The sequence below is a fragment of the Acidovorax sp. FG27 genome (assembly GCF_040365715.1).
Lineage (GTDB): Bacteria > Pseudomonadota > Gammaproteobacteria > Burkholderiales > Burkholderiaceae_C > Paracidovorax.
In genome coordinates this window covers 1-107,394 of record NZ_BAABVY010000013.1, presented here as the reverse complement: position 1 = coordinate 107,394, position 107,394 = coordinate 1, and the positions used below count along the sequence as shown (strand labels likewise).

At 65.8% G+C, this 107,394-nt stretch carries 128 protein-coding genes and 4 tRNA genes (1 of these 132 only partly in view); 72 read left to right on the top strand and 60 right to left on the bottom strand.

What is annotated here, in order from left to right:
- The 3 genes in view from ABWV53_RS18450 to ABWV53_RS18440 are tightly spaced (each overlapping or abutting the next) and all read right to left on the bottom strand, a layout consistent with a single transcriptional unit that may run on beyond the window.
- On the bottom strand, window positions 1–898 hold the 5' portion of the coding sequence (locus tag ABWV53_RS18450) for an ABC transporter ATP-binding protein (RefSeq protein ID WP_353367598.1). 137 nt of this gene lie to the left of the window's left edge; 898 of the gene's 1,035 nt are visible here — the first part of the coding sequence; its start codon is at window positions 896–898; the stop codon falls past the left edge of the window.
- A complete protein-coding gene (locus ABWV53_RS18445; protein ID WP_353367597.1) occupies window positions 895–1,746 on the bottom strand; it encodes an ABC transporter permease in 852 nt (283 codons plus the stop codon). Before ABWV53_RS18445 ends, ABWV53_RS18450 begins: the two co-directional genes overlap by 4 nt.
- Complete coding sequence (locus ABWV53_RS18440; protein WP_353367654.1) at window positions 1,743–2,705, bottom strand: ABC transporter permease; 963 nt, start codon at window positions 2,703–2,705, stop codon at window positions 1,743–1,745. The genes ABWV53_RS18445 and ABWV53_RS18440 overlap by 4 nt, the downstream gene beginning before the upstream one ends.
- A 231-nt stretch (window positions 2,706–2,936) precedes the next feature.
- Here ABWV53_RS18440 and ABWV53_RS18435 point away from each other — a divergent pair, with 231 nt between their 5' ends.
- Window positions 2,937–3,194, top strand: a complete 258-nt coding sequence (locus ABWV53_RS18435; RefSeq protein ID WP_353367596.1) for a YfhL family 4Fe-4S dicluster ferredoxin — start codon at window positions 2,937–2,939, stop codon at window positions 3,192–3,194.
- A 69-nt stretch (window positions 3,195–3,263) separates the two neighbouring features.
- Here the strand turns inward: ABWV53_RS18435 and pth are convergent, their stop codons facing one another.
- The 7 genes from pth to ABWV53_RS18400 form a co-directional block, all read right to left on the bottom strand.
- Window positions 3,264–3,902 carry an aminoacyl-tRNA hydrolase gene (gene pth, locus ABWV53_RS18430; RefSeq protein WP_353367595.1) on the bottom strand — a complete coding sequence of 213 codons (639 nt, stop codon included), beginning with the start codon at window positions 3,900–3,902 and terminating at the stop codon, window positions 3,264–3,266.
- A 109-nt stretch (window positions 3,903–4,011) separates the two neighbouring features.
- Window positions 4,012–4,650: a 50S ribosomal protein L25/general stress protein Ctc gene (locus tag ABWV53_RS18425; protein WP_056666658.1), complete on the bottom strand. Its 639-nt coding sequence runs from the start codon at window positions 4,648–4,650 to the stop codon at window positions 4,012–4,014.
- A 148-nt stretch (window positions 4,651–4,798) separates the two neighbouring features.
- Window positions 4,799–5,773, bottom strand: a complete 975-nt coding sequence (locus ABWV53_RS18420; RefSeq protein WP_056666655.1) for a ribose-phosphate pyrophosphokinase — start codon at window positions 5,771–5,773, stop codon at window positions 4,799–4,801.
- 47 nt (window positions 5,774–5,820) lie between these two features.
- A tRNA-Gln gene (locus tag ABWV53_RS18415) sits at window positions 5,821–5,897 on the bottom strand.
- Window positions 5,898–5,921: 24 nt separating this feature from the next.
- A complete protein-coding gene (gene ispE, locus ABWV53_RS18410; protein WP_353367594.1) occupies window positions 5,922–6,785 on the bottom strand; it encodes a 4-(cytidine 5'-diphospho)-2-C-methyl-D-erythritol kinase in 864 nt (287 codons plus the stop codon).
- Window positions 6,786–6,787: 2 nt separating this feature from the next.
- Window positions 6,788–7,294: a lipoprotein insertase outer membrane protein LolB gene (locus ABWV53_RS18405; RefSeq protein WP_353367593.1), complete on the bottom strand. Its 507-nt coding sequence runs from the start codon at window positions 7,292–7,294 to the stop codon at window positions 6,788–6,790.
- Complete coding sequence (locus ABWV53_RS18400; protein WP_353367592.1) at window positions 7,291–9,087, bottom strand: tetratricopeptide repeat protein; 1,797 nt, start codon at window positions 9,085–9,087, stop codon at window positions 7,291–7,293. Before ABWV53_RS18400 ends, ABWV53_RS18405 begins: the two co-directional genes overlap by 4 nt.
- A gap of 29 nt (window positions 9,088–9,116) precedes the next feature.
- On the opposite strand from ABWV53_RS18400, the gene mutM reads away from it, so the two are divergent.
- From mutM to mutY, 3 genes are all read left to right on the top strand, one after another.
- Window positions 9,117–9,935 (top strand): bifunctional DNA-formamidopyrimidine glycosylase/DNA-(apurinic or apyrimidinic site) lyase, encoded by an 819-nt coding sequence (gene mutM / locus ABWV53_RS18395; RefSeq protein WP_353367591.1) that lies wholly within the window; start codon window positions 9,117–9,119, stop codon window positions 9,933–9,935.
- 113 nt (window positions 9,936–10,048) lie between these two features.
- The gene (locus tag ABWV53_RS18390; RefSeq protein ID WP_353367590.1) at window positions 10,049–12,025 is read left to right on the top strand and encodes a dynamin family protein; all 1,977 of its coding nucleotides are present in this window, start codon (window positions 10,049–10,051) and stop codon (window positions 12,023–12,025) included.
- Window positions 12,022–13,176 carry an A/G-specific adenine glycosylase gene (gene mutY / locus ABWV53_RS18385; protein ID WP_353367589.1) on the top strand — a complete coding sequence of 385 codons (1,155 nt, stop codon included), beginning with the start codon at window positions 12,022–12,024 and terminating at the stop codon, window positions 13,174–13,176. Before ABWV53_RS18390 ends, mutY begins: the two co-directional genes overlap by 4 nt.
- Window positions 13,177–13,358: 182 nt before the next feature.
- Here mutY and rapZ read toward each other — a convergent pair whose 3' ends face one another.
- The 5 genes from rapZ to ABWV53_RS18360 form a co-directional block, all read right to left on the bottom strand.
- On the bottom strand, window positions 13,359–14,222 hold the full coding sequence (gene rapZ, locus ABWV53_RS18380) for an RNase adapter RapZ (protein ID WP_353367588.1): 864 nt from the start codon (window positions 14,220–14,222) through the stop codon (window positions 13,359–13,361).
- Window positions 14,223–14,225: 3 nt separating this feature from the next.
- On the bottom strand, window positions 14,226–15,899 hold the full coding sequence (gene recN / locus ABWV53_RS18375; protein ID WP_353367587.1) for a DNA repair protein RecN: 1,674 nt from the start codon (window positions 15,897–15,899) through the stop codon (window positions 14,226–14,228).
- A gap of 2 nt (window positions 15,900–15,901) precedes the next feature.
- Complete coding sequence (locus ABWV53_RS18370; protein WP_353367586.1) at window positions 15,902–16,801, bottom strand: NAD kinase; 900 nt, start codon at window positions 16,799–16,801, stop codon at window positions 15,902–15,904.
- Window positions 16,802–16,816: 15 nt separating this feature from the next.
- Entirely contained in the window at window positions 16,817–17,080 is a 264-nt protein-coding gene (locus ABWV53_RS18365) for a hypothetical protein (RefSeq protein ID WP_353367585.1), read from the bottom strand.
- A 235-nt stretch (window positions 17,081–17,315) separates the two neighbouring features.
- Window positions 17,316–17,609 carry a hypothetical protein gene (locus ABWV53_RS18360; protein ID WP_353367584.1) on the bottom strand — a complete coding sequence of 98 codons (294 nt, stop codon included), beginning with the start codon at window positions 17,607–17,609 and terminating at the stop codon, window positions 17,316–17,318.
- A 250-nt stretch (window positions 17,610–17,859) separates the two neighbouring features.
- Here ABWV53_RS18360 and ABWV53_RS18355 point away from each other — a divergent pair, with 250 nt between their 5' ends.
- The 9 genes from ABWV53_RS18355 (at window position 17,860) to ABWV53_RS18315 (ending at window position 23,369) form a co-directional block, all read left to right on the top strand.
- Window positions 17,860–18,111, top strand: coding sequence for a hypothetical protein (locus ABWV53_RS18355; RefSeq protein WP_353367583.1), 252 nt, complete (start codon window positions 17,860–17,862; stop codon window positions 18,109–18,111).
- On the top strand, window positions 18,108–19,346 hold the full coding sequence (locus ABWV53_RS18350) for a replication initiation factor domain-containing protein (protein WP_353367582.1): 1,239 nt from the start codon (window positions 18,108–18,110) through the stop codon (window positions 19,344–19,346). Before ABWV53_RS18355 ends, ABWV53_RS18350 begins: the two co-directional genes overlap by 4 nt.
- 29 nt (window positions 19,347–19,375) lie before the next feature.
- On the top strand, window positions 19,376–19,690 hold the full coding sequence (locus ABWV53_RS18345; RefSeq protein ID WP_353367581.1) for a hypothetical protein: 315 nt from the start codon (window positions 19,376–19,378) through the stop codon (window positions 19,688–19,690).
- Window positions 19,691–19,912, top strand: coding sequence for a hypothetical protein (locus ABWV53_RS18340; protein ID WP_353367580.1), 222 nt, complete (start codon window positions 19,691–19,693; stop codon window positions 19,910–19,912).
- 69 nt (window positions 19,913–19,981) lie between these two features.
- The gene (locus tag ABWV53_RS18335) at window positions 19,982–20,185 is read left to right on the top strand and encodes a major capsid protein (RefSeq protein ID WP_353367579.1); all 204 of its coding nucleotides are present in this window, start codon (window positions 19,982–19,984) and stop codon (window positions 20,183–20,185) included.
- Window positions 20,186–20,319: 134 nt separating this feature from the next.
- A complete protein-coding gene (locus ABWV53_RS18330) occupies window positions 20,320–20,664 on the top strand; it encodes a hypothetical protein (protein ID WP_353367578.1) in 345 nt (114 codons plus the stop codon).
- A 36-nt stretch (window positions 20,665–20,700) separates the two neighbouring features.
- The gene (locus tag ABWV53_RS18325; RefSeq protein WP_353367577.1) at window positions 20,701–22,047 is read left to right on the top strand and encodes a virulence factor TspB C-terminal domain-related protein; all 1,347 of its coding nucleotides are present in this window, start codon (window positions 20,701–20,703) and stop codon (window positions 22,045–22,047) included.
- Between the two features lie 2 nt (window positions 22,048–22,049).
- Window positions 22,050–22,340, top strand: a complete 291-nt coding sequence (locus ABWV53_RS18320; protein ID WP_353367576.1) for a DUF2523 domain-containing protein — start codon at window positions 22,050–22,052, stop codon at window positions 22,338–22,340.
- Window positions 22,341–23,369: a zonular occludens toxin domain-containing protein gene (locus ABWV53_RS18315; protein WP_353367575.1), complete on the top strand. Its 1,029-nt coding sequence runs from the start codon at window positions 22,341–22,343 to the stop codon at window positions 23,367–23,369.
- Between the two features lie 131 nt (window positions 23,370–23,500).
- Here ABWV53_RS18315 and ABWV53_RS18310 read toward each other — a convergent pair whose 3' ends face one another.
- Window positions 23,501–23,851: a hypothetical protein gene (locus ABWV53_RS18310; RefSeq protein WP_353367574.1), complete on the bottom strand. Its 351-nt coding sequence runs from the start codon at window positions 23,849–23,851 to the stop codon at window positions 23,501–23,503.
- 440 nt (window positions 23,852–24,291) lie between these two features.
- Here ABWV53_RS18310 and ABWV53_RS18305 point away from each other — a divergent pair, with 440 nt between their 5' ends.
- From ABWV53_RS18305 to ABWV53_RS18295, 3 genes are all read left to right on the top strand, one after another.
- The gene (locus tag ABWV53_RS18305; protein WP_353367573.1) at window positions 24,292–24,873 is read left to right on the top strand and encodes a recombinase family protein; all 582 of its coding nucleotides are present in this window, start codon (window positions 24,292–24,294) and stop codon (window positions 24,871–24,873) included.
- Window positions 24,874–24,882: 9 nt separating this feature from the next.
- Window positions 24,883–25,887 (top strand): heat-inducible transcriptional repressor HrcA, encoded by a 1,005-nt coding sequence (gene hrcA, locus ABWV53_RS18300; RefSeq protein ID WP_353367572.1) that lies wholly within the window; start codon window positions 24,883–24,885, stop codon window positions 25,885–25,887.
- A 47-nt stretch (window positions 25,888–25,934) separates the two neighbouring features.
- Window positions 25,935–26,011: transfer RNA gene (locus tag ABWV53_RS18295), tRNA-Ile, on the top strand.
- A gap of 70 nt (window positions 26,012–26,081) precedes the next feature.
- On the opposite strand, the gene ABWV53_RS18290 is transcribed toward ABWV53_RS18295, so the two are convergent.
- The 17 genes from ABWV53_RS18290 to ABWV53_RS18210 form a co-directional block, all read right to left on the bottom strand.
- Window positions 26,082–27,185 carry a tyrosine-type recombinase/integrase gene (locus ABWV53_RS18290; protein ID WP_353367571.1) on the bottom strand — a complete coding sequence of 368 codons (1,104 nt, stop codon included), beginning with the start codon at window positions 27,183–27,185 and terminating at the stop codon, window positions 26,082–26,084.
- Window positions 27,185–27,403: a DUF4224 domain-containing protein gene (locus ABWV53_RS18285; protein ID WP_353367570.1), complete on the bottom strand. Its 219-nt coding sequence runs from the start codon at window positions 27,401–27,403 to the stop codon at window positions 27,185–27,187. The genes ABWV53_RS18290 and ABWV53_RS18285 overlap by 1 nt, the downstream gene beginning before the upstream one ends.
- A gap of 226 nt (window positions 27,404–27,629) precedes the next feature.
- A complete protein-coding gene (locus ABWV53_RS18280) occupies window positions 27,630–28,244 on the bottom strand; it encodes a hypothetical protein (protein WP_353367569.1) in 615 nt (204 codons plus the stop codon).
- Window positions 28,241–28,396 (bottom strand): hypothetical protein, encoded by a 156-nt coding sequence (locus tag ABWV53_RS18275; RefSeq protein ID WP_353367568.1) that lies wholly within the window; start codon window positions 28,394–28,396, stop codon window positions 28,241–28,243. The genes ABWV53_RS18280 and ABWV53_RS18275 overlap by 4 nt, the downstream gene beginning before the upstream one ends.
- 7 nt (window positions 28,397–28,403) lie before the next feature.
- A complete protein-coding gene (locus ABWV53_RS18270; RefSeq protein ID WP_353367567.1) occupies window positions 28,404–28,934 on the bottom strand; it encodes a hypothetical protein in 531 nt (176 codons plus the stop codon).
- A gap of 74 nt (window positions 28,935–29,008) precedes the next feature.
- Window positions 29,009–29,506, bottom strand: coding sequence for a siphovirus Gp157 family protein (locus ABWV53_RS18265; RefSeq protein ID WP_353367566.1), 498 nt, complete (start codon window positions 29,504–29,506; stop codon window positions 29,009–29,011).
- 165 nt (window positions 29,507–29,671) lie between these two features.
- Window positions 29,672–30,337 carry a hypothetical protein gene (locus tag ABWV53_RS18260; RefSeq protein ID WP_353367565.1) on the bottom strand — a complete coding sequence of 222 codons (666 nt, stop codon included), beginning with the start codon at window positions 30,335–30,337 and terminating at the stop codon, window positions 29,672–29,674.
- Window positions 30,338–30,382: 45 nt separating this feature from the next.
- A complete protein-coding gene (locus tag ABWV53_RS18255; RefSeq protein WP_353367564.1) occupies window positions 30,383–31,051 on the bottom strand; it encodes a DEAD/DEAH box helicase family protein in 669 nt (222 codons plus the stop codon).
- Between the two features lie 205 nt (window positions 31,052–31,256).
- Window positions 31,257–31,430, bottom strand: a complete 174-nt coding sequence (locus tag ABWV53_RS18250; RefSeq protein ID WP_353367563.1) for a hypothetical protein — start codon at window positions 31,428–31,430, stop codon at window positions 31,257–31,259.
- Window positions 31,431–31,495: 65 nt separating this feature from the next.
- Complete coding sequence (locus tag ABWV53_RS18245) at window positions 31,496–31,717, bottom strand: hypothetical protein (protein WP_353367562.1); 222 nt, start codon at window positions 31,715–31,717, stop codon at window positions 31,496–31,498.
- A 10-nt stretch (window positions 31,718–31,727) separates the two neighbouring features.
- Window positions 31,728–31,931, bottom strand: coding sequence for a hypothetical protein (locus ABWV53_RS18240; protein WP_353367561.1), 204 nt, complete (start codon window positions 31,929–31,931; stop codon window positions 31,728–31,730).
- Entirely contained in the window at window positions 31,928–32,302 is a 375-nt protein-coding gene (locus ABWV53_RS18235; protein ID WP_353367560.1) for a hypothetical protein, read from the bottom strand. Before ABWV53_RS18235 ends, ABWV53_RS18240 begins: the two co-directional genes overlap by 4 nt.
- A complete protein-coding gene (locus tag ABWV53_RS18230) occupies window positions 32,302–32,490 on the bottom strand; it encodes a hypothetical protein (RefSeq protein WP_353367559.1) in 189 nt (62 codons plus the stop codon). The genes ABWV53_RS18235 and ABWV53_RS18230 overlap by 1 nt, the downstream gene beginning before the upstream one ends.
- Window positions 32,491–32,658: 168 nt before the next feature.
- Window positions 32,659–32,976 (bottom strand): hypothetical protein, encoded by a 318-nt coding sequence (locus ABWV53_RS18225; protein ID WP_353367558.1) that lies wholly within the window; start codon window positions 32,974–32,976, stop codon window positions 32,659–32,661.
- Window positions 32,966–33,142 carry a hypothetical protein gene (locus tag ABWV53_RS18220; protein ID WP_353367557.1) on the bottom strand — a complete coding sequence of 59 codons (177 nt, stop codon included), beginning with the start codon at window positions 33,140–33,142 and terminating at the stop codon, window positions 32,966–32,968. Before ABWV53_RS18220 ends, ABWV53_RS18225 begins: the two co-directional genes overlap by 11 nt.
- A 791-nt stretch (window positions 33,143–33,933) precedes the next feature.
- Window positions 33,934–34,146 carry a hypothetical protein gene (locus ABWV53_RS18215; protein ID WP_353367556.1) on the bottom strand — a complete coding sequence of 71 codons (213 nt, stop codon included), beginning with the start codon at window positions 34,144–34,146 and terminating at the stop codon, window positions 33,934–33,936.
- Window position 34,147: 1 nt separating this feature from the next.
- Window positions 34,148–34,636 (bottom strand): hypothetical protein, encoded by a 489-nt coding sequence (locus ABWV53_RS18210; protein ID WP_353367555.1) that lies wholly within the window; start codon window positions 34,634–34,636, stop codon window positions 34,148–34,150.
- An 84-nt stretch (window positions 34,637–34,720) separates the two neighbouring features.
- Here ABWV53_RS18210 and ABWV53_RS18205 point away from each other — a divergent pair, with 84 nt between their 5' ends.
- Window positions 34,721–35,392 (top strand): SOS response-associated peptidase, encoded by a 672-nt coding sequence (locus tag ABWV53_RS18205; RefSeq protein ID WP_353367554.1) that lies wholly within the window; start codon window positions 34,721–34,723, stop codon window positions 35,390–35,392.
- A gap of 40 nt (window positions 35,393–35,432) precedes the next feature.
- Here the strand turns inward: ABWV53_RS18205 and ABWV53_RS18200 are convergent, their stop codons facing one another.
- From ABWV53_RS18200 to ABWV53_RS18175, 6 genes are all read right to left on the bottom strand, one after another.
- Window positions 35,433–36,314 carry a DNA adenine methylase gene (locus ABWV53_RS18200; protein ID WP_353367553.1) on the bottom strand — a complete coding sequence of 294 codons (882 nt, stop codon included), beginning with the start codon at window positions 36,312–36,314 and terminating at the stop codon, window positions 35,433–35,435.
- 38 nt (window positions 36,315–36,352) lie between these two features.
- Window positions 36,353–38,074 carry an AAA family ATPase gene (locus ABWV53_RS18195; protein ID WP_353367552.1) on the bottom strand — a complete coding sequence of 574 codons (1,722 nt, stop codon included), beginning with the start codon at window positions 38,072–38,074 and terminating at the stop codon, window positions 36,353–36,355.
- Between the two features lie 251 nt (window positions 38,075–38,325).
- Entirely contained in the window at window positions 38,326–38,550 is a 225-nt protein-coding gene (locus ABWV53_RS18190) for a hypothetical protein (RefSeq protein WP_353367551.1), read from the bottom strand.
- A 104-nt stretch (window positions 38,551–38,654) separates the two neighbouring features.
- Window positions 38,655–38,951 (bottom strand): zinc-ribbon domain-containing protein, encoded by a 297-nt coding sequence (locus ABWV53_RS18185; protein ID WP_353367550.1) that lies wholly within the window; start codon window positions 38,949–38,951, stop codon window positions 38,655–38,657.
- A 64-nt stretch (window positions 38,952–39,015) separates the two neighbouring features.
- On the bottom strand, window positions 39,016–39,615 hold the full coding sequence (locus tag ABWV53_RS18180) for a hypothetical protein (protein ID WP_353367549.1): 600 nt from the start codon (window positions 39,613–39,615) through the stop codon (window positions 39,016–39,018).
- 18 nt (window positions 39,616–39,633) lie between these two features.
- Window positions 39,634–40,356, bottom strand: coding sequence for a S24 family peptidase (locus ABWV53_RS18175; RefSeq protein ID WP_353367548.1), 723 nt, complete (start codon window positions 40,354–40,356; stop codon window positions 39,634–39,636).
- 85 nt (window positions 40,357–40,441) lie between these two features.
- Here ABWV53_RS18175 and ABWV53_RS18170 point away from each other — a divergent pair, with 85 nt between their 5' ends.
- The 13 genes from ABWV53_RS18170 to ABWV53_RS18110 all read left to right on the top strand — a co-directional run bounded on the left by ABWV53_RS18170 (window position 40,442) and on the right by ABWV53_RS18110 (window position 46,061).
- Window positions 40,442–40,687, top strand: coding sequence for a transcriptional regulator (locus tag ABWV53_RS18170; protein ID WP_353367547.1), 246 nt, complete (start codon window positions 40,442–40,444; stop codon window positions 40,685–40,687).
- Complete coding sequence (locus ABWV53_RS18165; protein WP_353367546.1) at window positions 40,680–40,907, top strand: hypothetical protein; 228 nt, start codon at window positions 40,680–40,682, stop codon at window positions 40,905–40,907. Before ABWV53_RS18170 ends, ABWV53_RS18165 begins: the two co-directional genes overlap by 8 nt.
- Window positions 40,908–40,978: 71 nt before the next feature.
- Window positions 40,979–41,191 carry a hypothetical protein gene (locus tag ABWV53_RS18160; protein ID WP_353367545.1) on the top strand — a complete coding sequence of 71 codons (213 nt, stop codon included), beginning with the start codon at window positions 40,979–40,981 and terminating at the stop codon, window positions 41,189–41,191.
- 21 nt (window positions 41,192–41,212) lie between these two features.
- Window positions 41,213–41,404, top strand: a complete 192-nt coding sequence (locus ABWV53_RS18155; protein ID WP_353367544.1) for a hypothetical protein — start codon at window positions 41,213–41,215, stop codon at window positions 41,402–41,404.
- Between the two features lie 43 nt (window positions 41,405–41,447).
- A complete protein-coding gene (locus ABWV53_RS18150; protein WP_353367543.1) occupies window positions 41,448–41,726 on the top strand; it encodes a hypothetical protein in 279 nt (92 codons plus the stop codon).
- Window positions 41,727–41,755: 29 nt separating this feature from the next.
- Window positions 41,756–42,121, top strand: coding sequence for an HNH endonuclease (locus ABWV53_RS18145; RefSeq protein ID WP_353367653.1), 366 nt, complete (start codon window positions 41,756–41,758; stop codon window positions 42,119–42,121).
- A complete protein-coding gene (locus tag ABWV53_RS18140; protein WP_353367542.1) occupies window positions 42,118–42,921 on the top strand; it encodes a hypothetical protein in 804 nt (267 codons plus the stop codon). The genes ABWV53_RS18145 and ABWV53_RS18140 overlap by 4 nt, the downstream gene beginning before the upstream one ends.
- Window positions 42,918–43,463: a hypothetical protein gene (locus ABWV53_RS18135; protein ID WP_353367541.1), complete on the top strand. Its 546-nt coding sequence runs from the start codon at window positions 42,918–42,920 to the stop codon at window positions 43,461–43,463. Before ABWV53_RS18140 ends, ABWV53_RS18135 begins: the two co-directional genes overlap by 4 nt.
- A gap of 247 nt (window positions 43,464–43,710) precedes the next feature.
- Window positions 43,711–44,007 carry a DUF4406 domain-containing protein gene (locus ABWV53_RS18130; RefSeq protein ID WP_353367540.1) on the top strand — a complete coding sequence of 99 codons (297 nt, stop codon included), beginning with the start codon at window positions 43,711–43,713 and terminating at the stop codon, window positions 44,005–44,007.
- Window positions 44,000–44,521, top strand: coding sequence for a hypothetical protein (locus ABWV53_RS18125; protein WP_353367539.1), 522 nt, complete (start codon window positions 44,000–44,002; stop codon window positions 44,519–44,521). The genes ABWV53_RS18130 and ABWV53_RS18125 overlap by 8 nt, the downstream gene beginning before the upstream one ends.
- The gene (locus ABWV53_RS18120) at window positions 44,518–45,111 is read left to right on the top strand and encodes a recombination protein NinG (protein WP_353367538.1); all 594 of its coding nucleotides are present in this window, start codon (window positions 44,518–44,520) and stop codon (window positions 45,109–45,111) included. Before ABWV53_RS18125 ends, ABWV53_RS18120 begins: the two co-directional genes overlap by 4 nt.
- Window positions 45,112–45,148: 37 nt before the next feature.
- Complete coding sequence (locus ABWV53_RS18115; protein ID WP_353367537.1) at window positions 45,149–45,346, top strand: hypothetical protein; 198 nt, start codon at window positions 45,149–45,151, stop codon at window positions 45,344–45,346.
- A gap of 166 nt (window positions 45,347–45,512) precedes the next feature.
- Window positions 45,513–46,061, top strand: coding sequence for a hypothetical protein (locus ABWV53_RS18110; RefSeq protein WP_353367536.1), 549 nt, complete (start codon window positions 45,513–45,515; stop codon window positions 46,059–46,061).
- A 156-nt stretch (window positions 46,062–46,217) separates the two neighbouring features.
- On the opposite strand, the gene ABWV53_RS18105 is transcribed toward ABWV53_RS18110, so the two are convergent.
- The 4 genes from ABWV53_RS18105 to ABWV53_RS18090 all read right to left on the bottom strand — a co-directional run bounded on the left by ABWV53_RS18105 (window position 46,218) and on the right by ABWV53_RS18090 (window position 48,790).
- Window positions 46,218–46,676: a GNAT family N-acetyltransferase gene (locus tag ABWV53_RS18105; RefSeq protein WP_353367535.1), complete on the bottom strand. Its 459-nt coding sequence runs from the start codon at window positions 46,674–46,676 to the stop codon at window positions 46,218–46,220.
- 96 nt (window positions 46,677–46,772) lie between these two features.
- Window positions 46,773–47,042 (bottom strand): hypothetical protein, encoded by a 270-nt coding sequence (locus ABWV53_RS18100; RefSeq protein WP_353367534.1) that lies wholly within the window; start codon window positions 47,040–47,042, stop codon window positions 46,773–46,775.
- A 321-nt stretch (window positions 47,043–47,363) separates the two neighbouring features.
- Window positions 47,364–47,831, bottom strand: a complete 468-nt coding sequence (locus ABWV53_RS18095; protein ID WP_353367533.1) for a hypothetical protein — start codon at window positions 47,829–47,831, stop codon at window positions 47,364–47,366.
- Window positions 47,832–48,064: 233 nt separating this feature from the next.
- The gene (locus ABWV53_RS18090; protein ID WP_353367532.1) at window positions 48,065–48,790 is read right to left on the bottom strand and encodes a DUF4145 domain-containing protein; all 726 of its coding nucleotides are present in this window, start codon (window positions 48,788–48,790) and stop codon (window positions 48,065–48,067) included.
- Window positions 48,791–48,850: 60 nt separating this feature from the next.
- Here ABWV53_RS18090 and ABWV53_RS18085 point away from each other — a divergent pair, with 60 nt between their 5' ends.
- The 24 genes from ABWV53_RS18085 to ABWV53_RS17970 all read left to right on the top strand — a co-directional run bounded on the left by ABWV53_RS18085 (window position 48,851) and on the right by ABWV53_RS17970 (window position 72,293).
- Window positions 48,851–49,147, top strand: a complete 297-nt coding sequence (locus ABWV53_RS18085; RefSeq protein WP_353367531.1) for an HNH endonuclease — start codon at window positions 48,851–48,853, stop codon at window positions 49,145–49,147.
- A 1,212-nt stretch (window positions 49,148–50,359) separates the two neighbouring features.
- Window positions 50,360–51,031 carry an HNH endonuclease gene (locus tag ABWV53_RS18080; protein ID WP_353367530.1) on the top strand — a complete coding sequence of 224 codons (672 nt, stop codon included), beginning with the start codon at window positions 50,360–50,362 and terminating at the stop codon, window positions 51,029–51,031.
- A gap of 112 nt (window positions 51,032–51,143) precedes the next feature.
- Window positions 51,144–51,593, top strand: coding sequence for a hypothetical protein (locus ABWV53_RS18075; protein ID WP_353367529.1), 450 nt, complete (start codon window positions 51,144–51,146; stop codon window positions 51,591–51,593).
- A 58-nt stretch (window positions 51,594–51,651) separates the two neighbouring features.
- The gene (locus tag ABWV53_RS18070) at window positions 51,652–53,085 is read left to right on the top strand and encodes a terminase TerL endonuclease subunit (RefSeq protein ID WP_353367528.1); all 1,434 of its coding nucleotides are present in this window, start codon (window positions 51,652–51,654) and stop codon (window positions 53,083–53,085) included.
- A 53-nt stretch (window positions 53,086–53,138) separates the two neighbouring features.
- Window positions 53,139–53,717 (top strand): HK97 family phage prohead protease, encoded by a 579-nt coding sequence (locus ABWV53_RS18065; protein WP_353367527.1) that lies wholly within the window; start codon window positions 53,139–53,141, stop codon window positions 53,715–53,717.
- A gap of 17 nt (window positions 53,718–53,734) precedes the next feature.
- A complete protein-coding gene (locus ABWV53_RS18060) occupies window positions 53,735–55,144 on the top strand; it encodes a phage major capsid protein (RefSeq protein ID WP_353367526.1) in 1,410 nt (469 codons plus the stop codon).
- Between the two features lie 60 nt (window positions 55,145–55,204).
- Window positions 55,205–55,522 carry a hypothetical protein gene (locus tag ABWV53_RS18055; RefSeq protein ID WP_353367525.1) on the top strand — a complete coding sequence of 106 codons (318 nt, stop codon included), beginning with the start codon at window positions 55,205–55,207 and terminating at the stop codon, window positions 55,520–55,522.
- A complete protein-coding gene (locus ABWV53_RS18050; RefSeq protein ID WP_353367524.1) occupies window positions 55,522–56,928 on the top strand; it encodes a phage portal protein in 1,407 nt (468 codons plus the stop codon). The genes ABWV53_RS18055 and ABWV53_RS18050 overlap by 1 nt, the downstream gene beginning before the upstream one ends.
- The gene (locus tag ABWV53_RS18045) at window positions 56,913–57,983 is read left to right on the top strand and encodes a phage portal protein (protein WP_353367523.1); all 1,071 of its coding nucleotides are present in this window, start codon (window positions 56,913–56,915) and stop codon (window positions 57,981–57,983) included. Before ABWV53_RS18050 ends, ABWV53_RS18045 begins: the two co-directional genes overlap by 16 nt.
- Complete coding sequence (locus ABWV53_RS18040; protein ID WP_353367522.1) at window positions 57,980–58,300, top strand: head-tail connector protein; 321 nt, start codon at window positions 57,980–57,982, stop codon at window positions 58,298–58,300. Before ABWV53_RS18045 ends, ABWV53_RS18040 begins: the two co-directional genes overlap by 4 nt.
- On the top strand, window positions 58,297–58,617 hold the full coding sequence (locus ABWV53_RS18035) for a phage head closure protein (protein ID WP_353367521.1): 321 nt from the start codon (window positions 58,297–58,299) through the stop codon (window positions 58,615–58,617). The genes ABWV53_RS18040 and ABWV53_RS18035 overlap by 4 nt, the downstream gene beginning before the upstream one ends.
- Window positions 58,614–59,030: an HK97-gp10 family putative phage morphogenesis protein gene (locus ABWV53_RS18030; RefSeq protein ID WP_353367520.1), complete on the top strand. Its 417-nt coding sequence runs from the start codon at window positions 58,614–58,616 to the stop codon at window positions 59,028–59,030. Before ABWV53_RS18035 ends, ABWV53_RS18030 begins: the two co-directional genes overlap by 4 nt.
- On the top strand, window positions 59,027–59,389 hold the full coding sequence (locus ABWV53_RS18025; protein ID WP_353367519.1) for a DUF3168 domain-containing protein: 363 nt from the start codon (window positions 59,027–59,029) through the stop codon (window positions 59,387–59,389). Before ABWV53_RS18030 ends, ABWV53_RS18025 begins: the two co-directional genes overlap by 4 nt.
- 76 nt (window positions 59,390–59,465) lie before the next feature.
- A complete protein-coding gene (locus tag ABWV53_RS18020; protein ID WP_353367518.1) occupies window positions 59,466–60,113 on the top strand; it encodes a phage tail tube protein in 648 nt (215 codons plus the stop codon).
- A 106-nt stretch (window positions 60,114–60,219) separates the two neighbouring features.
- Window positions 60,220–60,738, top strand: coding sequence for a phage tail assembly chaperone (locus ABWV53_RS18015; RefSeq protein ID WP_353367517.1), 519 nt, complete (start codon window positions 60,220–60,222; stop codon window positions 60,736–60,738).
- A gap of 32 nt (window positions 60,739–60,770) precedes the next feature.
- A complete protein-coding gene (locus ABWV53_RS18010) occupies window positions 60,771–61,070 on the top strand; it encodes a DUF1799 domain-containing protein (protein ID WP_502903933.1) in 300 nt (99 codons plus the stop codon).
- Between the two features lie 39 nt (window positions 61,071–61,109).
- Window positions 61,110–61,625 carry a hypothetical protein gene (locus tag ABWV53_RS18005; protein ID WP_353367516.1) on the top strand — a complete coding sequence of 172 codons (516 nt, stop codon included), beginning with the start codon at window positions 61,110–61,112 and terminating at the stop codon, window positions 61,623–61,625.
- Window positions 61,626–62,072: 447 nt separating this feature from the next.
- Window positions 62,073–67,271, top strand: coding sequence for a tape measure protein (locus ABWV53_RS18000; RefSeq protein WP_353367515.1), 5,199 nt, complete (start codon window positions 62,073–62,075; stop codon window positions 67,269–67,271).
- Entirely contained in the window at window positions 67,268–68,179 is a 912-nt protein-coding gene (locus tag ABWV53_RS17995; RefSeq protein WP_353367514.1) for a carbohydrate-binding protein, read from the top strand. The genes ABWV53_RS18000 and ABWV53_RS17995 overlap by 4 nt, the downstream gene beginning before the upstream one ends.
- Window positions 68,176–69,084: a hypothetical protein gene (locus tag ABWV53_RS17990; protein ID WP_353367513.1), complete on the top strand. Its 909-nt coding sequence runs from the start codon at window positions 68,176–68,178 to the stop codon at window positions 69,082–69,084. The genes ABWV53_RS17995 and ABWV53_RS17990 overlap by 4 nt, the downstream gene beginning before the upstream one ends.
- 2 nt (window positions 69,085–69,086) lie before the next feature.
- Window positions 69,087–70,271: a discoidin domain-containing protein gene (locus ABWV53_RS17985; protein WP_353367512.1), complete on the top strand. Its 1,185-nt coding sequence runs from the start codon at window positions 69,087–69,089 to the stop codon at window positions 70,269–70,271.
- 8 nt (window positions 70,272–70,279) lie between these two features.
- Window positions 70,280–70,888 (top strand): DUF4376 domain-containing protein, encoded by a 609-nt coding sequence (locus tag ABWV53_RS17980; protein ID WP_353367511.1) that lies wholly within the window; start codon window positions 70,280–70,282, stop codon window positions 70,886–70,888.
- Window positions 70,885–71,205 carry a hypothetical protein gene (locus ABWV53_RS17975; protein ID WP_353367510.1) on the top strand — a complete coding sequence of 107 codons (321 nt, stop codon included), beginning with the start codon at window positions 70,885–70,887 and terminating at the stop codon, window positions 71,203–71,205. The genes ABWV53_RS17980 and ABWV53_RS17975 overlap by 4 nt, the downstream gene beginning before the upstream one ends.
- Complete coding sequence (locus ABWV53_RS17970; RefSeq protein WP_353367509.1) at window positions 71,202–72,293, top strand: glycoside hydrolase family 24 protein; 1,092 nt, start codon at window positions 71,202–71,204, stop codon at window positions 72,291–72,293. The genes ABWV53_RS17975 and ABWV53_RS17970 overlap by 4 nt, the downstream gene beginning before the upstream one ends.
- A gap of 313 nt (window positions 72,294–72,606) precedes the next feature.
- Here ABWV53_RS17970 and ABWV53_RS17965 read toward each other — a convergent pair whose 3' ends face one another.
- The gene (locus ABWV53_RS17965; protein WP_353367508.1) at window positions 72,607–73,026 is read right to left on the bottom strand and encodes a response regulator; all 420 of its coding nucleotides are present in this window, start codon (window positions 73,024–73,026) and stop codon (window positions 72,607–72,609) included.
- Window positions 73,027–73,128: 102 nt separating this feature from the next.
- Between ABWV53_RS17965 and ABWV53_RS17960 the strand changes: the two genes are divergently transcribed.
- The 4 genes from ABWV53_RS17960 to ABWV53_RS17945 all read left to right on the top strand — a co-directional run bounded on the left by ABWV53_RS17960 (window position 73,129) and on the right by ABWV53_RS17945 (window position 78,171).
- Window positions 73,129–73,398 (top strand): hypothetical protein, encoded by a 270-nt coding sequence (locus tag ABWV53_RS17960; protein WP_353367507.1) that lies wholly within the window; start codon window positions 73,129–73,131, stop codon window positions 73,396–73,398.
- Window positions 73,399–73,758: 360 nt separating this feature from the next.
- Window positions 73,759–75,489 carry a methyl-accepting chemotaxis protein gene (locus ABWV53_RS17955; RefSeq protein ID WP_353367506.1) on the top strand — a complete coding sequence of 577 codons (1,731 nt, stop codon included), beginning with the start codon at window positions 73,759–73,761 and terminating at the stop codon, window positions 75,487–75,489.
- A gap of 246 nt (window positions 75,490–75,735) precedes the next feature.
- Entirely contained in the window at window positions 75,736–76,005 is a 270-nt protein-coding gene (locus ABWV53_RS17950; RefSeq protein WP_353367505.1) for a hypothetical protein, read from the top strand.
- Window positions 76,006–76,551: 546 nt separating this feature from the next.
- Complete coding sequence (locus ABWV53_RS17945; RefSeq protein WP_353367504.1) at window positions 76,552–78,171, top strand: YncE family protein; 1,620 nt, start codon at window positions 76,552–76,554, stop codon at window positions 78,169–78,171.
- A 244-nt stretch (window positions 78,172–78,415) separates the two neighbouring features.
- Here the strand turns inward: ABWV53_RS17945 and ABWV53_RS17940 are convergent, their stop codons facing one another.
- Window positions 78,416–78,805, bottom strand: coding sequence for a type II toxin-antitoxin system HicB family antitoxin (locus ABWV53_RS17940; protein WP_353367503.1), 390 nt, complete (start codon window positions 78,803–78,805; stop codon window positions 78,416–78,418).
- Window positions 78,806–78,825: 20 nt separating this feature from the next.
- Window positions 78,826–79,005 (bottom strand): type II toxin-antitoxin system HicA family toxin, encoded by a 180-nt coding sequence (locus ABWV53_RS17935; protein ID WP_353367502.1) that lies wholly within the window; start codon window positions 79,003–79,005, stop codon window positions 78,826–78,828.
- A gap of 465 nt (window positions 79,006–79,470) precedes the next feature.
- On the opposite strand from ABWV53_RS17935, the gene ABWV53_RS17930 reads away from it, so the two are divergent.
- A tRNA-Arg gene (locus ABWV53_RS17930) sits at window positions 79,471–79,547 on the top strand.
- 577 nt (window positions 79,548–80,124) lie between these two features.
- Here ABWV53_RS17930 and ABWV53_RS17925 read toward each other — a convergent pair.
- Window positions 80,125–82,398, bottom strand: a complete 2,274-nt coding sequence (locus tag ABWV53_RS17925; protein WP_353367501.1) for a RelA/SpoT family protein — start codon at window positions 82,396–82,398, stop codon at window positions 80,125–80,127.
- A 197-nt stretch (window positions 82,399–82,595) separates the two neighbouring features.
- Between ABWV53_RS17925 and greB the strand changes: the two genes are divergently transcribed.
- Entirely contained in the window at window positions 82,596–83,165 is a 570-nt protein-coding gene (gene greB / locus ABWV53_RS17920) for a transcription elongation factor GreB (RefSeq protein ID WP_353367500.1), read from the top strand.
- Between the two features lie 155 nt (window positions 83,166–83,320).
- Here greB and rpoZ read toward each other — a convergent pair whose 3' ends face one another.
- From rpoZ to ABWV53_RS17905, 3 genes are read right to left on the bottom strand one after another with little or no spacing between them, the layout of a single operon-like run.
- Complete coding sequence (gene rpoZ, locus ABWV53_RS17915) at window positions 83,321–83,524, bottom strand: DNA-directed RNA polymerase subunit omega (RefSeq protein ID WP_056666610.1); 204 nt, start codon at window positions 83,522–83,524, stop codon at window positions 83,321–83,323.
- Window positions 83,525–83,545: 21 nt separating this feature from the next.
- Window positions 83,546–84,166 carry a guanylate kinase gene (gene gmk / locus ABWV53_RS17910; protein WP_056666607.1) on the bottom strand — a complete coding sequence of 207 codons (621 nt, stop codon included), beginning with the start codon at window positions 84,164–84,166 and terminating at the stop codon, window positions 83,546–83,548.
- 36 nt (window positions 84,167–84,202) lie between these two features.
- Window positions 84,203–85,111 (bottom strand): YicC/YloC family endoribonuclease, encoded by a 909-nt coding sequence (locus ABWV53_RS17905; protein ID WP_353367499.1) that lies wholly within the window; start codon window positions 85,109–85,111, stop codon window positions 84,203–84,205.
- A gap of 75 nt (window positions 85,112–85,186) precedes the next feature.
- Here ABWV53_RS17905 and ABWV53_RS17900 point away from each other — a divergent pair, with 75 nt between their 5' ends.
- From ABWV53_RS17900 to hemW, 5 genes are all read left to right on the top strand, one after another.
- Complete coding sequence (locus tag ABWV53_RS17900; RefSeq protein WP_353367498.1) at window positions 85,187–86,203, top strand: serine/threonine protein kinase; 1,017 nt, start codon at window positions 85,187–85,189, stop codon at window positions 86,201–86,203.
- Window positions 86,200–87,102 (top strand): PP2C family protein-serine/threonine phosphatase, encoded by a 903-nt coding sequence (locus ABWV53_RS17895; RefSeq protein ID WP_353367497.1) that lies wholly within the window; start codon window positions 86,200–86,202, stop codon window positions 87,100–87,102. The genes ABWV53_RS17900 and ABWV53_RS17895 overlap by 4 nt, the downstream gene beginning before the upstream one ends.
- A gap of 123 nt (window positions 87,103–87,225) precedes the next feature.
- Entirely contained in the window at window positions 87,226–87,972 is a 747-nt protein-coding gene (gene rph, locus ABWV53_RS17890; RefSeq protein ID WP_353367496.1) for a ribonuclease PH, read from the top strand.
- 45 nt (window positions 87,973–88,017) lie between these two features.
- Complete coding sequence (rdgB, locus tag ABWV53_RS17885; protein ID WP_353367495.1) at window positions 88,018–88,617, top strand: RdgB/HAM1 family non-canonical purine NTP pyrophosphatase; 600 nt, start codon at window positions 88,018–88,020, stop codon at window positions 88,615–88,617.
- Between the two features lie 93 nt (window positions 88,618–88,710).
- On the top strand, window positions 88,711–89,883 hold the full coding sequence (hemW, locus tag ABWV53_RS17880; RefSeq protein WP_353367651.1) for a radical SAM family heme chaperone HemW: 1,173 nt from the start codon (window positions 88,711–88,713) through the stop codon (window positions 89,881–89,883).
- Between the two features lie 201 nt (window positions 89,884–90,084).
- On the opposite strand, the gene ABWV53_RS17875 is transcribed toward hemW, so the two are convergent.
- A complete protein-coding gene (locus ABWV53_RS17875; protein WP_353367494.1) occupies window positions 90,085–90,420 on the bottom strand; it encodes an I78 family peptidase inhibitor in 336 nt (111 codons plus the stop codon).
- Between the two features lie 153 nt (window positions 90,421–90,573).
- A complete protein-coding gene (locus ABWV53_RS17870) occupies window positions 90,574–91,887 on the bottom strand; it encodes an SPOR domain-containing protein (RefSeq protein ID WP_353367493.1) in 1,314 nt (437 codons plus the stop codon).
- Window positions 91,888–92,337: 450 nt separating this feature from the next.
- Here ABWV53_RS17870 and ABWV53_RS17865 point away from each other — a divergent pair, with 450 nt between their 5' ends.
- The 3 genes from ABWV53_RS17865 (at window position 92,338) to ABWV53_RS17855 (ending at window position 95,437) form a co-directional block, all read left to right on the top strand.
- Window positions 92,338–93,351, top strand: a complete 1,014-nt coding sequence (locus ABWV53_RS17865; protein WP_353367492.1) for a M14 family zinc carboxypeptidase — start codon at window positions 92,338–92,340, stop codon at window positions 93,349–93,351.
- Window positions 93,352–93,405: 54 nt separating this feature from the next.
- Window positions 93,406–94,179 carry an alpha/beta fold hydrolase gene (locus ABWV53_RS17860; RefSeq protein WP_353367491.1) on the top strand — a complete coding sequence of 258 codons (774 nt, stop codon included), beginning with the start codon at window positions 93,406–93,408 and terminating at the stop codon, window positions 94,177–94,179.
- 223 nt (window positions 94,180–94,402) lie between these two features.
- Window positions 94,403–95,437 carry a Bug family tripartite tricarboxylate transporter substrate binding protein gene (locus ABWV53_RS17855; RefSeq protein WP_353367490.1) on the top strand — a complete coding sequence of 345 codons (1,035 nt, stop codon included), beginning with the start codon at window positions 94,403–94,405 and terminating at the stop codon, window positions 95,435–95,437.
- A 341-nt stretch (window positions 95,438–95,778) separates the two neighbouring features.
- Here the strand turns inward: ABWV53_RS17855 and ABWV53_RS17850 are convergent.
- From ABWV53_RS17850 to ureE, 4 genes are all read right to left on the bottom strand, one after another.
- Window positions 95,779–95,866 (bottom strand) — tRNA-Ser (locus ABWV53_RS17850).
- Window positions 95,867–95,922: 56 nt separating this feature from the next.
- A complete protein-coding gene (ureG, locus tag ABWV53_RS17845) occupies window positions 95,923–96,588 on the bottom strand; it encodes an urease accessory protein UreG (RefSeq protein ID WP_353367489.1) in 666 nt (221 codons plus the stop codon).
- Window positions 96,589–96,605: 17 nt separating this feature from the next.
- Complete coding sequence (locus ABWV53_RS17840) at window positions 96,606–97,355, bottom strand: urease accessory protein UreF (protein ID WP_353367488.1); 750 nt, start codon at window positions 97,353–97,355, stop codon at window positions 96,606–96,608.
- The gene (ureE, locus tag ABWV53_RS17835; RefSeq protein ID WP_353367487.1) at window positions 97,327–97,932 is read right to left on the bottom strand and encodes an urease accessory protein UreE; all 606 of its coding nucleotides are present in this window, start codon (window positions 97,930–97,932) and stop codon (window positions 97,327–97,329) included. The genes ABWV53_RS17840 and ureE overlap by 29 nt, the downstream gene beginning before the upstream one ends.
- 71 nt (window positions 97,933–98,003) lie before the next feature.
- Here ureE and ABWV53_RS17830 point away from each other — a divergent pair, with 71 nt between their 5' ends.
- Together ABWV53_RS17830 and ABWV53_RS17825 are read left to right on the top strand one after the other, a co-directional pair.
- Window positions 98,004–98,228 (top strand): AbrB/MazE/SpoVT family DNA-binding domain-containing protein, encoded by a 225-nt coding sequence (locus tag ABWV53_RS17830; RefSeq protein WP_353367486.1) that lies wholly within the window; start codon window positions 98,004–98,006, stop codon window positions 98,226–98,228.
- Window positions 98,225–98,626: a type II toxin-antitoxin system death-on-curing family toxin gene (locus tag ABWV53_RS17825; RefSeq protein WP_353367485.1), complete on the top strand. Its 402-nt coding sequence runs from the start codon at window positions 98,225–98,227 to the stop codon at window positions 98,624–98,626. The genes ABWV53_RS17830 and ABWV53_RS17825 overlap by 4 nt, the downstream gene beginning before the upstream one ends.
- 33 nt (window positions 98,627–98,659) lie before the next feature.
- Here the strand turns inward: ABWV53_RS17825 and ureC are convergent, their stop codons facing one another.
- The 4 genes from ureC to ABWV53_RS17805 are packed head-to-tail and all read right to left on the bottom strand — an operon-like array spanning window position 98,660 to window position 101,754.
- Window positions 98,660–100,378 (bottom strand): urease subunit alpha, encoded by a 1,719-nt coding sequence (gene ureC / locus ABWV53_RS17820; RefSeq protein WP_353367484.1) that lies wholly within the window; start codon window positions 100,376–100,378, stop codon window positions 98,660–98,662.
- Between the two features lie 57 nt (window positions 100,379–100,435).
- Window positions 100,436–100,753: an urease subunit beta gene (locus tag ABWV53_RS17815; RefSeq protein WP_353367483.1), complete on the bottom strand. Its 318-nt coding sequence runs from the start codon at window positions 100,751–100,753 to the stop codon at window positions 100,436–100,438.
- 41 nt (window positions 100,754–100,794) lie between these two features.
- Window positions 100,795–101,394: a HupE/UreJ family protein gene (locus tag ABWV53_RS17810; RefSeq protein WP_353367482.1), complete on the bottom strand. Its 600-nt coding sequence runs from the start codon at window positions 101,392–101,394 to the stop codon at window positions 100,795–100,797.
- Window positions 101,395–101,451: 57 nt separating this feature from the next.
- Window positions 101,452–101,754 carry an urease subunit gamma gene (locus ABWV53_RS17805; protein WP_353367481.1) on the bottom strand — a complete coding sequence of 101 codons (303 nt, stop codon included), beginning with the start codon at window positions 101,752–101,754 and terminating at the stop codon, window positions 101,452–101,454.
- A gap of 234 nt (window positions 101,755–101,988) precedes the next feature.
- Here ABWV53_RS17805 and ABWV53_RS17800 point away from each other — a divergent pair, with 234 nt between their 5' ends.
- Entirely contained in the window at window positions 101,989–105,561 is a 3,573-nt protein-coding gene (locus tag ABWV53_RS17800) for a hybrid sensor histidine kinase/response regulator (protein WP_353367480.1), read from the top strand.
- Between the two features lie 19 nt (window positions 105,562–105,580).
- Entirely contained in the window at window positions 105,581–106,600 is a 1,020-nt protein-coding gene (locus ABWV53_RS17795) for a response regulator (protein WP_353367479.1), read from the top strand.
- The last annotated feature ends 794 nt before the right edge of the window (window positions 106,601–107,394 follow it).

Here is a 107,394-nt window from a genome sequence, read left to right as displayed (position 1 = left end):
GCCCCGCGAATGGGCAGCCGGGCGGCAGGTCCTCCAGGGCGGGCACCGTGCCGGGAATGGTCGGCAGGCGCGTGCCCGGCCCCCGGGGCCCCAGCCACTGCGGCCGGGCGGCGAAGAGGCCCCGCGTGTAGGGATGGGCGCGGTGCTCGAACACCGCCTGCGTGCTGCCGCTCTCGACGATGCTGCCGCCATACATCACCAGCACCCGGTCCACGTTCTGCGAGATCACGCCCAGGTCGTGCGAGATCAGCAGCAGCGCCATGCCGCGCTCGCGCACCAGGCCGGCGATCAGCTCGAGGATCTGCCGCTGCAGCGTCACGTCCAGCGCCGTGGTGGGCTCGTCGGCGATCAGCAGGTCGGGCGCGCAGGCCAGGGCCATGGCGATGGTGATGCGCTGGCGCTGCCCGCCCGAAAACTCGTGCGGATAGGCGTCGAAGCGCTGCGCCGCCTGGGCGATGCCCACCCGCTCCAGCAGGGCGATGGCCTCGCTGCGCGCGGCGCGGGCACCGAGGGCCCGATGCAGGCGCAGGGGCTCCGCCACCTGGCGGCCGATGGGGTGCACGGGGTTCAGGGCGGTCATCGGCTCCTGGAACACCATGCCGATGCGGTTGCCGCGCAGCCGGCACCAGTCGGCGTCGGGGCGGCCCAGCAGTTCGGCGCCGTCCAGGCGAAGGCTGCCGGTGACGGCGGCTCCTTCGGGCAGCAGGCCCATCAGCGCCAGCGCGGTGAGCGATTTGCCGCTGCCCGATTCGCCGACGATGCCCAGCGTCTCGCCGCGCCGCAGGCTGAACGACGCCTGCCGCACGGCCGCGGCCATGCCGCCGGCGACGGGCAGGCGCACCTGGAGGTCGTCGACCTGCAGCAGGGGTGGGGCTGACGGCGGCGGCAACGTGCTCATCGCTGCCTCGCCAGCCGGGGGTCGAGCCCGTCGCGCAGGCCGTCGCCCAGCAGGTTGAGCCCCAGCACCGCCAGGGCGATGGCCAGGCCCGGCCACACGGCCAGCAGCGGTGCCTGGAACATCAAGGTCTGCGCCTCGCTCAGCATGCGGCCCCACGACGGCTGCGGCGGCTGCGTGCCCAGGCCCAGGTACGAGAGCGCTGCCTCTGCCAGGATGGCCAGCGCGAAGTGCGTGGTGGCCTGCACGATCAGCACCGGCAGGATGTTCGGCAGCACGTGTTCCCAGGTGATGCGCCAGCGGCCTTTGCCGCAGGCCCGCGCCGCCAGCACGAAGTCGCGCGACCAGACGGCCACGGCCGACGCACGGGCGACCCGCGCGAAGGTGGGTACGTAGAACACGCCGATCGCCACGATGGCGTTCACCATGCCCGCGCCGAACACCGCCGCCAGCATGATGGCCAGCAGCAGGGCCGGAAAGGCGAAGGTGAAATCCGCCAGCCGCATCACCAGTTCCTCGACCCAGCCGCGCCGCGCCGCGGCCAGCAGGCCCAGGGCCACGCCCAGGCCCGCGCCGATGCCCACCGCCAGCGCGCCCACCAGCAGCGAGGAGCGCGCCCCCACCAGCAGCAGCGATGCCACGTCGCGCCCGAAAGCGTCGGTGCCCAGCCAGTGGCCCGCGCCCGGGGGCTGCAGCTTGGCCGCCAGGTCCATGGCAAGGGGTGGGGCGGGCGTCCATACCAGCGAGAGCAGCGCGGCGGCCACCAGCAGGGCCGTGAGCGCGGCGCCCAGCGCGAAGCTGGGGTGGCGCAGCAGGCGCGCCGCCCGATGGGCCTGCACCGGCGCCGTCATGCCGCGCCCGCCTTCACGCGCGGGTCGATCACCGCGTACAGCACGTCGACCACCGCGTTGACGACGACCACCAGCGCGGCCAGCAGCATCACGCAGTTGCGCACCACGATCAGGTCGCGGTTGGCAATGGACTGGAAGATCAGCCGGCCCAGGCCCGGCAGGTAGAACACGTTTTCCACCATGATGGTGCCCGCCAGCAGGTTGGCGAACTGCAGGCCCATCACGGTGACCACCGGGATCATCGCGTTGCGCAGCACGTGGCCCCAGAGCGCCGCACGGCGCGACAGGCCCTTGGCGCGGGCGGTGCGCACGAAGTCTTCCCGCAGCACGTCGAGCACCGCCGAGCGCGTGATGCGCGCCAGAATGGCCGCCTGCACCACGGCCAGCGCGATGGCCGGCAGCAGCAGGGCCTGCAGCGCGGGCAGCACGCCGCCGCCCGCCGCTTCGGTCCAGCCCGGAAAGCCGCCGGCGGAGAACCACTGCAGCTTCACCGAAAAGAGCAGGATCAGCAGGATGGCGAACCAGAAATTGGGCAGGGCGATGCCCAGCTGCGCCAGCCCCATCACGCCCACGTCGCCCCAGCGCCGGTGGTGCGACGCGGCGTAGAGCCCGGCCGCGAGCGCCAGCACGGTGGTGAGCGCCATCGCCATGACGGCGAGCGGCACGGTGAGGGCCAGGCGCTCCCAGACCAGTTCGGCCACCGGCGTGCCGTAGGCGGCGCTGGTGCCCATGTCGCCTGAGACGAGGCCGGCGACCCATTGCGCGTAGCGCCTGGGCGCCGGCTGGTCCAGGCCCAGCTGGGTGGCCAGCTCGGCCACGGCCTCGGGCGCGGCGTCGGGCCCGAGCAGCACCTGCGCGGCGTTGCCGGGCAGGATCTCCAGCACCACGAACACGACCAGCGAGGCGCCCGCCAGCGTGGCGGCGAGCGTCAGCAGGCGCCGGAGAACGAAGAGGCCCATGGACGGATCGGGTGTGGCATGGTGGCGCAGGATAGCGGCAAAACGGCCCTCGGCCGGCACTGCGACGCGGTGGGCGACCGGCGAGCGGGGCGAAGCCGGCCCCGGCCGCAGGCGCGGGTTGGTCACGTCGGGGTGAGGGGCTTGCGGCGGCGGGGATAATCGCGGCATGCCGTCTCCCCGCCACCGCCTCGTTTTCGCCGCCCCTGCCCGGCGCCCCCTGGGAGGCGCGCCATGGCTTTGATGATCACCGACGAGTGCATCAACTGCGACGTCTGCGAGCCCGAGTGCCCGAACGGCGCCATCACCATGGGCGAGGAGATCTACGAGATCGAGCCTTCCAAGTGCACCGAATGCGTGGGCCACTTCGACGAGCCGCAGTGCGTGCAGATCTGCCCGGTGGCGTGCATCCCGGTCGATCCGCGAAACACGGAAAGCCGTGAAACGCTGTGGCAGAAGTTCCAACGCCTGCAGGCGGCCAAGACGGCCTGATTCACGGCGTTTTGGGGCTGTAGCGCTTATGTGTCAAGCGCCAGGTGCTATCGAATAGATAGCATTGACTCATTCCCCCGCAGGTTTGGGTTCTGCTGCAGCGGCGGTCGCGGGGCGGGGCGGCTTCGGGCGCGGTGGCTTGGTGGTGTGCACCAGCAGGGTGGCTTTTTCCATGTCGCCGGCCAGCATCGCGGTGTGGGCCTTCAGCGAATGCACGATGCTGTCCTCGATCAGCACGCGCTGGTCGGGCGAGGGCTTTTTCAGCACCCAGTTCACCACCTCGGCCTTCACGCCCGGGTGCCCCACGCCGATGCGCAGGCGCCAATAGTCGGACGAACCCAGTTGCGCGTGGATGTCGCGCAGGCCGTTGTGGCCGGCATGGCTGCCGCCGCGCTTGAGCTTGACCTGGCCGGGCGGGATGTCCAGCTCGTCGTGCGCCACCAGGATCTCCTCTGGCTGGATCTTGAAGAACCGCGCCAGCGAGGCCACCGACTTGCCCGACAGGTTCATGAAGGTCTGCGGCTCCAGCAGCCACACGCTCTGGCCCTGCACGTTCACGCGGGCGGCCAGGCCCCAATAGCTGCGCTCGGGCACCAGCGTGGCTTTGAGCTCACGCGCCAGCGCGTCGATCCACCAGAAACCCGCGTTGTGGCGGGTGGCTTCGTATTCCGGGCCGGGATTGCCCAGGCCCACAAACAGTTTGATCATGATCTGCCCGATTATCCGTGAGGCACCAAAAGCAACGGCCCACGCAGAGGTGGGCCGTCGAAGACAGCATCGCCCCGGGGCGAGCTGTCGGTGAGCGAAGCAGGTCGAATTACTTCTTCTTGCCCTTGCCCTTGGCGGGTTCGGCGGCAGGAGCGGCCGCGTCGGCTGCCGGTGCTTCTTCTTCCACCACGGGGTTCGTGACGGACACCAGCACAGGGTTGTTCTGGCCGCCGCGGATCACGGGACGCAGGCCGCGGGGCAGCTTGATGTCCTTGAGCTTGAGGGACTCGCCCTTCTTCAGCTTGCTCAGGTCCACGGAGATGAACTCGGGCAGCTCGGAAGGCATGCAGGTCACGTCGAGTTCGTTGACGACGGGGTTGACCAGGCACTTGTCGACCTTGACGGCGTCGGACTCTTCAGCGCCGCTGAAGTGCAGCGGCACCTTCACGTGCAGGCGGGTCTTGGCGTCCACGCGCTGGAAGTCGATGTGCAGCACGAGTTGCTTGTAGGGGTGGTATTGCACGTCGCGCAGCAGGACCTTGCTGGTGGCGCCGGCGATTTCCATGTCCAGCACGCTGGAGTGGAACGCTTCCTTCTTCAGGGCGTGCCACAGGGCGTTGTGATCGATCTCGATCAGTTGGGGTTCAGCTGCACCGCCGTAGACGATGCCGGGCGTCTTGCCCGTGTTGCGCAGACGGCGGCTCGCACCCGTACCTTGCTTGGCGCGCTCAAAAGCGACGAAGTTCATAGTTGGCTCCTGATAGGGCAGGCCGCGACCAGCCTGTGCCCTGTTGAAAAAGACCCGTGCCACACGGCGGCGGGCCTGCTGGGTGTCCTCGAACGCACAGGCCTCCCGAAGGAGGCCTGGTGACGCTCGCCGCCCGAAGGCGGCTGGATCAGAAAAGGTTTTCCTGGTCCGAGAACAAACTCATGACCGACTCACCCTTGGCGATGCGCTGGATCGTCTCGGCGATCAGCGGGGCCACGGAGAGTTGGCGAATCTTGGTGCATGCCCCGGCGGAATCGCTCAGGGGAATGGTGTTGGTCACGACGACTTCGTCGAGCGCGGTGCCCTTGGCGATGCGCTCGATGGCCGGACCGGAGAAGATGGGGTGCGTGCAATAGGCATACACCTTCTTGGCGCCGCGTTCCTTCAGCACTTCGGCGGCTTTGACCAGCGTGCCGGCGGTGTCGATCATGTCGTCCATGATGACGCAGTTACGGCCTTCGATCTCGCCGATCACGTGCATCACTTCGGACACGTTGGCCTTGGGACGGCGCTTGTCGATGATGGCCAGGTCGCAGTTCAACTGCTTGGCCAGCGCCCGTGCGCGCACCACGCCGCCCACGTCGGGCGAAACGACGATCAGGTCGTCGTACTGCTTTTGCCGCAGGTCGCCCAGCAACACCGGCGACGCGTAGATGTTGTCCACCGGAATGTCGAAGAAGCCCTGGATCTGGTCGGCGTGCAGGTCCATGGTCAGCACGCGGGCCACGCCCACGGCCTGCAGCATGTTGGCCACCACCTTGGCGGTGATCGGCACGCGGCTGGAGCGTGGACGGCGGTCCTGGCGGGCGTAGCCGAAGTAGGGGATCACGGCGCTGATGCGTTCGGCCGAGGCGCGCTTGAGCGCGTCGACCATGATCAGCAGTTCCATCAAGTTCTCGTTGGTCGGCGCGCAGGTGGACTGCACGACGAACACATCGCGGGCGCGGACGTTTTGCTTGATTTCGACGGTGACTTCGCCGTCGGAGAAGCGGCCCACGTCGGCGGAGCCCAGCGTGGTGCCCAGGTGCTGGGCGATTTCAGCTGCCATGCCAGGATTGGCATTGCCCGTGAAAACCATGAAATCGGGGTGATTGGCTTGCATGAGCGACTCAGCAGTCTGAAGAAAAAAGCCTGAATGCAAAAAGAATTTGGCAGGGGAAGAAGGATTCGAACCTTCGCATGCCGGAATCAAAATCCGGTGCCTTAACCAACTTGGCGACTCCCCTACACAGGTCGATTGCCGAGGGCAATCAACCGAAACTTTCATCTGCCGCCCATCCTTCCAGAGGATGAACCGCGAGATTCTCACATGAGCGGACCTGCCAGGCGCTGGGCGCGTCCTGCAAATCGACCGCATGCGGCATTGGTGCGAACACTGCACTTCCAGAGCCGGTCATTCGCGCCTTCAAACCCTTCGATTCAAGCCACTGAAGGGCTTGCTCGATCTCCGGGCAAAGTGCCTGAGCCACCGGCTGCAAGTCGTTTCTACCAAACTGGTAGTGTGCTGCAGCAAAGCCTGAGATTGTAGCACATGCCGAATCGCGCTTAAGTGAATGATGCGAAAAAATTGATTTCGTATCCAACCCGGCTTCCGGCTTCACCACTGCGAAGCGGCTTCGCGGCAGTGCTTGCTCCAACTCAAGAGGCCGAATTATGTCACCAATTCCTTCGACCCAAGCGTTCCTGCCGCGTAAAAAAAACGGCAGGTCCGCGCCCAGCCGCAGACCGATGGCCGCCAGCTGCGAGCGCGGCAGGTTCAGCCCCCAGAGGCGGTTCAGGCCGAGCAGGGCCGTCGCGGCGTCGGACGAGCCGCCGCCCATGCCGGCCTGTGCGGGCACGCGCTTGTGCACGCCGATGTGCGCGCCCAGCGTGCAGCCGGTCGCCGCCTGCAGCGCACGCGCGGCGCGCAGCGTGAGGTCTTCGGCCGGCAGGGGCGTGGAGAGGTCCTCGCGGGTGATGAGGCCGTCGGCGCGCACCTCGCAGTGCAGGGTGTCGCACCAGTCGATCAGCATGAAGACCGACTGCAGCAGGTGATAGCCGTCGCCGCGCCGCCCGGTGATGTGCAGAAAGAGGTTGAGCTTGGCCGGGGCCGGCAGGTCGTAGAGCGCCTGCATCGTCAGCGGCTCAGCACGACGCGCAGCGTGGCCTGGGGAGGCGGCGCGAGGCGCTGGGCCACCAGCCGGCCTTCATCGATGCGGCTGAGGTCGGCCTCCCAGCCCGTGGCCTGCACCGCTTCGCCGCGCAGCCAGCCGAAGAGGGCGGAGACGGGCAGGGCGCTGCCGGTCAGCTCCTGCACCAGCGCGTCCAGCGAGGCGGATTCCCGCCGCGTGCCGCCCTCCGCCAGCACCGCCCTGCCGGGCGACCAGTCGATGGTCGCCATGACGTTGCCGAGCGGGTTGAGCACGATGAGCTGGCCCTGCTCGGGCCGTCCGTTCAGCTCGAAGCCCGCGCTGAACGACTGCGCCGCGGCATCGTCCACCTGCAGCGACAGGCGGCCGCTCCAGGCGCCCATGGCCGGGTCGGCGCTGGGCTTGGGGGCGGGCGGCTGGGCGCAGGCGGCCAGCAGGCCGAGCGCGGCGCAGGCCAGCCACACGCGCCCGCCGCGCAGGGCCGCAGCCGTCACGGCCTGGCCCCCAGGCGCTTGATCGTTTCCTTCAGCGTGTCGTTGTCGGCATTGATCTTCAGGCCGTCGCGCCACACGCTCAGCGCCTGGTCGCGCTGGCCGAGGGTCCAGAGCACTTCGCCCCAGTGCGCGGCGATCTCCGCATCCGGCTGCTTCTTGAAAGCTTGCTCCAGCAGGCTGGCCGCTTCGGCGCGGCGGCCGAGCTTGAACTCCACCCAGCCTAGGCTGTCGGTGATGAACGGGTCGCCCGGGGCGAGCTCGAGCGCCTTGGCGATCAGCTCCTTGGCTTCGGGCAGGCGGATGCCGCGTTCGGCGAAGGAATAGCCGAGCGCGTTGTAGGCGTGGTGGTAGTCGGGCTGGCGCGCGATGATCTGGCGCAGCTGGCGTTCCATCAGGTCCGGCTTGCCCAGGCGTTCGGCCAGCATGGCATGGTCGTAGGCCAGGTCGACGTCGTCCGGGTACTTGGCCACGGCCTGCGCCTGCAGGTCGTAAGCGGCCTGGAAATCCTTCACCTCGCGCAGCAACTGCACTTCGGCGATCAGCTTCTGGCGCTCTTCTTCCGGCGTCTTGGCGGGCAGGGTGCGCAAGATGGCGCGCGCCTCGGTCACCTTGCCCTGGCGGGCCAGCAGGCCGGCCCGGCGGCTTTGCGCCGTGAGCTGCGCGGAGGGGCTGTCGATGCGCGTGAGCCAGGCTTCCGCCTGGGCGACGTCGCCGCGCTTTTCCGCGATCTGCGACAGCATCAGGTAGGCCTGCGTGCGGGCATTGCTGCGGGGCTCGCTCGCGGGCAGCGGCTCCAGCAGCGTCAGGAACTTCTGCAGCGAGGCCTCGGCCTGCGGCAACTGGTCGGCCTGCAGATCCAGCGAGGCCTGCACCAGCCAGGCCTCGGGCATGTCCGGCTTTTCGCGGGTGACGGCTTCGATCTGCGTGCGGGCGTCGGCATAGCGCTGCGCCTCGAGCAAAGCGCGGGCGTAGGTCATGCGGATCTCGGCCAGCGGCTTGCCGGCCAGATAGGGCGTCAGCAGCGCCTCGGCGCCGGCCACCCCCTCTTCCATCAGTTGCAGCGCCAGCAGCGCGGCGCCGTCGTTGGTGGGCTCCAGCGTGGCGGAGCGGCGAGCGGCGTCGAGCGCGCCCGGCTTGTCGCCCGCGGCCAGCCGCATGCGGCCGATCGTCACCCAGGCGGTGGGCGCGACGGCGGGGTTGTTCAGCTCCAGTGCGAGCGCCTTTTCCACCACGGCGGCGGCCTGCGTCTTGTCGCTGGCGCGCCCGTAGAGCTGGGGCAGTGCCTGAACGGTGCCGACCCGGGAGCGGGCCGACGAACTGGCCAGTTCCTGCTGCAGCAGCTCAGGCGTCTCGCCGATGCGATTGAGCGCGATCAGGATTTGCAGCAGGTAGCGGTTGGCGTCGCGCGACTGCGGCAGCGCTTCCTTCCAGGCCTTGGCCGCGACCAACGCGTACTCTGCCGACCGGGACTGCAGGGCGATGTCGGTCGCGCGGCGGTAGAGCTGGCCGTCGCGGCTGCGCCGGGCGGCTTCCAGCATCAGGGTGTAGGCCGTGCCCGGGTCGCCGTTGCTGGCGGTGATTTCGCTCAGCAGGAGTTCGTAGAACAACTCCGCGTTCAGCGCGGCCGTCGCCTCTTCCGATGAGACGGCGGCCTCGGTTTCGGCCGCCGTAGGGGGCAAGGGTTCGGCAGGAACAGGTTGCGCCTGGACCGTGCTGGCGCCTGCAGCCAGTATGCAGGCCAGCGTAATGGCCCTTAAGCGAAGTGTTTGCACCATCGACCCATAATAATCCATGCCCCTTATACCGATTGACGAGTGCCGATATGCCTGAGTTGCCCGAGGTGGAGGTCACGCGGCGCAGCTTTGCAGACCGCATCGCCGGCGCAGAAATCCGTGCCGTCGCCCTGGGCAAGCCGCTGCGCTGGCCGCTGGGCCGCGACCCGGCAGGCCTGGCCGGGCGCCGCGTGCAGGGGGTGCGGCGCCGGGGCAAATACCTGCTTGTGGACCTGGACGACGGCAGCCTGCTGCTGGTGCACCTGGGCATGTCCGGCAGCCTGCGCTTTGCCGATGACCTGCCCCCGCCCGGCGTGCATGACCACTTCGAGATGGTCACCGACCGCGGCGTGCTGCGCCTGCACGACCCGCGCCGCTTCGGCGCGGTCGTCTGGGCCGCCGGCGAGGACGACCCCGCCGCCCACAAGCTGCTGAAGAAGCTGGGGCCGGAGCCGCTGGACGGACGCTTCCCGTTCGACGCCTTCTTCGCCGGCCTGCAGGCCAGCCGCGCGCCGGTCAAGCTGCTGCTGCTCAGCGGCAAGATCGTCGTCGGCGTCGGCAACATCTATGCCTCCGAAGTGCTGTTCCTGTCCGGCATCCGGCCGACGGCGCGTGCCAGCAGCATCGGGCCGATCCGGGCACGGCGGCTGCATGCCGCGATCCAGCAGGTGCTGGCCCGGGCGGTGGAGCGGGGCGGCAGCACGCTGCGCGACTTCTCCAGCGCGGACGGCAACGCCGGGCACTTCCAGGTCGAAGCCAACGTGTATGGCCGCGACCAGCAGCCCTGCCGCGTCTGCGGCACCCCGATCCGGCTGCTGCGCCAGGGGCAGCGCAGCACTTTCTACTGCATTCGCTGCCAGCGCGGCTGAGGGGCGGCCCGGCCGAATGGCCATATGGGCATGCGCGGCCCGGTCGCGATGCTATATTTTGATCAACAGATCGCCCGCACGGGTCGGTTGAAGCACGCTATCCCGGGAGCACAGTGGGACCTTCATTCAACGAACAGTTCGACCAGCATGGCGCATGGAGGCGGGCCTTCGCCTTGCAGCTGCAGCAGCTGGCCGACTGGATGGGTTCCCACGAACTGATGGACGCCGCCGTGCAGGAGCGCCTGCGCCGCCTGGAAGAGCAGGTGCGCACCGACAAGGTGATGGTGGCTTTCGTCGCCGAATTCTCGCGTGGCAAGTCCGAGCTGATCAATGCGGTGTTCTTCGCCGGCTACGGCCGCCGGATCATGCCGGCGAGCGCCGGACGCACCACCATGTGCCCGACCGAGCTGGGCTACGACCCCGCCGTGGCGCCCAGCCTGCGGCTGCTGCCCATCGAGACACGCCTGCAGCCGCAGGGCCTGGCCGACTGGCGCCTGCGGCCCGAGCAGTGGGAGGAGGTGCCTCTCGACGTCAAGGACGCGGAGCAGCTGGCCCGCTCGTTCGAGAAAGTCTCCGAGGTGCGGCGCGTGTCGGTCGACGAGGCACGGGCGCTCGGCTTCTGGAGCGACGACGAACCCGCCGACAACCCGCTGCCCGACGCGCAGGGCCGGGTCGAGGTGCCCCGCTGGCGCCATGCGCTCATCAACATCGCGCACCCGCTGCTCAAGCAGGGTCTGGTCATTCTCGACACGCCCGGGCTCAACGCCGTCGGCGCCGAGCCGGAACTGACGATCAACCTGATACCGCAGGCCCACGCCGTGGTGTTCATCCTGGGCGCCGATACGGGCGTGACGCGTTCCGACCTGGCCATCTGGCGTGAGCACCTCGCGGCGCCGGGCCAGGCGAGCGACGCGCGCCTGGTGGTGCTCAACAAGATCGACACGCTCTGGGACACGCTGAACACGCCCGATCAATTGCGCGCCCAGCTGGACCGCCAGTGCCGCGGCTCTGCCGAGACGCTGGGCGTGCCGCTCGCGCAGGTGCTGCCGGTGTCGGCCCAGAAGGGGCTGATCGCCAAGATCCAGGACGACGACGCGCTGCTGGCGGCCAGCGGCCTGCCGCGGCTGGAGGAGGCGCTGTCCGAAGGCATCATGGGCCGCCGGCAGGCCATTCTGCGTTCGGCCGTCGCGGCCGGCGTGGCGCAGCTGCAGGCCGAGGCGACCCGCACCATCAACATCCGCCAGCGCGACCTGGACGACCAGATGCTCGAGCTGCGCAGCCTGCGCGGCAAGAACGCGTCGGTGATCGATTCCATGCGCGGCCGCATCGAGCAGGAACAGCAGGATTTCGAAGCCAGCGCGGCGCGCATCCAGGCGGTGCGTGCCGTCCACCTGCGGCTGCTGCGCGAGGTGTTCCAGCAACTCGGGTCGCGCTCGCTGCGCTCGGAGCTGACCCCACTGGCCGAGGCGCTCAAGGCGCGCGGTCTGAAGCTGGGGGTGCGCAAGACCTATGCGGACACTTTCGAGCGGCTGCGCGCGCTGATGCAGGGCGCCCAGCAGGCCGGCTCCGAGATCCACGACATGCTGGGCGGCACCTTCCGGCAGCTGAACGCGGAGTTCGGCTTTTCGCTGCAGCCGCCCGCCCCGGTGCAATTGGGCCATTTCGTCCAGGACATCACGCAGATCGAGGAACGCCACCTGCAATATCTGGGCATGGGCAACGCCTTGCGCCTGGCACAGCCCGAATTCACGCAGCGGCTGGTGCGCGCGCTGGGGATGCGGCTGCGCACCGTGTTCGAGTCGGCCGCCAACGACCTGGAGCTGTGGAGCAAGTCGGCCACGGCGCAACTCGATGCGCAACTGCGCGAGCGCAAGCGCAGCTTCGCGCGCCGCATCGAAGCGGTGGATCGCATCCATCAGGCCGCAAGCGGGCTGGTCGACCGCATCGCCGAGATCGAGCAGGCCGAGCGGGCGCTGGCCGAGCTGGAAGGGCGCCTGCGCGACCTGACGCGGCAACTGGTGGCGCTGCCCATGGTGGATGCCACTGCGCGCGACGCCGGCGACACCTTGCCCCAGCCCCTGTCCGCATGACGCTGCCGGACGACGATATAGCCGGCCTGGTGGTGCGGTGGCAGCAAACGCATGGGCGCAACCACCTGCCCTGGCAGAACACCCGCGACCCGTACCGCGTGTGGCTGTCCGAGGTGATGCTGCAGCAAACCCAGGTGGCGACCGTGCTCGACTACTACGCCCGGTTTTTGAGCCGCTTTCCCGACGTGCGCGCCCTGGCCGAGGCGCCGCAGGACGACGTGCTCGCGCTCTGGAGCGGGCTGGGGTACTACAGCCGCGCCCGCAACCTGCACGCCTGTGCACGGCAGGTGATGGAGCGCTTCGGCGGACAGTTTCCGCGCACGGTCGATGCGCTGGCCTCGCTGCCCGGCATCGGGCGCTCGACCGCCGGTGCGATCGCCTCTTTCTGCTTCGGCGAGCGGGCGCCCATCCTCGATGCCAACGTGCGCCGGGTGCTGACCCGGGTGCTGGGCTTCGGCGCCGATCTGGCCGTGGCGAAGAACGAGCGGCTGCTCTGGGCCGAAGCCGAGGCGTTGCTGCCCACCCATGACCTGGCAGAGACCATGCCGCGCTACACGCAGGGCCTGATGGACCTGGGCGCGAGCCTGTGTTCGCCGCGCAAGCCGGCCTGCATCGTCTGCCCGCTGCATGCGCGCTGCGTGGCCCGTCGCGAAGGCAATCCGGAGGACTACCCCGTTCGCACGCGCAAGCTCACCCGCAGCGCGCAGGCGTGGTGGCTGCTGCTGCAGCGCGACGCCGATGGCCGGCTGTGGCTGGAGCGGCGCCCGCAAACGGGCATCTGGGCCGGGCTGTACTGCCCGCCGGTGTTCGAGGATCGCGAGGCGCTGGAGCAGGCGGTGGCGCTGGCGCCAGCCCCGGCTAATTCGATGGATTCGTTCGGCCTGGGCGGTGCGGCACCCGCCGCCGTACCGGGCGCTCGCCCCACGCTGCACGACCTGCCTGCCTCGCTGCACGTGCTGACCCACCGCGACCTGCACCTGCACCCGGTGCTGGCGACGGGTGGCGATGCCGGGCGGGCCGGCGGCAGCATGCTGGCGCGGGAACCGGAACCCGAGGCCGCAGGCAGCGGGTGGTTCAGCCCTTCCGACTGGGCGGCGCTGGGCCTGCCGGCGCCCATCCGCAAGCTGCTCGATGCCTTGCCGCCCGGCTGACCGGCGGCACGTCTCGGCAATACCGGATCTGCTATTGGTTTGATAGCTGGTTGCGCTGGTGTGGCAAGCGGTTGGCCATGGAAACCACTTGAAAATCCGGCTGGACCAGCGCCACCAGCTTCTGTTTTGATAGCAGACAGGCGTGCGACGACGGCCGCGGCGGGCAACCGCCCGGCCCGGGATCAGCGCGCGTCCAGCTCCCGGTGCCGCCGCAACGTGGTCCAGAGGGGGCTGAACTGGTGGGCCAGCTCTTCCACCAGGTACACCGAGCGGTGCTGGCCGCCCGTGCAGCCGATGGCCACCGTCACGTAGCTGCGGTGGTTCTGCGCCAGGGCCTGGAGCCAGTGGCTGAGGAAGTGGCCGATGTGCGAGCGCATCAGCTCGACCTCGGGCTGCTGCAGCAGGTAGTCGATCACCGGCTGGTCCCGGCCCGTGAGGTCGCGCAGGCCCGGCTCGTAATGCGGGTTGGGCAGCATGCGCACGTCGAACACGTAGTCCGCGTCCACCGGCACGCCGCGCTTGAAGGCGAACGATTGGAACACCAGCGTGAGCCGGCCTGGCGGCATCGCCATCAGGCTCTTCACATAGCTTTGCAGCTGCGACGAGCGGATGGCGCTGGTGTCGATCACATGCGACTGTTCGCGCAGCTCGGCGAGCAGCTCGCGTTCCAGCTCGATGGTCTGCAGCAGGGCGCGCTGGCCTTCCCGCAGCTCGTCCTTGGAAAGCGGATGGCGGCGGCGGGTTTCGGAGAAGCGCCGCACCAGGGTGTCGGTGGTCGCGTCCAGGAACAGCGACTGCACGTGCACGCCCTGCGCGCGCATCCGCTCCAGCTGCTGCGGCACCAGCGGCAGGGCGGTCGCGCTACGCACGTCCATGGCGATGGCCAGGCGGTTGCCATGGTGTTCATGCTCCAGCGCGACGAACGAGGCCAGCAGCTCCGGCGGCAGGTTGTCGACGCAGTAGTAGCCGGCATCTTCCAGCGCATGCAGCGCCACGGACTTGCCGGAGCCGGACATGCCGGTGATGAGAACGATCTCGAGCGCCATCGGTCAACCGCGCCGCGCCGCCGTGGCCGGGCGCGCCTCGCCCAGCATCTCGCGTGCGTGCGCCAGCGTGGTGGCCGACACGCGCTCGCCGCCCAGCATGCGGGCGACCTCGCCGGCGCGGGCGTCGCCTTCGGCGGGCTGCACCGAGCTGCTCGTGCCCCCGGCGCGCTTGTGCTTGGCGACGACCAAGTGGTGGTCCGCGCAGGCTGCCACCTGCGGCAGGTGGGTGACGGCCAGCACCTGCCGGTCGCGGCCGAGCTGCTGCATCAGCCGGCCCACCGTCTCGGCCACGGCGCCGCCCACGCCCGAATCGACCTCGTCGAAGATCAGCGTCGGCGCCTCGCCCAGCTCGCTGGTGGTGACCGAGATGGCGAGCGATATGCGCGACAGCTCGCCACCCGAGGCCACCTTGCCGATCGGCTTGGGCGTCATGCCCGGATGGCTGCTGACCAGGAAGCTGATCGCATCGACGCCATGCGGGCCGGGCTCGGCGGCCGCGTCCACGGCCACTTCGAAGCGGCCGCCCGTCATGCCCAGCCCCTGCATCGCGTGGGTGATGGACTGCGCCAGGCGCGGCGCGGCCTTGGCGCGGCGCTGCGACAGGCTGCGCGCAGCCTTGTCGTAGGCGGCAGCGGCGGCGCGCTCGGCGGCCTCCAGCGTGGCCAGGTCGGTGGCGGAATCGAGCTGCCTGAGCTCGGTCGTCCAGCCCTGCAGCAAGGCCGGCAGGTCGGCCGGCGCACGCTTGTAGCGGCGCGCCAGCGACACCCACTGCGACAGGCGCGCATCGAGCTCCTGCAGCCGGTCGGGGTCCAGTTCGGTGTGGCGCAGGTAGGCCTGCAGCGAATGCGCGACGTCGCTGGCCTGCGCCAGGCACGACGTCAACACCTCGTTCATCGAACGAAACGCCTCGTCCACCTGTTCGTAGTCCTGCAGCAGGTTCTGCGCCTGCGACAGGCGGCCCAGCGCGCCGCTGTCGTCGTCTTCCAGCGCCGCCAGGGCGCCCTGGGCGCTGTCGAGCAGCGCCTGCGCATTCGACAGGCGGCCGTGCTGCGCGTTCAGCTCGTCCCATTCGTCCGGGCCCGGCGCCAGCTTGCCGACTTCGCCGATCTGCCACTGCAGGCGTTCGCGCTCCTGCTGCAGCGTGTCCTGCGCGTCGCGGGCCTGGGCGAGGGCCTTCTGCGCCTCGCGCCAGGTCGTCCACAGGGCGGCCAGCGGGCCCGGCTGCGCGCCGGCATAGGCATCGAGCAGGCCGCGGACGGCGTCCTGGCGGGTCAGGCTCTGCCAGGCGTGCTGGCCGTGGATGTCCAGCAGATGGCCGCCCACCGCCCGCATCTGCGTGGCGGTGACCGGCACGCCGCTGATCCAGGCGCGGCTCTTGCCCTGCAGGTCGATGGTGCGGCGCAGCAGCAGGCTGTCGTCCAGCGGAATGCCGGCCTCTTCCAGCCAGGAGCCAAGGGACGCGGGGGCGTCGAATTCGGCCGCCATGTCGGTGCGCTGCGCACCCTCGCGGATGACGCCCGTGTCAGCGCGCCCGCCCAGCAGCATCTGCAGGGCGTCGATGAGAATGGACTTGCCCGCGCCGGTTTCGCCCGTCAGCACGGTGAAGCCGGTATGCAGGTCCAGCTCCAGCGCCTCGACGATGACGAAATCGCGAAGCTCGATCCGCTTGAGCGCCATGGTCAGGAGCCCCCTTCGTTCCAGCGCAGCTTCTTGCGCAGGGTGGCGAAGTAGTTCCAGCCGCGTGGGTGCAGAAACCGCACGCTGTGTTCGGAGCGCCGCACCAGGATGCGGTCGCCATGCAGCACCGAGGCGAGGGACTGCATGTCGAAATTGGCGCTGATGTCGCGCCCGCCCACCACTTCCACGGCCACTTCGGTGGCGTCGGACAGTACGATCGGGCGGTTGGACAGCGTGTGCGGCGCGATCGGCACCAGCACCCAGCCGGGGATGGACGGATGCAGCATCGGGCCACCCGCCGACAGCGAATAGGCGGTCGAGCCGGTCGGGGACGCGACGATCAAACCGTCGGCGCGCTGGTTGGAGACGAAATGCCCGTCCACCTCCACCCGCAGCTCCACCATGCCGGAGGTGGATCCGCGGTTCACCACCACGTCGTTGAGCGCCAGCGCCTCGAACACGCATTCGCTGCCGCGCATCACGCGGGCGTGCATCAGCGGACGCAGGTCCTCTTCGTACTCGCCCGCCAGCATGGGCGTCAGCGTCGCTTCGAAGCCCTCCAGCGGAATGTCGGTGATGAAGCCCAGTCGCCCCTGGTTGATGCCGACGAGCGGCGTGCCGTAGCTGGCCAGCCGCCGCCCCACGCCCAGCATGGTGCCGTCGCCGCCCACCACCAGCCCCAGATCACACTGCGCGCCGATGGCATCCACGTCCAGCACCACCGGGCCAGTGACGCCGGTGTTGGCAGCCGTTTCCACCTCCAGCACCACCTCGCAGTCCATGCCATCCAGAAACCGCACGATGGCATCGATGGCCTGGCGAGAACTGTCCGTCGCCGCGGTCGTCGCCTGGCTGGTCTGGTATTTGCCGATGAGCGCGACGCGCCGGAAAGTGGACTTCATTCAGAAATTACATCACTAAACTGATGTCACTTTCGCTAGACGCTTGAGCATGCGTTGTTTGCAGGCGCTCTCCTTCTCGCTTTCCAGGGCAGCGATCACGATCCACTTGTCGACGTTCTCGCCCAGCTTCTCTGCAATCGAACCTGCGATTGCGGGACTTAAATGACCCCGCGCCCTGGCTGTGTTCAGTGCATTGCGCGACAGGTTCAGCTCTCTCACCCATTCCGGCATGGGCTTCACTGACTCGGCTTTAGCCAAAAGTTCTAGCGTGTTCGGCATGTGTACCCCTGTGGTTAAATTGCATACATGTTGAGGTCAATAGACACATTTGCTTGCCTTCAACTTGTGGTCATTGTAGATTCCGGCACGCATACATGTTGTATGCGTTCACGGAGCCGGCATGCACCCCCTCAACACGTCAGCCAATCCCCAGCCCGGGGCCTCTTGTCCTTCCCCTGCCGCCAAAACAGCGGCCAGCCTGCCGGCTCCAGCCGTTGGGCAGGGGGAGGGCTCCTTACCTCAGCTTGCTGACGTCGAAGCAGGTCGAAGCGAAGGCACCGATCAGCATGCCTTGGGCGACTTGCGCTGGATCGTCGGAATCCATAAGGGACTCCCCACTCTCTCGCAGCATGCGAAGGGTCTCCAGCTTCTTGCGTGCACCGGCATCTTTCATGACCGCGCCGATGCTTGCCATCAGAAGGTAAGCGTCCGCAGTGCCGACGTTTGGCGCCGCTCCGTGGTGAGCGATTCGTTCGTTGATCTCCTGAATCAACTGTGCGCGCAAGAGGCGCTTGCCTTGTTCGTCCATGGTTCCTCCGTCCAAAAGGGTGAAGCATGAAGCATCGCACGTCAGCCAATCCCCACCCCGGGGCCCCTTGTCCTTCCCCTGCCGCCAACACAGCGGCCAGCTTGCCGGCTCCAGCCTCTGGGCAGGGGGAGGACATTCATGACGATTTCCTGCGGGGTGAACTGAGCCAGCCACTCGGTTTCTGGGTCGTGTGCTGCGCATGCCTTCAGGCCTTCTGCCCCGATCCTGCTGTGCGTACGGACCGGCGCGCATGAGCTCCGCCCTGATCCACATGCCCCATCACACAGCCCGCAACCGCAGCGCATGGCTCTCCATCGCCGCGTTCTGCGATCCAGAGCCGGGCCGCGACCTGACCGCCCACGCAAAAGCGATTGGCGTGCTGGCGTCGGCGACAGGCAAGCGAAGCGACGGCGACGCCGCCAGCGCGCAAAGCGCCCCCGATGGTAATCACGGGGATAACGATCTTCGCCATCGCCCCCCTGCCTTCGGAGTAGCACGATGACCCGCCCCGTCAACAGCGTCGTCATCGAACACGCGAAGCGCTCCGCTCTGGTCCTCGACGGCAATGAGGTAAAGCTCCGCCTCGAGGCCGAACGCGCCCACGCAAAGACCCCGGTGCACGTCGATTGGGTCCGCTTCACCGTCTTGCTGCGTAACGCCCCGGCACCAGCCGTCGAAGACCTGTTCCCCACCGAAGAACTGGACCCGCTGTCGGCCCATGAGCGCGACCAGTGCCGCGTCAACCTCGACCGCATGCGCAAGCTCCTGCGCGAGCTTCCCGACGCTGATTTCTGCGCATCCGCCCAAGCCAAGGAGCTTGGCGAACAGGTCTGCGAAGCCCTCGGCCCAGAGTTCTCCATCTACCCCGAGGTACGCAAAGGCCACGATTTCTACCGCTTCCGCTGGAGCATCGTTCGCAACGAGGTAGAGGTCGGCTGGGTCGGCTATCTCGCAGCAGGCGACAGCCCGCGCCAGAGCGGCCAAGCCAAGAGCATGCACGTCAACCTCTACGGCTCTGCATGCACCTTCGCCCGTCCTGGCTGGAACCTCGATGTGGCGAACCTCATGGACTACACCGGCGCCACCATGACCCGGTGCGACCTCGCCCTGGACTTCTTCGACGGCCTCGCAGGCGGCATGGAGCGCGTCCGCATGGACTACCGCCAGGGCCTGTGCAACTCCGCAGGGAAAAAGCTCGCCGTGAACATGGTGGGCGATTGGGAGAACGGCCGCGAACGCTCCTTCTACCTGGGCAGCAAAGAGGCCGGCAAGCAAACCAACGTCTACGAAAAAGGTCACCAGCTTTTCGGCAAGAAAGACGACTCCCCATGGATTCGCGCAGAGCTTCGCTACGGCAACAAGCTGCGCGAACTGTCCACCGACATGCTGCGCCGGCCCGCTGATTTCTTCGCTGGTGCCAGCGACTGGCACGCCCAGCTATTGCGCGAAGCCGATGCCGTCGCCACGCCGCAAAAGGTGCTCACCGATGGCCGTTTGCCGCTGGAAACCATCGAGGCCGAAGTGACCCGCCATGTCCGTTGGACCACGGACGTTGCCGGCGCGAACCTCGCGCTCGCCTTCGAACTGCTCGGCGTTGAGCAGTTCATGGAAATTGTCTGCAACCGCAAGCTCCCCGGCCGGCTCGGCCGCTTCACGCTTGCCGAAATTCGGCGCGCCTACGGCCGCGCCCACCACCGAGTTCACCAGGGTGCTGACGCCGGCCACGTCGCTGCATAGCCCTCAACCCAGGCCAGAGGAAAAACACCATGCGATTCAACTCCCAAGTCACCGTCCACGGTATCAAGGAAAGCAAAGGCACCTTTGAAGGCAAGCCCTTCAGCAGCACGACCTTCCATGCCGAAGTGGACCTGAAAGAAAACGGCGCAGGCCGCAGCCTCGGCCGCGTCACCCGGCCTTTCAAGATCAACGACGCCGCCGAGTTCGACAAGTGGGCACACCTCGGCAACGCCTTCCCGATCCAGTGCGATGCGGTGTTCGAAATGGAAGCCTCTCGCGAAGACGGCACCCGCCTTGTGCTGGTGGAAATCAAGCCGGTCGCCCGCGCCAAAGCCGCTGCCTAAATGCGCCTGCTCATCCAGTCCCAAACCACTGGCCGGTTCCTGTGCCCGTCGCTCGAAGACGGAACGCCGGAATGGGTGCCCAGCCTGCGCGAAGCGGGCGGGGGTGTCGTGTTCGACGTCGAGTCGGCGCACCAGCTTGTGCACGACTGGTGCGAGCCCGAAGACCTTCCGCAACTCATCGACCTCGATCGCCTCGGCACAGAGGCCGACTACCTGCCATAGCAATTTCAGCCGGTAGCCCTGCGTGCAGGGCCTCCGGGTGCAATTTCGCACCGTCTTTAGGAAACTGAAATGAACCGCTTCAACCTGCAAACCCTCCGCTACGCCGCCGTCGCTGCCGGCACTTCCCTGGCCGCTGCTGCTCACGCCGCAGTGCCCACCAATGTGCAGTCTGCCTTGGACGGCCTCTCGACCGACGCTGTGACCGTTGCCGGCATCGTCTTGGCCGCCGTCGTGGCCGTCTACGCCTTCAAGTTCATCCGCAAGGGCCTGTAAGGGCAGGGCGCTCCTGTGGTTCTGATAGCACCAATCCTGGCTGAAATGGGTGTGAACGTCGCGCTTGTCTCTGCCTTGGTGCTGTCAGCCCGCATCGCCATCTTTTGCCACCACTTCATCAAGCGGGGACTTTGATGGCCTATCAGGTTGACAGCGCCTGCTACAGCACCGCCCAACAGGCCGCGCAGGCTTCGGCCTCGCAGCATGTTGGCGCCGTCGTCTCTCACAGTGGCTCGGCCTACATCGTGGACGTGTCCGCAGTCGCCGACACCTCCATCACCTACCGGCTGCAGCCCGTTTCCGGCGGTACGCCCCTGCAAATGGTCTCCGGCTACACCGCCCAGCCCTGCAATCTGCTGCAGGTCTCGGACGGCCTTTCGATGGGATGGATGGTCGCCGGCGCTTGGTTCGGCGCTTACGCCTTGATCTTCATCGCTCGCAGTCTTTTCACGGGAGAACAACGTGATGGCGACACCTGACTTTTGGGCCGCGTTCGTCGGCGTGCTGGGGATGGCATGGATTTGCTGCGCACGCTGGTAGCTATAGCTGCCTTGGCTGCTGGCACTGCCCATGCCGGCTATGCCCAGCTTGCCAGCCCATCCGGCTTTACTACCAGCTCATACGGCTGGGGCTATGCGGCTGCATCGAACGATGCCGCATTCGGTCGTGTCCTCCACCAGCCCAACGGCCTTACAGCAAGCGTCGGGGGACAGGCTGTCAAGATGCCCGCCGCCTATCGCCTTGCCGCAAATGCACCTCGCGTTGCTGCGGCCGTCATTTTTGCCAACCCGGCCTTGCGCACCGCAGCCGGAATAGCGTCTTGGCTCGGTTTGGGCAAGGTCGTTTGGGACGCCGTTGAGGAAGTCTGGAAAGAGGTCAGTCCCGCCGCTGATGGATATGCCTACTCAGTTATTGGTGCTGGTCGCGAGGTGTGGACTACCAGCCCTGCGTCTGCCTGTCAGGCGTGGATTGCCGATAACCCTGGCTCCGATACCGTTGTCCGGGCCTACGTCTCCAACACCGCTACAAGGTGCGTCCACGCTACCTACAACAAGAAGACCGGCGAAAAACTAGGGGAGGGCGAAGTCACTATTGGTAGCCGCTCACAAGGGCCTATCGGCTGCCCTGCGGGATGGACATTTTCCCCCGCTGGCTGTCTGAGTCCAGCCCTGCAGCAGCCGCAATTCGTGGAGCTTCTCAATCCCGCTAACCAGCCCGGCTGGCCCATGCCCGATAGTGTGCCTTTGGAGCTTCCTCGGCCTACGACCCTGCCTGTCGAGCAGCCCTTCATAAACCCTTCTCCCGGCCCAAACCCAGCCCATCGCCCACAGTTCATCCCTACCGGCAATCCGGTGCGAAATCCGAACTACGACCCAAGCGCCGCCCCTGGCCCCAACAACAGCCCATGGCTGCAACCCGGCGTGCGCATGGTCCCGTCGCCCACCCCGGCAGAGCCGTTCCGCGTGGACTACCAGCCGGTCAATCGGCCGGTGGACTCTCCCAACCCCAATCCTGAGCCATCGCCGGACGGTGAAGACAACCCCGACGACAAGCCGAACCCCGAGGATCAGCCTTCGCTCTGCGAAAAGCACCCCGATATCGTGGCCTGCCAGAAGCTCGGCGACCTGACTCCTGAGACGCTCAAGACCAGGACCGTCACGCTCGATCTCAAGCGCGAAGACGGCTTCGGACCAGCTAACGGAAGCTGTCCTGCGCCCAAAGAGTTCGCCGTGTTGGGCAAGACCATGGCCTTCCGCTGGGACTTGCTCTGCGACTTCGCCAGCGCCATCCGACCGCTCCTGATCGGCTTCGCGTATCTCTCCGCTGCCCTGGCCTTCATGGGCCTTTCTAGAAAGGATTGACCATGGAAGGAATCGCAGAGTGGCTCGCCAAAATCTCGTGGCCGTTGGTGTCGCGTGTGATGGTCGCGCTGGGCTTCGGATACACCACTTACGAAGGCGCCGACACCGCATTGAGCGGTGCCATGAACGCTGCAAAGGCCGCATTCACCGGGTTCGGTGGTGAGGTCCTGCAACTGCTCGCCATGGCCGGATTCTTCGAAGCCATGGCGATCACAAGCGGCGGCATCGTGTCGGGACTCGCCTGGATGGTGATGAAGAAATTCGCTCTCCAAACCACCGGGCAGGGCGCCTAAATGCTCACGCTCATCACTGGCGCCCCCGGCACCGGCAAATCGGCCGCGCTGGTCTCCATGCTGGAGGAGCTAGGGCAGGGTAGGCAGATCTACGCCAACGGGATCCCCGATCTCAAAATCGATCACATCGAGCTGGCCGAACCCGAGCGCTGGCCCGAGCTGGTGCCCGATGGCTCGTTGATCGTCATCGATGAGGTGCAGCGCATATGGCGCCCGCGTGGCCCTGGCCAGAAGGTGCCCGATCACGTCGCGCTGCTGGAAACCCACCGCCATCGCGGCCTGGATTTCTACATCATCACGCAAGGCCCGAACCTGGTGGATTCCAACGTGCGCGCCCTGGTCGGGCGGCACGTCCACCTCCGCGACCTGGGCATCCTCGGCCGTTGGTGGTACGAATGGCCCGAGTGTGCGGACAACTGCCGCACCGCCTGGAAAAACGCGCCGATCAAGAAGCGCTACCGGCTCCCTAAGCACATATTCGCCAAGTACAAAAGCGCCTCGGTGCACATCAAGCCGGTGCGCTCTGTGCCCTGGATGTTGGCCGTGATGGTTGCCGCTCTGGTGCTGGTCGGCGTGCTGTCCTGGTACGCCTACAAGGCGATCAACGCCCGGATGAATCCCGCCCCAGCAACTCCGCCGCCGACGTTGCCGCAGCCGCTACCAGGCGCCACCGTGCAGGCCCCAGCACCTGCCACGCAACAGGCACCACCAGCGCCACCCGATGAGCGCGTGGACTTCATCCCGAGGTTGAGTGACCGCCCTTGGACCGCACCAGCCTACGACCATCTGCGCAAGGTCGTCTCAATGCCCACCATCACAGGCGCGATGTGCATCAACGACAAGTGCGTCTGCTTCTCCGGAAAGTCGCGCCTCTCAGACGTGAGCAGCGACGCCTGCAACGACTGGCGCGAGCAGCGCCCGTTCAACCCTTACGCGGCCGACGTGGTTGCCGAAACGCCTTCGGCGAATACACCGTCCCGACCGGCCGAAACTCCGCCTGCTCAGCCTTCGACCGCAGACGCAGGCTAGGCCGCCGCCGCCGCCACGGCCGGCCCAGCGCCCAACGCATCGCGAAACCTGTCGCCACGGCCAGCGTGGACGCAATCCAAGGGTGGGTCGCAACCCAGGCGAGAACTGTGTTCATCCGGCCAGTCTACCGATTACATCGAGCTCCACTTGTGCATGCGCATCTCCACCATCCGCGCCTTGAACGCATTCATGGTCGATGTGTCGCAGCTAAATGCCAACCCCAACGACCCGCAGGACTGGCGAACAGCGGCGGCCAGCTCGCGTGCCTTCCGCGCCGCTTCCTTCACCCAGGCCGGCGTCCGCTTGGCTTCCGGATACCGCACCATGCCCGCCGCCTTGAACGCCCGCGCACGCTCAGCGCGAATGGCCCGCAGAACCCTGGTCGTCGGCCTCGGCAGCGCCCACACCAGCACGCGGCCGAAGTTCAGCACCAGCTGCAGCGCCATGGCTTCGGGAAACTTGCGGTAGTTAGCTGCGATCATGGTGTTCTCCTGAAGGTGTACCGGGCCCCTAGATTCCGAGCCGGTCAACAGTGGTCTGTTGTCCGTGCAAGCGGCCTCTGCTTGCACCGTTCCCCTGAGTTCTTCGCCGTGCCATTAGCGGTGCCGGGATTGGCTTTCGGAAGGGGGAGGGTTTGTAAATCGAAGATTTATGGATTCCCCCTGGAGAAAGACAAAGGGCCGCAGGCCCGCTCCTGGCTTAGCGTTGGCCGAAGAGGCGAAGAACTCAGGGGAATGGTGCGGGACGCGATCTGTGACGGGCAACGGACGCCGCGCGGCGAGCGCCCAAAGCTGCGAAGCAAGCTCTGAATGAGTGTTTGTGGCTGCTCCTTCCCATCGCACTGCGGCAGCACATTAAGCGACTCTCTGCGCCTCGCCGCTCGGGTACTCTCTTTGCTCAAAAACAGAGTTGGGAGACACGGTTGACCGTCTACGGATATGCCCGCGTCAGCACACTAGAACAGAACACTGCCGCGCAGCTTGCGGCCTTCAAACGTGCCGGCATTCACCATGTTGTTCAGGAGAAGCGATCAGCGGTCAAAGATAGGCCAGAGCTTGAGCGTCTGCTGCGAGTGCTGCAGTCCGGCGATGTGCTCGTGGTCTACAAGCTGGATCGTCTGGCCCGTTCCGTGTCCCACTTTGTGAAGGTGTTCGACGTTCTCAAAGGGCGCGGCGTCGGATTTCGTTCGCTCACCGAGGCCATCGAAACTGACACCCCGCAAGGCCGCATGTTTCTTCACCTGTTGAGCGCTTTCGCCGAGTTCGAACGGGAGTTAATCCGTGAGCGCTGCCTTGCTGGTCAGCGTGCCGCTAGGGCGGCTGGAAGGACGTGGGGAGTCAAGAGAGCGCTATCTGACGAGGACACCGCGCAAGCCGTTGCAGCATGGCGCAGTGGGTGGTACACGCAGGCCGTTTTGGCCGACATGCTGGGGATCTCTCAGGCGTGCATGCGGGACCACATCCACCGTTTTGAGCGTCGCGGCCGGTGGGCATTACAGCCGTAAAATGAGTCGATGCTCGATGACCGGTCCAAGTTGTTGCTGAAAGCGCTCGTGGAGCGGTACATCGCCGACGGCCAGCCCGTGGGGTCGCGCACCTTGTCGCAGGCGTCGGGGCTCGATCTCTCGCCGGCCACCATCCGCAACGTCATGGCGGACCTCGAGGATCTGGGGCTCATCGCCAGCCCGCACACGTCGGCCGGCCGCGTGCCCACCGCCAGGGGCTACCGGCTGTTCGTCGACACCATGCTGACCGTGCAGCGTGGCCCGTTGATGACACCCGAGCTGATGCCCGAGCAGCCGCAGAAGGTGATCGCCAATGCCGCGCACCTGCTGTCCAACCTCTCGCAGTTCGTCGGCGTGGTGATGGCGCCGCGCCGGGCGTCCGTGTTCAGGCACATCGAGTTCCTGCGGTTGTCGGAGCGCCGGTTCCTGGTGATCATCGTGTCGCCCGAGGGCGACGTGCAGAACCGCGTCATCTTCACCGACGCCGACTATTCGCAGTCGCAGTTGGTCGAGGCGGCGAACTTCCTGAACGCCCACTATTCGGGGCTGACGATGGAGCAGGTGCGCGAGCGGCTCAAGAGCGAGGTCGACCAGCTGCGGGGCGAAATCTCCGACCTGATGCAGGCCGCGGTGAACGCAGGCACCGAGGCCATGACCCAGTCGCAGGACGAAGTGGTCTTCTCGGGCGAGCGCAACCTGCTGGCCGTGAGCGACTTTTCCAGCGACATGGGCCATCTGCGCCGGGCGTTCGAGCTGTTCGAGCAGAAGACGCAGATCCTGCGGCTCCTCGACATCTCCAGCAAGGCGGAGGGGGTGCGCATCTTCATCGGGGGCGAGAGCCACGTGGTGCCCTTCGAGGAACTCTCGGTCGTCAGCGCACCGTATGAGGTGGACGGGCAGGTCGTGGGCACGCTCGGCGTGATCGGGCCAACGCGCATGCCCTACGACAAGATGATCCAGATCGTCGACATCACCTCGCGCCTGGTCAGCAACGCGCTGAGCCATCGCAAGTAACCACATACAATCGCCGGGTGTCTTGCCGACTGCGGCGCTGGCGCATCGGGGCGTTAGCTCAGTTGGTTAGAGCAGGGGACTCATAATCCCTTGGTCGTCGGTTCAAGTCCGCCACGCCCTACCAACAACCATGCGGAAGTAGCGCTACAAAAGAGGTAGCAAAACTTCCGCAATTTTTGGGGCTGTTCCGCAAATCAGCGCTGCAGCTTCACCTTCCGGCCCGCCTTGTGCCGGATGTAATCCGCCGTCATGGCCTCGGTGGTGTGCCCCAGCAGGGCCTGCGCCGCCTTGGTGCCGGCCGCGTCGTCGGTCTCGGTGGCCGCCCGGGCGCGGAAGTCGCGGAACTGGAATTCCCCCTTGGCAATGCCGGCCTTTGCCCTGGCGTGGTCGAAGCGATATCGCATCGCGTCGGCGGTGAGCGGCTGGCCGTTCTCCTTGACCAGCAGCGCCAGTGAGTGGACGCTGCCCAGCTCGCGCTTGAATGCTCGGATTTCCTCCAGCAGCGTCGCCAGCTCCCCGGCCACCTCGATGCGCAGGCGCGCCGCCGTCTTGCCCTGCCGGACGTGCAGCACCCCGTCCTTGATGTCCGCCTCGGTGATCTTGCGCACATCGGCAGGCCGCTGGCCGATCAGTTCGGCCAGGCGCATGGCGAACTGCAGCGGTCGGTCGGCAACCGCCATCACGCGAGCCACCATGTCGTCATCGGGCGCCGTCTCCCGACCGGTCTCCTTGAACCGCTGGATCCCAGCGCATGGATTGGCCATGGCGGTCAGCCCTTCCTCGCGCGCGAAGTTGAACATGTGGGAGAGCAGCGCCTTGGCCCGGTTCGCCCGGACCTGGCCGTGGGTGGCCGGCACCGGGGTGGCCGGCCTGCCGCCTTTGGCGCGCTCCGCGCTGCGCGCCACCGCCGCCTTGCGGGCCTCTTCGGCGCGCCACCGCATGAACTGGCGGATGTGCTGGGGCTGCACGTTCTCCAGTTCCGCGGGCGGGTCGTTGAAGAACCGCAGCACCCACGCCTTTTCCCTCTCGTCGCTGTCCTGGCTGCCCAGCGCCTTCTTCGGCACGACCTCGGCGAAGTAGCGGGCCACCAGGTAGGCCACGGTGATTGCGCCATCGGCTGGTCCCTTCCGGCTGGTCAACTCGGCCCATTTCTGAACGGCCAGCACGTAGTCGGACCCCAGCGGGATCTCCACGCGAGGCTTCCCGCCGGTGTCGAGGTAGTAGTGGATCTTCTTGCCGCGCTCGCGTGCGCGCATGCCTGGCGGCAGATTGGTCCAGCGAGTCGGCTTGCGGCCCATCAGTGTGCTCCAACAACGCGCGGCGTCCAGCCGTTTTGGCGCGCGGCGGGCTCGGGCGTCCGGCCCTCGACCGCCGCGCGGGTGACCACCGGGTGGCCGGTGGCGCTGACGCGGAATGGTATGCCTGCCGAGCGGAGCCAGGCGATCTGCTTGGACTTCATCTTCCGGCTGGTCAGCCGCGTCAGGTCGTCGTCATCGAGAAACAGTCCGGTGGACATGCTGCCTCCAAAAAGGAAGCCCGCTCAAGGCGGGCTGTGGGTCTGTGGGGATGGGGGCGCGGTGGGCGCGCTCACTGCAACGCCGCGCGCTGCGGTTGTTCCGGCTCCGGCTCGGGGTACTCGTCCTCGTCCGTGTCTCGCTCAGCTCGCCAGTCATCGCCGGAGAGAGGGGAGAAGCCTGCCCAGCGGGCGGACTCGGCGGCTTGGCGTTCGCGGGCACGGCGGCTCATGCTGCGCCTTTCTGGCTCTGGACGGCCATGTAGTGGACGATGGCGGAGCCAAGGAACTCCTGGAGGTCAGCGCTGCTGCGGAAGCCTTGAACCTTCCCGGCGATCTCGAAATGGCGATAAAGCTCGTCGGCAGTGATGCTGAGCGCCGCTTCATCCACAGCATCCCCTGCTGGCGCTTCCCCACCGGGGGCGGCGAGCTGTTCGAGCCAGATAGCATCGCCGGCACTTTCGCAGTTGCGGCCGTCAGGATAGACCTTCACCGGGAATTTTGGTGGCTCGACATAGCAAACCGTGCGCTGCGCCTGCATGCGCTCCACGGGGTACGTCTTGCCGTGGTAGTGCAGGACGAATTTCGCCCCGGCCTTGAACGCCTTCCAGAGTTCCGCAGGCGTTTCGTAAGGGAGCTTGTTCCAGACTGGCGCCGCTTGCTCGGTGGTGGGGGCCGGGGCTGCTGCGCTGAGAGCAGCGATCAGTGCGTCTCGCGCCGCGGCTGTCTTGGCGTTGTACGTGTGGCAGCCGAACGCATGCCGGGCCTCCGCATATTCATCGGCCAAGCGCAGCGCCTCCGGCACGGCGGCGAGCGGCTGGGTGGGGGTTGGGGTGGTGGTCATGGGTGATCCTTCGCACAGGGGACTTCCTGCTTTTTCCGACTCCAGAAACTGTCGCCGCTCTCGACGATGCAGACCGGGCCTTTCGGCGCATCACGGACTTCCTGGATGCCGATGGTCATCCCGACGCCGAACAGCATTCCGATCAAGAACATGGGCATATCAGCCTTCCTTGCTTGCATTGAGGGTGGGAGGGGCGGCGGCGATACGGTGGTGCCGCTCGACCCACTCCGCCACCTTTCGGAACGTCTTGCTGTCACATGGGCAGAAGGGGTTGCTTGTGCTGAAAATCGATTCGCGGCCGGCTTCCATCTGCGCCAACGTCAGCGGCTTGCGTTTCCACCCATCAGCCAGCGCTGCATTGGGCTGGACGCTGGTTTTCCGAGCCCACCGCACACCTGCTGTCCAGACATCGAAAGGCTGTAGCCGCCCGTCCTTTTGTTCGTCGTACCAGCCCTCGAAGGCGCGACGAACCTTGCAGCAGACGCCGAAATGCATATCTGCCGCTGCGCAGGTGCAAATTCCTTCCAGCAGCGCTGCATTGGGCTGGGGTGCGGCGAGGGCTGCGTGCTGTTCCCGGAGCATGGCTGCCGCTTCCAGCAGGGTCGCCTGGTTGCCGCAGAATTCGGGCCGCATGCGCTCCAGCGTTTCGGCAAGGCGCAGCGGGTCTTGGGATGGGGTGGTGTCAGCCATGCGGCCTCCAGAGGGTTTGTGCCCCGGGTGGGGCGGGTCGGTCGGTGGCTATCTGCCGGGGTGGGCCGGCGCGCTCAGCCAATCGTCAGCCGGTCTTTGCGCACGATGCGCGCCCCGGCAACGGCTTCGCCTGCCTTGATGGCTGCTTTGATCTTGGTCTTGCTGGGCGTGGGTGGCTTGGGGTCGTTGCACAGCGCCGGTGGGAACGTGGCGCCTTCTTCGATTTCCACCGACTCATCTCGGTCGGGGTAGAGCTTTGCGCCGAACAGGCCCGACTCGTGCTTTACCTCGGTCACGCCGGTGGCACGCATGCAGTCCGCCACGTAGGCTCGGAACCGCTCCAGCCTCCGCTCCCGTGCATCAACCTTCGCCGCCATATCTTTCAGCATCGACTTGGCGCTGGCGATCGTTGCTTCTTCTTCCTTGGCATAGGCAACGCACGCCACTGCCTTCTGCTCAAAGAGCGCGCGGTTGTCGGCATAGGCCTCGATAATCTCGCCCGTTTCTGGATCGGCCTGATTCACGGACTCGCGCACCTGCTGCGCCAGGTCGAAGAGGGTGAGTGCTGTCATGTTCGTCCCCAGGAAAGAAGAAGGCCAGCGACTTGTTCAGTGCTGGCCTTGGATTGGATCTGCTTTGCCTCGCGGCGCTTCTGGACGTACCGCGCATGCGCCCGGGCTCTTGCCGCTTTGCCCTTGGGCGAGCGGGCATACGTGCCGTAGTCCTTGACTGGCATTTCACCAGGGAATGTCGTCACCCATGTCGTCAAACCCGCTGCCTTGCGAGGCCTGTTGCGGGGAGTGGCGGTCCTGAGCCTGGCGGGCGGCCGGTGCAGGGCCTTTCTTGAGCGGGCGGTCAGTCACCGTCGCCATCACCGAAGCCAGCTTCTCGGGCTTCGTCTTGCGGTCCAGAATCTCGCTGGAGGTGAATTCGGTCGCCGCTTCGAACGGAACGAGGGGCTCCAAGCGCCAGCCCGTCTCGCCGGTCAACATGCCGTCGCGCATCTTTTCGTACTCGGTGTTCCGCAGCACCAGGCCCACGGGCTTGCCGATCAGTTCAGGAAACACGGTGGCATCCACCTTTTCGATCTGCTTGGTGTCCCAGTTGTACCGGTCCACCTTCGCGGGGGCTTCCGTGACCTGGCGGAGCTTCATGCACGCCAGAAGGGCGTTCACGAACTTGTAGCCCGGCAGGTGATCGCCGGCGCCGTTGATCGTCCACACGTCGAACCGCGTGGTGCGTTTGTCTTCGGCTTCGAAGGTGAAGCCGACGCCGTGTGTGCCCTTCTGTTTGCTGACGAGCTTTTCCGCCCGGGTGAACTGGCCTTTGTACTTGCCGGTCTCGTTGAGATAGGCGCCGAACTGGTCGGCTTCGCGGGCTGCTTGGGTGTCGAGTGCGTACATGAATTCCTCTTGATGACGCTTGGTTGCCAAAGAAAAAGCCGCTGGTTAGGCGGCTTCGGTGAGTTGGTAGTAGCTGAATATCGCCGCGTCCACGGCTGCCAGGTCGTTGTCGATCTGGTCCGAATCGAAGAGGCCGAGCGGTGCTTTCACCGTGTCGAGGCCGCTGTTCTGCGTCGTGAACAGGTACTGACCATTGATGACCGCGGTTCGCAGGACGATGGTCAACAGGCCTTCCAGCGTGATCTTCTCGTCCAGCAGCTTGCCGATGGTCTTGGCTTTGATGCGCCCGTTGTCGTCTTCCTGCGTGTGGCCCAGGATGTAGACGCGCTTCGTGTCGCCGAGCTGGCTGGCCGCCATGAGAATGTCCCAGGCGTTGCGGGCGATCTCGTTGTACTTGGCGAACGCGGCGTTGCCGGTTTCCTTGTCCAGCACGCGGCGCATGAACTCGTTGGCCAGGATGTACTGGAAGTCATCCAAAACGATCACATCGCGCTTGGTGCCGCGCATGATCTTGATGATCTGAGCAGCTTGGTCGGTGACGAAAATGTTCCCACCCGGGGTCTTCTCCTTGTCGAAGTGCGCCCAGCCCTTAGCGCGGAAGGGGAGCGGCTTCTTGACGGCCTGAATCAGCAGGCTGTGCGCAGGATCGAGATTGCGAAGGCTGGCGGTCTTGCCAGTCCCGGACTGGCCGAGAATCATGCAGGCTATGGACATGGTTTTCCTTGGTTGCGGCTTGGTTTTGGTCGTGTTCGATTTGGGCGCAGGCCATCGCCTCGTCCCATGATTCCTGGAGCATTGGGTGAGTCATGTGATCCTCAATGTGGTGGTGGCAGGAATGCGGTGATGACGCCAGCCGCGAAGCCGGCGAGGGCGAAGCACGCGAGCGTCAGGGCTGCGAGCTGGATGGTGCGGAGGAAGGTCATGCGCGAGCCCTGAGCATCGCGTCGGCGATGCCATACGCTTCATCGCCAAGTTGATCGACCGTGCAGTTGACGATCGCCCAGCCCTGTGCGGTGGACGCCTGGACTGGCCCGCCTGGGTTGGCGAGCAGGCCCTGCAGCGCCTTGGCCGCGAAGTAGTCGCGCAAGGTCATGCCTTGGTTAAGGATTGCGCCTCCTGGAGAAGCCAGTGGGTATGCTGGACCGCCCGCCTTCATGCTCATGGCACCTCCTTGAAGCAAGTCAGCACATCGCCCTGCCACTCAAATGCGCGGCCCTGGCAGACCTTGCGCGCAGCAATGTCCCGCGTGCTGATGGCTTCGTCTTCGTGCTGAGCAGCTGCCAGGGATTCGTCGGCGGCGAATGCGCCCACCAGCAGATGGGCGGCGCCTGCGATGATGAGCAGCAAGAGCGCGTTCTTGATGTTCTCGATGGGTGGCATGTCGGTTCCTTCAGGTGGTGGCCCGGAAGAGGGCGATGCGCGCCCGGAGCTGGGCGGCGGGTGTGTCGGTGCAGCCGGCGAGAACGGCTTCGGCCTCGGCCAGCAGCGCGCGGGCGGCGTCGAGGCTCTTGGCCTCACGCTGCGCGCGCTGGCTGGCGCGGATGAATGCGGGCGATGGAGGCGACCAGGTGCGGCGGGTGACGTCGGTCGTCATGCTGGTCTCCTGAAGGCCGGCGCTCGCTTGATGGCCACGGCCATCCGGCCGAGCTCAAACATCAAGCCGCTCCCGGCCGCGTCAGTGCTCAGTCCGTTGGACCATTCCTCGCAGGCATCGCCAAGCAGGTTGCCGTGCGCCCAGCAGAAGCAAGGAACATGGGCCTTGAGGTGGTCGCGCAACGCGGTGCACCGGCGACAAGTCTTGAACACGCTCACCGAGCCATCCCACTTGCCAATGACACGTTCGTACGTCTCGCCGGGGCTGATGGCGCGGCCGCATTCATCGCACCGGTGTGCCTTGCGCGCCGTGGGCACGCTGACGCTGTAGAACTCCGCCGGGTCGTAGTCGCAGTAGCAGGCATCGCTCATCACGACACCCCAGGCTGCGCCGCAGCGCGGATCTGCAGGTTGAGCGCCACGCTGTCGCGGATGGCCTCGCGGTGCTCGATCTCGGCCCGTACGCGGCGGAACTCGTCTTCGGAGATTCCTGGCACTGGTGGCACTGGCCAGAAGCGGTGCAACTGCGCTGCGATCAGGGGGTCTACGTGCTCGTTCATGGGTGCTCCGGGCATGAAAAAGCCCGCACGCGGCGGGCTGGTGGGGTGTAGAAAGACCGCTGCCGTGTGGCTGCCGGGCAAGAGGTTGCGACTCAGGCCTGACGCGGTGAAGGGCGGCTCTGAGCGGAGACGCCGGAAAAGGAAACGCCCTCGGGTTGAGGGCGTGATTTATGAGGCCTTGGATATCGCACGGCGCGCAGTCTGAACAATCCCTGGAAGATCACGGGGATCATCAGCCAGCGCAACAGCCTCTATGTGTCGCAGGGCTTTGAGCAGGTCAGTCTCGATGCATGTAAGGCTTGCCGTGACGCTGAGCCTCAAAATGAAGGGCTCGCCGCGGGCCGCCCCTTGCGGCGTTGTCTTGTAGTTCTTCGAGAACCAAGCGCGGTTTTCCTCCGCCAGCTTCTCGCTGTCAAACAGTAGTGCCCGCGGGTCTTCTGGCCAGCAAAGCGCCCAGGCTTTGAGCTTGCTGTGGTCAACGGCCATGAGCGGCATCCACAGAGGCCTTGGCCTGCGCCGGAGTTTGGCCACGTGCCGCGCAGCGAGTGCATGCGCAGGTGATTGGCAGGCCTTTGCCCCACTGGATGAGACGCAGGCAGGGCTCTGGCATCACACGCTGGAATTTGACGCCGGTGATCGTGATGTCTTGCATGTCGTTCTCCTTGAAAACAGAAACGCCTTCGACGTGAGGGCGCTTGAAATAGGTGCAGGGCTTCCACCTGCTGCGCACACGGCCAGGAACCCCTGACCCGCGCTTGATGGTGGCCGGTGCTGATCTCCGGCTTATGGGGTGGCACTGATCCCATGCTTGCACGGTGTCTGTGTTTGCCGCCTGTACCACCTACGCAGGGGAAGCGCACATTGCTGTGGCCCCTGTCTCGTCTTGCTGCGCATCAGCCTGCGCATTCACCATCAAGGGCAAGCACTGCCGCGAATTTGTCCGGCTCTACCGGGGTCCAACGGGGTCGCCACCCACGTGCTTCGCAGTGCCTGCTCTTGATGGCCCTCTGAAGAAGGCTCTGCGGACATCTCCCCCTGTCACGGGCTTCCGCGTCGGCCTGGCGCCGTGTGCCCGATCACTATCGGGTGCCGCTTCTTCCCCGCCTCCAGCTTCGGGGCCGGAGGGTCGCCGCACGTTCTTGAAAGGGTGCGCCGCGTGTGCTTTTTCTTCTGCCGCACGGGATCAGGGGCAGGGCGGCCGGAGCCACCTGTTCATCCTCTCGCTGTTTTAACGATCAGTCGGGTTGCTCTCGATGGATTGGCCCCATCGCTTACCAGTCGGGGCTGGGGTGGCGATGGTTGAACTTTAGCGAAACGCAAAATGATCGTCAATAGCGTTACGCAAAATAAACGGTAAATTTCTCTACGCCCAGTTGGCTAAGCAGGGGCGACGGAACGAGCACACGAAAAAAGGCCCACGCGGTGGTGGGCTTGGTGACCGTCTCAGAACGGCGCCTGCGACACCGTGACGCTGGCCGGCCCCAACCCCGACCAGATCAGCGAACCGCTTGAGCGCTCGCGCACCTCGAACCAGTCGGGGAGCACTTGGCGCAGCTCGTACTCGGCCGCGGGCAGCGGCAGGATCTCCACGCAAGCGCAGGGCCCGCCCCACGATGGCATCGTCAACAGGGTTGGGTGGCCGGGCGGGGTGTTCATGTCATCGCTTCCAGTCGGCAGCGTCTGGATGGGCCGCCAGCCATTTCGCGCTGGAGCTGTGCTCATCGCCCGTGCGCTCCTCCACGGGCAGCCGCCGCACCCACTTCGACGGATCAAAGGGAGCCAGGGGTGGCGCATCCATGCTCATGCATGGGCGGACAAGCCACAGCTGCTGGTACTCGGCGCACCGCTGGTCTTCTCGGTTGGACTTGATCACGTAGCCTCGGAAGAGCAGCGCATCGCCCACCACGTCTACGACCTCGGGCTCGAACATGTGGAGCGTGGGGACCGGGGTGGTGCCCCAGTCGGTCAGCAGCTCCGCGCTACGCATCGACCGCCGGGACGCCATGGCCCGGCCGCCGTGCTGCACGAAAATCATCCGCCCACGGATCGGCGTCGGCCACTCTCCGGGCCGGAGCCGGATGCCATCGAGACGGAGGGTGGTGACTTCGCAAAACACTGTGTAAATATACAGCTTTTCGGCGAGCACGCAGTAGGGAAACCAGCGCTTTCGGCTGACGGGGCTGCAAGGGTTGAGCAGCCTAGGATGGCCGCTACACAGTCAGGAGCGCGCATGTGCAACACCTACAAGCCACCCGCAGACGTCAAGGCAATCGAGCAGTCCTGGGAGATCAGCAAGGGCCGTGGCAACGGCAGATGGTGGGATGACGTGCTCTACCCGCACGGCGACGGGCCCTTCGTGCGGCGCGCCAAGGGGGACGCAGGCTTCTCGCGCGAGCTGGTAGTGGGGCAGTGGGGCCTGATCCCCTGGTTCGCGAAGGAGGCGAAGCTCAAGTACCCGACCAACAACGCGCGATCCGAAGAGCTCGCGCAGAAGGCCAGCTATAAGGACCCATGGGCGCGCGGGCAGCGCTGCATCATCCCGGCCGAGACGTTTGACGAGCCGAATTGGGAGACGGGCAAGAACGTGTGGTGGCGGTTTCGCCGAGCGGATGGCCAGCTTTGGGGCCTGGCCGGCCTGTGGAACACCTGGACCGACAAGGCCACGGGCGAGGTACGCGAGAGCTACACGATGCTGACCATCAACGCGGACGACGATCCGCTGATGCGCCGCATGCACAAGCCCAACCCCAAACGGCCGGCCGACCGCCAGGACAAGCGCAGCGTGATCCCGCTGGCGCCAGAGGACTACGACCAGTGGCTCGCCGGCACGCTCAAGGACGCCCAGGCGTTGCTACGGCTGGCGCCGGTTGATGTCTACGACGCTGGGCCGGTGGCGGCGTAAAGAAGCCACTATGAGCGGCTTCTATGGGCGTGCAACGTGCTTATGCAGCCCGAAGTCCGAAGCGTTCGAACTCACTTTCAGGTAGGTTAAGTTGGCGGGAAAAGAACATGATCTCGGAGCCTTTGTAGCGAGTCTGGGCCGTGTAGTTCAGGCCATAGCTATATGCGGATGACATTGGACTGTACATATCGCGGATCTCTTTTACGTTGTCATAAGACACCATCCACCGCCGAGTGAAACGACTTGAGCCTAGGCATTTCGCAATCGCCAAGTGATCCTCATGGCTGTAGAAGTTGCGATACAAGCCTTGGCCCTTGACGTAGTAAGGGGGATCTAAATAGATCAGCGCATTGCTCGGCAGAAATGAAGCGCAGTTTTTCAGCAGCGACAATGCATCTTCGTTGTGAACGCTGATGTTGCCAGCGTTATCGGCTATGCGAGCAATGCGTTTTGCCAAAACGTCTTTCTTTAGCCGAGCATCCAACTTGTATTCACCAACTTGGGCAAGACCTCCGATCACACCGCCCTTGAGAACGCCAGAGCGATTGGTACGATTCATGAAAAGAGTCGCGAACCCGCGCTCGATTTGGCCAACCTTCACTTCCCCGCGCAGTACAGATCGCCAATAGAGCCATTGGTCCATGGTGACCGGTGTATCCCACAGTAATTTGAGAATGGCCTCGGGAGACTGTGTGACGCCAACCCAAAAGTCATAGACCGCGGTGTCGAAGTCGTTGATGTGGATGTGTGATGCAGCACCGTGGAAGAGCAGTTCCAGCGCCACACCCGCACCGCCTGCATACGGCTCCAGATAGTGCCCGCCCAATAGCCCGTTCTGCTCCATGACGCACGTGACCAAGGGCGCAAAGCGCGCCTTGCCTCCTGGGTATCGGAGAGGGGTGTATAGCTTGTTGGAGTACATGTCGGTCGATGAGTCGAAGACTGCGACTCTACCTGCTTTTAGGTAGCTTGGCCAGCCTTTGAATGCAAACGCTTTGACACCGTTTCTACCGCTTGCTCAAATGATTTTCTAAAGGCTTCCGTTTCATTTGGATAGATGATTGCCCATTGTTTTATGACACCCCAGTTGCGGAGAGCCGAAAATTTATCCTCCCACCATTTTTTGCTGCTGTTTCGGTCTTCGCTTTCGGTTGCGTGTCCGTCAAAAAATTGGGTAAAAAGTTTATCGGTCGACGGATTTTTTAAGGTTAAATTGAGCATGGCCCCATGATAGACTCCGTCAGCATCTGTAATCATTTTTTGTATAAAAGCTTTAATCGTATTTTCAGGCGATCTAGCGGTTCCTGATGAACCTGTAACGCATGGCAGTTTTGCCACATTTCCGCGAGCAGCTGCAACCCTGGAGATAGTTGTATCGCCATCTACAATTAGTACTCGGTCGGCGAATATGGGGTCTTTTGAAGGGAAGCCTAACAAACTAGAGCCCCCCACGCCCAATCCAATTAACCGAAGCGTTATGCCATATTTAGATGCGATACGGCTTCGAGCAATTGCCGGAATTAATTCTTCGCAGAATTGAACTGCTTCTTCATCTTCGAAGTATATGCCCAATATGGGTTTAGCTTTTTTCTTCGGCTCAACATCAATTCGCTGAGCCATATCATCGAGTATCGCCCTCAGGCTTTGGTCTTCTGCCATCCGTGGGTGGGCGGTATCCAGCAGATAAATAACTTTGTCCGGTGAGTTAACGTGGCCTTCCGGCCCTTCGGGATGCACCGCTTCTATCAGCATTGGAGAGTGGCTTGTTGCCACAATCTGGAGCGATAGTTTTCTGGCATGAGTTTTTAGCTGTTGGACCAGCCGTCCAATTGCATGCGGGTGAAAGCCTACATCTAACTCATCTATGACAAGGAGGCCGCCCGAGTAATCTTCACCCATCTCACGTTTCAAGTAATTAAACGACGCTAGTGCAGTAGCAATGCTCGCGAGACTGTCCTGTCCCATCGAGACGGATTGAGGGTCATGCCGGGCATAACCCGGTTGAGCGGTACGTTTCCGCGAGCCTTTGATACTCTGGGAGGTTACTTCAGAAGTGACGCCACTACCGATAATTATTTCCCCCACAAAAGACTTCATTAGTTTTCTATCTTCCTCGTGCATCTCCAGAGCATCAATGGAGACCTCTTTTTCTTCAGCCTCTCCGATAGATGCCAACCGTCGTATTCCAAGGTAAATGGTGGGCAAGGGAATTTTCGCGTCTGGACCAACTATCTGGGAATGGTCCGGTATCTCGCTGAGCTCGTCTGCTTCTTCCTCAATTTCCTCATCGTCGTAAGTACGAGGGACAACGCGTGCTCTTTGGTATTTATTCCGTTTGGTCAATGCGCAGCGCTTTTGGACTATTTGTCCATAGACATCTGCTGTCACAATGGGCGCGCTGCTGGGGTTATCCTTGGCTTTATCAACTTCGCTCAGCGCAAGATATATTATTCGCTCGATATTCGCGTAAAAAGGTTCGCCAAAATAGCTTCTGACTGAACTGTCGGTAATGCCGAACGTGTTAGATAGCAGGCCTAAAATGGTCGATTTGCCGATTCCGTTGTGCCCTGTGATTAGTGTGAGCCTGTCCGCCAAATCAATAGAAAGACGTGATAACTTTCTGAATGGCGGATGGGAGAATTTGATAGACTTAACAGTAATCTTATTGGTAGAATTTTTCATTTCGGTCTCCTGTCTATCCAGAAATGCATTCTTTCGCGCCGTTAAGTTACCCTTGGACACCACCCGCTGCGGGAGGCCGGATCACCCTAAATGTCGGCTTACCCGCAAGGCCATAGCCTAACTTCGCTTTTCCTAGATAGTGGTGCTGTTGGGTTTGGACATTGCAATTAGTTTGATCGTTTTATACCGCTTCCCGGACCCAGAGCACCTCCTTTGCGCTCTGCTGTAGGAATAGGCGCTCCAAAACCACCTTACTTCTTGTGCTTCCCGTACTGGTTGTCGCCCTTGGGGCTCACGTAGGTGCCGCCCTTGTGGCTGCTGCCACTCGAGCCTTGATAGTGTCCGCCGTGGCTGTTCGAGTGGGTGGCTCCGCTGTGGCTGGTGCGGCCACCGCCGCTGCCCTTGGCAAACGTAGGGGCACTGAAGAGGGCGGTTGCGGTCACGGCCACAACACCGAGAGCGATCTTGAAATTCATGCTGGCTCCTGTTGATGTAGCCAGATGTTACGCCCGCAACCTTGCTGGCAGCTTGCGTACAAACCTACCCCCAGAGGAAGGGGCGCGCAGCCCCAGGGGTGGGGTCAGCCGTGCTCCCACCAAGCTAGCAGCCGGGCGACTAGGTAGACGACAAGCCCGAAGGCGCCCAGCAGCCCACCGCCCGTTGAATTGGTAGTAGCACAACCAATCAGCAAGCCAGCAATGAGCAGCGCGCCGCCGACCATCTGGGCGCCCTTGTACTTTTTGCTGGTTTGCTGGGTGGTGACAACCGCATCGGGTGCGAGTTGCGAGCGCGGGCCAATGGGCGCGCCACAGTGCGGGCATGCTGCCGCCTTGTCGCTGGTTTGCTTGCCGCACTCGGCGCATTCGATCAGTGCCAAAGGTCACTCCTTCACAGTTCGTGAGCAGCCCACATGATGCGGCCGGCCTTTTTCAAGGGCGGAGCTACTGCCGGCTTGAGATCGCGGTTACTCGGCCGTCTTCCAGGTAGAGATACCGCCCCTCGCCATAGACCCACTGTTCCCTGCTCCCGTACTTGGTGACAGTGCGGTTCTTCGTTTCAGGCCGCCCCCAAGCGGAGCCCAATGCCTCGTTTTCGGTCATGCCGATCGTGGGATCTACGCTGACAGATTGCGCAGGCGACTGCGAAGCAGCAGTCGGCCTCCGAATGACTGCCTCTGCCGCAGCCAGTCGTTCGCGCTCGAGTTTTTCGATGCGGGCCCGCTTTGCCTCGGGAGTTTCCTTCAGCGCCGCGTCCACCTGGGCGCGGCATTTTTCCAGTTCGTAACTTCCGGCGCAACGCGCGTACTTTGATCCCTCAGACGGTTGCGCGACCAAGCGCTTCTCATCCGTGAGTTCGTCCTTGGCGCTACTCAGGACCCACGGAGATTCCCGTTTGACTGCAGCCGCTGCCGGCTGCTGCTTCGGGGCTTCAGCTGCTGCGGCCGGCGGGACTGCAACTGATAAGGGGGCCGACTCCTCTTGCTTCTGCCCGCATCCTGCCAGGACCACCAGTACCAAAGCCGCAGCGACCGTTGTCCTCATGCTTCTCTCCTCATGCGGTTAAAACTGCTCACTCCGCCAGGCCATCAGGATCTTTCCAAAAACCTGAAACTCCATCTTCGGCGAGATGTCGAAAGAGTCGTAGTCAGGGTTGAAAGATTTAGCCCGAAGAATCATGCCCGCCTCGGTAGGGATGCGCTGCAACTGCTTGATGAAACCCTGGCCATCGATGCGGAAAAAATAAATTCCGTCCACCTCGACCTCTTTCACGCCGATGTCGCACAACAGCGGATCCCCTGGGTTGTAGCGTGGCTTCATTGACGGCCCGAAGCCGGTGACGATGCATAGGTTTTCAGGCGCGGTGTACACCGGCACATTCAGTCGAAGCCACTCATGATCGACCCGCCAGCTCTTGATGAGGCCCGGCGGGTTGTCCTCAAGTGAAAAGCCATGCCCCATGGCGCCGCCAGTGTCGTACTGCGCGATGACCAGATCAGAGTCTGCCTCGCTTCCGGCCGCCGCGGCCGACGCGCTTGGCTGCAAGCCTTCCAGGTGAAGCGTGTCGAGCCAACCTGCGGGCTTGCCAGCGCTGGATTCGATCTTTCTTGCGGTCTCTTTCCGCATGCCGCGCCGCCTTCCCGTCTTCGAGTCCTTGGCGCCGTCACGTAGGTTTGCGAACTGAGCGGGCGACATGTCCACTGAACTGGCGGCTGCAGTGAGTCCGCCCCGCTCCTGTTCGAGCAGCTTCAGGTTGATCCGCCGAATTTCATCGATGTCAGTCATGGGCGGCATTCCATAGCAACACGCTAAATAGATATATGCGCGTAACGCTATTGACGGGGCTTTTGCGTTTCGCTAAAGTGGGCGCATGGAACTCACCCACTACATCAGCTCGCAGGGGCGCGGCGCGATCTCTCGCCTTGCCGCCTCCATCGGCGCACATGTGCCCGACGTGTCCCGTTGGGCGAGCGGCAAGCGGCCTGTGCCGGAACGTGCCGCAGTGGCGATTGAGCGCGCCACCGAAGGCGCCGTCTCGCGCCGCGACCTCCGCCCCGACGACTGGCACCTGATCTGGCCTGAGTTGGCGCCTGCCAAAGAGGTGAGCCATGGCTGACTGGACCAGCGCCGTCCCCACCTGGCAGCCGGAATGGATGCGCAGCACCACGCGGGCCCGGTTGGTCCTATGCCGCGCCGCCCGTGAGGGACGTCGCACCCGCTTCAGCCTTCTGGCCGAGGACTTCGAACGGGTGATTCCCGCAGCCGACAACCGCTCCCAGGTCGCCGAGATGTGCTCCCGCTGGGACGACCACGGCTTTCCGCCTATCTCCGGCTGACCCATTCGCACCGCCCGGCCTGAAGCCGCGCACCCCACCAACCCCCAAACCATCCTTCGGAAATCCCCGCCATGTATCCCGACCCGGCCGACATCAAGAAACACCGTTTCAACCTCTCGGTGAACGACGAGCAGAAATGCCTCTTCGCTGAAGAGGCCCAGGCCTGCCGGATGCAGGTGACTCCGACCATTCTGGAGTTGGCGCTGGAGGGGTTGAAGTGGAGGCGTATGCATGCCTCCCATTCTGCAAATCAGTCGCCCGCATTGCGACGCGCAAACGCGTAGCACTCGCGTAACGGAGATGCCGTGCCGAACGACACACAGCACCAGCTGGCAGCCGAGCTGCCGGAAAACGACTACCGCGCCTTGATCGACTACGCCGAGCAGGAAGGCCTCTCGCTGGATGAGGCCGTTCTGCGCTTGGCAGCCGAGAGCCTGGCCATGCGCCAGCTCGGGCGACGCCTGGGCGTGCAGAACTTCGAGCGCGCGCCGCGCTGATCACTTTCGCGTAACGCATTTCTCACTGAATCGGAGAGCGCCCATGCAAATTTCTCACCTCGTACGCGCGCGCGACCCGCTGAGCAGTGTTCTCGCGGCCGAGCGCACCCCCCAATACGCGGGTGGCCACTGCGCCCGCATCCTGGCCGCATTGCGCAGCCAGACCGCCACCGCGCACGAACTGCAGGCCACCACTGGATTGACCGTGGTGCAGATCGACCGCCGGCTGCCCGAACTGCTGAAGGCCGGCCATGCCCGCGTGGTGCAGTTGGCCGGCGAAGACCTGATGCGCGGTGGCGCGCGGGTGTGGGAGGCGGTGTGAGCCCATCCACCTACAAACAAGCCGTGGCGATGGAAGACGCTGCGGTCGCCGCGATCAAGGAATTCGCCCGCGCCAACGAAGAAGGCCTGCGGATGGTCTGGCGGTGGGGTGATGGCGATGGTGGCGGGGTGCTCGACATGCTTGCCACAGAGATCGGCGTGCAGCGCACTCGGGAGCGGCCGCGCGCGCCAAAGGGCTACACCAAAGGCGTGATCCCGGCGGCGCTTCGCACCAGCGTCTTCGAACGCGATGCGTACCGCTGCGTTACCTGCGGCGGCCACAAAGACCTCTGCTGCGACCACATCCATCCCGAGTCCAAAGGCGGGCCTACGACGCTGGAGAACCTCCAGACGATGTGCCGCCCCTGCAATTCCAAGAAAGGGGTACGCGCATGAAGCTCCCATGGTTCCGCGCCTACACCGAGATGGTGGACGACGAAAAGCTGAAGCTGCTGGCCTTCGAAGACCGCTGGCATTTCATGGCACTGCTGTGCATCAAGGGACAGGGCCTGCTCGACAAGGACGAGGCACCAGCGCTCAAGCTGCGCAAGGTCGCCGTGAAGATGGGCCTCGACGTCCGCACGCTGGACGAGGTGGCGCGCCGCCTGGAAGAGGTCGGCCTGATCGTCCGCGAGACCCTTCAGCCGGTGAAGTGGGACGACCGCCAGATGCGCAGCGATGCTGACCCCACCGCCGCAGACCGCAAGCGCCGTCAGCGCGAACGCCTGAAGGCCGCTCCTGCTACGCCTGAACCCGAAGACACGGACATGTCACGCGTGACAGTCACGGAAGTCACGCGTACAGAAGTAGATACAGATACAGATAAAGAAGAAGAGAAGACTGTTGGCGAACTAGTAGCTGTTGGTGCGCCCGCACGCACTCCCGCCGCTGCCGCGCCGGCCAAGCCGAGCCGCGGATCCACGGTGCCATCCGACTTCGCGCCAGACCAGACCGCCGTGGGCATCGCTGCCGGGACCGGTGTGGACCTGCAGGCCGAGCTGGCGAACTTCCTGGACCACCACGCCGCCCGCGGCACGGTCTTCAAGGACTGGCAGGCGGGCTTCCGCACCGGGCTGCGCAACGCCGTGAAGTTCGGCCAGCAGCGGGGACAGGGCGCAGGCGCCCAGCGCGGCCAGCAGGGCCAGCACCGGTACGCCGCCGCGGCGGCAACGATCTACGAAGGGGTGAACCTGTGAATGACGTCTCCGCTCTGGCGCACGCCGCCATCCACCAGGCCGGCCAGCAGCCGCGCGCCCGCCGCGAGGCATCGTCCACCACCCGCAAGCTGTTCGTGCTGCTGCACGGCTCCTACGGCAACCTGTTCCTGTCGAAGTTCGCCACCGGCGAGAAGTCCGATGCCGGCGGCGACAAGGGGGTGGCTGCCGCCATGCTGGTGTGGGACGCGGCCCTGGCGAAGTTCGCACCCGACGTGGTGGAGGCCGCCGCGCACCGCCTGATGGCCGAACACCCCGAGTTCGCGCCCAACCTGCCGCAGTTCGTGAAGACCTGCGAGGCCGCCACGCCGCGCAAGACCTACGCCGAAGAGAACAACCTGCCGCGCCTGCCGGCCCCGGTCGCCGCGCCGCGCGCGCCGGTGGACTTCGAGGCGAAGAACGACTGCAAAAACTGGGCGCGCTCGATCATGGCTCGCGAGCAGGCCGGCGAAAAGATCAAGCCCTTCACGCTGCAGGCCGCGCGCCAGGCGCTGGGCATGGAAGGAAAGATGAAATGGCACTGAGCGATGACCTGTCAAACCTGCGTCCACTGGTCGCCCAAAGCCAACCCCGCCATGGCGCGGCACGGCCTCGCGCCGTGTGCCCTGGGCAAGCACTGGACCACGCTGCCACCGCAGCACACCTGCCCGAAGCACCGGCTTGCGCCGGCGGATGTGCAGGCTGCCCGCGTGAAGTGGCTGGAGAGGTTATCGAGAGCACCAGGGAGTGGTGGCAGATCGGCCGCCGCGTGACGGATGACGAGGTGGCCGCATGACCAGGATCTACATCGCCGGCCCTATGTCTGGTCTGCCGGACCTCAACTACCCCGCCTTCCATGCCAAGGCGGCCGAGCTGCGCGCGCAGGGCCACCACGTCGAGAACCCCGCTGAAAACGAACCGCCTCATTGCGAGAGCTGGCTCGGCTATATGCGCTTGGCCGTGGCTCAGCTGGCGACCTGCGACGTCGTGGTGCTTCTGCCCGGCTGGGACGAGTCCCGCGGCGCGCGCATAGAGCACCAGCTTGCGGTGGGGCTGGGCCTCGAAGTCGTGGGGCCCGCCCATGCCTGAAATCACCCTCGTGCGCCAGGATCTGGCCGAGCTGCCCGAGGCGGACAAGGACGCCGCGCGCCGCGTGATTTTCGGCGTGGTCGACGGGCTGGGCGACAAGGGGCGAAAGCAGTGGCGCCGCCTGTGGTCCCGCATCTTCAAGCTGGAGCCAGGCGAGATGATGGAGATCGCCACGGTGCAGCCGCGCCTGGGCTGGTATCACCGCAAGCACATGGCGCTGGAGCAGGCCGTGTTCGAGGCGCAGGAGCGCTTCGACAACTTCGCAGGCTTCCGCGACTGGCTGAAGGTCGGCGCGGGCCACTGCCAGTGGTATCCCGGCCCCAAGGGCGGCGTGTTCCCCGTGCCCGACTCCACCAGCTACGCCAATCTGGAGCAGGGCGCCATGGAGCAGTACCACCACGACGTGATGCAGTTCCTGCGCACCGAGCACGCCGGCCGGACGCTGTGGAAGCACCTGAACGACCGCCAGCGCATCGACATGATCGAGAGCGTGCTGGGGGAGTTCAACGAATGACCTTCCGCCGCACCCGCTGCCCGCACTGCCGGGGAAAGCTCGAAGCCGGCCAGCGCATCCACCCGGCCTGCATCGACGGCTACGCAGAGGCGCAAGCCGCCAAGGCTGAGCGCGCCGAAGCGAAGAAGGCCCGCGCCGCTGCCAAGGTGGAGAGGGCAGAGACGCGCCGGCGCAAGGAGGCCATCAAGACCGTGCCCGCGCTGATACGCGAGGCGCAGCAGGCTTTCAACGCCTGGGTGCGTGCCCGCGACGCCGCTCAGCCCTGCATTTCTTGTGGCGCGCCGCCGCCAGACCTGTCGGGCCTGCACGCCGGCCGCGACGCGGGCCACTACCGCAGCACAGGCAGCGCATCGCACCTGCGGTTCCACCCCGACAACTGCCACGCCCAATGCGTCCACTGCAACCAGTGGGGCGCCGGCAAGGCGGTGGACTACCGCATCCGCCTGCTGGTGCGCATCGGCCTGGCCCGCGTTGAGGCGCTGGAGTCCGACAACCGGACGCACAAGTGGGCGCACGACGAGCTGCGCGGCATCCGCGATCACTACCGGGCTGCGCTGAGGCTGTTAGTCAAATCCAGCTGCAGCGCTTGATTTACTTGCATGCATAGCTATTGAAATAGGAGCATATATGAGCATCAAGCCTTCCGATCAGGACAGCCGGGCCGTGAAGCTGGCGCAGGCGCTGCGCGGGTGGGCTGAACAGCTCCTGTCGCCCGCCCACCGCGAGCAGCAACGCCTCATCGCGCAAGAGCGGCGCATTCGCTACCTGGCGCACATCGAGGCCGGCTTCACCGAAGCCCAGGCGCTGGAGCTGTGCAAGTCATGACCCGCCCGCCGCGCTTCATCCCTCCGCCATGCCCGCACTGCGGCGCCTGGACCGAGGTGCTGGAGACGCGCCGCCGCCCCGATGGCACCCAACGCCGCCGCCTCGAATGCGGCAACAACCACCGATTCACCCTGCCCGAAGAAGTAACGCGAAAGAAGAAACGACCATGCTGAACGAAAACCCCCGCACCGTGGAAGAGGCCTACATCAGCGCGGGCTCATCCACGAACCTCCGCGTCGAGGCTGACCGCATGGGCGACGCCGACATCCTGATCGCCGCCGGTTGGGCGCCTTGCATGCTAGGCGGCCAGCTCACCCGCTTGCGCCGCGAGTGGGACGGCTGCAGTAAGCCGCCGCTGTGCTCGGCGACCGACGCCAAGCTGGTGATGGGCAGCCTGAAGTCCCTCGGCGGCGTGCTGGACGCGCTGACGGTGTGGGCCCAGGCCAAGCGCAACCCAGAGCCGGCGCGCTTCGCCCTGGCCATCACGTCGCACTGGTTGAGCGACACCTGCAAGGCCTGCCAGGGCCGTGGCAACGAGTCGATCCCCGGCACGCCGAAGCTGGGGCGGACATGCAAGAAGTGCGGCGGCAGTGGGAAGGCGGCGGTGCCGATGGGACAGGACGGGCGCAAGGCGCTCAACATGCTGGACCACTGCGTGACGCGCGCCGGTGCCTCGATGCGAAAACGCTTGCGCGCGTCGATGGGCCGGGATTAGAATGGCAGCCGACGATTGCAGGGGGTGCTGACCCCCTCGCCCGACGAATCTCTGCTCGACACCCGAAGCCCCGCACGTAGCGCCTTCGGCAGACATCGACGGAGAAGCTCGCCCAAAGAAAAAGCCCCGAAGCAGTGATGCCCGGGGCTTTTGTTTTTAGTGCTTTGCTATTGAAAGCTTCATCCCTTCGTGTGTAGCTTCAAAGCCAAGCGATTCATAAAACGATCTCGCGTCGTCGCGCCGCTTATCTGTAGTGAGCTGGACAAGGCCGCAACCATGTTCGCGAGCGGTCGCTATGTCAAAGTGGATGAGTTGCCTGCCAATGGATCTGCCTCGGCAGGCAGATTTGACTCTCACACTTTCAATCTGAGCACGCTTCATTCCTTGACGCGATATTCCGGCGATCATCGTTAGCTGCAACATTCCCAGGACTTCTGGGCCGAGCATTGCGACAACTATCCAATTTGAGGGCTCTTGCTCCATTTCGGCCCAGGCTGCCTCGTACACATCTTTCGCCCCGCCTTCGGGCACCTCGCGCTTGCGCCCAATGTCGTCGTCCGACAGAAGTTCGATGATTTGTGAAAGCTCGGCTTTCGTCGCCCGGCGAATGATCACGACTGATCTCCAAGATGGATGAGTAAGCGCTCTGTAGACCTGACTTTCGTAGCGCATCCTCCTCGCCAGCACGTCAAAACGTGCTCTGGGGTGGTACTAGACGAGCGGGTCATAGTTGCTCCAGACCTTGGCCTGCAATACCGCCGCGTCCACTGTCGCGCGATCGAGGAAACGTACTCGGCCGTCTACTATGAGTGCGTATGCGCCCGAGGTCCAGCTCAGCGCCAACGCACCAAGCACGCCGTGATAGCACACAACTCCGAGGAAGTCCCAGCCCGGCAATCCAGCCGGCTGATAAGCACGCCAACCCGGGCCGATGTCGACCGACACCAGATGGGTGTTCCCGGGCATCTGCTCGTATGGCATGAGGTAGTCCTGGATGTCGAAAGGGGGATCTCAGGCTATGTGGGGAAGGCGCCTTCGGCAGCGGCAAGCCGGCGCAGCGAGGAAGGTCGAGACCGCAAGTATTGTGCACGCTCCTCCCGTCGCCCGTGTTGGCATCGGCTACAGCCTGGCGAGAACCGAGCGTGGTTGCATGGGTGATTGAAGCGATCTTTATCAGGTGCCGCAGGCTGGACGCGGCCAAAATGGTACGCAGAAGTCCGTCGCGGTGCGCTACTTCGGCGAGGAGGAAATCACGTGTAGACCCCTCGTCCGCTTTAAACGATGAGCATGGGCTATTGGGAATCAGTAGCTCCGCAACACCCCCCGCTTCATATCTTGTTGAAGGGTTGTTAGGTCCGATGCCAACGCGTTGAGTTTGCCGTCACCTCCGATCTGGAAGTAAGGTTTCGGACCATGCACCAACTGCATTACGGCCATGTAGCAGTCGGCTGGAAGACACATCGTACCCAGGGCGTCGAGCTCGGTAAGTACGAAGCTAGGCAACGGAAGATCCGCTGCTCTGCTAAAGCCAATATGCAAGCTGGTCCTTAAACCACGTTCACGCTGGCCATTTATCTCGATATGCCCTGTCGCGAAGGGTAGTGACGAGGGGCCGAGGACCAAGGTGTTTTCCCCGGTAAACACTGTCGCTCGCGCTGCTTTCACTTTGGTCCAGACATACCCATCCCATGAGGCTGATGGCTCTGCAGGCGGCCGGATGGGCTGCTCGGGTTTGGCGGTTGACCGGTTCAATGCTTCGAAGGGATTCATGCGCACAGTTTTTGCCTGCGTCTTATTGGTGTCCACGTCGGGGAAAGCCGCAGGCACAAAGTAAGAAAAGTCTGACAGTCTGAGCGTGAGGGCGGCTCAGCGGCCGTAGCCTGATGGGCGCCAGAACATGACCAAGCCTCGCATCCCCGCTGCCGCTACACGCATCCCCATGGCCCAGGCCACCCGGATGCAGCAGGCACCGCGCATGGGAGCCACGCACCGGGATCGGGGCGCTAGGCTTGATCTGTAGCAATTCCTTTTTTGGCCTCATTCTTAGAAACAGCAAGCTGTGTCATCTTTGCGATTCGCTTAAGCCGCTCGGCTCGTGCGACATACCACTCTCGGTCCAGCAAGTGAATCAGCTGCAGCAAAGTCTCGGCCTCTCCTGGATCCACATCGACTATCAGGTTCACATCCTGTTCTGGATGAGCGCCGATGTTGCCGACGCTTTTCACGGCCATCATCGCTTCGTACAGCCCAGCGTCACATTCATCCCGAATCGCGACGAGTTCCTCATGGAGAGTCCTCTTGCCCGAAATCTTGAAAAAGTCTCTGACCATGCCTTGTAGCGCTCGCCTGGCAAGGGTCGCGGCTGCCTTTGGGCTAAGTGCAGCAATTAACGAAGCTTCAGCGTAGTCATTGGTCACTTGGGTGGGGACATGGCTGCTAAGAGGTATAGGAACGACGGGAAGAAATGTGAATCGCCCGATGCCGACCGGACGAGCCTCGTCGGCAACCCAGTGGCCGCCCGTGTCTCTCGCGTGGTTGACCCTCACTTCGAAGTACTGGGATTTGCACTCGATGTTCGGACATTCGATATGCTTGGTTCGGACTTTGATAGCCTCCCCAGTCGGTGTTACGCGGCAATCAGAAGTGAACGCCATCGTGGAAAAATTGGGGCTTGTGACCGTGGTGTGGCTCCCGCATACGGGGCAGGTCCAGTTGAAAGAATCAGACATCTAAGGTGCTCTCTGTTGAATCCTTGGGTGTGACCAACTGTAATGCAGCGGCTCGGGATCATGAATCGCATTTCTGGCCGACGACTCCAAGCCCGCCGCCTCAAGGTCTGGAGCAAGAACCCCCACTGTGCCGGCTGCGGCAAGCTGGTGGAGTTCAACGACATCTCTGGCCGCGGCTTCCAGCTCGACCACATCAAGGCGCTGAAGGCAGACGGCGGCACCGGTGAGGACATCGAGTCCAACACCCAGGTGTTGTGCTGCGGCCCCGGCAGTTGCCACGCCAAGAAGACGGCGAAAGACATGGGCTACAAGCAGCGCCAGGCCATCGATCTGGACGGCTGGCCGGTGGAGCCCTGATACACCAAGGATTGGCCGTGGCACCTGCTGGAGCACTGGCGCAAGAGATCGACCGCCTGGACAGCTTGGCCTCGGCGCTGAGCCTGCCCATGCCGGCCGCGCTCCATGTGGAGGCCCTGCGGTCTGCGCTGCCCGATGTGGTGCGCAGCCTCAAGGCCGAATACTTGCGTGCAACGGGCGAGAGCCCCTGGGCACACACCCGGTCTGAACGTCGCCCCACGGCCCGCTTGACGCGGCCCAAGGGCATCGTGAGCGGGGTGAAACTATGCAGTCAGTGCGCTTCTAAGACAGTTGCTCAACCTATCAATTTCAGCCAAGCCAGCCTTTGCTCGTAACGCTGCAGCTTCCAAACCCGGGTCAATATCGAAATAAGTCTGGACCAAGTGTCTCCTTGGAGTGGGTTCGCTTGTAAACCTCCATGGATCAGAAAGTGCGTCGTTAGCCAACGTTAGCACTAGGCTAACAGTTTGTCTCTGAAGGCTGACAAGATCACTCCTGCCGGCGCACAGAGGATGATCTAATTGTTCAATCCCGTCGCATTTGCCAGCAAATTGTCTAGCCTCGAGAGTTCCGGGATCTTCCCAATGTGCGACCCATCCGGGTCTATTGCCCAAGTCGACGAGATAAACGTTAAGGCGCGCGACCGCCTGTTGGGATTCTCGACAGAAATTTCGCAGTGCCGCAGCATTTGTCGGCGCCACCCTCTCTTGCGACTGCCAAGGGTTAAGCACTCGTCCCCGGGAACGCATTTCTGCAGCATTTTGAAGCTGTCGCAAATGCTCTACGGGGTGCCGGTCGGGCAGCTTGTCAACGATATCTGCACAGTTCGCGCACAGGTGGACTCCGTTGTCAGCCGCCTTTAGCTGCTCAGTGGTGTAAAGAGGGTTGGGTCTTGGTCCGCCGGGCTGGGCCGCATGGATATGTGCCCCTCGGCCAAAGCCAAATCTTTTACCGACGCTCGAATCAAAGAACGAAGTTTGAGCGTGGCATCTCGCGCATGCGTGATTTGTTGCTTCAGCAAGATCTTTGATGGTCCTTTTCGAAAAATTCCCTGGTCGATTCATGGTTTTGCCTTTGTGGTGGGTGGGCTGTTTATGAGTGCCGTGTAACGGCATGGCGGCCACACCTCGCGCCGTCGGATACGGATGGCGTAAGAGCGAAATGTAGCTGGCCGGTAGACCCGAACCCCTGAACCACTGAAGCGAGGTCTGCATGGCAGACACAGACTACGCGCGCCTGCGCATAGGCGGGCTTGGTCTCGTCTGCCTCATCGCCAACAAGCCGGGGAGAGGCCGGTCCAAGGGAGCCACCAGTTCCTATACGCTGAAGGACAGCACGCCTCGGGTGTGCGCGGCGGACTGTGGCAAGACCTTTGTGCCACGCGCTGCGCATTCGCGCTTCTGCAGTCGGAAATGCCAGACTAAGATCAACAACCGGGGCAAGCAGGCGGCCCGCCGTGACAGCACGGAACGACCATGCAACTACTGCCGTGCCCAGTTCATCCCGGAGTACGGAAGTCTGCGCCGCACCTACTGCACCACTACGTGCAGGGATGAGGCGAAGCGCAAAGTGCGAAGCGGGAGCTGCCACCGCCGGAGAGCAGAGAAGAACGGCGGAAGGTATGAGCCGGTTAGCAAGCGCAAGGTCTTCGAGCGCGATGGGTGGCGCTGCTACCTCTGCGGATGCGACACACCCCTGACGAAGAGCGGGACCCAGGACGACGCGGCGCCGGAGCTGGATCACGTCATCCCTCTCGCGGCAGGAGGCGACCACACCTACGAGAACACGCGCTGTGCGTGTCGAAGGTGCAACAGGGCCAAGGGGTCAACCATCCCCGCGCAGGGGCTCCAAGGGCCGCCTCGACAGCCTGGCGGGCGCGGCTGAGAGGCAGCATGACCCCAGGGCAGGGGGGGTAGCGGTTCGATGGGAGGGCAACTCCCCGGAAACCGACCTGTTCCCCTCGCGCAGCTAAACGTCCAGAAAAAAGGTGAATCCGATGGCGCAAAGAGGCCGTAAATCCGCTGCCGAGGTCGCAGTGGCGGCCCATCTTGCGCCCGTCACCTCCGCGAGCCGGCTGATGCCAAGCGCGCACCTGAGCGACGCCGAGCAGGTAGTGTGGGCACGACTGGTAAACGACCACGCCGCTTCCGCCTTCACCGAGACGCACCGCGACCTGCTGGACCTGTACTGCCAGCACGTCGTGACCGCCCAGGTGCTGGACGACGAGATCAAGGGTTTCGACCGCGAGTGGCTGCGCGACGACGACGGACTGAAGCGCTACGACCGCCTGCTGGCAATGCGCGAGCGTGAGGTCCGCTCGGCGTCTTCGCTGGCGACCCGCCTGCGGATCACCCGCCAAGCGACGACCGACCCGAAGACGGTCGGCCGATCGAATGCAAGTCAGGGCCGCGCGCGCAAGCCGTGGGAAGTCCTTGAAGCGAAGTAGGGGGCTGCGCAACATCGCCTGGATCGAGTCGATGTGCCGCATCCCTGACGGGAAGCACGTGGGCCAGCCCGTCCGGCTGACCAAACCGCAGAAGGAGTGGATCCGGCAGATCTATGACACGCCGACTCGCACGTTCATCCTGAGTATGGCTCGCAAGAACGCGAAGACGGCCACGAGCGCATTCCTCTTGCTACTGCACCTGTGCGGGCCGGAAGCCCAGCCCAACAGCCAGCTCTACAGCGCGGCACAGTCCCGCGACCAGGCCGCCATCCTCTACGGATATGCATCCAAGGTCGTGCGCATGTCGCCCGAACTGAGCGAGTACGTGATGCCGAAGGAATCGGCCAAGACGCTGGTTTGCCCCGAGCTGGGGACAACCTACCGGGCGCTTTCTGCCGATGCCTCCACCGCCTACGGGCTTTCGCCGGTGTTTTCGGTGCATGACGAGCTGGGCCAGGTGGTCGGGCCGCGGTCTGAGTTGTACGAGGCGATCGAGACGGCGTCGGCTGCCCATGAACGACCCCTGTCGATCATCATCAGCACGCAGGCCCGCACCGATGCCGACCTGCTCAGCCTGCTGATCGATGACGCGCTGACCGGCGCCGACCCGCGGGTGAAGGTGGCGCTGCACACGGCGCCGATGGAGCTGGACCCGTTCAGCGACAAGGCTATCCGCGCGGCGAACCCGCACTTCGACGTTTTCATGAACCAGGAGGAAGTTCGCAAGCAGGCCACCGACGCGAAGCGGCTGCCCAGCATGGAGGCGGGCTACCGGAACCTGATCCTGAACCAGCGGGTGGAGGCGAAGACGCCATTCATCACCCGGGCGGTCTGGCAGGAAAACGGAGGCGCGCCGGCTGATGAAGCCGGCCTCAGGGTCTACGGTGGCCTCGACCTGTCGGCGGTGAGCGACCTGACAGCGCTGGTGCTGGCGTCCGAAGCTGGCGATGTGATCCCCTGCTTCTGGCTGCCGGGCGAGGGCCTGCCTGAGAAGTCGCGTGCTGACCGCGTCCCGTACGACGTGTGGGCATCGAAGGATCTGCTGAAGACGACGCCGGGCCGGTCGATCGAGTATGAGTTCGTGGCTGATGAGCTGCGCAAGGTGTTCGACCGGTTCGACGTGCAGGCAATCGCCTTTGACCGATGGGGCATGCGCCACCTCCGACCCTGGCTGGTAAAGGCAGGGTTCACGGAGGCCGAGCTGGCGAAGTTCGTGGACTTCGGCCAGGGCTTTCAGTCCATGTCGCCGGCCATCCGGTCACTGGAAGAAAAGCTGCTGGCCAAGAAGCTGAAGCACGGCAACCACCCCGTGCTCGCGATGTGCGCCGCCAATGCGATCGTGGTGAAAGACCCGGCCGAGAACCGCAAGTTCACAAAGGCCAAGGCGAGCGGCCGGATCGATGGCATGCAGGCCCTGGCGATGGCCGTGGGCGTGATGCCCATGGCGGAGCCTGCGAAGCCGCCGCCGAAGTACCAAATGTTTGTCGTCTGACGGACTCAACACACGCCCGCCCAGCGCGGGCTTTTCTCTTTCTGGAGATCCGCATGGAGCGTGCGTATTCGACCCTCGTGATCAAGGCCCTCAGCGACGAGGGCGGCAAGCGCACGTTCAAGGGCATCGCCTCGACGCCGTCCACCGATCGGACGGGCGACATCGTGGAGCCGAAGGGCGCCGTGTTCAAGCTGCCAATTCCCTTCCTCTGGCAACACGACAACAGCGACCCCATCGGCTGGATCACGGCGGCGCGCGTGACCGAGAAGGGCATCGAAGTCGAGGGCGAAGTCGCCCAGATCGAAGAAGACGGCCCCCTCAAGGAGCGCCTGACCACCGCCTGGCAAATGCTGAAGGCCAAGCTGGTGCGGGGGCTCTCGGTCGGCCTGAAGCCCCTCGAAGCCGCCCGCATCGAGGGCACCTACGGCATGCGCTACACGAAGTGGCTGTGGTTCGAACTCTCCGCAGTCACGGTGCCGGCCAACGCCGATGCATCCATCACCACCATCAAGTCGCTCGACAACGCGCTGCTGGCCGCGACAGGCCACAAGCAAGACCGGGTCGTGCGGCTGCTCCCTCCCGGCGTCTCGGGACAACCTGAAGCCCGCAAGGGCGTCGTTTTTCTCAAGTAATCCCGAAAGGACACCCCGTGAACCTCCAAGAACAGATCAAGCGTCTCATGGAGACGCGCACCGCCAAGGCCCTGGAGCTGGAAGGCGTGCAGAAGAAGGCCCTGGACGAGGGCCGCACCAAGGACGAGAGCGAACGCGAGGTCTTCAAGGGCCTGACCGCTGACATCGCCCAAATCGACGCTGAGCTCGACGACCTGCGCGCCCTCGAAGCGCTCCAGGTCACCAAGGCTGTGCCCGCCACTGGCTCCGGCCCTGCAGCTGGCGCTGGCACCGGCGCGGTGGCCCGCGGCGCAATCGCAACCGGCGCCGGCCCGGCCATCCACATGAACAAGGACGCCGACGAGAAGTTCAAGGGCCAGAACTACACCCGCATCGTGATCGCCAAGGCGCTCTCCCGCCTGGCCGACGGTGACGTGTCGCCCCTGGCCATCGCTGAAGCGCGCTGGGGCAAGACCAACCCCACGCTGATCAACGTCATGAAGGCTGCAGTGCCTGGTGGCGGCACCGGCTCGGGCGAGTGGGGAGCGGAGCTGGCCGCCATCGACCAGCGCTATACCGGCGACTTCATCGAGTACCTGTACTCCCAGACGGTGTACGACAAGCTGGCGCTGCGCCAGGTGCCCGCTAACGTGCAGATCAAGGGCCAGGACGGTGCGGCCACCGCGTACTGGGTCGGTCAGTCCAAGGCTATCCCCGCCACGACGGCCGACTTCATGAACGTCACGCTGACGCCTCTCAAGGTCGCCGCCCTGGCCGTGGTGTCCAACGATCTGCTGCGCGACTCCAGCCCTGCCGCAGAGCAGCTGGTGCGCGACGCACTGGTGGAAGCCAGTTCGCAGCGCGTGGACACCACGTTCCTGAGCGCTGCGGCCGGTGTGGCGGGCGTGTCCCCTGCGGGCATTCTGAATGGGCTGACGGGCATCACTTCCGCTGGCACGGACGGCGCGGGTCTGCGTGCCGACATCAAGGCGCTGTATGCGCCGTTCATTGCCGCCAAGAACGTGAATGGCCTGCAACTGGTGACGACGCCATCCCTGGCCAAGTCCATCCAGCTGATGACCAACGCGCTGGGTCTCGCGGAGTTCCCCACCATCAACGCCTCCGGCGGCGCGCTGCTGGGCGACACGGTCACGACTGGCGACAACGTGGGCGCCGGCCAGATGATCATGCTGAAGCCTTCCGATATCTACCGCATCGGAGATTCCGGTGTGCAGGTGTCGATCTCCCGCGAGGCAATGATCGAGCAGGACTCCGCTCCCACTGGCGCCACCGACACGCCGACCGGCGCGTCCGCGAACTACACCTCGATGTTCCAGAGCGAATCCACCGCCATCAAAGTGGTGCGCTCCATCAACTTCGCCAAGCGCCGTGCATCCGCAGTGGCCTTCGTGACGGGTGCCGACTACGGCGCCCCCGACGCCGGCTGATCCAGCCGAGCTTGCGCTGGGCCCTCGGGCCTGGCGCTCATCGAATCCCAAGGAGCAGCCATGCGAGAAAACTTGAAAGCCACCAAGTCGTTCACCTACGCCGGGCGCGCACTGAAGGCCGGCGACGCCTTCTCCGCATCGCGCGGCGACGCGCGTGTGCTGCAGGCCGTCGGCCGCGCCACGCCGGCGGAGACCTACCAGACGACTGCGGCAGTGTCGGAGGTGACGAAGGATGCGAAACCATCTGAGGGCCTGAAGGTCGCCGAGCTGAAGGCGGCGCTCGCCGAGAAGGGCATCGAGATCCCGGAAGGCGTGACGCTGAAGGCTGACCTGGCCGCGCTGCTGGACGCTGCGGCTGATGAGGAAGCCGCCAAGTGATGAGATTTTTCCGCAATCTCGTCAGCCGAGGGGCGACGGTGCCCGGCGGTGGCGGCGATGTGGAAAAGGGCATCGTGACTGCGCAGCCGCGCGGCCTGGTGTCGCCGCACACCGATGGGGTGTGGCACGACATCACGCCAGCACAGCCGCCCGGCTACTTCCAGATGGACATCAACGTCCGCCCGGAGACCGTCCTGTCGTTCCCTGCGGTGTTCGCCTGCGTTTCCCTGATCTACAACGACATCGGCAAGCTGCGCACGCGCTTGATGCAGCAGCAACCGAGCGGCATCTGGGCGGAGAGCACGAACCCGGCCTATTCGCCTGTGCTGCGCCGGCCCAACCATTACCAGAACCAAATTCAGTTCAAGCAGTGGTGGATCTGCTCCAAGCTGACCTGGGGTAACACCTACGCGCTCAAGATTCGCGATGGCCGCGGCGTCGTGGTGGCGCTGTACGTCCTCGACCCCGGCCTGGTGCAGCCGCTGATTGCGCCGGACGGGTTGATCTTCTACCAACTGGGCCAAGACAACCTGTCCGGCCTGGAGCAGGCCACGGTTTTCGTGCCGGCCTCCGAGATCATCCACGACCGGATGAACTGCATGTTCCATCCGCTGGTCGGTGTGTCGCCGCTCTTTTCGGCCAGCCTGCCGGCCTCCGGCGGCCTGGAAATGCTGCGCGACTCGCGCCGCTTCTTCAACCAGGGCGCGAAGCCCAGCGGCCTGCTCGTGGCACCGGGCGAAATTGACGACGCAGACGCCAAGCGCCTGCAGGCGTACTGGAACGACAACTTCACCGGGCCCAACTCGGGCAAGGTGGCGGTGGTGGGCGACGGCCTGAAGTACGAGCCGATCCGCATGACGGCTTCGGACGCTCAGACCAAAGAGCAGATCACGCTCACCTCCGAGATGGTGGCGCAGGTGTTCCACGTGCCGGCGTTCAAGGTCGGCGGGCCGATCCCCGCAGGCCAGAAGGTCGGCGACCTGAACCAGATCTATTTCAACGACGCGCTGCACTCCCTCATTGAGGAAATGGAGCTGTGCCTAGACGATGGGCTCTCCCTGCCGCTGGGCTACCGAACAGAGCTGGAGCTGGAGAACCTGCTGCGCATGGACCCAGCCACCCAGGCGGACGTTCTGTCGAAGCTGGTGCAGGGCAGCATCAAGGCGATCAACGAGGCGCGCCGCGAAGTCAACCTGCCGCCTCTGGAAGGCGGCGACACCGTCTACATGCAGCAGCAAGATTTTCCTCTCGACCAGGTGCGGCTTAACAAGCTGCCGCCGGCCCAGGCTGGGACGCCCGCGCAGCCTGCCGAACAAGCGCCATCGGACGAAGAGGAAATCAGCGAAGACGAAGTCAAGGCCCTGGCTGAGTACATCGAGAAGGGACTGGAATGCGAGCTGACCTGAAAGCACTGGCCGACGCCGTGATCCAGACCGTGCGCGCCAAGCTGGCGCCGCTGGTCAAACGCCTGGACGACATGGACACCACGGTCAAGGCGCTGCCCGAGCTGGTGACGAAGGAGCTGGGCGAGCGCGTGCAAGCCGCTGTCGCCGAGCTGCCAGTCCCGAAGGACGGCGAGCCGGGCGCGAGTGTGACCGCAGAGGATGTGGCCCCAATGGTTGCGGAGCAGGTGGCACAGCAGGTGTCGAAGGCGGTGCAAGAGCTTCCCGCACCGAAGGACGGCGCGAGCATCACTCCCGACGATGTGGCACCGTTGCTAGCCGAACTGGTCGCCAAAGCTGTGGCCGAGATACCGACACCCAAGGATGGCAAGGACGCCGATCCGCTGGTAGTGGCCGAGATGGTGTCGAAGGCAGTGGCCGAGATCCCCAAGCCGCAAGACGGCCGAAGCGTGACGGCAGAGGACGTCGCCCCGATGGTCGCAGAAGAGGTGTCGAAGGCGGTGGCAGCGATTCCCCGACCGAAAGACGGCGAATCCGTGCCGGCCGAAGCCGTGCAGAAGATGGTGGACGAAGCCGTGACCAAGGCGCTGAGCGCCGTAGCCGCGCCCAAGGATGGCGAGCCAGGTCGCGACGCTCTGCAGCTGGAGTTGCAGCCGGCCATCGACTTGGAGAAGACTTACGCCCGCGGCACCTACGCAAGGCACGCGGGCGGTCTGTGGCGAGCCTTCGAGGCCACGAAGGGCTTGCACGGCTGGGAGTGTGTGGTTGAGGGCATTGCAGCCCTGGCGATTCAACAGGACGGCCGCGAGTTCACCCTGGTGGCTAAAACCTCCAGCGGCGACGAGGTGCGCAAGAGCATTAAGGTGGCCGCGCTGGTGGACCGGGGCGTGTTCAAGGCCGGCACCGACTACGAAGCAGGCGACGGGGTGACCTGGGGCGGCTCGTTCTTCATCGCGCAGAAGGATGCGCCCACGGGCCACCCTGGCGAGCCCGGGTCGAACGGCTGGCGCCTGGCGGTGAAGCGCGGGCGCGACGCGACCAAGGGAATTCCGGTATGACCCCGCTCGCCACTCTCGAAGAGGTGAAGCAACACCTGCGCATCGACGGCCCGGACGCGGATAACGACCTGGCCCTGAAGCTGGAAGCGGCATGCGAGCGCGTCGCGCTCCACCTCAATGGCGTTTCGCCTTACATGCCGGCGGAAGAGGGCGCTGCGGCCCGGGTGAGGCCCACCGTGCGCGCCGCGGTGCTCCTGCTGGTCGGCTACCTCTACCGCTACCCAAGCGGCGACGAGAAGAAGGCGTTCGAAGACGGGCGGCTGCCCGCGCCGATCACCGCGCTGCTCGCCCCGCTGCGCAGGAAGGTGCTCGCATGACGCTCGATGCCGGAGACCTAAACCGCCGCATCACCATCCAGGCCCCCGGGACCGCCCGCGATGCGGCCGGCCAGCCGATCGGCGGCTGGATCGAGGTGGCCACCGTGTGGGCGGACGTCCGGCAGCAGAGCGGGCTCCAGGCGATCAAGGCCGACGCCCCTATGACGAAACTGGCGGCATCGATCCGCATTCGATGGCGGCAGGGCGTGGAGGACACCATGCGCGTTCTCTACGATGGCCAGGTCTACACGATTGCCACCGTGATCCGTGATCCGCGCCGCATGTTCATGGATCTTGTCTGCGAGGCCACCAAATGATGCATGCCAGCATGGACCTCTCGGGCATCACCGCCAAGCTGAACCGCCTCGCCCGAATCGTCAAAGGCGCAGCCCGGCCGGCGGCGCAGGCCGGCGCGGAGGTTTTCTACCGCGAGGTGCGCGCCCGAGTGCCCGTCAGCGCGAAGCCGCACAAGAGCGGCAAGAAGACGTATACCCCGGGCTCGCTGCAGCGTGCGGTCTACCAGGCCTACGCGGATGGCGAGAGCACGCCGGGCCGAGCGGTCTACCGCATTTCGTGGAACAAGTCCCACGCCTTCTACGGCAAGTTCCTGGAGCATGGCACCGTCAAGATGGCCGCCAAGCCCTTCCTGCGGCCGGGGTACGACTCCGCGCGCAGCCGCGCCATCAGCGCCGCGCAGAAGGTGCTGGCCGGCAGCGTGAGGAAGCCATGACAGTCGAGACACACCTCTTCTCCGCGCTGGCGCCGCTGGTCGGCGATCGCGTCTATCCCGACGTCGCAGAAGAAGGATCAGCCCTGCCGCGCATCGTCTACCAGCAAGTCGGCGGCATGCGGCCTCTTTTCCAGGAAAGCACGCTGCCCGACCGCGAGAACTGCCGCATGCAGATCGTGGTCTGGGCGGAGCGACGGCTGGATGCCACAGCCCTCGGCAAGCAGATCGAGGAGGCACTGATCGCAGCCGCGGGGCTGCAGGTCGAGCCCCTCGGTGGTCGGGTCTCGCGCCACGATGAAGAAGCCGACCTGCGGGGTTCCCAGCAGGACTTTTCAATCTGGTTGGCCCGCCAGGGCTGAACACTTTCCACTGCCCGCAAGGGCTTCCCCAACGCCCGCACATGCGGGCTTTTTTTCGTCCCAAGAAAGGCCCACCATGGCACGCACTCCCACCGGCACCATCAACTCGGTCGCCACCGCTCTCGCCGCCGCGAAAACCATCTCCGGCATCTCCAACGCCGCCGAAGCTGTCGTCAGCTCCGTCGCCCACGGCTTCAGCGTTGGCGACATCGTGCTGATCTACTCTAACTGGGGTCGCCTGAACTTCCGCGCATTCCGCGTGAAGTCCGTCCTGGCCGACAGCTTCGTGCTGGAGGGCGCGAACACCTCCAACACTGAGCTCTACTCGCCAGGTGCGGGCTTCGGCACGGCGCGCAAGGCCGGCGGCTGGGTGGACCTGGACCGCACGATGAACCACAGCACCAGCGGCGGCGATGCCAAGACCGTCAACGTGAAGTTCATCGAGTCCGAGACGGAACTCGCGCTGAACGATGGGTTCACGGCTGTACAGCGCACCTTCGACATGGACGCCGACATGATCGGCACGCCTGCCTACAACGCGCTGAAGACGCTGTCCGAGACCGGCGCGGACACGGTGATCAAACGCCGCACCAAGGCCAACGCAATCTCCCTGCTGCCGGCCACCGTGTCGTTCAACGAGGAAGAGAACCTCACCGAAGGCCAGATCGTGACCGTGAAGGGCACGTTCAACGCCCAGAACATCAGCACGCGCTACGCCGCCTGATTCCCGGGCTCCGGCCCACCCTCGCACCGACTGCAGCTCGCTTCGCTCTTCGCAGGGCGGGCGGGCTGCGGCACGGGCTTATGCAACCCTGCGAAAGACTCCCATCATGGCAACTACCAAGACCGTCCCCGTCACCAAGCTGAAGCGCCTCGGCTCCCAGGCGCCCACCTTCAACCTGCCTGTCGACATCGCGAAGCTGAACGGGCGCAACCACCGCGTGGTGTTCCAGTGCAAGGCGCTCCGCAAGAGCGAATGGGCCAAGCTGCGCGACGACCACCAGCGCGCCACCATGGAGGCGGTGCTGGGCAGCGAGCCCGCCGCGACCGAGGGCCCTGGCGATGCGCCAGAGGAAGGGCTGGATGGCGAGGCCCAGGTGCAGCAAGAGTCGCAGTCGCCCCTGGCCGACGCGCTGGACAACATCCTGAAGCGTGGTCACGAGGCCAACGTTCGCGAGGGCCTCGAGCGCGACGCCGCCGTGGTCATCGCTTTCGCCACCGGCTGGGACCTGGAAGACGACTTCAACGCCGACAACCTGCAGGCCATGGAAGACGAGTTCGGCGGCAGTCTCGGCGCTGTGCTGATGGCCTACAACGTGGCGATCTACCAGGGCCGCCTGGGAAACTGATCGACGCGGCTCGGGCGCTCTACACACCGGACATCACCGAGGCCGAGGCCCGCCGAGAGGGGTTCGAGCTCGAAGACTACGACACCGCCGAGCTAGAGATCTGGCCCGACAACGAGATGGCGGTCGATTTATGGCGCCGGATCGGGACCCGCTGGCAGTTCGCCTCCGTAGGCGGGCCGCCGGCCGGCCTGCGGTGGGAGGCGGTCTATCCGCTCGTCGACGTGCTGGGCCTGAGCCGTGAAGAGCAGATGGAACTGCTGGACGACCTGGCAGCGATGGAGGCCGAGGCGCTGGCCACCATCCGCGATTACGCGCCGAAGCCAAAGAGTTGATCGCTGGCCGGGCGATGTTGATACCATGTCGCCGCGGCCATGACCACTACTCTGCTCGAACCCCAAATCAACAAAGACGCCTTGCGGCATGTTGTTGAAGCTACTGCTCCGAGTCCTTCGGCTGAGCTGGGCGTATCTGAAAAGGTCATTGATGCCGTGGCGAATCTCCGTAATGTGTTCGATGGTCAGTTGGTGACCACCTTGCGTACAGATGCGCAATTTTTGCTGTCAGTCTCCCTCCCGCCGTTTGATCCTGGCGCTCATTACCCGGCGGACGTGCTTACCCAGATTCAGGCGGCAGCCGTAGAGCTGCAAAGCCGCGTGCAGGCGAAAACCTCTGGGTTGCAGGAACTTGCGGCCGGTGCCGTGCATCCCGCTGTGCGACCTTTGCTTGTCACCGTGATGGATGGATTCAGAGGCGTTTTTGACCACGCAGAGGCAATCAGGTGGGCGGCGATGAATGCCGAAGCGGAAGCAGAGCTGGCTGCGGGTTTGGGTCACAGCTTCGGCAACGTGGAAGCTGCACTGAAGTTTCTCGCAAGGCAGCGGAAGTAGCGTCTCGTGGCAACTCCGATACGTTTTGCTCCTCGCTTTCTGCGCGACTTTAAGGGGCTGCCGGATGACATCGCCAAAGAGGTGGATCCGTGTTTACGGGACTTGGTCAGTGTGCCAATCCCCGTTGGCCGTCGACCCCATTCCGTAACGCCCCGCGGGCAGCGTCCCGCTATTCACACGGTGGATCTATTGGCAAACAAGTCCTGGAAGCTCAGCTACATGTGGCAGGGGCCAGTGATCTGGGTACTCCGGGTAGCGACCCATAAAGAACTGGATCGTGATCCTGGCAGGAGTGCGGCCAAGTCAGTGACGGACGGCGTGGTTGTATAGCTGACCACTCAAGGGCCTAGCTCAGCAGGCTCCTCACATATCTAAGCCCTGCGGCGATGTCGTGGGGCTTTTTCTTTGGGCTCGCCGTAGGCGGGCCCTTCGCATTTCTGGGGCGCCATGTCCGAAGACCTGAACACCGAAATCAAGATCAGCGCCAATGCTGACGGCGTGGAGGCCGGGGTATCGCGCGCCAAGCGCTCGCTCGCCTCCCTGAGCCAGGAGGCTGAGCGCGCCGGCGATCGAGGCGCCGCGGGCCTGGGCCGGATGGGCGCTGGCGGTGACCTGTTGGGCCGCCGCATGGATTCGGTGACCAAGAACGTGCAGGCCAGCCTGCAGCGCCAGATCGCCGCCTTGGAGGCTGGCGGCACGGCAACACGCCAGTACCAGGAAACCATCGCGCGCATGCGCGGAGCTGACCTGAACGCCCTGAAGCCCTGGCTGGATCAGCTGGATGCCGCGAAGGTGAAGGCTGAGGCGGCTGGGCAGGCGCAGCAGGGGCTTGAAAAAAGCATGATTGGGCTGGGCGCTGCCGCCGGGCTGGCAGGTCGTGCCCTCGCTGTGGCCGGCATTGGTGCGTCCGCGGCGGAATTCATCCGAATGGCCGACGCGAGCACAAATGTCGCGTCTCGACTGAGCTTAGTCACCAACTCGACCGCAGAACTGGCGAATGTCCAGCAGCGGCTGTTCAACGTCGCGCAAGCTTCTCGCGTCGGGTACGTGGACCTGGTGGGCACCTACGCCCAGATGGCTCGATCCACCAAGGATTTGGGGGTGTCCCAGACGTCGCTTCTGGGGGTCATTCAGACTATCAGCCAAGCAGTCACGATCAGCGGCGGCTCTGCCGCCTCAGCCCAGGCGGCGCTGGTTCAGCTGGCCCAGGGCTTCTCGTCCGGAGCACTGCGGGGCGAGGAGTTGAACAGCGTTCTTGAGCAAACGCCGCGTCTTGCGCAGGCGATCGCGGATGGCCTTGGCGTGAGCATCGGCAAGCTGCGCGAGATGGGCGGCGCAGGAGAGCTTACCGCCACCAAGGTGCTGGGGGCTCTTGAGAAATCGGCGGGCGGTGTGCAGGTCGAGTTCGAGAAAATGACCACCACGGTCGAGCAGGCGGTGACTCGCCTGGGCAACAGCATGACCGGGCTTGTCGGCGCCATGGATTCGTTGCTCGGCGTGACAAAAACTGTCAGCGGCGCGTTCGGCCAGCTATCGCTGGGCATGGATGCGGTCGCTGACATTTTCAACAAGCTGGGCAAACAAGGCCCACTCCGCGATGCCGCCAGCGAGGTGCGCCGCCTGGACGATGAGGCGCGCCGGCTTCGGCAGGGCATTGACCGGGGCATCTTCGGCCCGCAGGCGCAGGCAGAACTGGACCGCATCAACAGTCGCCTCGAACTGGCGAAACAACGGTTCCGCGAGCTGGACAGGGAGCTCGGCGGTGCCAAGGACCCGCGCGACCAGACAGGTTTCCCGACGCGCACGCAGTCATACGCAACGGAGGCGAAGCGCCTTGAAGCAATCCAGACGTCCATGGGCAAGGTGCTCAACGGCCTGTCCGGCATGAAGGATGGCTTCTACAAGGACCTGAATGCCCTCTACGCCGGCTACCAGAACGGCCTTATCAAGCTGGGCGACTACCAAGCGGCCGTGGCAAAGCTGATCAAGGAAAGCGGAGTAGAGAAGCCCGACTCGTCCGCGGCATCGGCGGTCAAGGCGGAGCAGACCGCCTATGAATCCTTGGTCGCGTCAATCAAGACCAAGATCGCCCAGAACGACGAAGAGCTGCGCTACTCTGGCCGGCTTACCGATTCGGACAAGCTGCGCCTGCAGATGCTGGCCCAGCTCGACGCCGGATCGAAGACGCTGACGGCCACTCACAAGGCTCGCACGCTGGCGCTGCTGGAGACGCTCGACGCGCAGGAGAAGGAGAAGGAGGCCGTCAAGCGCGCCCAGGCCGCGTATCAGGAGCAGGTGGCGATTCAGGAGGAACTGTCCGCCGCCTACGTCGCCGACAGCAAGGCGCGCGAGTCCGGGCGCCAGGCGGTCACCGACTACGCCAAGGGCATTCAGGAATCCGCCGATGCCCTGAAGTTCGAGCTGTCCCTGATGGGCCTGAGCGAACAAGCCCGGGAGGTGGCGCTGGAGCAGTACCGCATCGAGCTCCAGCTGAAGCGCCAGATCGCCGCCGTCAATGCGAACTCTGGGTTCGACCAGCCGCAGCGCGACGAAGAAATCGCGCGCCTGCAGGCCGCGGCCGCCATCGCGCGCGCAAACGCATCGAGCAAGGTCTTCCTGGACAACTGGAAGGAGTCCGTCAAGCAGTACGACGACATCTTCCGCCAGGGCTTCGCGGACATGCTCAACAACGGGCAGGACGGCTGGAAGAGCTTCACGCGCTCGCTGGTGACCACCTTCAAGACGACGGTGGCGGACCAGATCTACAAGATGTTCGCGCAGCCGTTCGTGGTGAACCTCGTCGGCAATCTGATGGGCATCACTGGCGGCGGATCGGGTGTGGCTGGCGCAGTGTCGGCTGGGTCTTCCCTCATCAGCACAGCCAGCAGCGCGAGCAGCGCCTACTCGCTGTTCAGCGGCAACAGCCTGCTGAGCTCGATCCCAGGGCTCGGCGCGCTCGGTGGCGCTATCAGCGGCTTCGGCACGGCCATCACTGCGAGCTTGCAGTCGCTGATCGGCCTCACGGGCACCACTTCGCAAATGGTGGCTTCGCTGGCCGCGGCCGGCCACGCGGCTGCTCCGGGCGTGGCGGCCGGCGTGCAAGCCGCCAACCTGATCCCGGGCTGGGGCTGGGCCCTGGCGGGCGTGGGCGCCCTGTTCGGCGGCGACATCTTCAGCGGCCTCTTCGGTCGCAAGCTGAAAGACCAAGGGCTGGAGGGCCAGTTCGGCGGCGACTCGGGCTTCGAAGGCCGGACCTATCAGTATTACAAGGGCGGCCTGTTCCGCAGCAACAAGACCCGGTACGGCGAGCTGGACGAAGAGCTGCGCGCGGCGCTGGGTGACCAGTTCAACGCCCTGCGCGCGGGCGCCGCCGACATGGCCGATGTGTTGGGCCTGGGCACCGATGCCATCGACAACTTCACCGCGTCCATCAAGGTCAGCTTCAACGACCTGGACGAGGAGGGTATCCAGAAGGCCCTGAAAGAAGAGTTCGACAAGGTGGCGGAGACGCTGGCATCTGCCACCCTCGGCACCACCGAATACACCCGCGTGGGCGAGACGTCGGTCGAGGCCCTGGCCCGCCTGTCGGGCAGCCTCTCCACCGTCAACGGCGTGTTCGACAACCTGGGCACGACGCTTTATGCGTCGAGCCTGGCCGGCGCCGACATGGCCAGCAGCCTGCTGGACCTCTTCGGTGGTGCGGACGGCTTCAACGCAGCGTCGGGCACCTACTTCCAGAATTTCTACTCGGCCGACGAGCAGCGCGCCGCGATGCAGCGCCAGCTCCAGGCCCAGCTCGGCAAGATCGACCTGAAGCTGCCCGACATCGACGCGACGGACGCCCGCGCGCAGTACCGGGCACTGACCGAAGCGCAAGACCTGACAACCGAGTCGGGCCGCAAGGCGTACGCCATGCTGCTGCAGCTGGCCGGCAGCTTCGCGGCGATCACCGATGCGGCATCCAGCAACGCCGAAGAGCTCGCCCGCATCGAGGCTGACCGCCAGAAGAAGATCGCCGACACCCGCGCCGGCCTTGACGAGCGCCTGCTGGCCGCCCAGGGCAACGACCGGGGCGTGCTGGACCTGCGCCGCAAGCAAGAGTACGACGCGCTGTATAAGCTCGACCCGGCCCTCGCGGCACTGGTCGCTCAGATCTACGCCTTGGAAGATGCATCCACCGCAGCGGCGGCGGCAGCGCAGAGGGAGGCCGAGGCCGTCGCGCGCGCCGCCGAGATCGAGTCGAAGGGGTTCGACCTCACGCAGCGCTTGCTGATCGCCGAGGGGCGCGACCGCGAGGCGCTCGACCTGCGCCGTGCGCAAGAGTACGACGCGCTCTGGAAGCTCGACCCGGCATTGGCCGCGATGGTCGCGCGCATCTACGAGCTGGAGGACGCCGCCCAGCGCGCAGCAGACGCGGAGGCCGCCCGCGGGAGCGCGATGCGCGACCTGGCCGACGCCATGGGCCGGCAGAGGGAGGTGTGGGAGGGCCAACTCGAAGCGCTGGGTGTCCAGCGCCAGGTGCAGCAGGAGGCATTGGGCCTCATCACCGGCATTTTCGATCTCGTGCGCTCGAACGCCCGGGACCTGTACGGCGAGGTGGGCGCCACCGCAGCGATGCAGGCCAGCCAGGGCAATGCGTTCATCGCGCAGGCGTTGGCCAACGCCCAGCGCACCGGCTACCTGCCTGAGCAGGACGCACTGCAGCAGGCCATCAGCGGGGCGCGCGCCGGCCTCGACAGCAGCCAGTACAAGACCCAGGTGGACGCCGATTTCGCCCGCCTCGTGCTGGCCGGCCAGCTCAAGGGCCTGGAAGACATCGCCGGCCCGCAGAAGACCGCCGCAGAGCAGCAGATCGAGCGCCTGGACGCGCAGACCGAGACCCTACAGCGCCTGATCCGCGAGGCGCAGAAGGAGTACGACCTCCTGCAGCGCCAGGTCGACATCGCGAACGGCACCTACAACGCCACGATCACCGTCGCCGAGGCCACGGCCAAGATCATCGAGCTGCTGGGCGGCAAGAAGCCCGCAGGCAACGCCGACGACAACGGCGGCGCGGTGTTCGGCGGCACGGCTCCTTCGCCGGCCGGCGCCGGCAGCGGCGCCAAACCTGCACCGGCGAAGTACAGCCGCGTCTACTGGATCGGCGGCGCCGATGCCGGCTACGAAGGCATCACCGACCAGTCGCTCATCGACCGGCTGGACAAGCTGGCGCCCGTCTACCACTCCTTCGACGGCACGGGCGACCTGCTGGGTCTGGGCGAAGCGTTCAAACAAGCGGGCGGCACCATTGCGGACCTGTCGATCCTCTCGGGCAACTACGAGGCCGACTGGCGCAAGGCCTTCGCATCGGTGGGCATCCCGGCGTTCGCCGTGGGCACGAACTACGTGCCCTACGACACGCCGGCGGTGGTGCACAAGGGCGAGCGAATCATCCCGGCGGCTGACAACCGCGCGCTGATGGCGGCGGTCAACGCCGGCGGCCAAGGCAACACGGCGCGCCTGGAGGCGCTGGTGCAACAACTGGTCGAGGACAACCGCCTGCAGGCTGGAGAAATCCTGCGCCTGCAAAACCGCTTGGCCAAGGTGATCGAAAAGTGGGACGGCGACGGCCTGCCCCACGAACGTGACGAGGCGGTGACCGCATGAGCATCCAGACCCTGACCGTCGTGCGCCCGGTGCCCGTCACCCCGGCCATGCTGATCTCCACCGACGTGCCCGAAGCGGACTATCCGGCCTGGGCGAGCGGGACGACCTACGCCATGGGCGCCCGGGTGATCTTCGTGGCCAGCCATAAGGTCTACCAGTCCGCCATCGACGGCAACTTGGGCAAGAACCCCCCGACAGAGCCGACGGCCTGGAAGGAGGTGGGCAGCACGAACCGCTGGCGCGTGTTTGACCGCTCGGTGAGCAGCCAGACCGTGCAACCCAGCAGCATGAGCTTCCGGCTGCGTATGGGCCAGGCCGTCACGTCGCTGGCGGCGCTGAACCTGACCGGCGCCACCTCCATGCGCGTGCGCCTCGTGGATCCGAACTACGGCACCGTCTACGACAAGACCGTCGACCTCTCCAGCGTGCCGGTGGCGGTGGGGTGGTACGAGTGGTACTTCGGCGAGCGCCGGACGCCTACGCAGGCGCTTCTGATGGACCTGCCGAGCTTCCCTGCCGCCGACGTGCTGATCGACTTGGCGGGAACGGCGGAGCTGGCGGTGGGCGTGATCCTGCTGGGCCAGCTGCGCACCTTCTCCATGGGCGTGCGCATGGGCGCCCGGGTGGGCATCCAGGACTACAGCCGCAAGGAGCGCACGGAGTTCGGCGACGTGGTGCTGGTGGAGCGGGCGTTCGCCAAGCGTGCGTCGTTCTCCCTGCTGCTGCGCTCCGAAGAAGTGGACGCGCTCAACGCCTTCATGGCCGAGGTCCGGGCAACGCCCTGCCTCTGGATCGGCTCCTCCCGCTACGAATCGACCACGGTCTACGGCTTCTACAAGTCGTTCGACATCGTGATTTCCTACTACGACTACTCGGACTCCGAACTGGAGCTGGAAGGACTGACGTGACCGACATCGTTACCCCGCCGACCATCGATGCGATGCCGCCGGCGCCGCAGCCGACGGACACGCGCGAGCAATTCAACGCCAAGGCGTTCACCCACGCCGCGGCCCAGCAGACGCTGGTGACCCAGGCCAACGCCAGTGCGGCGGCCACCAACCAGAACGCCACCGCCGCCGGCGAGCGTGCCGTCGCAGCCAACGCCTCGGCTGGCGCTGCAGCGACGAGCGCGGGGACCGCGGGCGCTCACGCTGGCAATGCTGCGACGTCGGCCGGCACGGCGGCCACCCACGCCGGGAACGCCGCGACCAGCGCCGGCCAGGCCGAAGCCAGCCGCATCGAGGCATCCAAGCTCAACCTGGGCGCCAAGGCAGTCGCGCCTACGACCGACAACCAGGGCGCAGCGCTGCTCAAGGGCGCGACCTATATGGACACGTCCGTGACGCCAAACCGGTGGCGCGCGTGGAACGGAACCCAATGGGTCGATCCCGTCAACGTCACGGGCGCTGTGAGCACCGTCAACGGCAAGAGCGGGCCGGACGTCACGCTGGTGCCGGCGGACGTCGGGGCTCTACCAGCCAGCGGCGCCATCGCTGTTGGCGGTTCTGTGCGTGCGCCCCGCGTGGCAGTCGCCGCCCTGGCCATCGACTGCAGCACCGGCAACTACTTCGCCAAGACCGTCGCCGCGAACAGCGCGTTCACCTTCACCGGCGCGCCGGCCGCTGGCAACGCCTACAGCATGAGCCTCGACGTCACCCATACCAGCGGCGTCATCACCTGGCCGGCCGCGGTGAAGTGGCCCGGCGACGCGGCGCCATCGCTCACGACCGGCAAGGTGCACCGCTTCATGTTTGCCACCTCGGACGGCGGCGCGACCTGGCGCGGCGCGGCGCTCTCCAACTACGCGAGCTGACCATGCAGCCTGACCTTCTCGACATGATGTTCGCCGGTGCCGGGCCGGCGTCGAGCCCTCAGCAGTTCATCTTCACGGCCAACACCACCTTCACCGTCCCTGCTGGAGTGTTCCAGCTCAGCGCCCTGGCGCAGCAGACGGACGGCAATAGCGCCGCGGTGACCGTGACGGCGAACGGCACGATGGTGCTCCGGGCGCAGAACGGCGCACGCATTGGCGACGGCGGGGGCGACGGAGGGCTGCCAGGCACTCCTGCTGGCTCGTTCCCTCAGTCCACCCAGGCCGGCGGGGGCGGGGGCGGCTACACGGGAGCGGGCGGCAAAGGCGGCACCTCGGGAGAATTCGGCAGCACGTCAGGCACCGCGGGCAGCAACGGACAGGGCGGCGGCGGTGGTGGTGGTGGCGGCGGGCATTGGCCGGGCAATGAATACGTGGACCTCCCAGCGGAACGAGGCGGTCACGTCGGCTGCAAAGGGATCGGCGCCAACGGCCTCGGCGGCGCGCCGGCGGCGACCAACTTCCAGAACCCCAACACCAGCACCCCGGCCTCGCCTGGCGGTGATGGCTCGGGCGACCAGGACTTGGGAAACATCGGTGGGGCGCCGCGCGGCGTGCAGGGTGGTGCGCTCGCGTGGGTTGCCGCGATCCCGGTCAACCCGGGCCAAGTGCTGACCATCAACGCCGCGGGCGGCCGGGTGCGGATCATCTCGGGCCCGGGCCGCAGCTACCCCTACAACGCGGCGAGCGTGTTCACGCTGGGCGAGTCGTACCGCTACTGGCGCGTCGTGTTCCAGGGCTACCAGGCCGGGAGCTCCTATGTCGCGCTGTACGAGATCGAGCTGCGCGCCACGGCCGGCGGCGCTGACGTCACCACGCCAGCGACGGCGATCACGGCGAACTCCACGTTCTCATCCAGCTTCCCGGCGTCGAACGCCGTCGACAACAACGCCACCACCTATTGGGCCTCGGCGTCGCTGTCGCCCCAGCCGGCGCTCACCCTCGACCTGGGTACGGCCCAGCCCATCCGCCAGTGGGCATTGCGCCCGCGCGATAACGGCGCCAGCACCCGCAGCCCGGTGAAGTTCACCGTCTACGCCTCCTTCGACGGCGTGGATTGGGCGGCCGCCAAGGTCTTCGATGGTCAGACCGGCTGGTCTGACGGTGTGCAACGTCTTTTTGACCTCTGAAGGATCACATGCCCTATCTACAGACCGACACCCAGCGCTATCCGCTGGAGATCCCGGACATCATCGCGGCGCACCCGGAATGCTCGTTCCCGATCCCGTTCGAATTGCCGGACGGCTATGCGGAGGTGCAAGCGACGGACCGGCCAGAGCACAACCCGGCCACGCACCGCGTCGAGGAGATCGCGCCCGAGCAGCAGGGCGACCAGTGGGTGCAGCGCTGGCGCGTGGTGAAGCTCAAGGCCGCCGAGTCGGCTGAGCTGCTCGCTGCCCAGAAGGCGGCGCTCACCGGGGCGGCCACCGCCAAACGGTGGGAGGTCGAGACGGGCGGCGTGACCTTCCCGGACGGCACGCGCGTGAGCAGCACTACCGAAGACCAGAACCGCATCACGACGGTGATCGCCAACGCGGCGCTGGCCGGCGTGACCACCATCGACTTCAAGGCCGCCTCGGGCTGGGTGTCGCTGACGCTGGCCGAGCTGCAGGGCGTGGCCGCCGCCATTGCGCTGCATGTGCAGGCGTGCTTCAGCGCCGAGCGCGCGCACCACAAGGCCATCGAGGCGCTGACCACGCTCGCCCAGGCCCAGGCATACGACATCCACGGAGGCTGGCCAGCATGACCCGCACGACCACCCCCAAAGAACCCGGACGCTTCATGAAATTCGATCCTACCGTCAGCACCGGGACCATCATCCAGACCCTGGTCTTCATCATCGGCGTGGCCACGGCCTACGGCGGCTACCGCGAGGACCAGGTCAAGCAGGACGGGCGCATTGCGATGGTCGAAGCCCTGGCGGATAAGGACCGCGACAGCACGAAAGAGTCGCTCAAGAAGATTGAAGGCCAAGTGGCTGATCTCGCCAAGAGCAATCAGGACATCAAGGAGTCCCTGGCCATCCTGCGCGGCCGGGCGGCGGAGCCGGGGAGCCGTAAGTGACCACGGCGACACACGACCCTATCGCTCTGGTGGAGGCTCTCACGCACGGCAACGTGCGCGCCTTCCTGCGCATGCTGCGCCACGGCGAGGGCACGGCCGGCGAGGATGGCTACCGCGTGATGTTCGGCGGCGGCCTCTTCGACAGCTTCGCCGACCATCCACGGCAGGCCATCACCCGCAAGCTAGGTGGAAACTTCATCACCAGCACGGCGGCCGGGGCCTACCAGTTCCTCTCGCGCACCTGGGACGGCTTGGTCAAGCAGTACGGGTTCGCGGACTTCGGCCCGAAGAACCAGGACCTGGGCGCTGTCGCACTCATCCAGGGCCGCAAAGCCCTGGATGACGTGATCGCCGGCCGCTTCGAGGACGCGGTGCGCAAGTGCGCGCGCGAGTGGGCCAGTTTGCCCGGCAGCCCGTACGGCCAGCCCATGGTGACCATGGCCCGCGCCCGTCAGGAGTACGAGGACGCCGGCGGCACGTACTCGGCCGAGTTACCGGCCGCCGCCACCAGTCCCATCGCATCGATCACCCCAACCACTCAGGAGGCTCCCGTGACCCCATTCGTCGCAGCCGTGCTGCCATCCCTCATCGACTTGGTGCCCAAGCTGGGCAAGATCTTCAGCTCCGGCTCAGAGACGGCCGAGCGCAACATCAAGGCCGCCGAGGTGGTAGTGTCCGCGGCAAAGGAGGCCATCGGCGCCCGCAACGAGCAGGAGTTGATGGAAACCATCAAGGCCGACCCGGAGGCTGCCGCCCAGGTCCGTGCAGCCATTGAGGCACAGTGGTTCCGCCTCGAGGAGTTGGGCGGGGGGATCGCCGCAGCGCGGGAGGCGAATGCGATGTACCTGCAGCCCAACGCGCCAGGCTTCTGGCTCAATCCCGCGTTCTGGGTGTCCGCAGGCTTCCTGCTGATGCCGCTGATGATCCTGCTGGACATGCTGTTCGTGCACCCGGCCGTCTACAACGACACGCTGCGCATCCAGATCGTGACGGCCATCCTGGCGCTGCTGGGCGTGGTGGGCGCGTACTGGCTGGGCACCAGCTTCAGCAGCCAGCGGAAAAGCGATCCGCGCGTGGCGGGCGGGTGAGCATCCGAGCGCTACGCGTGCCGGTTCATGCCAGCTTTGGGCAAGCTCCTACGGGCGAGGCTGCGACGAAATAGGAGATTAGCTCCAACCCAACTGAGTGCCTACGCCCCAAGTTCAAATGGATCGCACCCCTCCAACACAGCCACCAAAGCATGCTCATCACAAAGACCAACGACCTTGGTGGACCCACTGGTGGATCCGACTGGCTGCAATAATGGTGCTGATTGTCGTCACGAGATTGCTCTTCTACTAGCGCTATCTGGCAGGTCGGATTCATGCCCCAGGCCAGGGTTGCGGAGGCACTGCCAGCCCGTCACGCACTACGATCGATTTCGGCGCACCGCTCTAAGAAAGCTTCGATCTCGGTGGACTTGTCGAACACGCCATCAGCCTTCAAGTCAAAGCATCGCCTCCGAATATCAGCAGTGGCATAGTTGCTTAGAACGAGCGCATACTGTCCTGGCTCCCTGTTTCTGACTTTTGCCAGGATGTCGAGACCTGTCCCCGACGCGAGGAAAAGATCAATGATGATGAGCTGCCACTGCCCATGCCAATCGGCTAGGGCTTGAGAAGCCTCAGTTGAACTGGTCGCCCATGCCACGACCTCCGTATTTGCCATCTCCGCGAGTGTGGGGACTAGGCTGTCGCGGATGATCTGACTATCTTCTACAAGAATTGCCCTTAGAGGGTTGGGGGGCGTGCTTGGACGGGTTGAGGCGGCGGACAATTCCATACCATCTATTTGACCTTGCCCTTCCAGCTTTCTTGTAGGTGATGGCGCCGAGCGCTGGATGCGGTAAGTTCTGCTGTTTCTACGTCCAATGAAAGCTCTTAGATGACCTCCTCGACCCAACTAGCCCTCAAAGAGGCCGTAGCGCAAAACGCAGAGGCTGTAGAGCAGATCAAAGGTGCCTCGAACGAGCTTGATGTTGTCCACGCTGTCCTAAGCACGCATGTCGTTTCTCCCCAGGCAAGCACTGACGTGCTTGCCGCTGTAGAGCGAACTGACGAGATTGGGCAGCAGTTGGCGGAAACGGCCGAGGCGCTGCAGAGGACCACAGGGCTGTTGCGTCAGGCCGAAGCGAGCGACAGCAATCCCTCGTAGAAGCTCACTAAGCGCGGGGCTACAGTCGCCTGGCCCCTGTTGTCTCTGTGAGCCTTGGAGCGACTTGCGCATGAAGGTCGAACAATTGGCGCAGCCAAAGTAAAACGTTTGCCCTGTACCAGTCGGACCGAGGTTGCGAGCTGCTCACGCGCTGAAAGCAGCGGATTAACTCAACCCTTTAGACCGACCTCCTCAGAGTTGCAGATCGACAAATGCCGACCGGTCACCTTGGGTTGGCCTTAATTTCCATCGCTCAGAAAACAGGATTCCCCTCTAAGGCACTAAGGCGTTGCGACTTAGATTGCGGGTGCCCTTGGCACATCTCAAAATAGCACTCTACCCGACGTCTAAGGAGTTCCCATGCAGATGAACAACCTCACCGTGGGGCGGCGGCTGGCGCTTGCCTTTGGAGCAGTTCTCACCATTACAGCCCTGATGGCTGCGCTGGGAGTATGGCAACTCGCAGCAGTCGGTCGACACGCAGAAAAGCTGACAACGACAGACAATGACCGCTCGGACGCTGCTGCTCAATGGCGCCAGACTATTGAACTCAACTGGATAAGAACTCGAGCCGCTGCGCTGGACTCGGACCCAAGCCGAATGGCGATGTGGCAGCAGGAGATGGATAAAACCTCGGAGGAGACCGCCAAGGCGCGGAAAAAGGTCGTAGATCTCATCGCTTCTGATGAGGGCAGAAGGTTGGTGGCAGCGATCGACGCTGCGCGTGAAGCGTACCGTGGGCCCCGTAGCGACCTTCTGAAGAGGCGAGCTGCTGGCGAAGATGTGTCTGTAGCCCTAGATCGCGAAATCCGACCGCTGGCCGAAGCATATACAGCGGCCCTCAGCGCTCTCGAAGCGCGGCAGGACATGCTGTATGCGCAATCCCGCGACCAAGCCCAAAGGACAATCACGGAAGGTCAGGTACTTTTGATCGTCGGTGGGGTGATTGCTGTTTTTCTCGGAGCGATCGGCGCTGTGGCGCTCAGCCGCTCGATTACTGGACCTTTAGCACAGGCTGCCAGGCGGGCAGGCGACATTGCAGGCGGAGATCTAACCCAGCCGATTGAAAGTAGCGGCAGAGACGAAGCGGCGGCGTTGCTCCAAGCGCTTGCAGACATGCAGGACAGCTTGGTGCGGGTGGTGTCGGGAGTGCGGAGTAATGCCGACAGCGTAGCTACAGCAAGCGCTGAAATTTCGCAGGGCAATAACGATCTCTCTGCTCGCACAGAGCAGCAGGCAAGCGCGCTGGAGGAGACGGCTGCATCGATGGAAGAACTGAGCTCGACTGTCCAGCAAAACGCTGAGAACGCCCGCCAGGCAAATCAACTTGCGGTGAGTGCGAGTACTGTAGCGGTCGAAGGGGGCGGCGTTGTCTCTGAAGTGGTAGATACGATGAGGGAGATTAACGAGAGCAGTCGCAAGATTGCCGACATCATCGGCGTGATCGACGGCATCGCGTTTCAGACAAACATACTTGCTTTGAACGCAGCAGTCGAAGCCGCCAGAGCCGGTGAACAAGGACGCGGTTTCGCTGTTGTTGCGAGCGAGGTGCGAAACCTCGCCCAGAGGAGTGCTGATGCAGCCAAGGAAATCAAGCTACTCATCACTGCCAGTGTGGAGCGTGTCGAAGCAGGCTCCCAGCTCGCTGACAAGGCTGGCGCTACCATGAATGAGGTGGTCGCCGCGATTCGCCGTGTCACAGACATCATGGGCGAGATAAGCGCTGCCAGCAGGGAGCAAAGCGCAGGCGTCGGTCAGATTGGCGAGGCGATAACTCAAATGGACCAAGCGACTCAACAAAACGCGGCCTTGGTGGAGGAAAGCGCAGCGGCTGCGGGAAGTCTTAAAACGCAATCAGCACAGCTGGTCGAGGCAGTAGCGGTTTTCCGGCTACCCCAAAGTCTCTCAGTTCGTCACCAAGCCTCCGAGTCTCCGCCGTTAATCAACACAAATCGTCTCGTGGCCCCGTCCGCTACTACTTCGGTCACAGCACCACGCGCAACACTGCGCAAGCTACCGGTTCTGTCCCCCGCACCAGTGGCTGCTCCACCCTTGGTCAAAAAGCCCCACGACGACTGGGAAAGCTTCTGAGCTTTTGGCATCCCAGTGGCGCAACCGCCGGTCCCACCCTATCCAACTTTGGCCTGATTCTTCTGAGTGGACTCTTCTGATCCGGGCCTGGCGTCTATTAAGGGAGACGCACAGTTGTAACTAGTAGTCCGGGAGTTCTGGGCAGGGCGCAGACACGATCCTGGCCGCGCCCCCTGCGGTGCCGGGCGATGCCTGCTCCAGCGCGCAGGTCCGGGTGGACGAGTGGCTCAAGGGGAGTGCGGGGCCATGAGGGCCGCACTGCTGATGCCGGCGCTGCTTCTGGCCGGCTGCGCTGCCGTGCCGCGCGTCGAGGTGCAGAGGGTGAGCGTATCGGTGCCAGTGGAGTGCCGCGAGCCGGTGCCGGTTCGGCCGGTCATGCCGACCGAGGCCTTGCGGCCGGGCGTATCGCTGGACGAGTTCGCCCGCGCGGCGATGGCGGAGATCAAGCGACGGGAAGGCTACGATGGACAGCTTCTGGCCGCGCTTCAGGCCTGCCGGGCGCCCATCTCGAGCTAACCCGGCACAAGAATCAGCAGCCAGCGAAAAACCGATCCACGCGTGGCCGGGGGGTGATCTGCAAGCGTTGATGAAAGCAGTGACGTGAAGTGATATAGATGGGGTGGACGCCGCATCCATGCACGCGACAGATTCACGTCACAACCAATCAAATTACGCAGCCGAGCACTCAAGTCGTGAAACGGTTTGCCATAATTCCGCCCCTCTGTATCTAAAGGTGTCGAGGGTGGCGTTATGGTGAAACGAGTGGCTCTGGCAGCAGTCGCACTGTCAGCTTTGTGTTTTCTGTCTGCCTGCGGTGGAGGAGGCGGTGGATCCGACACTCCTGCCACTGGAGGGAATCCCAGTCCGACCACACCGGGAGGCTCTGTAACCAATCCTCCAGCGACAGACGGAGGTGCGGCCGGCAACTCGGGCAATTCTGGTAGTTCGGGCCCATCCTGGCTGGCCTTCAGCCCGGCATCCATTTCGCAAACGGTAAGGGACCGCAGCTTCACCATCCCGATCGCGGTCACCGCTACTTCTTCCCGGGTCATACAAGACCGATTGAATGTAGCCATCATCGACTCGACCGGAGTGTTCGACCCTCGCGGCACCATGATCACCGCTTTGGGAAGCACCAGCTACAAAGCAGAATTGGCAGTATCGGCGGCGCTTAAACCAGGACGTTATCGGGGGGCACTCACGGTGCGGCTCTGCCTGGATGACGCGAATATTTGCCAACGCCCGTTCGAAGGCTCGTCGTGGCAGATCCCCTTCGACATTCAGGTGAAGTCGTGGCTAGAGCCTCGCACCGTTCACAAGTTGCTGGCCGCAGAAGTGGGCATCCCGTTGACGTGGGCTCCCAACCTCTCACGTCTGACCAAGACGATCACGGTTTCCGACAACCTGGGGCAAGCCAGCAGGTGGGAAGCGCGATCCAACCAGCCATGGCTGACCGTCACGCCGTCAGGCGCAGCAGGGGAGACACTGAATGTCCAAGCAGATCCATCTTCGCTGCCCGCCAACTCGCTGACTTACGCCACGATCTCTGTGAGCTCCCCGGACGCTTCGGTGACACCAGCCCAGCCCATCGTCGTTGGTTTCTGGAAGAGTGGCGACGCGATCAAGCAAATACCGAGCAAGTCAAGCGTTCCTTCCGAGTACAGGCGTACGGTGGCAGACGCGATCCGGCCCTATGTTTATGCGCACGCGGACGGCAGTCAGATCGACGCTTACAACATTTATACGGGCGCCCTGGTGGGCTCACTGTCCGCCCCTGGCTCGTCGTTTGGCAAGATGATCGTATCGCCGGAGGGTGACTTTCTATATGCGCTGGATTCCACATCGAGCCAGGTAAAGGTCTTCGACCTGCGAGCGGGCAAACTATCTGCCTCCTGGCCGCTCATAACGGCACTTGATGCCCACAGAAGCGCGCTATTTGACATGGTCTATGCCCGACCCAATGGAGTTGGTGTGGTGGTCATGACTACCGGACAGATCATGCGCGCCGCGGATGGCAAAGTCCTGGGGGCAGAAGTTGCCCAGCCAGTCCGGTGGTGGGAATCTTCATCAGACCTGCAGTCCAGCTATCTTGCAGCGTCCCCAGACGGCAACCGTATCTATTCGACCGACTCCCGGCAGCACAGTCCCAACACGCCGTTCTACTGGGATATCGACTACAGCGAGGCGAGTGGAGGCACGCTCTCCTTCACGAAGAGCTACGCCGCGAACCTATCGGGCGGCAACGATCAACGACTGCCTCAAGCGGGCGGCATTGCATTGTCGCGCGATGGTAAGCGCGTGCTGATGCTCTCCTACCAGGGAGGTATATCCGTCTGGAGTCCTAGCGATCTGTCGCGGATGGGCATGTTGGGCAGCGAGCGGCAGTACGAGGACGGGACGCTGTTGGTGACCGCAGATGGAAATGTCATCGTGGAACCTATGACCTATGGCACCTTCAGCGGGCCGGCGTTCCGAGTGCTAGCCCCAGACGGGACTTTACTGAGAACGGTGAATACGAGCTTTTCGGCCAGCGTTGTTCAAGGAGGGAGCAACACCGGTATCTCCACCTGGGTTAGTCGTATGGCAGTTTCCGCCGATGGCGTCATCGGCATACAACGCGGGTACTACCAGACTGACGCCGGTTTCCGATACTTGCTGACGTTCACGCCGATCGTGCCTTGAGGACGCTGCTCGGCGCAATTGAATTCGCACCGAGGCCATGGCGGACATAACTCCCCAGGTCGATTGCCACGAGCCGGTGCCGGCCGGCCCTGCCGACCGAGGCCCTGCGGCCGGGCGCATCGCTGGACGAGTTCGCGCGCGCAGCGATGGCAGAGATCGAACGGCGCGAGGCGTACGAGGGGGAGTTGCTGGCGGCGCTAGGGGCCTGTCGGGCGCCTGTGGGCGCACGATCACCTTGAAGCGCTCAGGCTCCGGCCATCTCCCGCTCTGCAGCAGTCGCCAGAAAAGCGGACCGGCTCTGCCCACGCGCTTTCGCTGCGGCATCGATGCGCTGCACAAGCCCCTCGTTCAAGCTGATATTCAGGCGGATAGCCTTTGCGCGCACCTTCGCCAGATCCATCTCCACCAGCATCCAGAACCCCCCGGTGTACTCCCGGTCGTCCGCCCACCGCTCGGGAGATGAGGGCGCAGGGATCGGATCGTCGTCGCCGCCAAAGTGAGCTTCCGCCGCTTCCTGTGCTGCGCCTGGCAGGGATTGCAGATCATCGGCCGCCGCAAAGCAGCCGGGGAAGTCGGGGAAGGTCGCGCCGTATGCGCTGCCGTCGTCCTTGTGCACGTAGATGGGGTAAAGCATGTGTCGCTCCAAAAAGGGCCTCAGAGGCCCGCCTGTTTCCTGATGCTCTTCACGGTGCCGACAGGAAGGTCTTTCTTCGGGTGGGGCACTGTGACCTTGCCAGCCTTGTTCGGGTGTTTGAACTGGTGATGTGACCCGACCGTGTGAACCAGCACCCAGCCGTTTGCCTTGAGTTCCTTGATGAGTGCTGCGCTGTTCATGTGTGTAATCATACACACTTTTATGGTGTTGCGCAAGACTACACAATAGATTCTTACGCGACGACTACGTCCGTGAAAGCGTCTGCGCGTTGAGCGCCGAAAGATGTTCCGCAACTTGCAGCGGGCCCGCGCCTGCACTGGGCTTGCGGGCGGTGGATAGGCAACTTTTGCGGAACGGGAATCGCCCTGCAGGCCGCGCCGCTGCTGGATTCCCCGATGGACTCATAATCCCTTGGTCGTCGGTTCAAGTCCGCCACGCCCTACCAACAGTGACGGGCTGCGATGGTTTTCATCGCAGCCCGTTTTTCTTTTGGGCCGCTCGCAAAAAACTGCGCTGATCTCCCAAACACACGCTGCAGCTGCGGTACAATTCGTCATCGTCTTTCAATGACTGCCCAGCAAGGCAAATCAAAAAAGACGATTTTTTGAAGAGGCATGAAATTTCATGCTAGAATTCAAAGCTTAGCGGCTGTAGCTCAGCTGGATAGAGTACTTGGCTACGAACCAAGGGGTCGTGGGTTCGATTCCTGCCAGCCGCACCATACGTAAGCCCTAGAACACAAATGTTCTAGGGCTTTTTCGTTTGTGCTTCTAGGTCAAGTGGTCCTTCAGTCCGATCGAGGCACAGAAGCGTGAGGGCGCCGTGCTTCAACTCGTTGTGGCCACTGAATGCGGTTTTGACTGGCATGCATGTGTGCACACCCTGTTTAAGCTGGAGTCTTGTGCAACGAAAGGACCTCCATGTCCCCGTCATCCTTGTTCCAGTCCAGTCCCCAGCCGGGTGGCTCGCAGCCGCAGCCCGTTCCGCCGCTCGACACGCCTCCATCACCCCAATGGGTGCCACAACCGGAAGTCGATGATCCGCCGGCGCAGCCTGGCGGAGACCGGCCGGTGCAGGACCCGCCTCCCCATCACTGACGGAGACGACGGCCCTCTAGCCATGCGTTCGATAGCAGCGATGCAGGCGGTGCTGCTCGCGCCAAGGCATTCAGATCGCCTCATGGCCGGTCTGCCTCGAGAAGGATCGGCTGGGGGTGGTGATGAGATGGAGAAGGCGGCTTGACCGCAGCGAGCCCGGGAGCGTCGATCCACCCGTGCCTGCCATGATCGTGCGCCAGCTCAGGCTTGCGGCAGTACCCTGAAGGCTCTCAAGACCGCATTGGTGCGGCGCAGGTTGCGCAGCGCGGATTCCATGTGTGCTTGGTCGCGTACCGCCACGATCAGGCGCAGATCGGTGGTGTCCATCGCTGCGGCCTCGTCCATCTCGACATGGACGATGTCCGCTTCCGAGCTCGCCAGTTCGGCCGCCACCCGGGCCAGCACGCCCTTGCCGTTCGACACCGTGACCACCACGCCCGTTTCGAACATGCGGGTAGGCTCGTCCGCCCAATCCACTGCGATGAAGCGCTCGCTGTCGCGGTGCTGCAGTTTCTTGGCGACACTGCAGGCGCTGTTGTGGACGACGAGGCCTTCCCCTTTGCCCAGATAGCCCACGATGGGGTCGCCTGGCACGGGGCGGCAGCAGTGCGCATATTGCACGGATGCGTTTTCGCTGCCATCAAGCGTGACTTCGCCCTGCGACAGGTTCTCATGCGAGCTGTAGCGTTCGCGAGTGAGCAGCAGGGCGTCCGGCCGGTGGCCGTGTTCTGACATGAGCACCACCAGGCGCTTGGCGACGATGCCGGCGATGCGCTTGCCCAGGCCGATGTCGGTCATCAGCTCCACCCGGCTGCGGTTGCCGGTGAAGCGCAGCAGCTTGTCCCACAGGGCGTGGTTGCTTTCTTCGTCGGGCAACTGCTCCAGCCCTTCCGCGCGCAGCGCCTGGGTCAGCAGCTTTTCGCCCAACCCGGCGGACTCGGTGTGCGCCAGGGTCTTCAGGTAATGGCGAATCTTGGAGCGCGCCCGCCCGGTGCGCACGAAGCCCAGCCAGGCAGGGTTGGGGGTGGACACCGGCGCGGTGATGATTTCCACCACGTCGCCATTCTTGAGTTCGGTGCGAAGGGGCACCTGCTCGTTGTTGATCTTGGCGGCGGTGGTGCGGTCGCCCACGTTGCTGTGGATCGCGTAGGCGAAGTCCACCACGGTGGCGCCACGCGGCAGCGCCATGATCTGGCTCTTGGGGGTGAAGACGTAGACCGCGTCCGGGAACAGGTCGACCTTGACGTGGTCCCAGAACTCGGCCGCGTCGCGGGTTTCGTTCTGGATGTCGAGCAGCGACTGAAGCCACTTCGTGCCCATGCGCTCGGCTGCCGTGCCATCCGTGTCGTGCGCCTTGTAGAGCCAGTGCGCCGCCACGCCCGCCTCGGCGACCACGTGCATTTCCTCGGTGCGCATCTGGAACTCGATGTTCACGCCCGAGGGGCCGACCAGGGTGGTGTGCAGCGACTGGTAGCCGTTGAGCTTGGAGATGGCGATGTGGTCCTTGAAGCGCCCGGGCACCGGCTTGTACATCTGGTGCAGCACGCCCAGCGCCGTGTAGCAGTCGGTCACCGTGGGCACGATCACCCGGAAGCCATAGATGTCGGTGACCTGCGCGAAGCTCAGGTGCTTGGAATCCATTTTCTGGTAGATGGCGTAGAGCGTTTTTTCGCGCCCGGCCAGCCGCACCTTCATGGGGATGCGCGCGAAGGCGGCATCCACCTCGGTCTGCACCCGCTGCACGATGTCGCGCCGGCGGTTGCGCGCCTTGCTCACCGCCTTGGACAGCGTGGCGTAGCGCCAGGGGTGGAGATGCCGGAACGACAGGTCCTGCAACTCGCGGTAGGTCTGGTTCAGGCCCAGGCGGTGGGCGATGGGTGCATAGATCTCGAGCGTCTCGGAAGAGATCCGGCCCCATTTGCTGCGGGGCATGTCGGACAGGGTGCGCATGTTGTGCGTCCTGTCTGCCAGCTTGATCAAGATGACCCGCACGTCGCGGGCCATGGCCAGCAGCATCTTGCGGAACGACTCGGCCTGGTTCTCTTCCCGGGTGTCGAATTGCAGCTTGTCGAGCTTGGTAAGGCCATCCACCAGTTCGGCCACCGGCGCGCCGAACCGGTCGATCAGGTCGGCTTTGGTGACGCCGCAGTCCTCCATGGCGTCGTGCAGCAGGGCGGCCATCAGGGCCTGGGCGTCGAGCTTCCAGGTGGCGCATTGCGCGGCGACCGCGATGGGGTGCGTGATGTAGGGCTCGCCGCTGCTGCGCAACTGCCCCAGATGGGCTTCATCCGCGAACCGGTAGGCCTGCCGTATCTGCTCGATGCTGGCCGCATCCAGATAGTCGAGGTTTTCAAGCAGGGCCGCAAAGCTCGCTGCCGCGGCATTGGCGGCCGCCGCAGACGTGCTGCCGCTGCCCGGCGGGGTATTGCCGGGAAGTCCATCGGAAACGGAGGGCTTGTTCAACACCGCTGTCATCCCTTAAATGTAGCCTGCGATCGCCGAAACGACATTTGCTCCAGAAAATACACCGTTTGGCCGCACTTTTTGACCATCGTGGAACCCGCTTCCAGGCCGATTGGGTGACCAGGCGCATCGAAACGTCGGGCCAGTCGTACGGCACCACGCGGTGATGGCGCCGCGAAGCGCGTGCACACCGCTCTAAACTGGGGCCCATGAGCAAGGCTTTCACCAGGGAAACGGACGACGCCCCCGAGGACGATGCGGAGTTCCCCTCCGCGCCACCGCTGCCCGCGGGCAGCAAGAACTACATGACACCCGCAGGCTACGCCCGCCTGCGCTCCGAATTGCTGGACCTGATGGACAACGAGCGGCCCAAGGTGGTGGAGGTCGTGCACTGGGCCGCGAGCAACGGCGACCGGTCCGAGAACGGCGATTACCTCTACGGCAAGAAGCGGCTGCGCGAGATCGACCGCCGCATCCGCTTTCTCACCAAGCGCCTGGATCTTGCCGAGGTCGTGGACCCGTCGCTGCACCACGGCAGCGACCAGGTGTTCTTCGGCGCCACCGTCACCTACGTCGATGACCTGGACGTGGAGCGCACGGTCACCATCCTGGGCATCGACGAGGTGGACAGCAGCCAGTCGCAGGTGAGCTGGGTGTCGCCCGTGGCGCGGGCGTTGCTGAAGGCCCGCGAAGGCGACGAAGTGCGGCTGGGCACGCCCGGCGGGCTGCGCACGCTGGAAATCTTGCGGGTCGAGTACCCGGCCGTGACGCCATCCTGAGGAGGCGGTGCCGCGGGGCGGGCCCGAGCACATCGGCCCTCCATGGCCGCGAGTTCTCCGGCCATGGGCCAGCCGACCGTTCGGGCAAAAAAAAGCACCGCGTCGCGGTGCTTCTTCTTTGCGGGATACGGCGCGGAGCCGAACCAGGCTGCCGATCAGCCGGGCACCTTCTTCAGCATTTCCAGGCCGACCTTGCCGTCGGCGATCTCGCGCAGCGCCGTCACGGCCGGCTTGTTGCGGCTTTCGATCTTCGCGGCGTGGCCCTGGCTCAGCATGCGCGCGCGGTACGTGGCGGCCAGCACCAGCTGAAAGCGGTTGGGGATCTTCTCAAGGCAGTCTTCGACGGTGATGCGGGCCATGATGGTTCTCTGGAAAAAGGATCAGGAAATGTTGAGCGACTCGAAAGTGTCGGCGCGGGTACGCCGCTGGGCCGCGAACTTCAGGCGCTGAGCATGGACGATGGTTTTCAGGTCGAAAAGCGCCCGCTCAAATAACTCGTTGATTATAACGAAGTCGAATTTGCAGGCCTGGGCCATCTCGCCAGCGGCATTCTGCAGCCGCATCTCGATGACGTCGGGCGCATCCTCGCCGCGCCGTTCCAGGCGCGAACGCAACTCTTCCCAGCTGGGCGGCAGGATGAAGATCAGCACCGCGTTGGCGAACGCTTCCTTGATGAGGATGGCACCCTGGAAGTCGATCTCCAGCACCACGTCGGCCCCCTCGGCGACGCGCTCTTCGATGGCCTTGCGCGACGTGCCGTAGCGCCGGCCGTGCACATGCGCCCATTCGACGAAGCCGTTGGACGCGACCATCGCGTCGAATTCCTGGTCGGACGTGAAGAAGTACTCGCGCCCGTGCTTTTCCTGGCCCCGGGGGGCTCGTGTGGTGTGCGACACAGAGGGCTGCACGTGCGAATCGAGCTCCAAAAGGGCCTTGACCAGGCTCGACTTGCCGGCGCCGCTGGGCGCTGCCACTACAAAGAGATTTCCGGGATAGTCCATACGGAGTCTGCGCTAGCTGCTATCAAAATTGAATTATCACTCGATGTTCTGCACCTGCTCGCGCATCTGCTCGATCAGCACTTTCATGTCCACGCTGATGCGGGTGAGATCCAGCGCTGCGGACTTCGAGCCCAGCGTGTTGGCCTCGCGGTGCAGCTCCTGGATCAGGAAATCCAGGCGCTTGCCGATCTCGCCGCCCTTTTTCAGCAGGCGCTCGATTTCATCGAGATGCGATTGCAGCCGTGTGACCTCTTCGGCCACGTCGATGCGGATGGCGAAGGCCGTGGCCTCGGTAAGGGCGCGGTCGCGGGCGGCGTCGGCGTTGACGGTGCCTTCGCCCGCGCTGAGTGCCTCGTTCCAGCGCTCCAGAAAGCGCTGGCGGTGCTGCTCCACCAGTTGCGGCACCAGCGGCACGGCCTGTTCGGACAGGGCGCGCAACTGGCCCAGGCGGTCCTGCAGCATGGCGACCAAGCGCTTGCCTTCGCGTTCGCGGGCGGCGAGCAGATCTTTCAGGGCCTTTTCGGCCAGTGCCGGCACGGCCTCGCTCCAGTCTTCGGCCGGGCCGGAGATGTTGCCGCACAGACGCAGCGCGTCGGCCACGCTGAGCGGCGCCGCCTGGGGCAGCCAGGCCTTGACGGCGTCCTGCAGGCTGTTCAGGCGCTGCAGCAGGCGGGGGGCGGGGTCGGGCAGGGCGCCGGTGTCGGCGTTCTCGATGAAGGCGCGCACCTCGACCTTGCCCCGCTTGAGCTTGGCGGTGAGCAGCGCACGCAACGCCGGCTCCTGGGAGCGCAACTCGTCGGACAGGCGGAACGACAGATCCAGAAAGCGGCTGTTGACCGAGCGGATTTCCAGCCCCAGCCGGCGCGCCGGCGCCTCGGGCTCGGTGTCCGCCGCAGAGGCGCCGTGCTGGGCGCTGGCGTATCCGGTCATGCTGTAAACTGCCATGGGACTTTCGGTGGTTGCTTGCAAAACAGGCGATTATCCCGGTTCCGATTCGTGCCCGAGTCTTCTTCGCAGAATATGTCCAAGATCAAGCCGGCACCATTGCCTCCCGAAACCCTCATTGGCGGTTACCGCGTCATCCGGCGCGTGTCCGCAGGCGGCTTCGGCGTGGTGTACCTCGCCACCGGTCCGGACGGCCAGCAGGTCGCCATCAAGGAATACCTCCCCTCGTCACTGGCCACGCGCGAACCCGGCGAACTGCTGCCCAAGGTGCCGCCCGAGAAGCTGTCGCTCTACCGGCTGGGCCTCAAGAGCTTTTTCGAAGAAGGCCGGTCGCTCGCGCAGATCTCGCACGCCTCGGTGGTGAGCGTGCTGAACTTCTTCCGCGAGAACGAAACCGTCTACATGGTGATGAACTACCTGGAGGGCGCGACCCTGCAGGACTTCATCATCACCGCGCGCGACCTGAAGACCCAGAAAGTTTTCCGGGAATCCACCATCCGCTCGCTCTTCGACGAAGTGCTGCGCGGCCTGCGCATCGTGCACCAGCACAAGATGCTGCACCTGGACATCAAGCCCGCCAACATCTTCATCACCGACGACAACAAGGCCGTGCTGATCGACTTCGGCGCGGCGCGCGAAGTGCTGTCCAAGGAAGGCAATTTCATCCGTCCCATGTACACCCCCGGCTTCGCCGCGCCCGAGATGTACCGGCGCGATGCGCAGATGGGCCCCTGGACCGACATCTACGCCATCGGCGCCTGCATCTATGCGTGCATGCAGGGCTTTCCGCCCAACGAGGCACCGCAGCGCATCGACAAGGACCGGCTGGCGCTGGCGCTCACCAAGCTGCGCGGGGTCTATTCCGACAACCTGATCGAGGTGGTGGAGTGGTGCATGGCGCTCGATCCGCTCTCGCGGCCGCAGTCCGTCTTCGCGCTGCAAAAGGAGCTGAGCCGCGAAGGCGAGCGCCGCTACACCAAGCTCACCATGGGCGAGAAGATGCGCCTGCAGCTCGACACCCTGGTGGCCGACACCAAGAAGAACGTCCAGAAGATGGGTGACGCGACCCGCTTCGGCGGAAAGCCGAAATGAAGTTCTCGGTGTTCCAGGTCAGCCGGCGCGGCGGCCGCGACAAGAACGAAGACCGGATGGGCTACTGCTACACGCGGGAGGCCGTGCTGTTCGTGCTGGCCGACGGCATGGGCGGCCATCCGGAAGGCGAAGTGGCCGCCCAGATCGCCATCCAGACCGTGTCCGCCTGGTTCCAGCGCGAAGCCAAGCCCGTCCTTGGCGACCTGCGGGAGTTCCTCTCCACCGCGCTGCTGGCGGCGCACCACCAGGTGCTGCGCTACGCCAGCGACCGCGGCATGCTCGACACGCCCCGCACCACGCTGGTGGCGGCCGTGGTGCAGGGCGGCAGGGCCTGCTGGGTGCACTGCGGCGACTCGCGCCTGTACCTGGTGCGCGGCGGCGAGGTGCTGGCCCGCACCCGCGACCACTCCTACCTGGAGCTGCGCAACGCAGCGCCTCCGGGGCCGGAGCCCGTCAACCGCAACGTGCTGTTCACCTGCCTGGGTTCTCCAGCCAAGCCCATCTACGACCTGGCCGGGCCGCTGGTGCTGGAGCAGGGCGACCGCCTGCTGCTGTGTTCCGATGGCCTCTGGGGCACGCTGGACGATGCCACCATCGCCCGCCAGATCGGCCGCCAGCCCGTTTCCGTCGCGGTGCCCGACCTGGTAGAGGACGCACTGCGCAAGGCCGGGGGCCTGAGCGACAACGTCACCGTGGTGGCGATGGAGTGGGAGATGCCGGACACCTTCGATTCCACCCAGGGCATCAGCACCGAGAGCATCAGCGACGGCGTGTTCGCCTCCACCATCCAGGGCGGGCCGCCGGAGGGCTTCGACGACGACCTGGACGACGAGGCCATCGAACGCTCCATCGCCGAGATCAACGAGGCCATACGCCGCTCCGCCGCGCGCAAGGCCTGATGATCGGTGCGGGCCGGCGCGGGCCCGGGCGGCCCTGGCCCCTCGCCGACTCGCCTGCCGCCGGGTTGCGCGCCCCAGGGCGCCTTCCGATTCCCTCCATCCGTCCACCCCGACATCGTTCCAATGACCACCTCCATGACCTCCCGCCCCGCCGGCCGCGCCGTCGATGCACTGCGCCCGGTGCGCATCACCCGCCACTACACCATGCACGCCGAAGGCTCGGTGCTGATCGAGTTCGGCAACACGAAGGTGCTGTGCACCGCCTCGGTCGAAGAGCGCGTGCCGCCGCACAAGCGCGGCAGCGGCGAAGGCTGGGTGACGGCCGAATACGGCATGCTGCCGCGCTCCACGCACACCCGCAGCGACCGCGAGGCCGCGCGCGGCAAGCAAAACGGCCGCACGCAGGAGATCCAGCGGCTGATCGGCCGCAGCCTGCGGGCGGTGTTCGACCTGAAGGCGCTGGGCGAGCGCACCCTGCAGCTGGACTGCGACGTGATCCAGGCCGACGGCGGCACGCGCACGGCGGCCATCACCGGCGCCTGGGTGGCCGCGCAGGACGCGGTGGCCACGCTGATCGCCAGCGGCAAGCTGGCCGCCTCGCCCATCACCGCGCCCCTGGCGGCGATCTCGGTCGGCATCGTGGGCGGCACGCCGGTGCTCGACCTGGAATACGTGGAGGACGTGGCCTGCGACACCGACATGAACGTCGTCATGACCGTGGCTCCGGACGGCGCCGCTCACTATGTGGAAGTGCAGGGCACGGCCGAGGGGGCTGCCTTCACGCGCCGCGAGATGGACCGGCTGCTGGCGCTGGCCGAGAAGGGCATCGGCGAGCTGGTGGCCCTGCAGCGGGATTCGCTATCAAAATAATAGCTACTGGCGCTTGATTATCAAGCGCGGGAGCCCGATTTGACCATGAAGATTGTTCTTGCATCCAACAACCCCGGCAAGCTGGCCGAACTGCAGGCCATGCTCGCGCCGCTGGGCGCCCGGCTGGTGCGCCAGGCCGACCTGGGCGTGGGCGAGGCCGAGGAGCCCTTTCACACCTTTGTCGAGAACGCCCTGGCCAAGGCGCGCTTTGCGGCGCAGCACACCGGCCTGCCCGCGCTGGCCGACGATGCCGGTTTGTGCGTCGACGCGTTCGGCGGCCTGCCGGGCGTGCAGACGGCGCACTACGCCACCCAGTTCGGCTACGAGAAGGGCGACGACACCAACGTGCAGGCCCTGCTCGAGCAGATGGCCGGCATCGACCAGCGACGCGCCGCCATGGTCAGCACGCTGGTGGCGGTGCGCAGCCCGCTCGACCCGGAGCCGCTCATCGCGGTCGGCCGCGTGGTCGGCGAGATCGCCCGCGAGCGCCGGGGCAGCAACGGGTTCGGGTTCGACCCCGTGATGTTCATTCCGGGATTCGGCGCCACCTTCGCTGAATTGCCCGTGGACGTGAAGAACGCCCACAGCCACCGCGGCCGCAGCGCGCAGCAGATGCTGGCGCTGATGCGCGAGCGCTGGTTCTGACGCGGGGCCCGGCACGTGTCCATTCCCATCATTGCGGCAGAAGGCCCGGCGGGCGAGGGCGAGTCGGCGGCGCTCAAGGACGTGCAGCACTACATGCGCGCGGGGCTGCTGCAGCTGTCCAGCCTGCCGCCGCTGTCGCTGTACGTGCACCTGCCCTGGTGCCTGAAGAAGTGCCCCTACTGCGATTTCAACTCGCACGAGGCGCGGGCCGGTGCCCAGGCGCTGCCTGAAGCGCAGTACATCGACGCGCTGATGGCCGACCTGGAGGCCGCGCTGCCCCTCATCTGGGGCCGCACGGTGCACAGCATCTTCATCGGCGGCGGCACGCCCAGCCTGTTCTCACCGCGATCCATCGACCGCCTGCTGGGCGACCTGCGCGCACGGCTGCGGCTGGAGGCCGATTGCGAGATCACGCTGGAGGCCAACCCCGGCACGTTCGAGAAGGACCGCTTCCGTGGCTACCGGGCCGCCGGCGTCACGCGCCTGTCCGTCGGCGTGCAGAGCTTCGACGACCGCTTCCTGCAGGCGCTGGGCCGCGTGCACGACCGCGCCCAGGCCCTGGCCGCGGTGGAGGAAGCGCACGATGCTTTCGACACCTTCAACCTCGACATCATGTACGCCCTGCCCGGGCAGACCATGGCCGATCTGGAGCAGGACCTGCGCACGGCGCTGTCGCTGTCGCCGCCGCACATCTCGATCTACCACCTGACCATCGAGCCCAACACCTACTTCGCCAAGTACCCGCCGGTGGTGCCGGAGGACGACACGGCCTACGCCATGCTCGACCGCATCACCGAGATGACGGGCGCGGCGGGCCTGCAGCGCTACGAGGTGTCGGCGTATGCGCGCAACGGCCACGCATCGGCGCACAACACCAACTACTGGCAGTTCGGCGACTACCTGGGCATCGGTGCCGGGGCGCACAGCAAGCTCAGCTTCGCCCACCGCATCGTGCGGCAGGTGCGGCTGCGCGACCCGCGCCGCTACATGGAGGGCGCGCTGGCCGGCCGGGCCATCGCGCAGGATGCGGACGTGCGGCGCGCCGACCTGCCGTTCGAATACATGCTGAATGCGCTGCGCCTGCGCGAGGGCTTCGCGCTGCAGCAGTTCATGGAGCGCACCGGGCTGCCCCTGACCGCCATCGCCCCCGGGCTGGCGGAGGCCGAGCGCAAGGGTCTCGTCACGCAGGAGGCCGGCCACGTGCGGCCGACCGAGCGCGGCTTCGACTTTCTGAGCGACCTGCAGGAGCTGTTCCTCGCCGACTGATCTGGGGAAGCCCTGCACGAATCGAGCGGAAAGTGGGCGCTGCGGATCGGGAGGGGCTGCAAGGCGCGAACCGCAGCCATGGCGGGGCTATGGCGAGGATCTGCAACGATGCAGACTGCCCGAATCCGCAAATGCACACCGCGCGGTGATTCGTGCAGAGGTTCCCCAGGCCGGCGCCCCGGTGCGCCGGCATCCGGCGCGTCAGCCGCAACGCACGGCGACGATGCGGTCGGCCGCATCCACTTCGAGGTTCAGCCGCTGCGTGCTGTATTCCTTGGTGATCATCTGGCCCGGGCGCAGCACCCGCGCCATGTTGGCGCCCGACTTCACGCGCGCCGCTTCCACCACCTGGGCCGTGCTGCTCTGGCCGACGAACGACTGGGCCGGCTGCGCGTCGCACAGGCCGCCGACCGGCGCGGTGGACGCGCCCGCCACCGCGGCGGTGCCCGACTTGCCGAACGGCCCGGTGGTGCAACCGGCCATCAGCGCGAGCGTGGCGAGCGTGGCGAGGGGAAAGGCCGTCTTGGAAAGGCGCATGGATCGAGGCTCCTTGGTCATTGCAGAAGAAAAGGGAAGGGGGGAAGGAGGCGACCTTAGCGCAGAGCCCGGTCGCTCCAGTCACCAGTGGTAACCAGGCCGCCCCGGTCGCCGCGCGACGCGGGCGCGTGGCATCCGCGGCGACGCTTCGGCTCAGCGCTGGGCGGGCGCGGCGTCCAGACCCAGCAGCTGCACCTGCGCCATGGCCGCATTCGCGTCGGTGGCGGAGGTGAACGGGCCGGCGCGAACGCGGGTGAGCAGGCGCCCGCTGCTGGACCGCACCTGCGCGGTCGATGCCGGCAGGCCGGCTTCGCGCAGGCGGGCATGCGCCCGGCGGGCGTTGTCCGGGTCGCCGAACAGGCCGGCGTTGATGTAGAGCTGGCGGCGTGCCGGCTCGGCCGATGCGGCCGATGCGGCCGATGCGGCCGGGGCGCTGGCGCGTGGGCGTGGGGTGCTGGCCGCCGCCGCGCCGGCCGAAGGGGCTGGCCGCGCGGTGCGGGCCGCGGGCCTGTCGCTCGGCGCCGGGGGCCGGGCCGCGTCGGCGGCGCTGGCCGGTGCCCGGCTCTCGGGTGCGGCAGAGGGCGCGGCTGCCGGCTTTTGGGGCGGAGTCTGCGCGGTGGATGAGACCGTGACGGGTGCGGTGACGGGTGCGGTGACGGGTGCCGAAGCCGCCGAGCCGACGGCCGCGTTCGTTGCGGAGACGGCGGTGGAGGCCGCAGGCACCAGCGCCGGCGCCGGGCCTGCCGCCTGGTCCGCAGCGGCTGGCGCGGCGGGCCCGGTGCCGCTGGCGGCCGCTGGAGCCGCCGTGTCCGTCGCCAGCGCGCCGGCCGCCATCGGAGCGTTCTGCGGCGCCACGGGGCCGGTGGCCGGGCCGGGGCCATCGGCGGGCCGGAAGCTGTTGGGGAACGCGATCCACAGCAGCAACGCCAGGGCCGCCAATACCGCGTGGGCGGCGACCACCCAGGCCAGCCGCTTGCGCGTGGGCGCCTGGCGTGCCAGCCAGCCCACCGCTTGCGGCAGGTTGGCCGATGCCGACAGCGCCTTGTGGATCTTCTTGCGCACCTCCGCATGCATGGCCGCGTCGCCATAGAGGCCCGGCACCACGCAGGCCGCGCACCAGAAAGCCAGCGCCACGCCCGCCAGTACCGGCAGTGGCACGCCCAGCCACTGGTATCCCACAGCGAAGAGCAGCAGCGCCGCGCCTTCGACCGCCGCCAGATACACCAGCGCCGGCCCCCAGAGCTGCCGGAACACCATCCACCCCAGCGTGAAGAACGCGGCGGCGGCGTTCCAGCTCGGCAGGGTGCGGCCGGTGTCGTCCTGGCGCTGGAAGAAGGCCAGATAACGCTCGGTGTGCTGCGAGCCGAGTGCGGCGCGGTACAGCGCCGGCATGGCGGTGTTTTCGGCAGGGCGCGGCGCCAGCACGGCGGTGGCGGCCTGGGCCGCATAGGCGGTGTGGGCTTGCATGGCCGGAATTCTGGCATGCAGCCAGCGGCTGCGGGGGTGTGGTTCTACCGAATCCGCCGCGTGCGCGGCGAGCGGGGCACCACCGGCCACGACCCCTTCACTGCAGCGCTGCGGGGCGCTGTGCCCGTCGCCGCGATCGCAGCAGCGCGAGGCATTCCACCAGGCCGGCGCCCACGCCCAGCACGATGGACGCGGCAGCCGCGCATCGGCGTTGCAACGAGGGTCTGCGGCGCGGGGCGGGTGGGTTCATGCGCCAGCAGCTTGCGGGCTTTTCATGTCAGTTTGACGACGCGCCGCAGAAGCCCCGCGGCGGCGGCGGGCAAGGCGCGCGGCAGAGCCGCCCGCCGCTATTCTGAAGCGCCCGCGCCCTCCTTCCGTCCTTCCTCCCTCCTCGTCGCAGCGGCCTTCAGCGGCCTTTGGTGCCGGCCCCACCCTCTCCTTCCCACCTTCGTGACCGCACCGCTGCTGCCAGAACTGACCGCGCTTGAACGCATCATCGAGCAGGGCGCAGCGCATCTGCAGGTGCGCACCTTGTGCACGATCGAGGCGCCGCCCGGGCCGGACCTGCCGCTGCATGCCATCTGCATGGGGAGCTCGGCACCCGATGCGCCCGCGGTGGGCTTCTTCGGTGGCGTGCACGGGCTGGAGCGCATCGGCGCGCAAGTGGTGATCGCCTACCTGCAGAACGTGGTGAACCGGCTGCGCTGGGACGGCCTGCTGCACCGCCAGCTCGCCGACGTGCGTCTGGTGTTCATGCCGCTCGTCAACCCGGGTGGCATGCGCCTGGCCACCCGCGCCAACCCCCGTGGCGTGGACCTGATGCGCAATGCGCCGATCGCAGCGGATGACCGCGTGCCCTACCTGATCGGCGGCCAGCGCATCAGTGCGCGGCTGCCGTGGTTTCGGGGCGCACCGGATGCACCGATGGAGGCCGAGAGCCAGGCGCTGTGCGAGCTGGTGGAGTCCGAGCTGCTGTCGCGCCAGTTCAGCCTGGCGCTGGACTGCCACTCGGGCTTCGGGCTGGCCGACCGGCTGTGGTTTCCATTCGCCCACACGCGCGAGCCCATCCGCCACCTGGCGGAGCTGCATGCGCTGCAGGAGATCTTCATGCAGGCCTACAGCAACCACCGCTACCTGATCGAGCCGCAGAGCGTGCACTACCTCGCGCACGGCGACCTCTGGGACCACCTCTACATCCGCGCTTGCGAAGAGCCCGGCCGGATCTTCCTGCCGCTGACGCTGGAGATGGGCTCCTGGCTCTGGATCAAGAAGAACCCGCTGCAGTTGTTCACCCGCTCGGGCATGTTCAACCCGCTGATCGACCACCGCCAGCAGCGCGTGCTGCGCCAGCACCTGGCGTTGCTCGACTTCCTGCCGCGCGCGGCCTGCAGCTATCGCGACTGGCTGCCGGGGGCCGCCGCCCAGGAGCTGCGGCGCGCGGCGGCGCTGGCGGCGTGGTACTGATGCCATGCGCCGGCAGATCATGACAGCGCGTGGCTCGCCCCGGGAGGCACCGGCATGACGACATGGATTCTGCTGCGCGGCCTGACGCGCGAGGCCGGACACTGGGGGCGCTTCATCCTCGACTTCGGCGCGGCGATGGGTGCCGACGCCGTGGTGGTGGCCGTCGACCTGCCAGGCAACGGATCGCTCCACGGGCAGCCCAGCCCGTGGCGGGTGCAGGACCTGCTCGGCGCGTGCAGAAGCCAGCTTCGGCAGGCCGGGCATCGCCCCCCGTTCCATGTGCTGGCCATGTCGCTCGGCGCCATGGTCGCAGTCGAATGGATGCAGCAGTGTCCGGACGAGGTCGCGGCGTGCGTGCTCATCAACACCAGCCTGCGGGGCTTCAGCCCGTTCTACCGCCGATTGCGCTGGCGCAACTACGGCAGGCTGCTGGCGCTGGCCCGGGTGTGGCACCAGCCCCTGCGCGCCGAGGCGCTGATCCACCGCCTGACCAGCTCGCAGCCGGAGGGCCGGGTAGCCGCCGTGCGGGACTGGGCCGCCCTTCGCACGCAGCGGCCGGTGTCGCGCCCCAACGCCCTGCGCCAGCTGGCGGCGGCGGCGCTGTACCGGCCGGCCATCGCGCCGCCTAGCATGCCGGTGCTGCTGCTCGCGAGCCGGGGCGACGGGCTGGTGCACTGCGGCTGCTCCGCCGCCATCGCCGGGGCCTGGGGCTGCGCCCTGGTGCTGCATCCGGCGTCGGGGCACGATCTGCCGCTGGATGATCCGCCGTGGGTGATCGCGTCCGTCCAGGCATGGCAGCAGGAGCTGAAGCGTCCGGCGGACCACTGACACTCGCCGCACGTACCGTTCTCGCTGTGGTGGCACCGCCACAATGATGGTCGTGCAGCGGGACGTGCGCGAGGGGCGAGCAACCACTTCGCCCGAGGCGAAAACCCCCGGGCCCACTGCAATGCCTTCCCGTCCATTGGGGAAAGCAGGGGCTGCGCGGTGAATCAACGGCACGCCGGTTGAACTACCCTGGCGCGCAACAGCATCCTGCTTCGGCACGACCATGAACCACCCAGTCACCCCCTCCTTTATCGATTCCCACCCGTTCCGCGCTGCCGCGCCCAACCGCAGGCGCCAGCTGCTGATCGCCGGCGGAGCGGCGGGCCTTGGCGGGCTGCTGCCGGGCCTCGCCTCGGCAGATACCGCCTGGCCGGCCAAGTCGATCCGCTTCGTCGTGCCTTTCGCGCCCGGCGGCAGCTCGGAGATCGTCGCGCGCTCCACGGCGGTGGAGCTGTCCAAGACGCTGGGTCAGAGCGTCTACGTCGACAACAAGCCTGGCGCGGCCGGCAACATCGCCATGTCGGAGGTCGCCCGCGCCGAGGACCTGCACACGCTCATCCTAGGCCACATCGGCACGCTGGCCGTCAACCCCTACATCTTCGACAAGCTGCCCTGGGCGCTGAAAGACTTCAAGCCCGTCAGCCTGCTGGCCAAGGTGCCCAGCCTCTACGTCGTCAATGCGGACCTTCCCGTCAAGAACCTGAAGGAGCTGATCGCCCATGCTAAGCGCAACCCGGGCAAGCTCAGCTACGGCTCGGCCGGCAACGGCAGCGCCGGGCATCTGGCCTTCGAGTATTTCAAGATGGCGGCGGAAGTGTTCATGCTGCACGTCCCCTACAAGGGCACTGGCCCCATGCTGACCGACCTGCTGGCCGGACGTGTGGATGCCTCGGCCATCGGAGCGGCCGCCATCATTCCGTTCATCAAGTCGGGCAAGGTGCGCTGCGTGGCCACGGGCTCGGCCCAGCGCCTGCCGCAATTGCCCGACGTGCCCACAGTGGCTGAGCAGGGCTTCCCGGGCTTCGAGATGACGCAGTGGTACGGCATGCTGGCGCCGGCCAATATGCCGCAGGCGAACATCGACAAGCTGGCCGCCGAAACGATGAAGGCGGTCAAGGCGCCGGAGTCGCAGCGCCGCCTGACCGGCGATGCGGCCGAGGCCATCGGCGGCACGCCCCAGCAGTTCGCCCAGTTCATCGCCGCGGAGCAGGCGCGTTGGCAAAAAGTGATCGCAAGGGCGCAGATCAAGCCGGATTGACGGGAAGGGGTGGCCGAGCGGGGCCGCCAACGCTTGCCAGCGTGGCCGCACCACATCCTGGACGACGGGCGCAAGAAAAGCTGCGTAAGTCGGGGCTCGTCATCCCGACCGATGGAAAAGATGCCCCTGTTGCGCGGGGCATTGCTGCAGAACAGACCGGTGGCTATTCGCACGAAACGGTCAGGGGGTGGATGCACCGGCACGGCCTGACATGACAGGCGGCAGCCGGTGGCGACACGGAACGGCCCTGCGGTGTACGACTCCATCGACTTCCGTTCGTCGATGGATGGACGGGTCCAACAAAAAAGCGCCCCGGAGGGCGCATTTTTCTACTGGTGCGGTGGCGGAGACGGTGAGATTCGAACTCACGGACGGTTGCCCGTCGGCAGTTTTCAAGACTGCTGGTTTAAACCGCTCACCCACGTCTCCGGAAAAGCAGGAGCCGCATTCTAGCCGCGTGCCCGGGTGCTCCCGCCCGAGGCGGTTCACTGCGGACGCAGCAGGCCTTTCTTCTCCAGGAAGCCGACTACCTCGTCCAGCCCCTGCAGTGTCTTCAGATTGGTCATGACGAAGGGCTTGCTGCCGCGCATGCGGCGGGTGTCGGCTTCCATCACTTCCAGGTTGGCGCCGACGTGGGGCGCCAGGTCGGTCTTGTTGATGACAAAGAGGTCGCTCTTGGTGATGCCGGGGCCGCCCTTGCGGGGGATCTTCTCGCCGGCGGCGACATCGATCACGTAGATGGTGAGGTCGCTCAGTTCCGGGCTGAAGGTGGCGGCCAGGTTGTCGCCGCCGCTTTCGACGAAGACGATGTCCGCGTTCGGGAACTGCACCAGCATGCGGTCGATGGCTTCCAGGTTGATGGAGCAGTCCTCGCGGATGGCGGTGTGGGGGCAGCCGCCGGTTTCCACGCCCATGATGCGCTCGGCCGGGAGCGCGCCGCTCACGGTGAGCAGGCGCTGGTCTTCCTTGGTGTAGATGTCGTTGGTGATGGCGACCAGGTCGTACTGGTCGCGCATGGCCTTGCACAGCATTTCCAGGATGGTGGTCTTGCCGGAGCCGACGGGCCCGCCGATGCCCACGCGCAGCGGGGGCAGGGGCTTGGTGCGGTTCGGAATGTGGTGCAGGGCGGAGGTGGTGGCAGGTATGTTCATGCGACAAGCTCGAAAGGTCAGGAGCGGAAGAGGCGGGAATACTGGGTTTCATGCTGCGCCGACAGGATGGCGAGCATGGGCGAGAAGGCCTGGCGGTCGGCGTCGCCGGTGCGCAGCGCCTGCGCCACGGCCTCGGGCATGGCGGCGGCCAGCCGGGCCAGGATACGCTGGCCCGCGCTTTGGCCGAGCGGCACGGCCTTGATGGCGGCCTGCACCATGTTTTCGGCCCAGCCGAAGGTGTAGGCCAGCAGCACGTCGCGGGGACTGGCCTGCAGGGCGCTGGCCGCCAGCGCAAAGGCGATGGGGTAGGTGGGCGGCAGGGCGGCCAGCACCGCCACGTCGTGCAGCCGGGCCGCGTCCTGCGCGTGCTGGTTGCGCAGCCAGTCTGCGAACGACCGTCCCATCTGTTCGGTCTGCAGGCGCATTTCGCTGGTTTCGCGCGTGTGCAGCACCCAGTCGTTCAGGGCGCGAACACGCGCGTGGTCCGCGCAGCGCCACGCCGCCACCGCCTGCTGCAGCACCGCCATGTCGCCGCGTGCCTGGGTCAGCTGCAACTGGGCGACCAGCCAGTCCGATGCTGCGGATTCGGTAGCGACACCTGCCCGCTCCACGGCCACTTCCAGCCCTTCCGAGTACGAAAAACCGCCTACCGGCAGGGCGGGCGAGGCCAGCCAGATCAGCTGCAGCAGGCTGGCGGGCGGCAGGGGAGGTTCGGAATCGCCAGGAGGCACGGACAGGTCAGTGATGGTGGTGATGGCTGTGGTCATGCCCGCAGTCGGCGTGCTCATGGCTGACGTGGCCTGGCGCGTGGCTGTGCTGGGCCTCATGCGCGTGTGCTTCGCCATGGCCATGGCCATGGCCGTGATCGTGGCCATGATGATGGTGCCCGCCGCCCGCATAGGCCCCGCCTTCCGGCTCGAAGGGCGCCTGCGTTTCCACCACCGTGAGGTGCATGGCACGCAGCATGTCGGCCAGCACGTGGTCGGGCTCGATCTGCAGATGGCCGGGCGTGAGTTCGATGGGCACATGCCGGTTGCCCAGGTGATAGGCGGCGCGCGTCAGGTCGAACGGCGTGCCGTGCTGGCTGCAGTGGGTGATGCGCAGCACCGCCTGGGGCGCGGCGGCCACGCGCACCAGCGACCCGTCCTCCGCCACCAGCACGTCGCCACCGCGCACCACGGTGCCGCGTGGCAGGAACACGCCCAATTCGCGCCCGGCGGAGTCGGTGGCGGCGAAGCGGCTTTTCTGGCGCGTGTCCCAGTCCAGTTCCAGGGTGGCTGCGCGCTTGAGCAGGACAGGGGCCAGGCCCTGTCCCTGGGGAATGCATTTGCTGATGTGAAGCATGGGTGGCGGTGAAGCGAAAGAGGGTGGATAATAACGTTCGTTATAACTTGATTCGACGCGAGGTGTCCGCCATGTCCGCACTCAAACTCACCCAGATCGGCAATTCCGTGGGCGTGATCCTGCCCAAGGAGGTGCTGGCGCGGCTCAAGGTGGAGAAGGGCGATTCGCTGTTCGTGACCGAAGTGGAAGACGGCATCACCCTGCGTCCGTATGACCCGGAGTTCAGCGAGCAAATGGCCGCTGCCCGCGACATCATGAAGCGCCGGCGCAACGTGCTGCGCGAGCTGGCCAAGTGAGCGCCGTCAACGACACCTGGGTGTGGCTCGCTCCGGCCGTCATCGTGGCCGTGCACGAAGAGCAGTTGGGCGAGCACGGCGGCGGCACGGGCACGCGCGACGAGGGGCTGCTGGAGTCCGCCCTCGCACGCCCTCGGCAACTGGCCCACTATGGCGACCCCGACGCTGCGGCGTTGGCGGCCAGCTACGGCTATGGTCTGGCCCGCAATCACCCGTTCGTGGACGGCAACAAGCGGACGGCTTTCGTGGCGGTCGAGCTGTTCCTGGCGCTGAATGGCTGGACGCTGGATGCGAACGACGCGGACTGTGTGCTGACCATGCTCTCCGTCGCCTCCGGCGCCCTCGAAGAGCCTGCCTTCGCCGACTGGATCCGTGCGCACGCGCAGCCGCGCGGCTGACGACAGGCCGTGGGCCATGGCGTTGCGCCGGCGTCAGAACAGGAAATAGCGCTGCGCCATCGGCAGCACCGCGGCCGGCTCGCAGGTCAGCAGCTGCCCGTCGGCGCGCACGGTGTAGGTCTGGGCGTCCACTTCCATGCGCGGCGTGTAGCCGTTGTGCACCATGTGCTGCTTGCGCACGCCGCGAATGTTCTTCACGGCGGCCAGCGGCTTGGCCAGGCCGAAGCGCTCGCCGATGCCGTTCGCCAGGCCCGCCTGCGACACGAAGGTGAGCGACGTGCGCGCCAGGGCGCCGCCGAAGGCACCGAACATGGGCCGGTAGTGCACCGGTTGCGGCGTGGGGATGGAGGCGTTCGGGTCGCCCATGGCCGCCATGGCGATGAAGCCGCCCTTGAGGATCATGGCCGGCTTGACGCCGAAGAAGGCGGGCTTCCACAGCACGATGTCGGCCCACTTGCCCACCTCGATGCTGCCCACCTCGTGGCTCACGCCGTGGGCGATGGCCGGGTTGATGGTGTACTTGGCCACGTAGCGCTTGATGCGGGTGTTGTCGTTGCGCTCGCCGTCGCCGGGCAGCGCGCCGCGCTGGGCCTTCATCTTGTGCGCCGTCTGCCAGGTGCGCAGGATGACCTCGCCCACCCGGCCCATGGCCTGGCTGTCGCTGCTCATCATGCTGATGGCGCCCAGGTCGTGCAGCACGTCCTCGGCGGCGATGGTCTCGCGGCGGATGCGGCTTTCGGCGAAGGCCAGGTCCTCGGCGATGGAGGCATCGAGGTGGTGGCACACCATGAGCATGTCCACATGCTCGTCCAGCGTGTTGACCGTGTAGGGCATGGTGGGGTTGGTGGACGAGGGCAGGAAGTTGTCCTCGCCCACCACGCGCAGGATGTCGGGCGCATGGCCGCCGCCCGCGCCCTCGGTATGGAAGGCGCAGATGCCGCGCCCGCCCACGGCGGCGATGGTGTTCTCGACGAAGCCGCTTTCGTTGAGCGTGTCGGAATGGATGGCGACCTGCGTGTCGGTCTCGTCCGCCACGTCCAGGCAGTTGCTGATGGCGGCGGGCGTGCTGCCCCAGTCCTCGTGCAGCTTCAGGCCGATCACGCCCGCGTCGATCTGCTCGCGCAGCGCCTGCGGCTGGCTGGCGTTGCCCTTGCCCAGAAAGCCGATGTTCATCGGGAAGGCATCGGCCGCCTGCAGCATGCGCTCGATGTTCCAGGGGCCCGAGGTGCAGGTGGTGGCCAGCGTGCCGGTGGCGGGGCCCGTGCCGCCGCCCAGCATGGTGGTGATGCCCGAGGCGAGCGCCTCTTCGATCTGCTGCGGGCAGATGAAGTGGATGTGGCTGTCGATGCCGCCGGCGGTGACGATGTTGCCCTCGCAGCTGATGATCTCGGTGCCCGGGCCGATGACGATGTCCACGCCGGGCTGCGTGTCCGGGTTGCCGGCCTTGCCGATCGCGGCGATGCGGCCGTCCTTCAGCCCGATGTCGGCCTTGACGATGCCCCAGTGGTCGATGATGAGCGCGTTGGTCAGCACCGTGTCCATGGCACCCTCGCTGCGGGTGCGCTGGCTCTGCGCCATGCCGTCGCGGATGGTCTTGCCGCCGCCGAACTTCACCTCTTCGCCATAGCCGCCGGCGCGCAGGGTGTAGTCCTGCTCCACCTCGGCGATGAGGCCCGTGTCGGCCAGGCGCACGCGGTCGCCGGTGGTGGGGCCGAACATCTCGGCATAAGCGCGTTTGGAAAGGGTGGCCATGGTGTGTCGTGCGTTGTTCGGTTCAACGGGGAAGCGCCAGCGAGGCGAACAGCCCCGTCATGCGGATGCGTCCAGCGGGCCTTGGGTCAGCCCGCGGAAGCCATGCACCACGCGGCTGCCGGCGTAGTCCACCAGTTCGACGGTGCGCTGCTGGCCGGGCTCGAAGCGCACGGCCAGGCCGCTGCCGATGTTCAGGCGCATGCCGTGGGCGGCGGCGCGGTCGAATTCCAGCGCCGCGTTCGTTTCGGCGAAGTGGTAGTGCGAGCCGACCTGGATGGGCCGGTCGGAGGTGTTGCGAACCACCAGGCCGAGCGTGCGCCGGCCGGGGTTGAGGGCGTGCTCGCCCTCGTCGACGAGGAGTTCACCAGGGATCATGGGGATGCCGATCGGTGCGGTGGATTGGCGGCCAAGCGCGTTCAGGCCAGCCGGGCCAGCATCGCGACGCCCAGCAGCGCCGTGCCCGCGCCGCCCGCCACGGCCAGCCAGCGGTGGCGTGCCATGACCATGCGGCCCAGTGCCATGCCGGCCAGGTGCAGCAGGGCGGTGGCGGCCACCATGCCGGCCAGGGCGAGCCACTGGCTGCCGCCCGCGAGCTCTGCGCCATGGGCGGCGCCGTGGAAGAACGCGAAGACGCCCGCCACGCCGGCGGCCACCGCCAGCGGCAGGTGCCGGCGCCAGGCCACCAGCAGGCCCAGCACCAGCAGCGAGGCCGCGATCATGGGCTCCACCGCCGGCACCGCCACGCCGGCAAAGCCCGCGGCCGCGCCTGCCGTCAGCAGGGCGACGAAGGCGGCCGGCGCCAGCCACACCGGGCGCACGGCCAGGGCGCTCCACACGCCCACGGCCAGCATGGCGGCCAGGTGGTCCAGCCCTGTGAAGGGGTGGGTGAACCCGTCAAGGAAGCCCGCGCCCGCGTGCAGCGCGTCCTCGGCGCCGTGGCCGGGGTGCGCCAGTGCCAATGCGGGCAGTAGGCCGAGGGCCGCGAGGGCGATGAATCGTTGTGCTTCGGTTTTCATAGCATTAGGCCCAATGGGTATGAGCGCTGGAGGGGGATTTGACTTGGAATTTAGCCGTCAGACGATCGGCTGGTGCACGGTGACGAGCTTGGTGCCGTCGGGGAAGGTGGCTTCGACCTGGATGTCGGGAATCATCTCGGGCACGCCTTCCATCACGTCGGCCCGGGTCAGCACCGCGCGGCCCTCGCTCATCAGCTGCGCCACGGTCTTGCCGTCGCGGGCGCCCTCCATCACGGCGGCGCTGATGAGCGCCATGGCTTCGGGGTAGTTCAGCTTCAGGCCCCGCGCCCGGCGCCGCTCGGCCAGCAGCGCGGCGGTGAAGATCAGGAGCTTGTCTTTTTCGCGGGGGGTCAGTTCCATGGCGCGGCTGCGAGGCGGGTAAGGGGATGAACGAGCGGACGCGGGCCGTGGAGGCTGCGCGCACTCGACCAGGGCAAGGCGAGGGCAGATCGTAGTCAGCAATCGCCGTGCCTGTCCATACGCCACGGCACTCGCGCCCGCGCTCGCGCTCGCGCTCGCGGCAGCACGCCACCCGCCGATGCGCGCCTTCACCCCCCGCCGTGGCATGGAACCTGCACCCCGCCCCCCGCCGCCATGCCCGCCACCGCCCCGACCCCGTCCGCGCCCGCCCACTTGCCTGCTGCCCCGCCGCCGCTGGACGCCGTGCCCCAGCAGGTGGTCAAGGTGCGCCGCGACTACAACAGCTGGGTCGCCACCGAGACGATGGAGGACTACGCCCTGCGCTTCACGCCGCAGCGCTTCCGTCGCTGGTCCGAGTGGCGGGTCGCGCACACCGCGTTCGGCGCCGCCTCGTTCCTGGTGCTGGAGGCGGTCGGCGCCACGCTGCTGGTGCAGTACGGCTGGGCCAACGCCTTCTGGGCCATCCTGGCGACGGGGCTCATCATCTTCCTGGCCGGCTGGCCGATCAGCGTCTATGCCGCCCGGCACGGCGTGGACATGGACCTGCTCACCCGCGGTGCGGGCTTCGGCTACATCGGCTCCACCATCACCTCGCTGATCTACGCGACCTTCACCTTCATCTTCTTCGCGCTCGAGGCCGCCGTGATGGCCTATGCGCTGGAGCTGGCGCTCGACATCCCGCCGCGCTGGGGCTACCTCATCTGCGCGCTGGTTGTCATTCCGCTCGTCACGCACGGCGTGTCGGTCATCAGCCGGCTGCAGCTGTGGACGCAGCCGCTGTGGCTGGTGATGCTGGTGGTGCCTTTCGTGTTCGTGTGGGCGCGCGAACCTGGTGCGTTCTCGGGTGTCGTGCACTATGGTGGTGAATCCGGTGCCGGTGCGGGCTTCAGCCTGCCCCTGTTTGGTGCTGCACTCACCGTCGGCATCGCGCTCATCACCCAGATGGGGGAGCAGGCCGACTACCTGCGCTTCATGCCGGCGCAGGTGCCGGGCCGGCGTGCCCGCTGGTGGCTGGGCGTGCTGGCCGGCGGGCCGGGCTGGGTGGTGCTGGGCGTGGGCAAGATGCTCGGCGGGGCGCTGCTGGCCTACCTCGCCATCACGCACATGGTGCCGGTGGAGCGGGCGGTGGACCCCAACCAGATGTACCTGGCGGCCTATGAGTACGTGTTCCCGCACTACGGCTGGGCGGTGGCGGCCACGGCGCTCTTCGTGGTGGTGTCGCAGATCAAGATCAACGTCACCAACGCCTACGCCGGCTCGCTCGCCTGGAGCAACTTCTTCTCGCGCCTGACGCACAGCCACCCGGGCCGCGTGGTGTGGGTGGTGTTCAACACGCTCATCGCCTTCATGCTGATGGAGATGAACGTGTTCACCGCGCTCGGGCAGGTGCTGGGGCTCTACTCCAACATCGCCATCGCCTGGATGATGGCGGTGGTGGCCGACCTGGTGGTCAACAAGCCGCTGGGCCTGTCGCCCCGGGGCATCGAATTCAAGCGCGCGCACCTCTACGACGTGAACCCGGTGGGCGTGGGCGCCATGGCGCTGGCCTCGGCCCTGTCGATCAGCGCCCACCTGGGGCTGTTCGGGCCGCTGGCGCAGGCGTTTTCCGCCGTCATCGCCATGGTGACGGCCTTCGCCGCCGCGCCGCTCATCGCCTGGGCCACGCGCGGGCGCTACTACCTGGCGCGGCCCGCCCAGCCCGCGCCACCCGCCGGCCGGGCCACGGCGCTGCAGCGCTGCGTGGTGTGTGAGCGCGAGTACGAGGCGCCCGACATGGCCCAGTGCCCCGCCTACCAGGGCGCCATCTGCTCGCTGTGCTGCACGCTCGATGCGCGCTGCGGCGACATGTGCAAGCCGCACGCGCACCTGGCCGTGCAATGGAGCGCTGCGCTGCGCTGGCTGCTGCCGCGCCGCGCCTGGCGGCTGCTGGACACGGGCCTGGGCCACTTCCTGCTGCTGATGCTCGTCATCGCGCCGTTGCTGGCCGCCGTGTTCGGGCTGTTCTATCACCAGGAGCTGCAGGCCGTCGGCACGGGCGGCGCGCCGGTGGCGGCCCTGCGCTCGGGGCTGCTGAAGGCCTACGTCGCGCTGCTCGTCATCTCGGGCATCGTCGCCTGGTGGCTGGTGCTGGCGCACACCAGCCGCAAGGTGGCGCAGGAGGAATCGAACCGCCAGACCCACCTGCTGCAGCGCGAGATCACCCTGCACCGCCGCACCGACGAAGCCTTGCAGGAGGCCCGCCGCACGGCGGAACACGCCCGCGGCGTGGCCGAGGAGGCGCGGGAGGAGGCCGAGCACGCCCGGCGCCTGGCCGACCAGGCCAACCAGGCCAAGAGCCGCTACATCAGCGCCATCAGCCACGAGCTGCGCACGCCGCTCAACAGCATCCTGGGCTACGCGCAGCTGATGGGCGAGGACATGACCGTGCCGCCCCACCGCCAGCAGGCCGTCGGCGTGATCCGTCGCGGCGGCGAGCACCTGCTGTCGCTGATCGAAGGCACGCTGGACATCGCCCGCATCGAGAGCGGCAAGCTCACGCTGCAGGTGCGGCCCATGCGCTTTGCCGACTGCATGCACGAGATGGCCGAGATGTTCGAGCCGCAGGCCCGCGCCAAGGGCCTGCAGTTCCGCTTCGACCCGCAGGGCGTGCTGCCCGAGGTGGTGCGCGGCGACGACAAGCGCGTGCGGCAGATCCTCATCAACCTGATCGGCAACGCCATCAAGTTCACGGCCGCTGGCCACGTGCGGCTGGGCGTGCGCCACGCGCGCGAACTGGCGCTGATCGAGATCGAGGACAGCGGCCCTGGCCTGACCGAGGCCGAGCGCGCCAGCATCTTCGAGCCCTTCGCCCGGGGCGCCGCCAGCAGCCAGGCCGCGGCGCCCGGCGCCGGCCTGGGCCTGACCATCGCCAAGATGCTGACCGAGCTGATGGGCGGCGAGATGACCGTCATCAGCCAGCCCGGGGCCGGCGCGCTGTTCCGCATCCGGCTCTTCCTGCCCGAGGTGCACCCGGGCGCCCTGGGCGCGGCCGAGCTGCGCAGCGCCGGGCCGCGCCCCGTGCGGCGCGGCTATGCCGGCCCGCGCCGCCGGCTGCTGGTGGTCGACAACGAAGAGCCGGACCGCGAGCTGCTGGTGCAGCTGCTCTCGCCGCTGGGCTTCGAGCTGCGCACCGCCGCCAGCGGGCACGACGCGCTCGACCTGCTGGCCGCGGGCTACCGGCCCGACGTGGTGTTCATGGACCTGGCCATGCCCGGCATCGACGGCTGGGAAACCATCCGCCGCCTGCGCGCCGCTGGCCATGCGGACACGCACGTCGCCGTCGTCTCCGCCAACGCCTTCGACAAGGGGCTGGACAACGACGTCGGCATCCGGCCCGAGGACTTCATCGTCAAACCCGTGCGCCACAGCGAACTGCTCGACTGGCTGGAGCGCCGCCTCGCGCTGCAGTGGCTGGAGGCCAGCCCCGCGCCCGCGGCGCCAGCGGCCGATGCGCCGGGCGCGCCGGGCGCCCCGGCCCTGCTCGCGCCCGACCCGGCCCGGGCGGCGCCGCTGGCCGAGGCCGTGGCGCTGGGCTACTACCGGGGCGTGCTGAACCAGCTGGCCGCCATCGAGGCCGCGCAGCCCGAATGCGCCGCCTGGGTCGCGCAGGCACGTGCGCTGGCGCGGCAGTTCGACTTCGAAGCGCTGGGCCGGATGATCCCGCCTGCCGCGCAGCCCCGCGCTCCCGCCGCAGGCGGCCCACCGTGAACCTGCCCTAAGACCCCCGATGAACTCCGCTGCCACCCCTGCGCCCGCCGCCGTGATGGACCGCGCCCAGTCCGACCTGGTGCTGATCGTGGACGACGTGCCCGACAACCTGGCGATGCTGCACGACGCGCTCGATGAATCCGGCTACACCGTGCTGGTGGCCACCAGCGGCGAGACCGCGCTCGCCCGCGCCGCGCAGGCCGTGCCCGACGTGGTGCTGCTCGACGCGATGATGCCCGGCATGGACGGCTTCGAGGTGGCGCGGCGGCTCAAGAGCCTGCCCGCCACCGCGCACATTCCCATCATCTTCATGACCGGCCTGACCGAGACCGAGCACCTCGAGGCCGCGCTGGCCGCCGGCGGCGTGGACTACGTCACCAAGCCCATCAAGCCCCGCGAGGTGCTGGCGCGCATGAACGTGCACCTGCAGGGCGCCCGCCGCGCGCGGCAGGAGGTGCGCCAGGCCGGCCAGGCGCGCAACGCGCTCGACGCCTTCGGCTACGCCAGCCTGACGGTGCGCGCCGCCGACGGCCGGCTGATGTGGCAGACAGCGCTGGCCCGCACGCTGCTGCGCGACTATTTCGGCGCGGCCGACGCCCACCACGCCCCCGCGCCGGTCATCGACTGGCTGCAGGCCCAGCTGCCGCAGGTGCCGGCGCTCGCCGCGCAGCAGATCGAGCCGCCCCGCCTGGTGATCGAGCGCGGCGCCCGCCGCCTGTCGTTCAGCCTGCACCAGCAGACCGGCGACAGCGAGGGCGGTGGCGACTGGCTCATCGTCATGCGCGAGGTGTCCGATGCGGCGGTCATCGAGGCCCTGGCGCTCGGCTTCAAGCTGACCGCGCGCGAGGCCGAGGTGCTCTACTGGCTGCTCAAGGGCAAGACCAACCGCGACATCGGCGACATCCTCGGCTCCAGCCCGGCCACGGTGAAAAAGCACCTGGAGCGCGTGTACGTCAAGCTGGGGGTCGAGACCCGCACGGCGGCGGCGGGCATCGCCATGGCCCGCATCCGGCAGACGCACCCGCAGTTCGAGGGTTGATCCCTCGCATGGGCCGCGCCGGCGGGAGCCGCGTGCGGACCGGGGTTTTGCGCGGGCTTTCAGGTGTTTCAGGGCTGCAGCGCTTGATGCATGGGGGTCTGATGCTATGAAAAGTGTAGCGTAATCGCCCCGGATGACGCACGCCGCGTTACGTTCTGAGACAATCCAGCGGCGTCTTTTCCGCGCCGCCCGCCGCGCCCGCCGCGCCCGCCGGGCGCCGCCGCCGGCCCCGCGCCGGCCCCTTGCCCTTCCATAACCGACCTTCCGCCGCTGCGCTGGGCCGCCCTGCGCCGCAACCACCCTCTGCTGCTGCGACTCTTTCCCGCCATCTGGGCCCTGCTGGTGCTGATCGGCGTGGGCGTCCACTCGCTGGTGACGAACGCGCTGAGCCAGGATGCCGACGTGCAGCAGCGCTCGCGCACCTTCATCGCCCACAGCCTGGAGCAGCAGCGCGGCGAGATCGGCCGCAACATCATCACACTACAGCAAGTGGGGCGAGGCCTACCGCCACCTGCACCTCACGGTGGGACAAGGCGTGGGCCGACGACCAGCGCAACGTGGGCGACATCCCTTAGAACGTGTTTACGATCTCGCAGGGGATCGCGTTGGAGCGCAATCGGGATGAGTGGATGCTGCGGATGCGCCGCATGGGCTCGTGCCCATGCAAGCAGCCGGAGCCTCCAATCGCCCGATTTCGCTCCAACCCGAAGGGCAGCGGTGTGGGCGGGTGGGCTGCAAGGCGCGGTGCGCAGTGGATAGCACGGCTATCCACAAGCGCCGCAACGCCGCAGAGC

Coding starts and splice junctions, on each gene's coding strand:
- ABWV53_RS17985 (WP_353367512.1), top strand. CDS start 69,087: ATGCAGCCTGACCTTCTCGACATGATGTTCGCCGGTGCCGGGCCGGCG.
- ABWV53_RS18225 (WP_353367558.1), bottom strand. CDS start 32,976: ATGGCCGTTGACCACAGCAAGCTCAAAGCCTGGGCGCTTTGCTGGCCA.
- ABWV53_RS18335 (WP_353367579.1), top strand. CDS start 19,982: ATGAACCGCTTCAACCTGCAAACCCTCCGCTACGCCGCCGTCGCTGCC.
- ABWV53_RS18350 (WP_353367582.1), top strand. CDS start 18,108: ATGACCCGCCCCGTCAACAGCGTCGTCATCGAACACGCGAAGCGCTCC.
- ABWV53_RS18075 (WP_353367529.1), top strand. CDS start 51,144: ATGGCGCAAAGAGGCCGTAAATCCGCTGCCGAGGTCGCAGTGGCGGCC.
- ABWV53_RS18310 (WP_353367574.1), bottom strand. CDS start 23,851: ATGATCGCAGCTAACTACCGCAAGTTTCCCGAAGCCATGGCGCTGCAG.
- ABWV53_RS18280 (WP_353367569.1), bottom strand. CDS start 28,244: ATGACCACCACCCCAACCCCCACCCAGCCGCTCGCCGCCGTGCCGGAG.
- ABWV53_RS18315 (WP_353367575.1), top strand. CDS start 22,341: ATGCTCACGCTCATCACTGGCGCCCCCGGCACCGGCAAATCGGCCGCG.
- ABWV53_RS17795 (WP_353367479.1), top strand. CDS start 105,581: ATGAACTCCGCTGCCACCCCTGCGCCCGCCGCCGTGATGGACCGCGCC.
- recN (WP_353367587.1), bottom strand. CDS start 15,899: ATGGCGCTCAAGCGGATCGAGCTTCGCGATTTCGTCATCGTCGAGGCG.
- ABWV53_RS18445 (WP_353367597.1), bottom strand. CDS start 1,746: ATGACGGCGCCGGTGCAGGCCCATCGGGCGGCGCGCCTGCTGCGCCAC.
- ABWV53_RS18125 (WP_353367539.1), top strand. CDS start 44,000: ATGCCTGAAATCACCCTCGTGCGCCAGGATCTGGCCGAGCTGCCCGAG.
- ABWV53_RS18055 (WP_353367525.1), top strand. CDS start 55,205: ATGCGAGAAAACTTGAAAGCCACCAAGTCGTTCACCTACGCCGGGCGC.
- ABWV53_RS17875 (WP_353367494.1), bottom strand. CDS start 90,420: ATGCGCCTTTCCAAGACGGCCTTTCCCCTCGCCACGCTCGCCACGCTC.
- ABWV53_RS18005 (WP_353367516.1), top strand. CDS start 61,110: ATGACCACTACTCTGCTCGAACCCCAAATCAACAAAGACGCCTTGCGG.
- ABWV53_RS18085 (WP_353367531.1), top strand. CDS start 48,851: ATGAATCGCATTTCTGGCCGACGACTCCAAGCCCGCCGCCTCAAGGTC.
- ABWV53_RS18065 (WP_353367527.1), top strand. CDS start 53,139: ATGGAGCGTGCGTATTCGACCCTCGTGATCAAGGCCCTCAGCGACGAG.
- ABWV53_RS18035 (WP_353367521.1), top strand. CDS start 58,297: ATGACGCTCGATGCCGGAGACCTAAACCGCCGCATCACCATCCAGGCC.
- ABWV53_RS18165 (WP_353367546.1), top strand. CDS start 40,680: ATGGCTGACTGGACCAGCGCCGTCCCCACCTGGCAGCCGGAATGGATG.
- ABWV53_RS17815 (WP_353367483.1), bottom strand. CDS start 100,753: ATGATCCCTGGTGAACTCCTCGTCGACGAGGGCGAGCACGCCCTCAAC.
- ABWV53_RS18130 (WP_353367540.1), top strand. CDS start 43,711: ATGACCAGGATCTACATCGCCGGCCCTATGTCTGGTCTGCCGGACCTC.
- ABWV53_RS18180 (WP_353367549.1), bottom strand. CDS start 39,615: ATGAGGACAACGGTCGCTGCGGCTTTGGTACTGGTGGTCCTGGCAGGA.
- ABWV53_RS17905 (WP_353367499.1), bottom strand. CDS start 85,111: ATGGCAGTTTACAGCATGACCGGATACGCCAGCGCCCAGCACGGCGCC.
- ABWV53_RS17895 (WP_353367497.1), top strand. CDS start 86,200: ATGAAGTTCTCGGTGTTCCAGGTCAGCCGGCGCGGCGGCCGCGACAAG.
- ABWV53_RS18340 (WP_353367580.1), top strand. CDS start 19,691: ATGCGCCTGCTCATCCAGTCCCAAACCACTGGCCGGTTCCTGTGCCCG.
- ABWV53_RS18365 (WP_353367585.1), bottom strand. CDS start 17,080: ATGCCGAACACGCTAGAACTTTTGGCTAAAGCCGAGTCAGTGAAGCCC.
- greB (WP_353367500.1), top strand. CDS start 82,596: ATGAGCAAGGCTTTCACCAGGGAAACGGACGACGCCCCCGAGGACGAT.
- ABWV53_RS18110 (WP_353367536.1), top strand. CDS start 45,513: ATGCTGAACGAAAACCCCCGCACCGTGGAAGAGGCCTACATCAGCGCG.
- ABWV53_RS18255 (WP_353367564.1), bottom strand. CDS start 31,051: ATGTCCATAGCCTGCATGATTCTCGGCCAGTCCGGGACTGGCAAGACC.
- ABWV53_RS17995 (WP_353367514.1), top strand. CDS start 67,268: ATGAGCATCCAGACCCTGACCGTCGTGCGCCCGGTGCCCGTCACCCCG.
- ABWV53_RS18400 (WP_353367592.1), bottom strand. CDS start 9,087: ATGGATTATTATGGGTCGATGGTGCAAACACTTCGCTTAAGGGCCATT.
- gmk (WP_056666607.1), bottom strand. CDS start 84,166: ATGGACTATCCCGGAAATCTCTTTGTAGTGGCAGCGCCCAGCGGCGCC.
- hemW (WP_353367651.1), top strand. CDS start 88,711: ATGCGCGCGGGGCTGCTGCAGCTGTCCAGCCTGCCGCCGCTGTCGCTG.
- ABWV53_RS18285 (WP_353367570.1), bottom strand. CDS start 27,403: ATGTCCACCGGACTGTTTCTCGATGACGACGACCTGACGCGGCTGACC.
- ABWV53_RS18260 (WP_353367565.1), bottom strand. CDS start 30,337: ATGTACGCACTCGACACCCAAGCAGCCCGCGAAGCCGACCAGTTCGGC.
- ABWV53_RS18370 (WP_353367586.1), bottom strand. CDS start 16,801: ATGAAGTCCACTTTCCGGCGCGTCGCGCTCATCGGCAAATACCAGACC.
- ABWV53_RS18160 (WP_353367545.1), top strand. CDS start 40,979: ATGTATCCCGACCCGGCCGACATCAAGAAACACCGTTTCAACCTCTCG.
- ABWV53_RS18190 (WP_353367551.1), bottom strand. CDS start 38,550: ATGAATTTCAAGATCGCTCTCGGTGTTGTGGCCGTGACCGCAACCGCC.
- ABWV53_RS18265 (WP_353367566.1), bottom strand. CDS start 29,506: ATGACAGCACTCACCCTCTTCGACCTGGCGCAGCAGGTGCGCGAGTCC.
- rapZ (WP_353367588.1), bottom strand. CDS start 14,222: ATGGCGCTCGAGATCGTTCTCATCACCGGCATGTCCGGCTCCGGCAAG.
- ABWV53_RS17810 (WP_353367482.1), bottom strand. CDS start 101,394: ATGAAAACCGAAGCACAACGATTCATCGCCCTCGCGGCCCTCGGCCTA.
- ureC (WP_353367484.1), bottom strand. CDS start 100,378: ATGGCCACCCTTTCCAAACGCGCTTATGCCGAGATGTTCGGCCCCACC.
- ABWV53_RS18150 (WP_353367543.1), top strand. CDS start 41,448: ATGCAAATTTCTCACCTCGTACGCGCGCGCGACCCGCTGAGCAGTGTT.
- ABWV53_RS17925 (WP_353367501.1), bottom strand. CDS start 82,398: ATGACAGCGGTGTTGAACAAGCCCTCCGTTTCCGATGGACTTCCCGGC.
- ABWV53_RS18170 (WP_353367547.1), top strand. CDS start 40,442: ATGGAACTCACCCACTACATCAGCTCGCAGGGGCGCGGCGCGATCTCT.
- rpoZ (WP_056666610.1), bottom strand. CDS start 83,524: ATGGCCCGCATCACCGTCGAAGACTGCCTTGAGAAGATCCCCAACCGC.
- pth (WP_353367595.1), bottom strand. CDS start 3,902: ATGATCAAACTGTTTGTGGGCCTGGGCAATCCCGGCCCGGAATACGAA.
- ABWV53_RS18050 (WP_353367524.1), top strand. CDS start 55,522: ATGAGATTTTTCCGCAATCTCGTCAGCCGAGGGGCGACGGTGCCCGGC.
- ABWV53_RS18000 (WP_353367515.1), top strand. CDS start 62,073: ATGTCCGAAGACCTGAACACCGAAATCAAGATCAGCGCCAATGCTGAC.
- ABWV53_RS18270 (WP_353367567.1), bottom strand. CDS start 28,934: ATGGCTGACACCACCCCATCCCAAGACCCGCTGCGCCTTGCCGAAACG.
- ABWV53_RS18215 (WP_353367556.1), bottom strand. CDS start 34,146: ATGAACACCCCGCCCGGCCACCCAACCCTGTTGACGATGCCATCGTGG.
- ABWV53_RS18095 (WP_353367533.1), bottom strand. CDS start 47,831: ATGAATCCCTTCGAAGCATTGAACCGGTCAACCGCCAAACCCGAGCAG.
- ABWV53_RS17805 (WP_353367481.1), bottom strand. CDS start 101,754: ATGGAACTGACCCCCCGCGAAAAAGACAAGCTCCTGATCTTCACCGCC.
- ABWV53_RS18205 (WP_353367554.1), top strand. CDS start 34,721: ATGTGCAACACCTACAAGCCACCCGCAGACGTCAAGGCAATCGAGCAG.
- ABWV53_RS18030 (WP_353367520.1), top strand. CDS start 58,614: ATGATGCATGCCAGCATGGACCTCTCGGGCATCACCGCCAAGCTGAAC.
- ABWV53_RS17980 (WP_353367511.1), top strand. CDS start 70,280: ATGCCCTATCTACAGACCGACACCCAGCGCTATCCGCTGGAGATCCCG.
- ABWV53_RS18355 (WP_353367583.1), top strand. CDS start 17,860: ATGAGCTCCGCCCTGATCCACATGCCCCATCACACAGCCCGCAACCGC.
- ABWV53_RS18220 (WP_353367557.1), bottom strand. CDS start 33,142: ATGCAAGACATCACGATCACCGGCGTCAAATTCCAGCGTGTGATGCCA.
- ABWV53_RS18245 (WP_353367562.1), bottom strand. CDS start 31,717: ATGCCACCCATCGAGAACATCAAGAACGCGCTCTTGCTGCTCATCATC.
- ABWV53_RS17960 (WP_353367507.1), top strand. CDS start 73,129: ATGACCTCCTCGACCCAACTAGCCCTCAAAGAGGCCGTAGCGCAAAAC.
- ABWV53_RS18240 (WP_353367561.1), bottom strand. CDS start 31,931: ATGACGACCGACGTCACCCGCCGCACCTGGTCGCCTCCATCGCCCGCA.
- ABWV53_RS18115 (WP_353367537.1), top strand. CDS start 45,149: ATGAGCATCAAGCCTTCCGATCAGGACAGCCGGGCCGTGAAGCTGGCG.
- ABWV53_RS18345 (WP_353367581.1), top strand. CDS start 19,376: ATGCGATTCAACTCCCAAGTCACCGTCCACGGTATCAAGGAAAGCAAA.
- ABWV53_RS18015 (WP_353367517.1), top strand. CDS start 60,220: ATGGCAACTACCAAGACCGTCCCCGTCACCAAGCTGAAGCGCCTCGGC.
- rph (WP_353367496.1), top strand. CDS start 87,226: ATGACCACCTCCATGACCTCCCGCCCCGCCGGCCGCGCCGTCGATGCA.
- mutM (WP_353367591.1), top strand. CDS start 9,117: ATGCCTGAGTTGCCCGAGGTGGAGGTCACGCGGCGCAGCTTTGCAGAC.
- ABWV53_RS17955 (WP_353367506.1), top strand. CDS start 73,759: ATGCAGATGAACAACCTCACCGTGGGGCGGCGGCTGGCGCTTGCCTTT.
- ABWV53_RS17900 (WP_353367498.1), top strand. CDS start 85,187: ATGTCCAAGATCAAGCCGGCACCATTGCCTCCCGAAACCCTCATTGGC.
- ABWV53_RS17860 (WP_353367491.1), top strand. CDS start 93,406: ATGACGACATGGATTCTGCTGCGCGGCCTGACGCGCGAGGCCGGACAC.
- ABWV53_RS18195 (WP_353367552.1), bottom strand. CDS start 38,074: ATGAAAAATTCTACCAATAAGATTACTGTTAAGTCTATCAAATTCTCC.
- ABWV53_RS18290 (WP_353367571.1), bottom strand. CDS start 27,185: ATGGGCCGCAAGCCGACTCGCTGGACCAATCTGCCGCCAGGCATGCGC.
- ABWV53_RS18090 (WP_353367532.1), bottom strand. CDS start 48,790: ATGTCTGATTCTTTCAACTGGACCTGCCCCGTATGCGGGAGCCACACC.
- ABWV53_RS17840 (WP_353367488.1), bottom strand. CDS start 97,355: ATGACCACAGCCATCACCACCATCACTGACCTGTCCGTGCCTCCTGGC.
- ABWV53_RS17950 (WP_353367505.1), top strand. CDS start 75,736: ATGAGGGCCGCACTGCTGATGCCGGCGCTGCTTCTGGCCGGCTGCGCT.
- ABWV53_RS18200 (WP_353367553.1), bottom strand. CDS start 36,314: ATGTACTCCAACAAGCTATACACCCCTCTCCGATACCCAGGAGGCAAG.
- ABWV53_RS17965 (WP_353367508.1), bottom strand. CDS start 73,026: ATGGAATTGTCCGCCGCCTCAACCCGTCCAAGCACGCCCCCCAACCCT.
- ABWV53_RS18230 (WP_353367559.1), bottom strand. CDS start 32,490: ATGAACGAGCACGTAGACCCCCTGATCGCAGCGCAGTTGCACCGCTTC.
- ABWV53_RS18025 (WP_353367519.1), top strand. CDS start 59,027: ATGACAGTCGAGACACACCTCTTCTCCGCGCTGGCGCCGCTGGTCGGC.
- ABWV53_RS18040 (WP_353367522.1), top strand. CDS start 57,980: ATGACCCCGCTCGCCACTCTCGAAGAGGTGAAGCAACACCTGCGCATC.
- ABWV53_RS17940 (WP_353367503.1), bottom strand. CDS start 78,805: ATGCTTTACCCCATCTACGTGCACAAGGACGACGGCAGCGCATACGGC.
- hrcA (WP_353367572.1), top strand. CDS start 24,883: ATGCTCGATGACCGGTCCAAGTTGTTGCTGAAAGCGCTCGTGGAGCGG.
- ABWV53_RS18275 (WP_353367568.1), bottom strand. CDS start 28,396: ATGTTCTTGATCGGAATGCTGTTCGGCGTCGGGATGACCATCGGCATC.
- ABWV53_RS18120 (WP_353367538.1), top strand. CDS start 44,518: ATGACCTTCCGCCGCACCCGCTGCCCGCACTGCCGGGGAAAGCTCGAA.
- ABWV53_RS18020 (WP_353367518.1), top strand. CDS start 59,466: ATGGCACGCACTCCCACCGGCACCATCAACTCGGTCGCCACCGCTCTC.
- mutY (WP_353367589.1), top strand. CDS start 12,022: ATGACGCTGCCGGACGACGATATAGCCGGCCTGGTGGTGCGGTGGCAG.
- ABWV53_RS18425 (WP_056666658.1), bottom strand. CDS start 4,650: ATGAACTTCGTCGCTTTTGAGCGCGCCAAGCAAGGTACGGGTGCGAGC.
- ispE (WP_353367594.1), bottom strand. CDS start 6,785: ATGCAGGCGCTCTACGACCTGCCGGCCCCGGCCAAGCTCAACCTCTTT.
- ABWV53_RS18045 (WP_353367523.1), top strand. CDS start 56,913: ATGCGAGCTGACCTGAAAGCACTGGCCGACGCCGTGATCCAGACCGTG.
- ABWV53_RS17800 (WP_353367480.1), top strand. CDS start 101,989: ATGCCCGCCACCGCCCCGACCCCGTCCGCGCCCGCCCACTTGCCTGCT.
- ABWV53_RS18440 (WP_353367654.1), bottom strand. CDS start 2,705: ATGGGCCTCTTCGTTCTCCGGCGCCTGCTGACGCTCGCCGCCACGCTG.
- ABWV53_RS18145 (WP_353367653.1), top strand. CDS start 41,756: ATGGAAGACGCTGCGGTCGCCGCGATCAAGGAATTCGCCCGCGCCAAC.
- ABWV53_RS18435 (WP_353367596.1), top strand. CDS start 2,937: ATGGCTTTGATGATCACCGACGAGTGCATCAACTGCGACGTCTGCGAG.
- ureE (WP_353367487.1), bottom strand. CDS start 97,932: ATGCTTCACATCAGCAAATGCATTCCCCAGGGACAGGGCCTGGCCCCT.
- ABWV53_RS17975 (WP_353367510.1), top strand. CDS start 70,885: ATGACCCGCACGACCACCCCCAAAGAACCCGGACGCTTCATGAAATTC.
- ABWV53_RS18325 (WP_353367577.1), top strand. CDS start 20,701: ATGGATTTGCTGCGCACGCTGGTAGCTATAGCTGCCTTGGCTGCTGGC.
- ABWV53_RS17855 (WP_353367490.1), top strand. CDS start 94,403: ATGAACCACCCAGTCACCCCCTCCTTTATCGATTCCCACCCGTTCCGC.
- ABWV53_RS18140 (WP_353367542.1), top strand. CDS start 42,118: ATGAAGCTCCCATGGTTCCGCGCCTACACCGAGATGGTGGACGACGAA.
- ABWV53_RS18330 (WP_353367578.1), top strand. CDS start 20,320: ATGGCCTATCAGGTTGACAGCGCCTGCTACAGCACCGCCCAACAGGCC.
- ABWV53_RS17870 (WP_353367493.1), bottom strand. CDS start 91,887: ATGCAAGCCCACACCGCCTATGCGGCCCAGGCCGCCACCGCCGTGCTG.
- ABWV53_RS18175 (WP_353367548.1), bottom strand. CDS start 40,356: ATGACTGACATCGATGAAATTCGGCGGATCAACCTGAAGCTGCTCGAA.
- ABWV53_RS18080 (WP_353367530.1), top strand. CDS start 50,360: ATGGCAGACACAGACTACGCGCGCCTGCGCATAGGCGGGCTTGGTCTC.
- ABWV53_RS18360 (WP_353367584.1), bottom strand. CDS start 17,609: ATGGACGAACAAGGCAAGCGCCTCTTGCGCGCACAGTTGATTCAGGAG.
- ABWV53_RS18320 (WP_353367576.1), top strand. CDS start 22,050: ATGGAAGGAATCGCAGAGTGGCTCGCCAAAATCTCGTGGCCGTTGGTG.
- rdgB (WP_353367495.1), top strand. CDS start 88,018: ATGAAGATTGTTCTTGCATCCAACAACCCCGGCAAGCTGGCCGAACTG.
- ABWV53_RS18420 (WP_056666655.1), bottom strand. CDS start 5,773: ATGCAAGCCAATCACCCCGATTTCATGGTTTTCACGGGCAATGCCAAT.
- ABWV53_RS17830 (WP_353367486.1), top strand. CDS start 98,004: ATGTCCGCACTCAAACTCACCCAGATCGGCAATTCCGTGGGCGTGATC.
- ABWV53_RS17935 (WP_353367502.1), bottom strand. CDS start 79,005: ATGAACAGCGCAGCACTCATCAAGGAACTCAAGGCAAACGGCTGGGTG.
- ureG (WP_353367489.1), bottom strand. CDS start 96,588: ATGAACATACCTGCCACCACCTCCGCCCTGCACCACATTCCGAACCGC.
- ABWV53_RS18250 (WP_353367563.1), bottom strand. CDS start 31,430: ATGACCTTGCGCGACTACTTCGCGGCCAAGGCGCTGCAGGGCCTGCTC.
- ABWV53_RS18235 (WP_353367560.1), bottom strand. CDS start 32,302: ATGAGCGATGCCTGCTACTGCGACTACGACCCGGCGGAGTTCTACAGC.
- ABWV53_RS18100 (WP_353367534.1), bottom strand. CDS start 47,042: ATGCCATACGAGCAGATGCCCGGGAACACCCATCTGGTGTCGGTCGAC.